The sequence below is a fragment of the Maridesulfovibrio frigidus DSM 17176 genome, assembly GCF_000711735.1.
In the GTDB taxonomy this organism is placed as follows: domain Bacteria; phylum Desulfobacterota; class Desulfovibrionia; order Desulfovibrionales; family Desulfovibrionaceae; genus Maridesulfovibrio; species Maridesulfovibrio frigidus.
The window spans coordinates 57672-146289 of the sequence record NZ_JONL01000010.1 but is presented as its reverse complement, the minus strand read 5'-3'; the positions used below and the strand labels follow the sequence as shown (position 1 = coordinate 146289).

Below are 88618 nucleotides of genomic sequence, written 5' to 3'. Positions count from 1 at the left end.
GGGGTTGGCTCGGGCTCAACAATAGGTTCAGTAATATCATCAACAGGATCAGGTTCGGGAGTTGGCTCGGGCTCAACAATAGGTTCAGAAATATCATCAACAGGCTCAGGTGCGGGAGCTATTTCTGGCTCATTTTGCACAGAATCAGTGGTATCAGATTCAATAGAGTCACTTACAGAAACATTTAAATCATCAACTTCAGAGCCACCCTCGCCTTGTTCATGGCTAGGTGAGACTAATCTTATATCCTCACCATCGGCAACTGGTGATATGTCTTCAAATTCTACCTCTTGAAATATCTCGCGATCTTCCTGTGCGGAGGCAAGGTCATCACTTACTCTCGGAGTATATCCTCTCTGATCACGAGTTTCAGCTTCTATATCGCTGGGTTGGGAGTCATCTACTGGTATTTCGGTAGCAAAAGCATCTTTTTCAATTCCGCTATCGGCCAAGACAGTTCCGGCCATATCAGACTGTTCAGGAATTACTCTTTCAACATCTTCAATGCCAGCTTGTTCTTCCGCCGAAAGATCACGATTTTCAGTTTCCTGCAAAACAGTAAGTTCGTCTAATTCCTGCTGTTCCTTATTGTTTTCTGTTTCATCTGCCATGGCTAACTCCTGAGTAAATTATGCCCACGATTCACTCTGAAAATCTATTTATATTATTTTAAAGATGACTCTTTTTAATAATATATTACATAGCATTATATTGCACCACAACTTTTATTTCTTAATTAACGACTTAAATGTTTTATTATATACAATTAACTCTCAATAATTGGTTGCATTGAGGAAAAAGAATTACCACAAGCATAGTAAACGCCTGTTTTAAAAATTATAGATGAAATAGAGAATGGGAGTTACTTTGGTATAGTTACCGATCTAGATGCCAAGCTTCATTCCAAATCAAAATTAGATAAATACCGTATCATTAAGGGTAGGCTTTTTGTATCCTATTTTGATCGGTTGGTGGGTGATGTTATTTACCACCACCGTTGCCATTTCCTCCACCATTGCCGCTCCCGCCTCCGCCGCCACCACCGTTGCCACTACTGCCACCGCTCCCGCCAGCGTTGCCACCAGCGCTATTTCCATTTCCACCACCACCGGCACCATTTCCATTCCCGTTACCCGGAGAATCGGCAGAACCGCTTTTCGCAGAAAAAGATGCACGGCTTAGTCCAAGGCTCTTGCTATTTCCATTCCCCTGTGCACCGGGAGTACTGGCTGTTCCTGTTTCTAGATTGCGGGAAGTAAGACTGTATGCCACATCAGTCGCCAGTTCATTTTTACTTCGCACAGTATTAACAGCACCATATCTATTAGTCTGTCCCAGACCAAGAACAGAAGGATGCACACCTAATTCGTGAACTATTTCACCCCATCCCATTCCCGCATCACGCATGTCGGCAATATCCGCTGAAGTAATTCCAGCAGCCGAGGCCGCTGCAGCATCAGCAGTTTCTTTTGCAGCAGTCAAAGCTTCTTCTGCTTCGGCTATGGCGTCGGTTTCACCGAGTTCTACTGCGCTGTCATAGGCAGCCTGCGCGGCGCTTAAGTCAGCTTCTACCTGAGACAAATCTTCGGCGCTTGCCCCTGCTGCGGCTGCAGCCAGCATGTCTGCTTTTTCAAGCTGTGAGGGGCTAGTGAACCTAGATTCGATGGTATCCGTTTCTACGGTTTCATCAGCAGCTTCCTGTGTTTCAGTAGTTTCCGTACTTATTGTTTCTACTGTTTCAATAGAATCCGTAATTTCAGTATCTTGAGCACGGACTGCTGTTGCAGACAATAGCAGGGAACTTAAGAAAGCGACCATAAAGTAATATTTTATAACTCTCATTTTCAATTCTCCTTAGAGGAAGATTATTTTACTTCTGTTATAAACAACACAGTTTCATCTATTAATTTTAAACCTTCGGAGGTCTCTACTTTATCAGGAGTATCAAACCAGCTTAGAAGGATGCGATTTGAATCTATATTGGCATGCACCGCCTGAATCTGGCGACGTATTTCAATGCTCCTCATATTAGCCAGTTTCTTATCTCCTTTCACAAAGGATATTACATTGATTTTGAGATCCTTATTATTATCCATGATCGCGGCAATTACGGATGTGGACCCCATGGATTTATAACTTATATCGGCTTTACCTTTTTTGAACTCAGGAGTTTTTAATGTCAGAACTCGCTGTCCCAGAAGGTAATTGCGATAGGAGAAATCCCCCAGTGCATTTAGACGAAGAACTGCACGCATCCCCCTGACTCCATCAGGATAATATTCCAGATATTTTTTCCATTCCTCTGTCAGCTCCTTGCGTTCGCCAAGCTGCCACTTCGCTTCAGCTCTGTTAAAAAGAGCTTCCGGGTTATATGGATCTTTTTTAATTACCTTATCATAACAGGATACAGCTTCGTTCCATTTGGATTGATCAAAATAACTGTGGCCAAGATAAAGTGTTGCTGAGATATGATCAGGTTCAATTTCAATGACCTTACTATAAGACTTGAATTCACTTTCAAAATCCGCCAGAGCCCAATGATTAATTCCTAACCAAAAGTTGTATTCCGCATTATCCGGCTCAAGCTGAACAGCCGTCTTAAATGTAGGAAGTGATTTTTGAGCTTTTCCGTCAGCCAAATAGCACCTGCCCAGGAAGTAAGCTGCATCGGCATCTTGAGAATCTTCCCCGAAAGATTTCTTCATTTCATCTATACAACTGTCATATTGTCTGTTTTTCAAATAGTAGGAGCCTGTCATATAGCTGGTACATGAACACAGCATAGTTACTAAGGTTAAGGCTGTTGCAACAATCTTGACTGATTTCATTTAACGTCTCCATTAATGATTTTGCTATAATGAGCACTCATTATAATATACGTTCAGATCTGCTTATAGGTCACATTAATTTGTTTATTTTCTATTTCTTTCAGTGAAACCCATTTTAACCATCAGGTCAGCTAGTGACCCTTCTTGCTTAAGAACTTCAATAACTGAAGTGCAAAAATAAGAATCGGAGACACCTTTTAACCTAACAACAACAGCGACTCTTGAAATATTTTTCCAGCTACCGTTCAGAGAGCCGCTATCAAGTCCGGCATTGACTATTTTTTCTATCAGTTGCGGATCAAAATCGATTCGGGCCAATTCTCCGGCCATAGAAAAAGCCGTGCCGAGAGTTTCCGGACCAAGAATCATTTCATATTTTTCGATGCAATATTTTATAAATTCAGTGGACAATCCTTCGTTAGCAGCAACGGTTCCGGTAATTACAAGAGGTTGTAATGCTGTTTCACCATTTGCCGAAACAACCGTACGAATAAACAAAAAGTTGCCATGCATGCGCTGCAAGGCAGCCAGTATTAGAGGGCCGCGAACTCGTTTACCCATCCCCTCATCCAGTTTTCCGAAAAATATGTCCGCAGGATATCCCCGTTCACAAACATCAATCATAACACCAAGTATAGACTCGGCTTCTTCTGCACTGATTCTTGAATCCAGAACAGCGGCAAGGAGCCTATTGACGGATTTCTCTCCATCGGTACAAACAGAAACGCGCTCAACTGCATCTTCAAGCCCGACCGCATGAGAAATGTGAGGAAAAGCAAAACAAAACAGCACTAGCAGCAAGCAAGCAAATGAGAGGTTGTTATATTTCATATTCGCCACTTCTCACAAACTTTATTGAATTAACACTTCCAAAATCATCTTTTCTCGAAAAATCAGCTTGTGGATCAGGAACAACTTCTACTCCATTGACAAGAAAAACATACTCATGATCACCGGGCGGCAAACTGGTTTCATATACCCAGATTCCTCTTCCATTATCATAACGCATACGGGAAGATTCGGTTGACCAGCCGTTAAAAGAGCCCATAACTGAAACATGCTTTATTGAGTCTGAATGTGATGCAAATTCAAAGCGCACGGGAACAGAATGATCTTCAACCATGTGTCCCGTATCCACTTTAGGAACTAAAAAGAAAACCATCACAAGCAAAGCCGTCCCCAAAGCCATTCTTAACGGTGTCAGCCGCAGATTGAAGGGGGAATTTAGCCAACAAATAACTATTTTCCACAACGGCTTATTAGCTTTATGCACCGAATCCATAACTGACCGGGAAAATGCGTATGGGACTTTCCTTACTTCCATTTTCTTTAGTTCAGCTGCAAGCTTCAAGTCTTCTGCATTCAACTTTTCGTTCTTATTAGTCATTTAGTTCCTCCAGTCTTTTCCTGAGCATCGCAAGCCCCCTGTGAATGCGCATCTTGGTTCCACTCAGGCTTAATCCTGTTAGTTCCGCCACTTCTTTGAGGGACAGATCCTCTCTGAATCGCAAGAGAAGAGGTTCGCTGTAGCCTAAAGGGAGAGTTTCGATGAGTGCATACAGTTTTCCTGCATCTCTCATTTTTTCCATTTCCGTAATTTCATTATTCATATCGGGGTAGTCGGCTATATTTTCCGGGATATAAAAAAGATCATCACTTTTTTTATTACTACGTAAACGGTCACGGGCGACATTCAGACTGAGAACATAGAGCCATGAAAAAAAACGCCCACCATGGAATTTATTCAGTTTTTTAAAAGCCTTTAGAAAAGCCTCTTGCGCAATATCCTCTGCTTCATTTTCATCGCGGAAGAGTCTAAACATCAGATTATAAATTGGAGATTGATATTTGAGCACAAGAATTTCAAAAACTTGAACGTCACCGTTCAAGACTTTTTTCACCACAGACATTTCACTCTCAATGCTCATGTATTATGACACTTCCTTTTAATTTAAGAAATATACTGTCTATATCTATAGACGCTAATGAAAAATGATTGGTCACATTATTTCTAAAAGTTAATTTTTCCTAATAATATTGGACACAATATCGGCCCAACATGCGAATATTAATTTTCGCAACAAATTAAATTTAAACAGACACACGAGCCCCCCCCAATTTCCACACAAAATAAAAATCCACCATCCCGTAATATTACACCACCATTTCAATATCCCCGTCTTCATATTTCTTCTAGACCACATATCAAAAGCCTCGCTTCCAATTGAAAGCGAGGCTTTGTTTTTTTGTGTTTCCAACGATTATCGTTTTGATGGATTTACAATTGTCAGGCTGTCTGTTCTTCGACGTGCTCGCCTTCTTTTTGAGTCGTCACATTATGAAGTAATCATTACTTTTTTTAATATGCGATCACTAGTTTTATATTGTTTTAGACCGTTGTCTTAGAAAAGGGCTCGCACCCCTTTCTGTTCAATCAAATCAGTCAACACCTGCTTGTATGTATCAACAGAACGCGCACCGCTAAGGGCAGTATTTTCATTAAAAAACATCGTCGGGACTGAATTTACGCCAAGACTTAGCCAGTGGCTTTCACGGGTTTGTAGTTTTTTGAGAGCGTCAGTATTGCTTAATCTCTGTAATGCGTCCTCAACATTGAGGCCAACTTCTTCAAGAATCTGAGCCAGTACATCCTGGTTGGATACATCTTTACGGTTACTGAAAAAGGCATCAAACAATTGTAGTTTCAGCTCGACCTGTTTGCCTTGATCCTTTGCGTATTCAAGAAGAATATGCGCATTACGCGTGTTCACAGTGCGCATTCCTTCAAAGAAATCAAAGGTGAATCCGACATCTGCTCCATGGCTGGTCATGTTCGCAAACGTCTGGATGCTGTCACTTTTTGTTGTGCCGTATTTATTATGCATATGTTCATGCAACTCTTCGCCGTCGGGAATCATATTAGGATTAATTTCAAACGGTTCCCACTCAATTACAATTCGGTCTTCAATTCCCATTTCTGAGATGGCGTTTGCCAATCGCTTATAACCAATGATGCACCAAGGACAAGTAACGTCCGAAACAATATTAATTTTAATTTTTTCAGCCATGAGATATTCCTTTTAAACAGTGATTAGATGTTCCTTGCTCTTGATGATTTCAGTCAAAGGCTCACCCCAAAACTTGATTTCGATTCCAAGATTTCGGATGGTTTCTTTAACTCCAAGATGATTTGCACAGGCCTCACAAGCACTGAATTCTACACCCGCTTCCTGAGCCTCGGCAATCAGTTTTTGAATATGAACATCCTCCGCAGCAAGTTTAGCAGTTGATCCCCATATGATAATACGAACTTCTTTCCACCAGTTCCTTTTCATAGCATAAGTAGAGTACATCATAAGCATAAGTTCAGCAGCAACGGGATCAGCATTAGTCCATAGTATATTCAATTTGTCATTGTTCATTTTGATTCCTATCTAAAGTTGAAATCTATTATTTATTGAGCGAAACAAGAACCTTCAATACGTCAGCCGGGTCGGCACGCTGTGTGTAATCCACAGATGCAAAAGCGCAAACAATGGAACCGTCGGTATTAATTACAAATGTTGCTGGCAGCGGCACATCGAACTGCCCTTCTCCATTATGTTTTTCAAGTTCAATTCCGAAGCTTGCGTAGATAGGGCGTAGTTCTTCGGAGATGGTGAAGACAATGCCGATATCTTTTCCGTACTGAGAGTTCACGTCAGTAAGCACTTCAAAGCCTAGTTCGTTCTTCTCCATGGTGGACATGGATTCGTCTGGAAGTTCTGGCGTAATTGCAATGAGTGTTGCCCCGGTAGCTTTAATCTGCGAAAGAATTTGCTGATATGCACGTAGCTCGAGGTTACAGTAAGGGCACCATCCGCCACGGTAGAAGGTTATCACCACTGGGCCGTTTTCCCTAAGTGTAGCAAGACTTCTACTTTCTCCATTCTGGTTGGGCAGTACGAAATTCTTGAGATTTTCACCTTCTTTTGGCGCACCTTCTACAAGACCGAATTTGGCTAGTTTATCCATATCTGCAAAAATAATTTCTTTTGCTTCTTCTGGAATCATGCTCAGGGCTTGGGCCTTCAGTTCTGCCAATTCATTAGTAAGGGACATAATATTCTCCTGTTTAATTGTTTTTATTTGAATGATCGCTAAAGTGATAAGTAAAAAATATATTGATAATTCAGCCATGATCACGTTTTCTGCAAAGCTCTAGTATTCTTTTTAGTCCGTTTTAATAGGTTCTTATTTCTTTTTCGTATTTCTAAATTGCTAGTGATTATATTTAATTGGGCATCTACAAGCACCCCATTTTGAACATGCATTCAAAATAGATAGCGGACCAATAATTGTCAACAACATTTTGAATGTTAATTCAAAATGATTTAAACACTTGTATTAACGAGATATAAATTGTTTACAATCCACCAACTTAATCTCTTATGGTTTTAAGTAATGTGCTTTCAAGCAGATCCAATTCGGGCAGAAGTTAAACCAATTGCGCTGTTGTTTCTCTTGAACTTGCTCTCCATTGTGAATTACAATGAAAATAAAGTAATTCCGGCAACAATAAAAAAGTATAGCCTTCTATCAAGCAACTGAAGGCCACACGGTATCTATAAGTTAATCCTTACACTTTTATTCATAATTTAGCGCTCCTGATAAATTTAGCTCAGCACAAAAGCACAGGTAAAAAGGACGTAGCACCACTCTCTCTTGAATTATCCTTAAAAAAAATAAGGCAAAACACTAGTCAAATCAATTTTGAATGGTTACTCAAGGTGAGAGGGAATAACTAATCTCACAAATAATTTCACTAAAAGACGAGGAAAGATATGGCAAGAGCACAATTTGACAGAGCTGAAGTCATAGATAAGTCAATGCATCTTTTTTGGGAAAAAGGTTTTAATGCCGCTTCCATGCAGCAGGTGGTCAAGGCTACCGGTCTCAAGCCCGGTTCAATCTACCTCTCTTTTGGAAACAAGGAAGCCTTGTACAAAGAGTCTTTGGAAAACTACGCTCGGATGGGACTAAGCAGCATACGTGCAACGATGGATAACGCCAGAAGTGTAGGCGAAGGAATATGTACACGTCTTGAAAACCTTATTCAGGAATCTGCGAATGGGGATTACTGTAGCTGTTTTTTGGTCAAAACGCAGCTCGAATTCGGGTCTAAGCAAAATGATCTTTATGATTTTGCTCTTGCCAAACTGAATGAGGTGGAAGCCCTTTACCGCAGCTACCTTGAAAAAGAATATAGTGAAGCAGTTGCCAGAAGGCGGGCAGCCAGTATTATGCTGCACCATTTCGGAATCAGGGTTTACGGCTACCGCAGAGATTCTATTGAAACCATGCGGCAAGGAGTGCGTGAAGGATTGTCTTGGCTGCCTTGGCCGGGTTAAAAATTTAAAATGTTCAGTTTTTATAAAGCGTTCAATACATATAAAAGAAATATATCGAAATCTTAACCAGTCAGCACATCGCTCATTTATAATACTTAAATCTTAACGATAATTATCATATATTTTTTTGATAGTACCATCTTTTAAAAGCTTATGAATAGCTTCATTATACTTGGGAATTGCTTCTTTCTTACTTGGATGAAAACGAATCATCATATCCACCACATTACACGGTTTACTGATAATCAGCTGATCTTTAAGATGCTCAGTTTTAATTTTATACAAGGCAAAATCTTTATTCATGATAGACTGCTGCAAACGCCCGGCAAGTAACATCTGAATGAGTTTATTTTCGTTTTTAAGTTGATGAGCATTTATGCGACCATCAGCAAAATACGGCCCGTATACTGGATATGTATAGCCCGTAACAGTTCCCACTGTCTTGCCTAATAGATCTTCCGGTAAACTGACCGGTAAGTAATGCTTCACATCGTATAAAATAATCTGTTCAGATACGGCAAAAGGAGTAGTGTAAACACCTTGAACAGATGAAGACTTCCTCCAAGCAGGATTAGACATAGGTTCTATGTCAATTTTACCTGTATCAAATTGATAAAGAGCGCGTTTGTAGGGAAGACTGATAAATTCAAATGTGTCTCCAGTTTCTTTCGCAAGAGCATCAAAAATATCTCGAACAATACCCTTCTGAGAGCTACCATCTCCGAAATAGTAGGGAGGGAAAGATTCGGTATAGCGCATTACACGGTAAGACTTTGCAGCACTGCTATTCGCAAAAGACGGAGCTAAAATTAAAATAGCTGTAACAAGCCATATTGCAATGTATTTCATATTTTATGCCTCGAAAAGATCATCAGAGTTAAATCAATAACGAGAAATTTCTAATAGAGTTCAACAACACCAATTCTGCAGATTTATGAGCTCAAACATTCTATGTATTATATATTAATTTTAATATTTATAACATCCAATATAATAAAACAACCATTTACTATCTTTTTATGGAAGAAAAAAACCTAAATAAATCAACACTAGCTTACTCCTTCAGAGACAAAGCTATTTCATTTAAACGCTGTGAAAGATTCTTCCGCTTTTCTGAAGACATAAGCAGAGCGTCACCAATGAGTTTATCAATGGTAGCTCCGTATTCAAAGTTTTTTCCCAAGCCCCCGCAAGGAAAGGTGCATTATTTGTCAGTAACAAAACAGAATAAAAAACTTTAAGGAATAGTAGAAATACATAGAATGCTTGCAGCAAGCAGAGAAAAACAAAGTGGTGATTTTAGAATTATTTAAGGCAATACTCGATATTGCCCTTTATAAATAAACGGTCTATAAATCATATCCGCTAAATATCTAAAGCTATTCCATTATTTAGCTTTAGTCTTCATAAAAAGTTAAGAACTTAAGTATCCTAATTTTTTGTAAACCGTTTCAACTTCTATTTCAAATTAAATTGGAGTTTGCCATGTCTAATTTTGAATCTCAGCCTTTAAAATATATTCCAAAAGGATTTCAGACTATTGTGCTGAATATCGGCATTAAAGATGAGACAAAGGATTTTGTTTGTATCCATTCGGAGGTTAGATGCTGTGCCTCTGGTGTCTTCACACAAAGCAGATTTGCTGGCCCTAGCGTAAATTTAAGTAGAGAAAATGTTAAAAATGGTCATGCTCAAGCCATCGTTGCAATTTCAAAAAATGCAAATGTTGCCAATGGGGAGCAAGGAAAATTAAATGCGCAAACAATTCTAAATGAAGTTTCAAAGGCCTTATCCTTGAGCAATGAAGATATTCTTATCGGCTCTACAGGAGTCATAGGACGTCCTTACCCAATGGATAAAATATTGAGTCCTATACAAGAACTTAACAATATCCCCCCTCTTTGCGATTTCCCCGATGCTGCAAAAGGAATAATGACGACAGACACATTCGCTAAATACGCGTCAACACAAATTGGTGATGCTGTTGTGGTTGGCATAGCTAAGGGAGTCGGCATGATTGAGCCAAACATGGCGACACTTTTAACTTTCTTTTTTACGGATGCAGACATTGATAAAAAAAATCTGGATTTAATCTTTCGAAACGTAATGGATAAAACATTTAATTGCGTCAGCATTGATACCGACACTTCTACGAGCGATACAGCAACCATACTTGCAAATGGTTTGGCTGGACCTGTAGACTTGACATCTTTCGAAGCCGCTTTACTTAAAATTTCTAAACATTTAGTCAAACAGATTGCACGGGATGGCGAAGGTGCAACAAAATTAATAGAAGTCCATGTTGATCAGGCACGAGACTACCGCCAAGCTAAAAAAGTAGCCAAAATGATAGTCAATTCTCCTTTAGTAAAAACTGCTGTTCATGGAGCCGATCCGAATTGGGGCCGTATAGCGATGGCAATAGGTAAATGTGAAGACGAGATCGATATCAATCCCCAAAAAACAATTATTCGCTTTGGAGCAGTTGAAGTTTATCCAAAAAAATTATCAGATATAGATTTAGCTCAACTTGAAAAAAGTCTCATGACTGAAGAAGTCCAAATAAATGTGAGTCTGCAAACCGGCACTTCAGAAGCAACCGTGTGGGGATGTGATCTTTCTGCGGAATATGTTCGAATCAACGGAGAATATACAACATAGCTGAAGACTATTTTGACCGTTGACTTGAAGACATTCGAAGAATTCCGAAACTTGAAAGAAAGTTAAGCCACCTTTTTCCTTGATATATCCAAGTCCAAACATTCCGTCTGACCCCATGCCTGCGAAAACAACGCCGTCTGCATTCACCTGCCGGTCTTCAACTAGTGAATGGAAAATATATGGGAAAAGAGTAAACTAACCATACGACCTTTTGGCGACGGTTCCAAATGTTAAACAATAACAAAGGTAATACCACAACCGACAGGTTCATTCCTTAAAAGCTTAGTTTCAAGCCTTTTGTTTTATGGGAAACCGAAGGCAAAAGGTTGTCCCCTTATTTTCTATGGAGTTGAACGTAATTGTGCCACCGTGTTTTTTCACGATAGTGTGCGTTATGGAAAGCCCCTGCCCCGTACCTTTTCCCACCTCCTTTGTGGTGAAAAATGGGTCAAAAATTTTATTTTCATCTTCTAACGAGATACCCTTACCCGTGTCGCTGATGCATATTTTCAGGGAATCCCTATCCGTAGCTACAGATATAGAAATGGTTCCCTTTCCTCCATTCTTCTTGGCCATGGCAGAGTTGGCATGCGCAGCGTTGACCAGCACATTGAGAATAGCCTGATTAAAATCTCCGGGTACGCATTCGATCATGGGAATGTCTTTTGGAAAGTCAGTTACCACCGTGGAGTCATATTTCCATTCATTACTAGCGATTGTAATGGTGTTTTCAATTGCATCCTTGACGTCTACCAGTGTTATTGCTTCCATTCCTGGATGAGAAAACTTTTTCATGGCTTGAACAATGTGTGATATACGATCAACACCTTCCTGAGAATCGGAGATTGCCTGAGGTATTTCCTCTAGCATGTAGTCATATTGCGAAGACTCTATTGCCTTCTCTATGTCAGGCAGAAGGGAAGTTGCGTTTTGATTATTCTTGACAGATTCATAGAGTTCTTTCTGCTTTTCAAGCAATTGGACAATACTGCCAAAAGAGTCTTTTAGAAACTTCATATTTCCTGAGACGTACATAATGGGAGTGTTTATTTCATGAGCCACACCAGCTGCCAGAAGGCCTATGGATTCGAGCTTATGAGCGTATGCAAGCTGTCTTTCAAGCTCCTTTCGTTCTGTTATATCCCTGATCAATCCCATAAAACCTGTAACACTTCCGTTTGCGTCACGAACAGCAAAGATAGCGGTATCTCCCGAGAACACCTCTCCTGATTTTTTTCGAAAACGCATGGTAAAAACGATGCTCTTTCCCGATTTTCCATCTCGCCTTATAAAATCGCCCATTCGTTCAAATTCGGATTCGTTTTCATAAACTACCAAGGTTTTTTGACCCTTGATATCATCTAAACTGTAGCCAAATAAATCACTGAAAGCCGGGTTCATATCGACGACAAGGCGATCCATGTCGGCAATAATTATTGCATCCCGGATTGATCCATATAATAGCTGATACTTCTCCCGAGCTTGCTCCTCCTGCTCTATTCTGGCTCTTTGTTCACTTATATCCTGAAAAGCGCCTCCGATCTTGACGATACGACTATTTGTATAAACAGGTTCACCCAGAGCTCTGACCCACAACTTACGGCCTTTGGCAGTCACAATTTCTAGTTCGAGGTCAAATGGTTCACCTTCTTCAATACAACGTTTGACGGCCTCGGCTATGATTGATTGATGTTGCGGCTTATAGAAATCAAGCGCATTATCCAAATTGGGTATAAAATCTCGCTCGACTTCATGGATACGATACGTTTCATATGTCCAATACAGTTTCATGGTGTCCAGCTCCAATTCCCAGCCGCCCACCTTTGAAAGATGCTGGGTCAAGGCTAGAATAGCTTCACTCCTTTGTATTCTTTGCTTAACTTTTATTCGCTCAGTAACATCGTTGAAAATAGCAACCAGCTCGCCGTTTGGCTGTCTATAAACGTTATTCTCGTAAAACCGTTCACCATTGGATCCGATATACCGGATATGCGGCAACACTTCATTTTCACCCGTTTTCCACACGCGGTAAAATACATCCATAAGATCTGTTTCGAGGATGCTGGGAAATACCTCGGAGACCAGTTTGCCGCGTACATCTTCAAAAGTTACATTTGCTAATGCTTCTGCGGTTGGATTCATATCTTTGATAATAAAATCAGAGCCTTGATTAAATGATTCATATACGACAAGTCCCGATGGCATATATTCAAACAACGAACGAAAGTACTTGCGGCTTTCATCCGCCTCAATGCTTCGTTTTTTTAGGAGCTGCTCGCTTTCTTCAAGAGCCTTTCGGTTGAAATAGAGGTTTACAAAAAGCCGTACTTTACTGATTAGAATATTAATATTTACAGGCTTGAATATATAATCTGCAGCTCCAAGCTTGTATCCTTCAGCAATACTATCCGAATCCTTATAAACAGCAGTGACAAATAAAACGGGGATCTTGCGCAGAATCTCGCTCTCGCGCATACGCCTAAGAACCTCTAGCCCATCAATGCCGGGTAAGAGCATATCGAGGATGGCTAAAGCATATTCGTGCTCCTCAAAAAGTTGTAGAGCTTCCTCTCCAGTGGTGGCGCATATTGCAACAAGATTGCTCTCCATTTCCAACATCGCTTTCAACAGATGCAAATTTGTTGGGTCATCATCCAGAATAAGTATGTATGCTTTGTCGTGGTTCATATCCTCCCCCGGAGATGATATTATGTGCCAATTGTAAGTGCATTAAGGTAGATGCTTATTGCTTTCTATACAAAACCCGCTTCAACCCATCTTTTAAGCTGTGAATACTAACAGGCTTGGCAATATAATCATTCATGCCACTATCAATAAATTTCTCCCTATCGCCACTCATTGCATATGCTGTCATCGCTATAATAGGAATATTCTTTGTTTCGTCACCGGCTTCCCCGCATCTGATTGCTTGTGTTGCTTCAATACCGTCCATGATTGGCATTTGGACATCCATGAACACAATATCAAAAGAGTCATCTTTCAGCGCATCTATAACCGCTGCTCCATTTGTGACCGGTTTAACAATGCAACCGAGATTTTCCAAAAGCCTTGCGCCTGCCAAACTGCTGACTCTATCATCTTCCGCCAAGAGAACTCGCACACTTGAACAATCAAAGTTTTCAATTTCTGCCAAGGCCGAAGAGCGTGAGGCTTGGCTTTCAGCCACTATGAACGGTATGCTTAGATAGAAAGAAGCTCCTTTGCCCAATTCACTCTCCACTGAAATACCGCCGTCCATCATTCCTATCAGCCGCTTACAGATAGACAACCCAAGTCCCGCTCCATGCTGGCCACGTCTAAAGTCCTCTGAACCTTGGGTAAAAGGTTCAAACAAGATCTCAGCAACTTCTTCTGATATGCCCATGCCCGTATCCACAACTGAAAACAGAATTCGGGCATACTCCTGTCGCGGAGAAGCCAAAAGACTAGCCTCTACTGTAACACTTCCCGAGTGGGTAAATTTCAAAGCATTGCCGATCAGGTTAGTAAATATTTGCTGTAAGCGGACCTTATCGCCCATAACCCAGGGAGGGACATCTGAATCAAAATGCAGGCGAAGTTCCACATTGGCTTGATTGGCGTTGGGCAAAAACAACTGCATAACTTCCCGGACAGCTTTCTCAAGTTGAAAGGGGGCGGATTGAATCTGAGTTTTTCCGGCTTCAACCCTCGACAAGTCAAGAATATCTGAAAGCAGCCGGGTCAAACGTTTGGATGATTCAATTCCAATGGCGGCATATTTTTGTTGGGTTTCGTTAAGTGTGGTCATTTGCAAGAGTTGAAGCATACCCATAATGCCATTAATCGGAGTACGTATTTCATGGCTCATGTTAGCCAGAAACTCCGACTTGGCGTGATTCGCAGCCTCGGCCATTTCCTTCGCGTTCTTCAAGGAATCCACCAACGCTCTATATTCCGTCAAATCAGTCACACAAATGAGAAATTCCTTATCCAAAGGCATAAGTGTGAACTCAGCATCCCTGAACTCTCCATCCTTACGCCGCATGCGCCATTCCTGCGGAGTAATTTCCTGATTTGTTTCTGAGGCCTCTTTCACAACGCTCATCCATGATTGTATTACTTTGGCCCTATATTCGAGGTCTGGGTAAGCCGCTTCCCACCACTCTTGGGCGGTACGAACATCATCAAGCGTATATCCGAAAGTTTTAGTAAAAGAATCATTGTAAAATAATACTTCGGTATAAGCGGAATTCAAAATAGCCATTGGGTGTGGAGTCTTGGTCACAACCTTGCGCAAATAGGCTTCACTCTTAGCCAAATCAGATTGTGACCGTTTGAGTTCTGTAATGTCCTGAATTACTCCGTACACTCGTAAGGGATTTCCTTTGTTGTCTCGTTCAATCTTTGCTTTCGAAATAATCTGCTTACGAGCTGAACCGTCAGCTGGTTGAATATCAAATTCAAGACTGTATGGCTTATCTTTATCAATTAAATCAACAAGGGCCTGATGAACTCGTTCTTTTTCAGGAATACACGCCTCTATATCATCAACGGGAAGCAGGTTTGAAGTAGGATGTTCGATCCCGTATATATCAAAACCTTCATCTGAACCCCATATTTCTCCCGTCTGAAGGTCGAATTCCCAACTACCGACCTTGGCCAAACGATGAGCTTCTTGAAGACGCACCTCACTCCTTCTAAGAGATTCATCCACTTGTTTTTGTTTAGTAATATCCGAAAAGATACAATGCGTACACGCAAACGCCCCATTCTCATCAAGTTGCACTCTTCCGGTAAAGGAGACATCCCTTTCCTTTCCATCTTTATGCATCATTTTGAAATCAACACCATTGATGAGGCATGCATCCTTAAACATTGGAAAGTTTCTATCAAAATCTTCTTTAGAGCTATCTATGAGAAAGTCTCCAAACCAATTCCCGACGACTTCGTCCTTGGTGTACCCCAAAGTCTGCAACCATTTCTTGTTTACATCTAGAAAGTAACCGTGTTCGTTTAGAGACTGGTATGGAAGCGGTGCGTTTTCGAACATCAAGCGGAATCGTTTTTCACTGCTTTTAAGCTCAGCATTAGCCTGCTTGAGATCAGTTATATCCACGTGGGTTCCAATCATTCTCACTGCCTTTCCTTCAGCATTGAAAATGGCTTTAGCCCGACTTAGAATGTCTACCCAATGACCTTCTTTATGCTGCATCTTGAATTCAATTTCAAAACGCTCACGAACCTTATTGATCATTTCCTGTTGCATTTTCCAGCATAGCTCAACATCCTCGGGCTTAGTTAGGTTTTCCCATATGCTAACATCATTGGACAGTTCATCGTCATCATAGCCCAACATTTTTTTCCAACCCGGTGAATAGTAAATTTCGTTGGTTACAAGGTTCCAATCATACAAACCATCCTGAGCAGCAGCCATTGCTAGATCAAAGCGTTGTTCACTTTCTTTTATTGTATTTATTTTTAATTTTATTAATCGACGAAGTGAGTGAATCCACAACAATGCAAGCACTAGTACCAAAGAGATAAGAGCTAAACCAACAAGGATAATCCGCTCAAATCGCTCTTTTTCTGCCAACTTACGTTTTTCTGGTGCGTATATAAACTTAAGAGAATCAAATTTATTTTTAACAAGGCCAGTTTTTTTCAAGTATTGATGTATCTTACTCCACCGATCAGAATTTATATGCCCCAAGTCAACGACGGGATACAAAGTGAGATCATAGACCCCTTTTGCTTGAAAAGTATTAAATTTCTTTAAATCATTAACCGGGGCGATCCGAGGCAACTCCGCTACTATTCTATCTGCTATCTCCTGCGGATGATTAAGGGCATATTTCCATCCCCTAATACTTGCGCGCATAAACGCCTCAACCATATCAGGGTCACTCTCGATCACGTTCTCAGTCGTGAATAATGAATCTCCATAGAAATCGATACCATACTGAGAAGGATTAATGATGCGGGGGGTGATTCCAGCTTCCGAAAGTTCGTAAGGAAAAGAAATACTATAGCCCGGAACAATGTCCACTTTCCCATTGAGAAGATTTGATATTCCAGGAGTATGCTTGTGAGGAATGACTGCTTCCGGATCAATCCCTTCGGATCTTAGCATGGCTTGCAGCTCTACATCGATAAGATCGTTGACCCTTCTCGCGACCTTAAGCCGAGCGAAATCAGCCAGAGAGTTGATAGGAGTTTCGGCCAAAGCGTAGAAAGCTGCCGGGCTCTGCTGAAAAATTGATAACACGAGAACCAAAGGGATTCCCTTATCTCGTGCGATAAGAACATCAGCGGCACCAATGCCGAACTGAGCACGCCCTTTATCTACTTCTGTAATAGCCGAGAGAATCTCATTCTGTGGGGTGATAGCCGACCTAATTTCTACATCTAAGCCTTCCTGACTATAATACCCCATCCATTTGGCGGCAAGATACCCGGCAAACTGGTATTGATAGTCCCAGCGGAGTTGCAAAGTAACTTTTTTTTCCGCCCATGCGCTGGAACTACTTAAAATTAAGAACGAAAAAATTAGGAAACCTAATTTGCTTATATAGTTCATATTTACACTAATTCCCCCATGGCCAGACGTCCTTTAAAACATTGAAACGACCAAGCCACTGAACGATATATAAATTGTATTTCTAAAATTTATATAACATTAAAATTTATTCTTGGGGGATTTTTTAATGGGCCCCAAAGCACCCATCCCCCTTGAAGTCATAATGTATTACAATATATGCTCGCTATATATCTTCTCGTAAACTTCTAAACACCTGACTACTGCAGAGGTCTTCATTAATATATCCATGCTCGAGAGCAAATATAACTGTATAACTACAGCCTTTGCATTGACACGATTCAAACAGCTATATAAATGTTATCTCTTTCACGTTTAGCAACACAACTTGGAGAAAACTAAAATATGGGGAGTAAGAGACAGGAATCCTTAGGAAAAGAGATAGCCCATTACTTCAGCAGCATGCTCCTAAAACAAATAATTGGCCTCCTTGTGGCCGTGCTCCGCCCCAAATTTCTCACTCCAGAACAATTCGGCCTATTCAGCCTTCTCAAGATCATTCCTAACTATGCTTCTTACGTCCATCTTGGATCTAGCACCTCTGCCCGCTACTCAATACCGCAAATGATAGCTGAAGGTAGAAAACGCGAAATTGCAGCAGTTGAAGGCTCCATTTTCTTCGGTAACCTCGGTGCGAATATACTTTTCATCCTATTTTTCATTGGTATATCTTGGCCTGAGGCCGTCTCCCCCGAAGAACGAACTGGGATTCTTGCCATCGGGATGGTTATCTTAATCACATGGCATAATGATTTTTGCGTTACCCTTCTCAAGGCGCGGCAAAGATTTGATCTTGTAGGGCGCACCAACTATCTTGCGGCAACGGCCACATTTGCGACCCTACCTCTTGTATATTTCTTTGAAATTTACGGATTATTTGTATCCATGATCACCAGCGTACTCTTTGTAGCAGCCTTCTTGAGAGCTCCAACCCTTGTAAGTCCAGGTTTTAAATTCAATTGGAACACATACGTAGACCTAATACGCAAAGGGTTCCCCATCATGGCTCTAGGTGTCGTGCTTATGTTCATTCGCACAACAGACCGCTTAATTATTTCTGGATTTATGGGTAACGAACAATTAGGATACTATGGTGTGGGCGCCATGATTTTCAACCTTCTCATGCAACTGCCTACAGTCAGCCGAGAAGTTATTGAACCGAGACTAATGCAGTCGCTATCTTCAAAGACAGCAAGTGAAAACCTTCAAGAATTTCTCATCAGACCACTGATCAATACCGCATACTTGATGCCCTTTCTTGTAGGCGGAGCATTCTTTGGCTCCCCCATAGTGATTAGTTGGTTACTACCAAAATACGCGGCTGGCATTCCGGCAACCCAGATATTAATGACTGGCTCTTTTTTTCTTGGGCTTTGCTATATAACACGAGGCATCATTGTCGCACAGAACTGGCAGTTGGCAGCTCTGCGCCCTGCGGGCATAGTGCTGGTGGTAAATGTACTCCTTTGCGCAACAGCAGCTTACGCCGGCTTTGGGATCGAAGGAGTGGCAATCTCTTCCACAATTTCACTTGCTCTACTATTCAGCTTGTTACTCCGCTTTATTCAACAGCAAGCCGGATATAAAGCAGCAAACTGGACACGTTTGATTTTTCTTTTGGCACTCCCGGCCACCCTCATGTATCTGCTTTTAGTAAGTTATCGTATGCTGGCAGGATCACAGTGGTCATCCCTTAGTGCAAATGCACTCGGGTTAGTCGTATATATGCCAATTGTGGCACTTGTTACCTTACTAGCAATTAGCCGATTCCCCGAACTTGAAGGGCTTCGTTTCTGGAAAAAACATAGTGAGAGCTGAACCAATGACAAAAACAGCAGTAGATTTCAAAATATATGATTTGCTCCGAATACAAGGTAGCAATCTGCCAAAACACTTAGTTACAGCATTAGTAAACGATTACGGACATTTCATGGAGACTGATGATACTCCCGCGACTAACTTACATCTAAAACCAATCTCACAATTAGAACTTCCTCCCCATCTCTTTCAAAAAAGAAAAAATTTGATGGAACAGCACTATATTTTGGAATACAAGGACAAACTATACGCAGTACTCCTTCATCGAAATAAACCAGACTGCCTACTGACTCTGCAGGAACCTTACACCCTATATTTCACAAATCGTAAAAAATGCGCAAGCGCAGTGCTTGATATGCTCTTTACAGGAGTCGATATAATTCTGCGCGACACTTCAAACGCCCTTCTCTGCAAAGGAGCTGTCGTTGTACAGGACGGCAAGGCTGTTGTGCTGACAGGAATAAGCGGAGCCGGAAAAACCAGCATATTGATGAATCTCCTGCACGACGGATGGAGTTACCTGAGCGATAATACATTTATCCTACATAAGAACCGAGCTATGTGTTTTCGCAGGCATCTTGTTATGCACCACTATCATTTAAAAAAATTCAGTGATGTTTACAAAGAAACCAAGCCGGAAAAACCAATAAAGAAATTATTCCGCCAAACTCTGTACAGATTACTGCCACATATGCCTAAGATTCTTCAGTCCAGTCAAAAAATAAACAGGCTGGCAAATCCGTACATACGAGTCACTCCAGAAGACTTTCGTTCTGAAATTGATGCGGTAAATATAGCCCCTATTTCGCACTGGATTTGTCTAACTCCGGCCGACAAGTATTATTCCTCAGTTCTGTTGCGGAAACAGCTTATAGATCAATTACAGTCGGTATTGGACTTAACGCACAAAGTTTACCACAATTTTCGAAGGTTCAGCGTACTATACAATAAGTACTCACTTAATCAGGAGCATAAAATACTAGATGATAATATCGACTCTGGAACATTTTATATGATCTCCTTGTCGGGGACACAGGATTTTAACTCGCAGTATCTCCAGCTAAAGAATGAAATTAGTATTACTAAATCTATTTCTAAAACTAAAAGCAACTGAACTTATCCTTCGACAACTCCGAACACAGCTATGAGAATTAAAGTATTGAATACAGCAAGCTTAATTATACCGACATACAATCGACCCTATGACCTTGAAAATTGTCTACGCTCCATTCTCAGCCAGACCCAACGACCTGAAGAGCTTATCGTGGTGGACGATGGAAACCTTGAATCGGTCCCGCTTTGGGATGAGCTCGAGCATGCCGGAATCAGCTGCCACTATGTACGCAAAGACAAACCCGGGCTGACAGAGTCGCGGAATCTCGGAGTATCGCTTGCCACACAAGATATTCTTTTTTTTCTGGATGATGATGTTATTCTGGAAAACGAATATCTTGCTGAAATAATGAAAGCTTATAGTAATGACCCGGATAATAATGTTGGCGGGGTCGGCGGAGCTATTACCAACAAACCCCAATTAACCTTCATCCGTAAAGCAAGACGTATGTGGAATATTCCTTTCTTAGTCTGCGGTTTCAATGAAGGAAAAGTTCTGCCCTCAGGGTTTGGTACTGACTTTGGAACCACTCCCTACCCTCTGATGAAAACAACCGAAGTGGACTTTTTAGATGGAGGGGTAAGTTCTTATCGGCGGGAAATTTTTAACGAATTTGTTTTTACAGATGCCTATAGAAAATTTGGCTTCGGAGAAGACAAAGATTTTAGCTATAGAGTTTCGCGCAAGTATCGCCTATTATTTACCCCAAAAGCGAGACTCGTTCATCTAGAATCTTCGACTATGCGTCCGGATAAGCGCACATGGGGACGAAAATTCATAATTGGAAGGTGGCTTTTCTTCCGTGATTTTCTCCAGAAAAATTCATGGAGCAAGATGTTTTTTGCATGGGCAGTTTTCGGTTATCTGCTAGACAGAACAGTAATTGCCAGCCTCAAGCTATCCAAAGAGGAGTGGCGTAGGGTTCTAGGAATCCTTGATGCAATCAATCTTCTTTTACGCGGAAAAATTGAACCATAAATGTTCCCTCTACCTATGCTTAAACTTAGATCATACGGAGCTTTCATGACCAAAAAAGTTGTTTTCCCTATTATTATATTGACCCTGCAGTTAATGCTATTTGTCTCTGCTGCAACTGCGAAGAAAGCAAGCGGAGAGGTTCGCCCCTACGCAGATGACAGCCCTTGGAACATGCCCATCGGACCGAATCCTTCCTATGATGCATACAGCAGTGGATATACAGATGCCATGAACGGAGTGTTCGGATCTGACGCAACCCGTTACACCATGCCTGTCTATATTGTGAACAGCAAAACTCCCATGTCCAAAGTCGTGTATTCTGGCAAATTTTCTGAAGTAACCCGCAAAGGCAGAAGAGTAAAAGTTCATAAAGCCGGCATCATTTCCGCACCAATTCCGGCTGATGCAAAACCTGCAGCAGGCCGAGATGGACAAATCATTGTCTGGAACCCTGATACAGGAGAAGAATGGGGATTCTGGCGCATTGAAAAATCAGGTAACAGCTGGATATGTACCAATTTATACAAGTACAATACCAAATGGAAAGGAATCCCTCCTTACGGCTTTCTTAGCCGTGGAGCAGGTGTACCTTATCTTGTCGGATTGATCCGCCCGTGGGAGATTAAGCGAGGCAAAATTGAACACGCTATTGCCTTTGGTATGAACTACCCCAGCCGCTTAAACATACCTCCATCTACCCGAAGTGATGGACGAGATATGTTCCCCAATCCTCCAATGGGGACGCGCTTGCAGTTGGACCCAAGTCTGAGCGAAGCCGACTTCAAAGCATGGGGACTTGACCGAACAGGATGTATAATAGCCAGAGCGTTACAAGAATACGGCATGATACTCATTGATACCAGCGGACACCCAAAAATATATGCTGAGTACGAAGGGACTGCCCAATGGGGTAAAACCTTACTTCCTAAGACCATTCGAGCGATACCATACTCTGCCTTTCGAGTGTTGGACCTTCGCACACCGTCATTGCTACCTCCACCTGCTGAAGCGCGTGAGAATAACGGAATTATTACTTGGAAGAGTGTGCGTTTTGCCAACCGTTACCAAGTTGAAAGAAGATGTGAAGGTTCTGACTACAAAGTTGTCGCACGCGGTATAGAAGGCACAAGCTGGACAGGAAATTTGCTCCCTGGTTGCGACTACGTTATACGGGCTGTAAACTATAACGGACTTGGCCGAGCATCTGCTCGAGTTCGCATCAGAAAATAATCTATTTTTTTCGTGTTATAAACCCGCAGCGGAGCGCGATTCTCCGCCCTTTTTCTATTGATTTGCATTCTAAAATGCACTAGTTGTGATCATAGGGGAGCGGTAATAAATAACCATTTAAAAAGTTTAATATTTTTTAAATGGTTCACGAATAAATAGACAATTTAAGCTATTATATTTCGGCCGGAGTATTGAAGGGAGTTCATTTGCCGAGAATTAAAAGCACCAAAAAGAATGTTGCTAAAGCATTCCAGGTGCCTATCTTAAAATTTCAACATTCAGTTATGGTACATTTAAAACATAATTTTGCTTCTGATCGAAATTCGATCGGGAAGCTTTTTTGCGTCTTTACTTTGTTAATTCTTGCTCTGGCGTTTTCTATTGCCTTAAAACCGATGTCTGCGTTGGCAAAATCCAATAAGGACCAACACCTTCCCCAGTGGTACTCTATTCAACTGGATACGTACTCTACCGCAGATAGAGCAAAAAAAAGTTATACTAATTTCATCCACAAGTTCCCAGAATACAGCCAAGGCTTACGTATAGAAAAAATTCTATCGCAATACCCACTCCGTGTTGGGGCTTACAAAGATAAGCATAAAGCGAAAGCGGTCTTGGATGCAGTACGCTCCTTCTCTAAGGGGGGGTATATCATACATCCTAATATTCTAGAGGAAAGATTGGTATATCCAACCGACATTGCTAGCATAATAGGATCAGAATCTCCAAAAGATCCTAAAAACATTCAGGATAAAGTTCTAAATTCCCAGCCCGCCACACTAAGCAGTTATCTGGCGTCAGAAAAGACATGCTATTCAATCCAATTGGCAAGTCCTGAATCAAAGGATGAAGCACTAAACGAGTTTGCAACGTTCAATGATTTATTTCCGAAATTATCCAATACCCTACGAATAGAACAAATATCTTCGAGATACGCGGTTAGGGTAGGTATTTATAAAACACATGCAGCCGCAGAACAGGCTCTGACGAATTTCGATATAGAAGAAGGTCCATACGTGGTAAAGGCAAAAATAATTGCAAACCGCTTGGTGCATCCAGATAAGGATGAAAATATAGCCGATACAATCCCAAAAGAGCAAAAAGATGTTCAGGTTGTTATAGAACCTATTGTTATAGAACAGGTTGTTATTGAGCCTGTTGCGGCCCCCGTTATAAACAGACAAGAGGGTCCGGATACAATTGAAATTGTAGAACCTTCTCAGTTGGCAACACCACTACCCTATGAACAGGCTGTCGAGCTAGCTAGTTCCGAGTACGAAACTGACACGGCAATAGCTGATCTCGCACCACTTCAAAAGAATTACGATGTAGTCGAATTTCAAGAAGATCCACAAGTAATAAAATCAAGTGTTGTACCAAGCGTTATTGATAGTCACGATACAGATAATATCATTTCAAGATTTAAAACCAATGCAACGGCTTTAGCTGATGAAGGTGTTTTTTCAGCTATGTTCGCAAATATAGCACTCTCTTTTACGGCTATAGCCTGTATATTTATATTATTGCGCAGTTTTTTCCAAAAAAGGCCCGTCAATAGAGCTAAAACTAAGGGATTCTTTCAAACTGAAAAGTCAGCCCTCAAGCTAGTACCGGAACTGGAACAGCTTCTGCAAAACAACATGAACCAATCCATTCTGGCGGAAGAAAACCTCGTTGCCTTAAACAGTGATGTTAAATCTATCTATATAACAAGTGCATCAAGAAGAGATGGTAAAACGATAACAGCCCTGAGCCTAGCTTACTCCCTGATGAAAGGCAGCGCTAACACTGTCCTTCTGATTGATGGATCTGTCGGGAATCCAGAGCTTCATAGCCTCCTTGGCACCCCCATGGGACCAGGTCTTTTTAATGTCCTTAATGGCGGAATTGAAATTCAAGATACTATTATTGAAACAGCTTACCCACGACTATCTTTTATTCCATATGGCACCAGTAATGGAAATTCCGGAAAATTGGATAACCCCGAGGTCCTTAAAAATATTCTTTCCGAACTTCAAAATTCTTATAAATATATAATTTTTGACGGTTCATCCATGTGGGGAACTCCTCACACGGCCTTGATCTCAGCATGTTTTGACGGAGTGTTAATTGCTGTTGAAGCTGAGCACACTAAATGGGAACTCGTGCAGAACAGCATAGAAAAGATCCAGCGCATAAAAGGCAATGTACTGGGTGTAGTACTCAACAAAAGAAATTTTTACATTCCCCGCTTCTTGTACGGGAAAATATAACGTCATTATGGTTAATTTACATAAAAAAATAAATATCATTTCCTACTTGCTTCTAACAACCTTGCTCATAGCACTGTTGTCAGCTTGTTCTCCCCGCTCGGCTCTAGTACCAGGGCAGGAAACTGATATTGGCACTACCACCTTTAGTGCTGATAAAGGGATATACCCGCCTACAAGCGGCCTTTTCCCTAGCTACTCACTCACTCCAGGAGATGTCCTTGATGTTCTTTTCCAAATCAAGACTCTGCATGAAGTTGAGAAGTATATAATTACAGCCAATGACACGCTCACAATTAAATTTGTTCAGCTTCCTGACCTGAACGAAACTCAACGCGTAAGGCCGGACGGAAAGATCACCCTTGCCTACGTTGGAGACGTAAGCGTAATTAATCAGTCCCCAGGTCAGCTTCAGGACAATCTGAAAAAAAAGTATTCCAAGTTTCTTCGCGATCCACAATTATACGTGACAGTTGATGAATTCCGCGAACGCATTAAAGAATTAAAAAAAGATCTACACACTGCTTCCCGAGGTTTAAGCCGACTGGTTACAGTTCGCCCGGACGGATACGCAACTTTTCCTATGCTTGGAGATTTGATGGTGTCCAACAAATCTATGCAACAAGTAAAAAAAGAGCTGGATACTTTTTATAAATCATACCTTAAAGGGCTACACGTTGACCTGTTTCTGCAGGACCATGCCGGAAGCACGGTCTATGTTCTTGGCCAAGTTCTCAAACCAGGATCATACAAAATCAACAAACCGATCACAATATTTCAAGCCCTGGCTCTGGCCCAAGGAGCTACTCCTGAAGCCAGTTTAGATGATATTATGGTTTTCCGTCGCAAGGGCAATCAGTTCAAATCTACTGTTGCAAACCTTGCCAAAGCGATGTCTTCACCGACAGGGGGTGATTTCTTCTATCTCATGCCTGATGATATTGTTTACGTTGCTGAATCCGGTGTTTATGAAGCAAGCAGAATGTCAGAAGCTATCAGCCAGATTATAATGTTCCGCGGATGGGGAATTTCATTCGGTGGTGACACCTTTGGTATTAGTAACTAGATGAGTATAATTTATGATAAGAACTGAAAATCATCTCCGTGAAATAGTCACGATATTCTTTGTTCAGAAAAATCTGATACTTAGTACTACTGTTACCTTTGTGCTTTTCGCCGCACTGGTGGGTCTTTTCTGGCCTCCACAATATTCCGCAGTTGCTGAGGTTCTAGTTAAAGGTAAAAAAGTTGAAAAAAGCCCAGAAGCTTTGGAAGATACACAAATAAGAAATTTTGAGCTTAACAAAGAAGACCTTGCTTCAGAAGTCCAAATTTTGATGTCACCAGACGTATTGGAAAACACAATCCGTACTATGGTTGCAAATGACGAGTACTATACACAAGAGGACTTAGACCCTGATATCATTTCTCAAAAAGTTATACAGCTACAAAAAAAACTTGATATAAATGTTGTTCCAAATTCAAATATTATTGAAGTCGCAATATCCGGCACCGACGCCGAAAAGGCTAAAATAACTCTAGATCATATCATAACCGCCTATGTCAGCTACCGTGGGGGTATATACAATCCAGGAAAAGTTAAACAATTCTTTTCCGATCAAGTCGACCGCTTCAAGAAAGACCTTGAGGGTAACGAAACAAAACTAATAGAACTAGTCGGCCGCACTGGAGCTCCCAACCCCAATGTTGAAATAGAGCACAACCTTACTCGTAAGCGGGATATGGAACAGCAACTTAGTCAGCTTGAAAATGACATAGTTGAACGCGAAGGACTCATTGACCATCTTGACAACTCTCTCCGGTCTAAGAGCCTGAACTTTTTCTCTTTTATTGAGAACATCAGCATCAACCAGTTGAGTGAAAAACTTCAAAAGCTAATAATTGAAGAAGGTAACTTGCTGCGAATATACACGAAAACACACCCCAAATCGGTAGCTATACGGGAACAAATACAAAATATATACGGTAGATTACGCAACGAAATGAAGGAATACGTCGAAAATCAACGTAACATACTCGATAGTGGTATCGAGAGAATCAGCATTATCAACCAACGCCTCAACGAAATTTCAATCCGAAACGTTGAATTGCATACTCAGCTCATCCAGCAGCAGCGCATCCAACGAGAAATAGACTTATTAAAGCACTCTTATGGGACATTTGCAAAACGTCTTGAAGAAGCACGAATAGGCGGAAGCAATGATGTTGGAGCTTTATTCCGGGTTTCGGTGCTAAGCACCCCCATGACCACAGGCAAAGCAGTCTTCCCAAATGTCAAAATGTTGTTGCCCATTGCCCTGCTGGCAGGTTTTATAACCGGCCTCAGCCTTGGATTCATTAAAGAATTTTTTGATCACACATTCAAAACTCCCGAAGATTCAGAAAAGTACGCAGGGTTGGAAACTATATTTACTATCCCTAGATGGGTACTTGACCCTCACGCGACGGACAAAAAGGCCACTAAGACATGAATTTAATTGAAAAAGTAGAGGCACAAAACAATGCCGCCGGTGATCAAAAAACAACATGCCAAAGCGATTCTCAGGATACTAATAAAAATCCTCTACAGAATGAAAATAAGCAAAATTCCACTCTCAGAATGGTCATTAACAAGCTTGTGGCTTTAGTTATCCTGCTTTTTTTACTTCCAGCATTCTTGATTATAATAATCCTTATTAAGATATATGACCCAGGCCCTATTTTTTATAGTGGAGCAAGGCTTGGTTATAAAAAAACAATGTTTTATATATTCAAGTTCAGGACTCTTCCTGTAGGTGCGCAGGAGAAAATAGGGGCTGAAATCTACAGCTCAAAACATGGAATGCATACACGCTTGGGTAACTTTCTACGTGAAACCAGACTGGATGAACTTCCACAGTTTATAAACGTCCTGCTTGGTGACATGGTTCTTGTCGGTCCGAGACCGGTTCGCCCGGAAGTATATCAGAAGCTGTGCGCCACTATTCCTAGGTATGATAGACGTTTCCTGATGTACCCAGGCTTGGTGGGCTATACCCAACTGTTTACCCCGCACAGCACCCCAAAACACATCCGCGCTTATATTAATAACAACCTTTCCATGCGCGAAGGACAGCTTTTAAAAGACATACAAATAGCCTGCTACGGAACACGGGCTCTTATATGCAACATGGCAAAAAAAGTAGCACGCCTTTTTCTGGATGGGATTATAAACACGAAACTCCTAAACCGTTATACTGAGAAACGGCGTCTACAGCGCGTAATACTTGAGCAAGCTCAAATTTGCTTTGCGCCTTTTGAAGAGAACACGGATAAACACGCTAAGACGCCTGCATACAGATATGCAGGGTATTTGGCACCCGGCTTGCTTAAAGATATTAACGAGACTCATTGCCGTTTTTGGACAAATGAGAAATTGACTGACCAGATATACAGTATTCGTATGGAGACCTCTTTAAAAAAAGGAGGGAGATCTAAAAACAAGCGGGCATACGGTAGAGGGCAAGTGGTAGTAAAAAGAGCAACTCCCCCCCGTAGTGAATACCAATATGAATATGTAATCATCTACGAAAGCGAAAGTCCCCTACAGAAGTACATTATAGACAAATATTATTTGAAAATGAGCATTGCATAACCCGTCTATACAATTATGAACGACACTAATAATAGCAAGGGATTCAATCCAGTATACGTCATTGCTGCGGCAGTAACTATTGGACTTTCTCTTTTTCTGCTGACAACACACAAACCTATCTTGGCAGTAGCCCCTGGATTGGGACTGGTATTCTTTTTTCTGGTATCACGTAACCTCGAGCTAGGTTACATGGCTATAATATTTTCTCTGCCTTTTGCAGCTTACCGCAATATCGGTGGCTTGGAGTATTTACGACTCCATTGGATTTTGGCCTTTTGCATTGTCTTTTTTCTTGCCATCAGACTACTCACAGACAAACAGGAAAAATTGGGGCTAAGCTCTAAACTATGGATCTGGCTGATGCCATACCTCGCCTTATCTTTAGTTGTTTCTATGTATTCAGCCTATCCAAAAGCTGCCATGAAAACCGTTATACTCCAGGCCGTGGCTTACTTATTTATCGGACTGGGTATGATCCTTGTCACCCGAAAAGGGTTTAAGCGCATACTTCCAAATGTGATAATCGCCAGTATTTCCACGGGTTCTTTTCTTGCAGCACTTGGTTTTTTCTTCAATATTTCGTGGTTTGCTGAAAAAGTTGGTGGAGGCGGCTTTAAACGTGGCCTTGGAGCTACAACAGATCCTAACTCCCTTTCACTAATGATCCTATTTGTTATGCCTTTTCTGGCCCGCATGCTCGTAAAGAACAAGCGCACGTCCATTAGGCTCTTAGCTCTATTACTTATATGCGTGAATCTACTGGGATTGGTGACAACATACTCTCGAGGCGGAATGCTCTTACTAGTCCTACTTTCAACTGGGATTGCATTCACTTACGCCAGCCTGTTGTCTGCACGTTATCTTGGTCTTATTCTGGCTCTGGCAGGATTTCTTGTTGTAGGCGCTATATCAGTAATCCCCTCCTCATACTGGGAAAGACAGGCCAGTCTGGTTTCATTCGGTCAAAAAGACCGATCACTCAAGCGACGTGCATCCTATCTTATCGTTGGCTGGGAAAGATTCTTAGCAAGTCCTGTTTTTGGATCAGGACCGGGAGTTTTCAAAAAATACTACGCAGCAAACCCTATTGCCGACAAAATGGTCAGGTCCGGGCATGATCGCGAACGCCCTGCACATAACACTTACCTCGAAGTTCTAGTCGGCGGCGGACTAATGAGCCTTTCTCTATTTCTTGGAGCTCTTATTCAGGGCCTTCGCAACTACAACAGGGCTATCCGCAACTTTATAGCTAACAAAAACAATGATATGGCTATGATTACGAAAACCTACAGATTGTCATATTTAGTTCTACTATTTTTCCTTCTGCTCTTTAGCGATCTGTTCCAAAAGTATCTACTAGTGACATTAGCAATGTCGCAGGTAGCTCTAAACCTTTCACTAGAGAATCATGAAGGTGTAAAATGATTATTTTTGCATGGTGCATTTTCCTGATATCGGCAGCGATACCCGTAACCTTTTTCCTGTACCCGGTTCTCTTAAGTCTGTTCAGTTCTCATTTGAAGATTGAGCCTATCCCCTGCAAGAATAATGTATTCATTCCTCCGAAAGCGACGTTGCTAATTGTGGTCAGGAATGGTGAAGCATTACTTCCTGCTAAAATTGAAAACTGTCTAGCTCTGGATTATCCAAAAGGACGACTAGATATATTCTTTGTTTCAGATGGCTCAGATGACGGAACTGAAGACATACTAAAAAACGCTAATCCCTGCATACGAAGTCTTATCCTTGAAGAACACCAAGGAAAAAACAAATGCATCAATATAGCCCTCCCAATGTTGGAAAACGATTTAGTTTTTCTTACAGACGCAGATGCTATTTTGAATAGCGATGCACTCACTATGATGGCTTCTCGTTTATGCGACTCAACCATCGGTGGTGTTTGTGGCAAGAGAAGTATTATAGCCAACAAAGGAGCACTTGGGGCTGCTCAACATTTATATACGACCTTTGACAGCTACATAAAAGTACAAGAAAGTATCAAATGCTCCATTTCTTCCAATGACGGAAAGATCTACTGTGTACGCCGTAAACTTTTTCCATCACTACCTGAGGGGGTAACTGATGATCTTTACACAGCGCTATGTGTTGTGGAAGCCGGATACTGTTTTGTATTTGAACCACGAGCTCTAGCTTCAATCCCAATTCCCTCACAGCACCGGGAACATGAGATTATACGCCGCAGGCGCATTGTAAACGGGAGTTTACGTGGAATAATGTCCAAACGGAGTTTGCTTAATCCACTTCACTATGGACTTTTCGCGTTCAGCCTGTTCATTAACAAAGTCTTACGGCGCATACTTCCTCTGGCTCTTTTGGGCCTGTTGTTTTCCTGCATGATACTAGCCCCAGAGTCACTGACAATAACTACCCTGCTAGTTGCTCAGATCTTTTGTTACCTTCTGGCTGCAATGCACCGCCTGTTTGAACACCAAGGCCCGGTTTTTATCAGAAAAATAAGCTATGCTGGATACTATTTCATACTTGGAAACTGGGGTGGACTTCTTGCTCTTTGGGATACAATAACCGGTAAAAAGTTCAATAAATGGGATCCTATCAAGACAGCTGAAGTGATACCCAAATGAGTCTTGCACAGAAGACTGAATCCCTGCAATCAGACAAAACAATTGCCTACACAATGTCCCGCTTTCCCAAGGTAACTGAAACGTTTGTACTCTATGAAATGCTTGAGGTGGAACACGCAGGATTACACATTGAACTATACCCCCTGCTACGGCACCATGATTCTGCAGAACACCCTGAAACCAAGCAATTTACACTCCGCGCTCGCTATCTACCATTTCTATCAATAGAAATTATCAAGTCAAACCTGCTTTTTATAGCACATTCACCGCTAAAATATTTTCGCACCTTCTCAGAACTCATTCTTAAAGCATTTCCAAGCCCCAAATTTATTGCCGGCACATTAGCCATATGGGCAAAGGCCGTGCACTTTTCCTGTGATATGCAAAAAAATAATGTGCGTCATGTGCATGCCCATTTTGCGACTCACGCTACCACAGCAGCACTTATTGTAAACCGGCTAACTGGAATTCCATACAGTTTCACGGCCCATGCTCATGACATATTCATGGATACACGTATGCTGGATATAAAACTCAAAGAAGCACAATTTGCTGTTGTAATATCTGAATTCAACCGGAACTGGATTACTGAGCGCTTTGGAATCGAACTAAACAGTAAATTGCACACCATCCACTGCGGTGTAGATCCTACAGTATTTAAGCCACGTCCTGAAATACGTACTCCCGGCCCAATACGATTAATATGCGTAGCGTCATTCAAAGATATGAAAGGTCATACATACTTATTAAAAGCCTGCCGAAGAGTACTTAACAAATTAAAGACTAATTCTACTGAGCCAGATTTTCTAATACACTTGGTAGGAGACGGTCCGCTTCGAACTCAGGTAGAAAGCGAAATCGCAGCACTGAACCTTACGGAAAATGTGATTGTACACGGAGCTCTACCTCGTAAAGAAGTTTCAGAATTAACACTACAAGCGGATATAGCTGTCATGGCGAGCGTGCAAGGAGCTAGAGGAGATATGGAAGGAATACCAGTCTCACTAATGGAAGCCATGTGTGTAGGATTACCCGTGGTCACAACCAGACTATCTGGCATTCCTGAGCTCGTGGAAGATGGAGTAAACGGTTTCCTCGTCCCACCAAAGCAAGAAGAACCGCTCGCACAAGCAATTCAATCTCTCATAGAAAATGAAGAATTGGGGAGAACGATGGGATCATCCGGAAGAGAAAAAGTTTTAAAGGAATTCGACATGCGTATAAATTCGCGCAAACTGGTTCACTTTTTTAATGAGAGTATAAACTCCCTCAATTCCGATATTTTAAACGTTAAATAAGGAGCCCCAATGCTCGAACTTATCATCAAAAATAGCACTGTAGATGGACAGAACGATCTTGTGGACATTGGTTGCAAAGATGGAAAAATCGTTGAAATTAGTCCTGCCATTAAAGCGGATGCAGTGAAGATTATTGACGCTGAGGGGCAGCTAGTTACGCCGCCATTCGTGGATTCTCATTTTCACATGGATGCTACGCTTTCCATGGGCATGCCTAGACTGAACCAATCTGGCACCCTTCTAGAAGGAATCAAAATTTGGGGAGAACTTAAGCCGGACTTAACTCCTGAGGGCATCAAAAAACGAGCTCTCAAGCTTATAACGTGGGCTATTGCCAAAGGAAATCTTGCCATAAGGTCGCATGTAGATACCACTGATCCGAGCCTCATGGCTGTGGACGTTTTACTAGAAGTTCGCGCAGAAATGAAAAATTTCATAGATATTCAGCTTGTAGCTTTTCCGCAAGACGGATTACTTCGCTGTAAGGATGGGCTAGCTCTTATGCAAAGAGCTTTGGACAAAGGAGTGGATGTGGTGGGTGGCATTCCGCACTTTGAGAGAACTATGGACGATGGTAGTAAGTCAATAAAGCTACTCTGCGAAATGGCGGCAGAGCGAGGGCTTATGGTGGACATGCACTGTGATGAATCTGACGATCCCCATTCCCGCCATATTGAAATGCTCACTTACCAAACTCAGCGGCTAGGTTTGCACGGGCGCGTAACCGGATCACATCTCACCAGCATGCATTCCATGGATAATTATTATGTTTCAAAGCTTTTGCCATTAATGGCCGAGGCTCAAATGAACTGCGTTTGCAATCCGCTGGTTAACATGAATCTTCAGGGACGACATGACGCCTATCCTAAACGACGTGGGCTAATGCGAGTCCCCGAGCTCATGGCTCAGGGTATCAACGTATCACTTGGGCATGATGACGTGATGGACCCATGGTATCCTATGGGTACCCATGACATGCTTGAAGTCGCACATATGGGAGCGCACGCCCTGCACATGACTGGTGTGGACCAGCAGGAAGCTCTTTTTAATGCGGTCACAACGAATGGAGCTAAAACTCTTAACCTTGAAGGATATGGACTCTCCCCGGGCTGTAATGCTGATATGGTGGTACTCCAAGCGACTTCAAAGCTCGAAGCCATGCGCCTTCATCCAACGAGGCTTTACGTTATTCGCCGAGGTAAAGTTATAAGTCAAACCCCTAGGGTTGTCGCCAGCCTTACTCTGGGTAAAGATTCTCATAGCGTCGATTTTGAGTAAGCTTATGTGCTCATAAATGCAAAGTGTTAGAAGGATAAATCAATCCATATTTGCGTTAAAAAGCTCATCTTTACTGATTTATTGGCTATTTTCCTAATTAATTTCAGTAAAGAGGTAATAAATGTTACAAAGCTGGCTTATTCTTCTTGCCGCGATATTATTCGAGGTTGGTGCAACCACGTTCTTAAAATTATCCGACGGCTTCTCTAAAATCATTCCAACTATCGCTGCCTTTGTCTTGTACGGATTATCTTTCTGGGGACTGGCTGTAGTTTTGAAAAAAATAGATGTCGGCGTTGCCTATGCTGTGTGGGCTGGGCTTGGAACAGCTGTTGTGGCAGTAATTGGATTTTACTGTTTTGGAGAGAAGATGACTTCCTTAAAACTATTTTCCTTGTTACTAGTCATAGCAGGTGTAATCGGTCTTAATTTTTCTTCCGCCGGACATTGATTAAATAAAATCAATTCACAATGACGCAAAATATAATGTCTTAATTACTAAGACCTATATAGCAACATAAAAACTGTGCCTAATAATTCTACTTCAAAACAAAACAACAAATGGATAGTTATGCGTAAAAATTTCACTGTGATTAAATTATTGGCACTTTGTATCATGATTTGCTTAGGAGCTTGCTCTACTCGCTCTACAACTCCCCCTACACCGATATCTTCTTTCATCCCGGCCCCCGGTTCCTTTAACGTCAAGACTGTTCTTTTTCAGTTGAAAGGAAACGGTAACCCGGAACAAGTAAAGGTCGGCGCTCTCCCCATTGTACAAAACGCAATTCAAACTTTATCCGGTATGGGTTACGAATATCAACCATATGGTGAAGTGGACTATCTTATTGAAGCTCGCATCGGTTCTATCTCCCCCAAGGCGGCTGCTCATAGAGAATCACAGCAGGTAGGATTTTCAAAATCTTTATCGTACGGATCTTCGTTTAGAAATTACCCTGTGGTAATAAAAAAATGGTCTCCTAGCATTGAACGTGTAAAGAACAGCCCAAATGCATGCTATTTGGTTGTGGAACTTCTCATAAAACAAGAGAAAGGTGTGAATGATACAATCTATTCTGGAACTCCAGACCCTATCGAAGTTCCATACGAATTAGGTTGCCCCTTTGCCCAGTGCGGTCAGGGTGTAAATCAGGGACTTACAAACTATTTACAAAAACTTTTCACCCTACCTGCTAAATAATATTAAGCATAAGCTATTCCCTTTGATTTACCAAAAACGAAAAGACCTAGTTATCGTAATTGATAACTAGGTCTTTTCGTTCGAAAAAATATTACTTAAGTATACGCATTTAATAATTTAATAAAAAAAAACTTACTTTTCTAACAGAGCCGTAAAAATGAAAAAATATATAATATTTGCAGCATTGCTGATAATTCTAGGTGGCTGTACCTCTTGGCATAACGACAATATTTCTGACCCAAAATTAAAAAAAGAAAGCTACAAAGAAGACCGAGAATTTTGTACGAAAAGAACGGGACAGCGGACCAACGTCGGACCAAGTAATGAAAATGGCCAGAGAGAGCTAACAAGAAATAGTGATAAATTTTCAGACAATCGCAAAGCAACCAGCACTTATAATGATTGTATGCAGTCTCGAGGTTGGGTAAAGAAATAAAAATGAAAGATTAATATGCTAGAATTTTACCCTACAATCACGCGTTCTTTTAAGTGCTTAATGCACAAAGAGCTACATTCGGGGAGTATTGATAGCCTGAAAATTGAATTTTATCCATAGTTGATAAATTCTCGTAATTTTGGAAATTATCAATATGCCGGATTTTTTGTCTTTTTTTGCGATAAATTTGTGTATTTTTAGGTTTTAAACTTGTATTTTTGAGCAACGTACTTTGCTGAATTTTCAATGTATGGAAAAACAGTGCTTTCATTAATATTGAGAATATCTAGTTCGTTTAATATAGAAATTTTATTGGCAACTGCGATTCTTGCAACATTTATATCAGGTGTTCCGTTTTCATTAAATACGGCATCATTCCCAAAAAGCAAAAAAGCCCCTGACTGTGAGGAAATCCTGACGTTACTCTTTTTACCCTTAACACAAATAACTTTTCGTAAATCACTGGGCATGATTGTCGCTTCAAAAAAAGGCTTTTCGGATTTTATAAAATGAACAAGACGTTTTATTGTCCTCTGCTTATTAAATTTCTCACGGCTAAGAGTAAAATCAATCGATTTTTTTTCATCTTTCGACAATCTAGCCAAATTTGAAATACAACTTACAGTGTCAGAATCGAAATACTTTGTTTTTTCTCTGGGGACCTTAAAAATAACAACTTCTCCATCCTTTTCTTTTACTTCAACTCTATTATTTTCATCTACCCATTGAGATTTACACGCAAAATACAAAGCCATTAAAGGATTTGAAGTTACATCAAGAAGCCTAGTTGGAAGAGAATAGTGTTGCATCCTAACCAAACGATCCAAAGTATATTCATCAGACCTAAAATCAGAAGAATTAGAAACCATCAATTCTTTGTATAACATATCTTCATCATTCAAATAAAGGTAGTTACCATTATCATCCTTGCGAAACAATGACGGTTCTAATTTGTATGTTTTCCTAACAGAATGACCTCGATAAAAAATTTCAACATTCTCACCTTTTCTTTCAGATAATACTTTTTCAATAAACCCTTTAACAGTTGTAATTTTAGGAGGGTTAGATCTCAGATTGGCAGGATTTTTAACATTCGCTCCCCTCTTTTTTGCCAGATTCAAAGACTCATCAATAATTGAATTGTGACGTAATATTTCTACTAAATTCTTATCTTTAACTGCCCAGTGAGTTCTATTCATTTCCCAATTACGAATATCTAATAATTGAGAGATTGGCTCTATGGTTGGAAAAGGAATTTCTTGAACTTTAGGATGAAACTTATACTCAATTAAAACGGACCTTCCTTTGACTTCAATAGAAGTCAAATAGCCAAAACGGACATTCTCAGTCTTTCCTTCATAAGCAAATAAACAAGGCAAAGACATCAACTTAGATTTTTGCTCTTGGTTTAAATCTTCAAAAACTTCTACAATATCTTTATTTGTGTATTCTAAAAAACGGACTCTATCATAACTATAATGAATAGAATCCCATGCTCCTTCCTCACCTGTCACAAAAAGATTATACATATTTTCAATCTCAATTTTATTGAACTTGTTTGATTGAGTTAAATCTAAAAGCTTAATATAAGGTTAAATAAATTCAATTATCATAAAACATAGTTACTATACCTAATTAAAATCCTTCGCGCTACTGGAAATTCTGTTTATCAACTATCGCAATTAAAGTTATCAAACGATTCCGCATATTCTCTCTATCGCCATTCCCCAAAGACTAAATATCAAAAGCCAATCTTTTAATCAGAAGGTAGGCTTTTCTAGTTATAAATAACAGAGTACAATTTAACTAATGTACTCACTAGCAAGCGTATGCTATTTCTTAATAAGTATAAAAAGTCTGCATAACCGTTTCAAAAAGACGAAATGCCATATTCTCTCAACTCTACACTGTATGGAACTCGAATGAAGACACACACTGGAAAACATCTCTCAGATTCCCCTGTAACAAAATTAGTTGCGACTTTGATCCTCCTCGCTTTTTTCGGCCTGACCGGATGCGCTAGCAAGATCATAGTACCACCTATCTCTGAGACAGCTACGGACATACATTATTCGGGTAAATTCGTATGGTTTGATCTCTTTACAACGGATATAAACGCTGCCTCGAACTTCTATCATGCTCTTTTCGGTTGGGGTTTTCAGGATACCAGTACAGCTAATCCCGATGTGAAAACCGTTTTTCAAAATGGTAAACCCATCGCGAACATGATTAATCGCAGCACCAAATCAGAATCTTCGCAATGGCTTTCATACATGTCAGTTCCAGATGTCGACAGCGCCGTTGTTATCGTCCAAAACAATAACGGTTCCGTATATAAAGATTCCAAAGAATTTCCAGATCGCGGCAAAGTTGCCATAATTCTAGACCCGCAAAAAGCCGCAGTTGCACTTCTGACCTCCTCTACCGGAGATCCGCAGGATGGTAATTTTATTCCTAACCGCTGGCTCGGATGTGAATTGTGGACCACAGATGTTGACATGGCTGTGTCTTTTTACCAAAAGCTCGCTGGTTATGAAGTGAATCTCGTAGATGTGCATGCAAAAGTTGAATATCGCATGCTGTTCAGCGACGGTAAGAGGCGTGCTGGAGTAGTCAGTATCCCATGGAAAGACATTACACCTGAATGGGTTCCTTATATTCTTGTCGAAGATGTCCTTCAAACCACTGCTAAGGCGCTGGAACTTGGGGGCAAAATTCTTATATCCCCAGACATGAGCGTTAAAGAAGGCCACATAGCTATTCTTTCTGATCCAACTGGTGCAGTCTTTGGCATCCAGCAACTGGAGAACAATTAAAATGAAACGATATAATAAGCTCATTCTCGCAGCACTGCTGGCGTGCGCAAGCGCATTTATACTTTCAGCCTGCGGGGGACCGGTTAACTACGGTGTCAATTACCAATATGGCACATCATGGGGATCACACCACGACCACCATCATCACCGCCCCGTTGTCAGGCCTCCAAATCGCCCAAACAAGCCTGAAAAACCTAATAGGCCCAGACCGAAACCTTCTCAGCGCCCAGCGAAACGCAGATAATATTAAAAGTAGCCTATTGTTTGGAGCTTACGAAAACTCCAGCACCTCAATAACGATGGAGATGTATCGATGAAAACACTTATCGCTTTAGTTATGTGTATGATGTTCCCGCTTCTGGCTTTTGCAGGTCCACCTACGCCGGATTGCTGTCCACCGGATTACGAACAGACCGTGTTAGATAGTTATCGTATGTTGAAAGTTCAGAGTTCTGTCTATCAAACCCTGCCACCATCGGGTAAAGGAATTAGATTGGGGATTTATCAGGCTCAAGCCGATTACGGCCCCGGCGCATCCCTAAAAAACATGAACCGTCTGGAAGATATTGCTCAGATGGCTAAAGCTCAGGGCATTCAGCTTCTAGCCTTTCCCGAACTATACGTTCCCGGATACACTTTAAGCCCTGATGAAGCTAAAAAAGTAGCCGAATTCTCTAGCGGTCCCAGCATTACCAGAGCAAAAAAAATTGCTGCAAAATTAAAAATGGCCATGCTCGTGCCTTATGCTGAAAAGGTTAAAACCAAAGAGGGACTGCTTTATTTCGATTCCATCGCCCTGATTAATGAAAAAGGCGAATTGGTGACCAGCTATAAAAAAACGCACCTATACGGGCAGCAAGAACGTGACAACTGGTCATTTGGAAGTGAACCACCACCAGTGTTTGAGGTTTTCGGTTTTCCCGTGGGCGTGCTGAATTGCTATGAAAACGAATTTCCAGAACTCTCACGAATACTAGCTCTCAACGGAGCCAAACTTATCGTTGGCCCCACAGCAGCTGATGGCTACTACCGTTTACCCAATGGCAAACGAAGCGCTGTTCCCTACCCTGATATATCTACCATAATGCTTCCAGCGTATGCCTACGCCAACAACGTTTTCTTCGCCTATGCCAATCGCGTAGGCTATGAGAAACGTGGAAAAGATGAATGGCTCTACCGCGGAAACAGCCTCGTCATCGGCCCCCACGCTGACATAATCATCGCCGCAGATCACAGACAAGACACGTTACTGATAGCAGACTGTATTCCTGAATACTACGGTATGACTCACCCTGCGCCTGAGTATAACTATCTCAAGGACAGACGCCCTGAATTATACGGCCCGCTCACAGCGCCCAAGGCTAATTTACCGGGAGGCTGGACATACCCCACCTTTAAAAACGGAAAAGAGATCGGTCGCGAGCAGTAAATATCATTAATAAGAATAAATACCCCCTTACTATTCAGCCAGATAATGAGGGGGTATTTTTATGTGTATGGACAGTATCACATACTAATAATGTAGTAGAGTCTGCTGCGCGAAAACTTGACTTCGTGGTGTAATAACAATATTTATCCGAGCAGAATTAAACTGCAATATAATCAGTTAAGGAGTGTGGCAAGTGCCTGAAAACAAAGTACTATCCATCATTGTACCCGTATATAATGAAGAAGAAGTTCTATACATGTTTATGAAACGTGTTTCTAAAGTTATAAAAACCATACCCGGTATTCAGGCAGAATATATTTTTATTAATGATGGCAGTACAGATGACACTCTGGAAAAACTCATTTCATTAAAAAAATCATACCCACAAATTATGATTATTGACTTCAGCCGTAACTTCGGCAAAGAAGCAGCCCTCACCGCGGGATTACAATATGCAAACGGTGATATCACCATTCCCATTGATGTGGATTTGCAAGACCCTCCGGAACTCATTCCTGAAATGATCACTAAATGGAACGAAGGATTTGATGTTGTCCTAGCTCATCGCAGCAACAGAGACAGTGACACATTTCTAAAACGTTTTTCAGCGAATTGTTTTTACAAGTTGAATAATAAAATCTCAACACCATCGATACCAGACAATGTCGGGGATTACAGATTAATGACCCGCACTGTTGTGAACGCGCTGAACAACCTCCCTGAATCCAAACGGTTTATGAAAGGTCTTTTTGCCTGGGTAGGTTTTAAAACCACGCAAGTTGAATATGTGCGCCCTGAAAGAGCTGTGGGAGAATCCAAGTTTAACGGCTGGAAATTATGGAATTTCGCTCTGGAAGGTTTAACTAGCTTCGGAACCGCCCCCTTGCGCGTCTGGACTTACATCGGAGCACTAGTGGCAGGTATATCTTTTATTATGACCATGAAAATTTTAATACAGGTACTTTTCATGGGTGTTGATGTGCCCGGTTACGCATCTATAATGGTAGCAGTAACATTTTTAGGCGGATTGCAACTTATCGGTATAGGAACTTTAGGTGAATATCTGGGGCGTACCTATATGGAATCAAAGAATAGACCTGTTTTCATTGTGCGCTCAATTTTATAAAACAGAAATTTGGAGAGATCATGCAAGGTTTTAAGATAAATACGGAAGATAAAAACTTTATTATGCTCTTTGCAGGGATGGCATTTCTATATGTCCTGCCTATGCTAATAGCAAACACTCCGTATAATGATGACTTTTGCAGAATCTTAACAGGTAATTCATGGGATGATGACGGACGGCTGCTTCCCTCCCTGCTAATGCGCTTTCTAGTGCACTCCACAAGTATTTACGATCCTGCTCCGTTACCCCTGTTATTATCCATTCCCATCTTCACTATGGGCGGATTTATGATTAAAAAATTATTCATAGATGTGGATAATGCTTTCATCGCAGCGATTATTGCTTTCGGATTTATCTTTAATCCATTCCTAGTGCGTCTTTTCATATACCAACTGGACAGCTTGGGACTTGCTTTAAGTCTGGTATTACTCATTATACCGTTTGCTCTCATTTTACCGGAAACCAACAAAAAAAGGCTTAAATATCACGCGGCTTGTATTCTCTGTATTTTTCTAAGCATGAACTCTTATCAGGCTTCTCTGGGCTTCTTTATGTCCCTAGCCGTAATTGAATTTGTATATAGCGCGTATAAAAATCAATTTAACGGGATTTTTAAAACCCTGTTAAACCGCGTGATGCAACTTGTGCTGGCTTTCGTTGGGTACAAATTGTTTTTAAAATTATTTTTTATTGCCAATATTGCCCGCCGCGCAGCTAATGCAAAAACGTTGGATTTGTCAGGGCAAGGGTTGCAGCAATTCTTTGATAACTGCCTGCAAATGGCTACATCAATACTGATCTCACTAAGTCAAATGCAAACAATCCTTTTGGCATTGCTGTTCACCATAAGCATAGTATTTGTTGTCCACTTATATAAAAAGAATGTCCTTGCGGCGAAGATCAACTCTACTGCGAAGATAGGTCTTCTGCTTATCATCATTGCACCGCTAATAATCTTTACTTTTTCCTTCATACACATGGCCGTACTAAAAAAATATTCAGGATTAAACGTACAGGTTTTGACATCATTCAGCGGCGTTACAGCTTTCCTTTTGCTTGTGCCGGGCTGGTTCATTAATAATAAAAAGATATTATGCCTGCTGGTAGTCCCTGTGCTGCTAACATCATTAGGATTCAGCTATCTAGCCGGTAATCTGGTTAAAATTGAATCAGACTTTCATCAACCGCTAATCACTTCAATTGTTCTGGATATCAACAACTCAAACCCGGGTAAAGATACAAAGCTCTATTACTCAGGACAGCTTCCACATTCACGATACTTCAATCGTATGATAAAAATATTTCCTATAATGGACTCTTTAGATACCAATAATCCTTGGGGCTTTAAGTATCGTCTACCTTACTACGGCTGCGGCTTACATATTGATAATTACCAAGACATCGACCATAAACCGCTTGAAACAACAGTAAACATCCCAGCTTTGCCAATTATAGCTAAAAATCATTACTACACACTTTACAAATATAACTCAGATTTATTGCTGACATTTAAGTAGTACAAAACATGCAAAACATTCTCGATAGGCACCTTATTTTATATATATTAATTGGCATATGGGGTGCTGTAGTTGATTTCGGTTCTTTTTATATTCTAAACGCAATCCTTGACGGACAATACATAATTGCTAACACGGTAGGTTCTTTCCTTGGAATTTTGAATAACTTTATCTTTAACTACAAATACAATTTCAAAGTTACTGACAATTTCCTAAAGCGTTGCGCTATCTTTTTTGCGATTGGTATAAGCGGAATAGTTGTATCTAATTTCATTATGCTGGTCTTGGTAGGAAACTATAATTTAAATAGTAGCTTTGCAAAATTAGCTGCCCTCTGCTTTGTTGTTGCTGCGCAATACACTATTAACCGTTTTGTTACTTTCAAAAAAAATATGTAGCGTCATCAAAATAACCACGCAAAAAAAGGCTCGTTTCAAATTTGAAACAAGCCTTTTTTACATAGTCGAGATAGCTCAAAGGGCTATTTAAGCCGAAGAATATTACTCATCAAAAGTCAATATTGGAAGAACAACACCCACTGTCGTTTCACCTTCTATAGAAGCATCGAGAAACACAGAGCCGCGGTGATTTTCTGCTATTAATTTAATTAAATAAGTTCCCAATCCTGTTCCGGATGATTTACCTTTGGTTACATACTTACCGAAAAAAACTTCACGAATTCCAACAGGAACTGACCCCAAATTATGTACAGACAATATAATCGAGTCAGTGCTGTCAAAAGTTATAAGTATATCCTTTTCATTTGGTGAAGCTTCAACAGCATTACTAATCAAATTGCGGATCATTATTCCGATCAGGCTTTCATCACCTTTAATTGGCCTTTTACTTAATTCATTGAAACCTTTTGTCCGAAGAGTGATTCCCCTAGACTCTCCATAATTACGAATAAGACTTAATTCTTTTTCCACTATATCATAGATATTAATTAACCCATCTTTGAGTTTGAATCTCCCCGACTCCATCTTTGATATTTCCTGATTGAGCGTCGTTATATGAAGCATCCGATCAGCCATTTTCTTGATTTCATCAACGAGCAGTAACTGATCGGCAGATAAATCTTCGTCCATTTGTAAATAAGTCATACCAGAGGAAATAGAAGCCGCAGGTGAGCGTAGCTCATGCCTTACCATATTCTCGACATCCTTCCGCCTAGTCTCTTCGCTTATACGCATTGATAGCTCTTTTTCAGCGATATCTTTGCTGGATTCTAGGCGCCTATTCAGGGAAAAGAAAGTAACAGCAAAGAGTAGCGATACAGCTAACAACACACATGCGACAGCGAGAGTTCCACGGTGTTGCTTAACCGCCTCCCACAATGTCACCTTACCAAAATCTTTATAAGGATCTACTTTAAGAGACTTTAGCAGATTATGAACAGGCTGGTAGTTCGAAGGAATAGTCCAACCTGTTACTAAAGAATCCGCAGCTGCAATACTATCAGCAGGCATGGCAAAAAGAGCACTTGCAACCCTGCGCGCAAGTTGATCTGATACGTGCTCAAGCTTCGCGATAGGCCACTCAGGATAAAGGTGTGTACTTAACATGAATGGGAAAGCAGAGCCATAACAAGGGCAATCTAATGATTTAAGCTCTTTAAAATCTTTAATATCAATGGAACCTTCTCTTTCCATTCTTTCGAGAGTATCGGTACGAACTGTTCCCGCATCAACAACTCCATCACGAACAGCCACAACTACAGAATCATGTGTTCCTGTAAAAAGCAGCTCTTTAAAACTTTTTTCCTTGTTAGGTAAAAAAGGAATCATCGCGTATAAGCCAACCCGCCAACCACCTAATGATTTCTCATCTACAGCAGCAAATTTTTTACCCGGCAGCTCTTCCAAAGATTTAATGTTACTATCAGAGCGCGTGAATATAACCCCACCGAACCGGGTATAACCTTTCCCCTCAATAAGATTCTTCATCGTAGCAATTCTCGTAACATTGTAATAATGTTCAAGATTTATATAGATAGATGAATTTGCAAGAATAAAATCAATTTCACGATTCTGAACAGCGCGTTCTATTTCATCAAAAGCTAATGGAACTATTTTAAAAGTCACTCCGTCAACTTTCTGGGTCAAAAACTGGGCTGTAGCCTGCCAGTTATTAAGGCACTGGATAGCTCCTCTTTTAGCTAAAACACCGATCAGCTTTTCGGAAGAATTACTCACCGCAGAACTATTGGAAGGATTCAAAAACAAACAAAATAGAAAAATAGAAATTATATAAATAGTCTTAAAACCGAAAATATTATTATTCCGGTTTTTGGATAAAATCATGAACTACTCCAGCATATTAAATAGTAAGGCTTAGGATCTAAGGATTTCAACGATAGTAGTATCATCATTTTGTTCAGCGCCATTGCGCCATATTCTTACCGCTTCCGCAAGCTTATCACCCATTAATATATTATTTGATGTAAGTAAAACATTCATAACCCGTTCATCTCCGAACAGTTCCTTAGTCGAATTTTCTGCCTCAGTAACACCTGATCCTGCCACACTTTTCTGGACAGTTAGTTAAGCCACAAAAATATTTTCCTGACAGTTGATTTCAAATTCAGCAGGGGACTTCAAGCCATTGCTAGAATGACGCCTTCTGTGATTATAGTAGGCCTTAATATATTGAAACAGAGCTATTTCTGCTTCATGTTTATCTGAAAATATTCTGAGATAGACCATTTGTGTTTTCAAAGTGAGAAAAAAGGACTCGACAACCGCATTATCCCAGCAGTTGCCCCTTCGACTCATACTTTGGATGCAGCCATGTTTTGCGAGCTGTTCTCTGAATTCCCGACGAACAGATTGCACGCCTTGGTCACTGTGAACCATTAGTCCTTTAGCAGGCCTGCGCCGGAGAAAAGCCTTATTGAAGGCGCGAATAACTGAACTTCTTTCCAGAGAATCACTTAAATCCCATCTAACAACAATCCGTGAAAACAAGCCTATAAAAACTGTAAGATAAAACCATTTTCTGCCTACTTTTATGCACGTAATATCCGTTGCCAAAACTGCGTTCGGTCTAGATACAGAAAAGGGGCGGTTCAACAGGTTGGGCGCGGCTGTTTCCTTGTGAAAGGAATCAGTGGTAACCACAAATTTTCGTACCGTTTTACACTGAAATCCCATGGCCTTTATTTTTCTTGCAATTCGTGCTCGGCTGACTTTTCTAAACCGTTCCTCTGCTTGTTAATCTGCAATGATCATAAGGCTTCCTGCCATTTGACCATGCTCAAAATAAAGCTCACGAATATGACTCTTCAACATCTTATTTTCAATAAATCTCTTTGATTCAGGTCTTGATAACCAACTATAAAAACTGCTCCAAGAAACTTCTAGGGTCCGGCACATCTTCTTCTAAAACGTCCTTCCCATGCCCGGAAAAGGCTGCTCCTGCGCTACGAGAGTACTCGCGTCGCCAGCGATAAAGTATGGCGTAAGAAATTCCGAGGCTTTCTGCCACTTCAGAATGTGTACGAGAAGGATCTTCGCTTAAAAGAACTGCATTGCGTTTGAACTCTAGATCATAAGTTCGACGTTTGGAATTAGTCATTTGCTTTTCCTGTGAAAGTCAGGATAGCGACTTAACTGCGTGTCCACAACTCTGTATCAGAATCATGACCACAAATAATGTTTTCATATAGATATAAAAACACACCGCAGCGTTTTTTTCAACAAATGAAACGGCTAGAAGTGGTTCTTTCAAACCTGAATTTTAGAAAAAAAATAGACTAATCAGAGCATACTTATTTCCATAAAAAGTTCGCTCTTTTTAATTGGTTTAGCAAGGAACCTGGTGCATCCAGCTTCAAAACACAGCTTTCTGTCTTCATTAAATGCATTAGCAGTAAGAGCTACTATCGGTATAGGCTCAAGTGAATGCTCTTTTTCATATTCCCGAATTGCTTTTGTTGCAGCAAGCCCATCCATGACAGGCATTTGAATATCCATGAAGACTACATCAAAATCACCTTCTTTAAAGGCCTCTAACCCTTCAAGTCCATTTTCAGTTAAAACCATTTCATGCTGGGATTCCCCAATATAAAAAGCAATAAGCATTCTATTACTCTCAGAGTCTTCGACAACAAGAATTTTCTTCTTTTCTATATGTGAATAATTATTCTTATCATTTTCACTATTCAATTTGTTCGTAATGCAATTTTCAGTGCAAACATCAAATGGAGCTGAAAAATGGAATGTCGTACCAACGCCTTCTTCTGACTCAACTAGAATTTCACCTTTCATCAAATCTGCAAACTTTTTGGCAATAGCAAGACCAAGGCCTGTTCCACCATATTTTCTGGTTGTAGAGGAATCAGCCTGCGCAAAGCTTTCAAAAATAGTACTTAATTGATTCTTTGAAACGCCAATACCAGTATCAGAAACACTAAATTTAATAGACACGCTGGAATCATTAATTTTATGGGCTATAACAGAAACAGAGACACTTCCATGTTCAGTGAATTTAACAGCATTGCCTACCAAATTAAGCAATATCTGTTTCATACGTACCTGATCACCCATAACTAATGAGGGTACATCTGGAGAAATAATACTTGAATAATCAAGCCCTTTAGAATCCGCTGAAATCTCCATAATAGCACTTATATCACCAAGCAGAACTGGTATACTAAATGGCACCGACTCTAATTCCATATGTCCAGTTTCAATTTTCGATAAATCTAAAATCTCATTGATCAGATTCATTAAACTTTCACCTGCCGACTCGAATAAACGTATATAATGACGTTGTTCTTCATTTAATTCAGAATCAGCAAGTAAATCTGCAACTCCGAGAATAGCATTCATTGGAGTACGAATTTCATGACTCATATTCGCTAAAAATTCAGATTTAGCTCTATTCGCTGCCTCTGCTTGCAATTTTGCGAATCTTAATGCTCTTTCTGAGTTTCTCCGCTCAGTAATATCCGATCCAACACAAAGCATTTCAGTAAATTCATTATCAGAGTTGTATAAGGCCTTATTCGACCATGCTACCCATATACGGCTTCCATCTTTAAGCATATTTTCATTTTCATGATTAACAAAACCTTCAGGATTATGGAACATTTTATCCACAAAACCGTTAAGAAAACGACCAGAACTGTCTACTTCAGGAATAATGGTCCCAACAGTTTTTCTACCGATAATTTCATCTCTTGAAAATCCAAATAAACGCTCTGCATACTCATTAAAGAAGGTTATGCGACCATTTTTATCAATTCTTAAAATAATGCTGGCGGCATTTTCCACAAGTTCTTGATAAAGTTGCCTGCTTTCTCTTAAACGGCTTTCAGCCCGCTTGCGATCGGCAACCTCTTGTTCTAAGTCATCCCTCGATGCAGTTGTTTTAGTTAACTGATCATTCGTATCTTCAAGTATTTTAGCATAATTCTCGATAGCATCTTTCGCTTTTATAAGCTGCTCTTCTGCTTCCTTGCGCTGTGTTATATCAACAAAACACTCGAGAAGTTGCTCTTTTCCATCAATAATAATTGTGCTTACCGTTTTTTGAACGGTCAGCTTTGCTCCGCTTGCTGTAAGAAGAATTCTCTCAGATTTATCGACATCCTGTTTCAAATCCAAAACAGGACATTTACCCTTTTCAGCAGCACAAATAAAATCGTGACACACGCGGCCTACAATCTGTTCTTTTTCAAGACCTATTAATCTGCACGCTTCGGTATTAGAATCCACTATGGTACGAGTTGCAGGATCAATTAAAAGTACTCCAGCCTGAATTGAAGAAAGTATTTTACTAAGCCTGGACTCACTTTGGCGAAGGGACTCTTCGGCCTCTTTGCGTTTAGCAAAATCTTCAATAGTAGCAATAACTTCTGACTTTGCTTTACCGGGTGTAACAGGATTAAAAACAGCTCGCAGATAAACAACATTTCCGCCAACCACAGAAGTATAGTAATCCTCATACAGTGAAGGTGTGCCAGAAATAGCTATCTTAATAGCTGCGCTCATTTTTGGAGAGGTATTTTGAACTGAATCAAATCCAAGCAAATCTTGTCTTGTAGATCCCATTAATCGAGCAAAGGGCTCATTACAATCTTTGATAAGGCCATCGGAATCAAAATGGATCATACCAAGCGGGGAATATTCAAAAATAACACGATGACGACGTTCGCTATCCATAAGTTCGCGAACTGCAATCTTACGTTCGGCAACTTCTTTATGTAATTCTGAGTTCAGTTCAGCATAACGTTGATAGCTGACGCAGGAGATACACGCGTTAGCTATTTTTGTATTAATAGGCAGAAGTGAAGTTATGAGCGACTTACCAAGGGGGTGACCGCTCTTAAGGAGAACTAAAAAACCGAAACCCGGTAATTCCATAAGATATGCATTACGCCCAGCTATGATTTTATGCATGGGGAGCTTTGAGCAAAACTCATCTGTAGCTTTACAGTCGGAATTACTTTTAACCATATCTATAAGAGATGTAATTGCTTCGGGAGTCTTACCAAGTACTGGATAGGATGAAACGATTTTACAACCAAGAAAACCGTCATCAGTAGACGTCATAAGTACGGCTCCAGCCATACAACCGAGGCGGCGCAAATAGATCGGCAAACCTTCTGTGAGGACATCTTTTAAATCAAGACTATTGCCAAACGCCATGGCCAAATCGAAAAGTATTTGTTCTTGAATACGTATACTCATACGTTTTCCAGTAAAGCTACAACGACAGTTTTATTATGAAATTCCAAATATTCTTCACCGTTATTAGCTATTTCTCCAAGAGATAGAGCTCCAACCAAGGGAACTTTGTCGTTTTGAACAATATCAAGTTCTTGTTGATATTGCTCTTCTAAAAAAAGATAACGCGAAACACAATCAATTAAAATACTTAGAGAAGGTTCTTTGGAACTCTGTTCCTTAGATTTCTCGTTCGCCTGTCGCGCAGCTTCAATAATAGTATCAGGTGCACCATGAAGGATCTCTACAAATGACCCTTCCGGTATTTCTCCAACACAAACCAGATTGCCTTCTTCGTCCACAAAAGCAGGATCGCGTACAATGGGTTCTGCAAAGAGACTCGCCATTCCAAAAGGATAAGCTTTAAAAAAAGTATTAAAATTTGTATCAGAAATTATTTCGGTTGAATGGTCACAAATGGCCTCTCTATAAACTTCCAAAGCAGGCTTCCAATCTAGTGATTTTAATACATTATGATCGGATTCCGTAACCTTGAAAGGGCCACAAATTGGAGTCCAGCCATGCTTAACCCCAATTGAGCTAGGCACATTTATTCCTGCCATGACAGCTGCATCTTCAAGCAACCCATCATTACACAACACACAAGGTTTTTGCTGAAAGTCTAAAGAACCAGCTCCTCCACCAACATAAGTTAGTCCTAATCCCAGAACTTCAAACAAAGAATGCACAAACGAGGCGACTCGTTTTGACAAGCCATCTACAAAAAGGAGTAAGGTCGATGGAATTTCATCAGACTCAAAGGAGCTGATCAGAGGATTTACATAATCCATATCAAAATCACTCAACCCGCGTAAAATATGAGGTTTAAATGAATATGGGAGACCAACAACAATAGTACCAGTCTTAAATTGATCGCGGTCGTGTAAAATTACAGGATAAGTCCCCCCTACCAAAGGCAAGGAAAATTGAGTCAGAATAGGATCAAGCAGTGTAGGAGTGAATCCATTCGCATCACATGCAAAAACAATAACTCCTTTTACCTCGGAGTCATTGTCCATAATTTCAAGAAGCTTATGAAAAGTTTCAACTGAACCAGAAGGATCAACTTCAATACGCATGCAATCTCCAAAAATCAAATAATCATAAATCTAATGGTCCGTATAATATAAAAAAACCACAGCCAGTCTACAAAAAAACAGATAAATACGTAGTAAATAAACTTAAGATTAAGGATAATAACTTAAGAAAAACATTCTTACCATTTTAATACGCAAAGTTGAACCAACAAATGTTAACATATTATATATTAAAGTTACTATTTTTTAAAGCAAAAACACGATTTACCAAGTTATTTTAAGAACAATACAGGGTAGTTAGTAAATACTCAAAAGTTTATGATAAAATATTGTTACGAAGAAAATTAAATCTTAATCCTAATAAGTAAAATCTCCGGCCTGCTGTTTGTTCGAATCGGCGGCCCCCAAAACCCTACTCCGCAACTAATGTAATACTGTGTCATTCCTTTTTGGAAGGCTCCCCAACCCTTATCATAAATTTCATCAATTATGAAATTAACAGGAAAAAGCTGGCCATTATGAGTATGTCCTGAAATTTGTAATGCTGCCCCTGCATTTTCAGCTTCTTCCAGCTCGGCAGGTTTATGATCAAGTATGATTATGGGCAAATTGTTGTTTTTTGGAATCACAAGATTAAGTGGCTTGCGACTTCCCCCGCGAACTAATGCTGCAAAATCATTACGCCCAACGAGAAGTAACTTATCATCAATTGAAACAGCTTCATCAACTAGAACGTTTATACCTTGCTTTTCAAGCAGCTTTTCAGACCAATCTCCACCTAGATAGTATTCGTGATTTCCAAGAACTGCATATTTCCCGAGCGGCGCATGTAATCGTTTAAGTTCTGAAACAGCACCACTTTTCACACAATCATAGTCATCGATAATATCACCACCTAAAAGAATCAGGTCTGGTGTCATTTGATTTATGGAAGTTACAATCCCAGCAACACGTTCTCGGCTCATCAGCTTTCCGGCATGCAGATCGGTAATTGCGGCAATGTCAATTTCAGTTCCGGTACTGTTGCCAGTTCGAAGATCAAATTCAATTTCGCGTATAACAGGGGTCGTAGCGTTGATATATCCGCCAATGGCCATCACTGCGGAAACAAGACACAGCCCTGCAAATATTTTAGCCTTTGGAACAATGTATGCTGGAAACATGGCCTTTACAGCGAGACGAACCGGCTCAAAGCACAGTCCAAGAGGGACCATACATGCGATTATTGCCGCCCATGTGTAACCTGCACCCTGCATGAAAAGTTTGAGAGAGTATGGTATGTCACCCCTAAAAAAGAGGGTCAGGGGAAGCGCTACCGTCATAAGATCAGTAGCAATCAATATTCCGCGCTTTGTTTTGGGTTTACGCTCAAGCATGCGGCATATCCACAGCCGAACATAAAAGTAGCAGAGAAAATAAATGAGCGTCGCTTTAAGGTAAAATGTCATAACTATCCTTATCTACGAAATATTGTGATCCTAGCGCTTACTGCGGGCATTATAAGCTTTCGCAAGTCCACCGCCTGAAGTTTCACGATACAAGCTTGGCAGGTCATGGCCTGTTTCTTTCATAACAGTAACGACTTCATCAAATGGAATCCGATGTGAACCATCTGACAAAATGGACATTTGAGCACGGGCTAAAGCCCTCGTTGCAGCGCAGGCATTGCGTTCAATACACGGAATCTGCACCAGTCCATCAACAGGGTCACAAGTAAGTCCAAGATGATGCTCAAGGCCCATTTCAGCTGCATATTCTATCTGCCGTAATGTTCCGCCCATAAGTTGGTTTGCAGCGGCTGAAGCCATAGCACAAGCAGATCCAACTTCGCCCTGACAACCAACTTCCGCACCGGAAATAGAGGCATTCATCTTAATAACATTCCCGAACAATCCAGCTGTGGCAAGAGCGCGAATAATATCATTATCTTTCAAATCGTAAACATCTTTAAGGTATTTTAGAGTCGCTGGAACAATGCCACATGAACCGCAAGTGGGGGCTGTAACAATAACACCGCCTGCAGCATTTTCTTCAGATACAGCCAAAGCGTAAGCAGTCGTAAGTCCGGTTAACTGCATATCGGCGCTGGCGAGCCTTGTTTTACGATAATAAGATTTAGCCTGTCTTCTAAGTCCAATTGAACCGGGAAGAACTCCTTCGGCATCAAGTCCGCGTTCTAAAGATTCTTCCATTACGGCCCATATTTCGAGTAAAAAACCCCAAATCTCAGGACCTTCGCACTCTTCGACATATTCCCAGTATGTAATGCCCTTATCTTCGCAATGTGCCATAATCGAAGCAATATCATTAAGTTCATAAACAGCTTTAATATCGGAACACTTGGTACCTTCTTCTCGAATAGCCCCGCCTCCAACGCTGTATATTTTCCATGAATCTACAATCTCACGACTCGCATCCAAGGCCTCAAACAGCATACCATTAGGATGTTCAGGCATTTTCTCCTCAGATTTCCAGACAATTTCGGTCTTGTCTTTTCCAAGTACACTAAGAACCGCCCAATCAGTTAAATGACCCTTCCCCGTAGCAGCGAGACTCTCAAACAAAGTCACTCGGTAACCAGCCGCAACAGAGTTCTTTTTTTGAAAGATTTCTGCCGCCATCCGGGGTCCCATTGTGTGACTGGATGAAGGGCCTACTCCTATGCGATATAATTCTTTTAGGGATTCCATTTACTGCTATTCCTTGAAGAAAAGGTGTTTAATTATCAAAAATTTAACTTCATAATAGCCGCAAATTTGCCAAGGGCAAAGCTAATAAAGGAGAGTTATTAAAATAGATTTAGCAAAAGGTAGAAGGATATGTAAAAAACGATAAGTTCATATAAAGAAAATCTAAATAGTATAATATTAAAAACAACCAACACAGAACATAAACACCTGTAATAGAACAATTAAAAATTAAATATAAACTTTCACAAAACAATATAAATGGAGAGACGGTAAGACTCCGACTCTCCATAAAAAACTAATCATGAATTCGGAAACCAGTCAGTTGTTTTCTTACAAAAACCGACAAGCATCAACATTACCGGAACCTCAATCAAAACACCCACAACAGTTGCAAGAGCAGCTCCCGATGAAAGTCCAAAAATCATGACCGCTGTAGCAATTGCCACCTCAAAATGATTTGAGGCTCCGATCATCGCAGCAGGAGCAGCATCTTCATAATTGAGTTTCATGAGTTTTGCCGCGCCGTAGCCGAATGCGAATATCAACACAGTCTGCAAAAATAGGGGGATGGAAATCCATACAATAGTCATTGGATTTGCTAAAATAACTTCTCCCTTAAAACTGAAAAGCAAAACCAGAGTCAATAGCAGCGCGCTGATAGTAATAGGCGTTAAAACATGCAGGAATTTATCATTGAACCACGCTTCACCTTTTACTTTTAAAATCCATTTGCGTGAAAAATATCCAGCAAATAAAGGCAGCGCTACATAAATTGAAACAGACAAAAGCAAAGCCTGCCATGGAACAGGTAATTGCCCTACTCCCAGCAAAAATCCACCTAGCACGCCGTAAAGAACAAGCATTGCGAGAGAGTTAATGGCAACCATGACCAGAGTAAGCCCGTCATTACCTTTCGCAAGGTAACCCCAGACAAGGACCATAGCGGTACATGGTGCAATACCAAGCAAGATACAGCCGCCGAAGTAACTGCGCCAAAGAGGAATCTGCAACATCTTAATTCCGTCCGCCAAAACCACAAGTCCAGAGCCGTGTACCGAACCAACGGGCAAATCCAGACCGAAAGGCATTTTCACCAAGTCCATAGCATCAACGCCAATCATACTTTTGAAGCAATAGCCAAGAAAGAATAGAGCAATTGTGTACATGGTGAACGGTTTAATACACCAATTGATGAACAGCGTAAGAAATACTGGTTTTCCGCTTTTACCAGCCTTAACAACGCTGGCAAAATCTATTTTAACCATAATGGGATACATCATAAAAAATAGACAAATCGCGATAGGAATGGACACAACAGGCGCGCCATTAACATTAATAGACATTCCATCCAATGTCTTAGCCAAATCAGGTGCGACCTTGCCGAGAAAAACGCCACCGACAATGCACAGTCCAACCCAAACAGTCAGATAACGTTCGAAAAGGCTGGTCATTTTACGATCATTTGCGGAGCTAATTTCATTACTCATTTTGTTATCCACGATTAGTTATATAAATGTTAAACTTTGCAAATCCATTCAGATATGAATGAATACTATTTGAAAAGAGACTCTAAACTTTCTGGCAGTGATTCAACGTAAACTTTAATTTCATCACGTACTTTTCGGTAACAATTGAGTTGCTCCTCTTCGGAACCGCCCTTTTCAGATAATTCTTTAGCCATCTTCGGAGGATCATCAAAACCCACATGTGTAACTTTGCAATTACCGGGAAAATAAGGACAGGTTTCATGAGCATGTCCGCAAACCGTCACTACGACATCAATAGGAACATCTTTGAACTCATCAATATGACGCGATCTATGTTTCGAAATATCAACACCAGCTTCAGCCATAACTCTCACTGCATTCGGGTTTAAACCATGAGTTTCTATTCCCGCCGAGTAAGCGTTGATTTCCTCGCTGTTTAAATGTGTTGTCCACCCTTCCGCCATCTGACTTCTGCACGAATTGCCAGTGCAAAGGAAAAGTACGTTCAGCTTTTTACTCATTCAATGTATCTCCTAGGCAAGATAAAATTATATATAAATTTCTTATTTAACCAACTAGCCCAAAGTAGTGAGCTTATGAATTATCATCAATGCAGATTGTGTTACATTTTAGCAACAATTACACATCACTAAAAAAAACGCGAAGCCCCTAAGGACTTCGCGTTTTTTAGTAATGTAAGAATGTAGATTATGCACAAAAAGTAACTCAACTTTATTGAGAATTTTCAGAATCACCCACGTCCATAATATTTAGAGCCCTAGCAGGATTATCCTCTACCCGAGTTAATATCCCCATAACTTGCCCAGTAGGCAGCCACTTTACCTGTCCGGTGGCAACATCGTAAATAGCGCCAATAACCTTGGATCTGCCAGTCTTTACAATTTGCCGAGCTGCGGGACTTTGCATGAAAAGGTCTTCGATGGACTGCCAAACATTTTGTTCAATAGCATAAGGAATTACTTCTTCACCTTTTACACCTGGATTCATGGAGATAGCTTTTTGAACCGCAGGCAGAATAGGCGCGACTAGTGGTGGAATATTCCATTCAAGCTCAGAACCATGGCCCTGCACCGCGTTAGTAACAGCTGCTACCGCCCCACACTGTGTGTGTCCAAGAACAACAAGAACCGGCGTATCTACATGAGCAAGGCCATATTCAATACTTCCAGCCTCATCAGTCTGCACAACGTTTCCAGCAACACGAACCGTAAAGAGGTCCATAACTCCAGCATCAAAAACACGCTCAACAGGAATCCGCGAGTCCGAGCAGGTAATCACAGTTGCGTAAGCATGCTTGCCCTGACTTTCCGCACCTGACTGATTCATACGGGAAATACCGGAATTAGGATGAATAGTAGAACCTGATGAAAAACGATCATTTCCGTCCTGAAGCAACATTATTACTTCAGAAGGAGACGGTTTACCTTTAATAGGAGGGTATGTGTGCTTATCAGCGGGACCTTTAGCAATCTCATCTGGACTAGGAACAGGGACTGCGCCCTTACCATTAGCGGCCATAGCATATATTCCGCGCTTCGGATTTGCCTCAACTTTTTTTAGGATAGATAGAACCTTATCCTCACTAAGCCATTCAACTTGTCCATTAGAAACGTCATAAATACCACCGACAACTTTGACCTTCCCACTCTTAAAAAGCTTGCGCGTAGCAGGACTTTCCATGAATAGATCTTCAATAGACTGCCAGACATTTTCTGTTATGGCATAAGGAACTATCTCGTTTCCTTCAATATTTGAATGCTGAGCCATCGCCCTTTTAACAGCTGGTGCGATGGGAGCTACCAATGGTGGAATATTGCGTTCAAACGTATGACTATGACCTTGCACCACACTAGTAACGGCTTCTACAGCGCCACATTGCTTGTGGCCTAAGACGACTAAAACAGGAGTGTTAACATGTGCTAATCCATATTCAATGCTACCGGCTTCGTCAGTCTGAACAACATTTCCTGCAACACGAATCACAAATAAATCCATAACCCCGGCGTCAAAAACTCTCTCGACGGGAACTCTGGAATCAGAACATGTAATTACCGTTGCATATGCATGATCACCTTGATTCTCCGTTCCAGCCTGATTCAGCCTTATGCTATCAGTATTCTTATGAGTTGGGTTGCCGGAGTAAAACCGTTTATTACCATCCTTTAATAGTGAAAGAACTCCTTCCGGTGACACCTTTTCAGCATACACCTGAGAAAGGTCTGCAATCAATAAAACTGTCATAATGGTTAAAAGCATGGCCAAAGTAAATCTCAAATTCCGAATTCCAGATTTCATTATGACTCCATGGATAAATCTTAAAAAGATTCATTGATCTATATGGTTATGATGCAATCCTATTCAAGCAATTTATTTTACCAAACTTTTATTTAGAAACGTGCTCCAGTCCCGCAACATATGTTTTAGCAACAGCTCTGTCGTCACCGAGCGTCATGAGAACGAACAGCCGTTCCGCCAGAGTTTTGGTGTATTCCATACGATAGCGTAGGAGCGGTGTAGATTCCAAATCTAAAACTACGAAATCAGCTTCCTTGCCGGGCGAGAAGTTACCTATGGAGTTTTCCAGCGATAGTGCTCGCGCTCCCCCGTAAGTAATTAGGTAGAAGGCATCAAAGGCCGAAAGCTTAGTTTCGGCGCGAATGGCCGTCCCCTTGTACGCCTCGCTCAAAGTTACCAGCATAGAAAAACTAGTACCGCCGCCAATATCCGTACCCATTGCTATCATGGCATTCATACGCTTTGCCCGTGCGTAATCGAAAATACCACTGCCGAGAAAAAAGTTAGATGTAGGACACCATGATGCGACAGAACCTGTTTCCGCTATGCGCTCAAACTCCCTATCCGAAAGGTGGACACTATGCCCAAAGATGGTACGTTTTCCGAGCAGGCCATAATGATCATAAACATCAAGATAATCCTTCGATTCAGGGAAAAGTGATTTTACAAGCTCAACTTCATGGAGGTTCTCAGCTAAATGAGTCTGCATATACAGATCCGGATATTCTCTCTTTAGACGACCAGCAACTTCAAGTTCTTCTTTAGTAGAAGTTGGAGCAAAACGCGGAGTGATGGCGTACAAGAGCCGCCCTTTTCCATTCCATTTTTCTATTAGTTCTTTTGAGTCTTCATAAGCTGAATCCGGCGTATCACGAAGCCCCTCAGGCACATCGCGGTCCGAAAGCGACTTCCCTGCAATGATGCGCATATTCCTAGCCTCAGCTTCCTGAAAAAGAATGTCCGTAGCTTCCTTGTGCGATGAAGAATAAAGGGACGCCGTGGTAGTTCCATTTCTCAGCAGCTCATCCAGAAAAAAAGCAGCCCCAGTACGAGCATGTACAGGATCAGAAAATTTTTCCTCGCTAGGGAAAATATACCCTTTCAGCCACTCTAGCAATTGTTCTCCGTAACCAGCTATAGCACCTGCCTGTGGAGAATGAGCATGAGTGTCAATAAAGCCCGGCATTATCAACTGATCACCGTGGTCAATAATTGTAGTACCATCGGCCAGCGTTTCAATTAGCTTTGGAGCTTCCCCGGCAGCCACAACTTTTCCATCTTCAATTATAAGCATTCCGTCTTCAAAATACTCGTATGAATCAGCAGCATTTTGAAGATTAGCATCGTCTTTATAATGAAAAATTGCCCCTCTATGGGCAGTTACTGTTGTCATTTCAGCCTCCTAATCTTTTTTTTGCGAAGTTTCAGTTTTACTAGGACCTGTAAAAACTTCAATACAAACATTCATCAATGCCAACCCCATAAGGTTAACAGTAGTAGCCCCAAACCACATGTATGCGCCCCATTCCGAAAGCTCTTTAATCCAGCCGGACCATAGAACAAAACAAATGATAAAAAATGATAAAAATGTGTCAATAGTCAAAAGAAGTGGAGCTCTGCCGATCCTACGCCCAAGGTGAGCGAGAGAGCAAAATTCAATGTCAGGCCTACGGAGCTGTAATAGCTCTTTAGTGATACGCACAAAATTCATGGCCAGATCTATCACTGACCAGATTACCATAACAATACTAAGTAAAACGTATCCATTTTGATAAGCCAAAAGGCCGAACAGAAACTTGAAAACGCAAAACGGCACACCTATAGTCAATGAAAGAAATGCGGATGTTCTGAACAATCGCGGTTGCTTGTCAGCCAAAGTAGCCCCTCCTGATAATATAAATTATGGTATTTAAAACCAATTCAGACTGTTACTTATTTTTATATTACGGCTATGTTATTGTGCAGAATATCTACACAGAATACATTCCTCAATCGGTGGCAAACGGAGTAAAACTTATTCAATAAATTTGGTTATACCCTTCACATATCGCGGCAATGATATTTTCCATTTAAATAATTCTGTTTTACTAAAAACAAATAAACCACGGGAAGGAATTACTGGTTTTATTTGTTGTACCGGCACTCCGTTTAAAATAGATAGAACGATTTCCCCCGCAGTTATGCCTTGTACTTCTCCACTTAATACCAGCCCACCAATTGTTTTATCCTTTCCAACATTCATTTCCCAAAAACCAAAAATTGGAACGGGAGAATTTTTAGAAGTCCATTTCAAGATATCATCACTTTTAACATGATCATTATTATCATCAACTACAGTTTGAAATAAGCCAAGTATTATTGCGGAATAACCGTCATCTGCGGACTTATTAATAATATTTTTCCAATCCTCAAAAGTAGCAACCTCTTGAATTGTTATTTGTATGTCACCAATTTTTGCAGAATACATACCGTCAAACACTGAATCCATTAACACTTTTGCAGTTGTTCCAGTATCCAATAAAATTAAAATTTTACTCTTATCAAGATTAAGAATTTGTTTTAAATACTTAACAGATCTCTTATATAATGGGCGCTCAAGCACCCCTGTAATATTTTTATTGAGTTCGATATATCTTCGAGGATTGCCATTAATTCCAAGATATACAACGGGAGTGTCTGTTTTCAAAAATTTTGGACCAAGTAGCTTCAAAGCATTATCGTCTGCCAATACCACAACATCGGGTTGAGATTTTATATACTCATCCCACGCAAGATCTGCTCTTTCTTGATATTGATCAGCAACAACTCTCTTGGTATCCATTCTAAAATAAGAAAGATCGACTTTACCCTTTAAAACGGACTCTAAACCTTTTTCATTATTCTTATTCCATTCATATTCAGCATGATAACTTTCGATGACCAACACCTTAGGCTTCGCATTTGCACAGACTGGTAAAAACAAAGTTATTAATGCGACTAGAATCGCAACTCTACTTATAACATAATACATTGGGGCAATCCTACTTCTCATTTTAGATAAATAATGAAACTCAACTTATGACCCATACGGTACAATCAACTGCGGACTGAACCACTTTTGTTGAAACCGAACCAAACAAAAATTCTTCAGCCTTGCTTACTCCGCGCCTGCCTACAACAAGTGTATCGTAATCGCCTTCTTCTCTTATTCTCAATATATCCAGACCAATACTTCTTCCTGTTCCACAAATATCAGTATCATGAAACGGCGACTTGCAACTAGCAAAATATTGCGCAACAACAACTTCACCAGATACGCCTATTTTAACAAGAATGTCTTTGGCTTCGGACATCTTTTTTCCAATATCAACCTCGTTTTTTTCACACTGGATTGCCCATGCATCATCATCTTTAAAAAGATCCTTATCAGGAAGACGTTCAACATGCAGAATCGTAACTCCGCAGATCGGGCAATGTTTTATAATATTGCCGACATATTCAATAGCCTTATAAGAGTTCTCAGACCCATCAAATGCTACGAGAATCTTATTTAGTGTCATGGTAATATCCTCCTTCGAAATTTGGACCTTTTTGGAGTTAGACTCTTTCAGGAATTATAATTTACGAATTTCCTTTAAACATTTTCTCATATCGATCAGCAACTCATCTACAGACTCATAAAAGACCGAAGTTGATGATGCGAAATGCATTAAAATGTTATTCAGCGAACTTGGAATATAACTATATATTTTCTGAACATTAACGACTCTATTGCCGATAACAATAGAATAATCCCCAGTATTCAAGGTGCTGAGAATGGAATTATCTATGCCCAGTTCGAGCATAGTCTGCATTGTTAAATTTGCTTTACCGGCAAGATAAATAAGAATGGATCCTAATCCAAAAAGATCCAGTCCGAATGGATTTTCATATAACTCAAAGGCATAATCAAAATCGATCCACCTATACGCACCAGTTCCACTTTCTACCCACAAATGATCCCGGCGAATATCACCGTGCTTTTCGTCATTGTCATGTAGAAACTTGATTGCATCGCACGAGTCAATATACTTCTCTAAAATTTTAGGAAAATGCTCGTGAAAATAAGTTTTATGATCGACAGGTATGTTGTGTACAACCACATCAAGACGCTTGCCACGTATTATGTCCAGCACCCTTACATTGTTGCCAGCTACATCATAATTAGAGCACCCCTGCATAAAGCGCGTATCACCCTTCACAAGTTCCAGAATTCTAGCTTCCTTGCGCGGGCTTCTATAGCAGTTAATTTCAAATGGCCCGATGTGCATTGGGAATTTTTCGTAAAAAGCTAGCTTCAAAATTTGAGGCTGCCCAGACTCTAAATGCTTGCCTCTCTTAACCCAATATTTCGGATCGGATAATCCAAAACGCCGTTCCTGTTCATTTTTTAGCACCAAAAAATGTTCAGTACCAAGTTTTATGACATCACTATAGTCAATATTCATAAACTGGGTTGTATCTATAAAAACCTTCCCGAAACGGGACATTGTAGAATCAGGCAAGTATTTATTGATAAGATCTCTGACTTCACTACTCATAGCCACACTCCTGATGTCGTTTTAAACACCAAACAAGGCTTATAATCCTACTTGGATTATATCACAGCAGGTGATAAAGTAAAACAGAAAGAGAACATTAACTGCAAAAGCTGTTAAAGGTTCCAAAATGGCTCTTGCTTGTTCTTTATTTGTTACGTAAGTTTTCTAATTAAGTAAGAGTTGAATATCCAAATTTTCGCATTTTAAGAGGTCTCATTGAATCAAATCGAATATTCCCTAGACGAACTTGGCTGGAAACCATCCTTCCAAGAACAACTTTCTTCCGAAGAGCAAGACACTACCCTCCCCGCCAGAGTTACCAAAACTCATAAGGGACATCTGGTCGTATCCACTGGAAAAGAAGAACTTCTTTTGCAAATCGCAGAAACTGGCGTGGGCAGTCTAAATGAACAGCCTACTGTCGGTGACTGGCTATTACTTAACAAAGAAACGCAGGTTCCTACTCGTTTACTTGAACGCAGCAGTCTACTTCAACGCATGAGCCCGGGGCAGGAAATAAAACTCCAGCCTATCGCGGCCAATATCAACACACTGCTTATTGTCTCATCCTGCAATACCGAATTTAATTTGAATCGCCTTGAGCGGTATATATGCCTTGCTATGGAAGCAGACATTGAATTTGTGATGGTCCTAACCAAAGCAGATTTAGCCGAGGACCCACAAGAATATCTCGAAAAGGCTCAAAAGCTACATGATTCCATGCCGGTAATGGTTGTAAATTCCAAAGACACTGAGAGCGTTAAGGCTTTACAAAATTGGTTTGGTAAAGGCGAGTCACTTGTTCTTTTAGGCTCATCAGGCGTTGGCAAGTCTACACTGCTTAACACCATAAATGGCACTAGCAAGCAAAAGGTCGGAGCTATCCGTGTTGGTGATGATAAAGGGCGGCACACCACTACATCCAGATCCCTCCACGTTATGCCTTCTGGCGCACTTTTGATTGATGTTCCGGGAATCAGAGAGCTACAGCTTTATGATTGTGAGTCTGGAGTATACAACGCATTCAATGAAGTTTCAGAATTGACAGAGCAATGTAAATTTGCAGATTGCAGTCATAAAAATGAGCCGGGCTGTGCAATTAGAGCCGCTCTTGAAGATGGAATAATAGATCAACGCAGACTTGATAATTATCAAAAACTTATTGAAGAATCTGAACTGAACAAAGAAAATATCGCTGAAAGAGTTAAACGAAAATCTGAATCCGGCAGAAAGAAGAATAAGGATTCCAAATATAAATGGCGTAAGTAATCATCCGCCGTCGAACTTTACTTTATACTTTAGCCACGCGCCATCCAAAATAGATTTACCGTTTCAGGGTATTACAATTGGCCTGTGAGATTAGCCTTTCGCTTTGCCATATTCTATAACATTGTCATTCCTATATTTTTTGTACTTCCCCGTAATCTCGTCATCTGGCAGTCCTACGCCTAAATTCTGATTATCCCTCTCAAATTCTATCAAAATCGCAGAATAAATAATTTAATACCTATTAAATCATAGCTGAAGCAGTGAGTCGTACGAGTACGGTAAGTTTGGCGAGCGTCTTTTCGCTGGCACTGTAAGTTTTGGTGAGCGTCAGTATGTTTACGATAAGAATCTGAAACTTATTCAGGCTGGCGAGGTTAAGTATTCTTACGACGCCAAAGGTCGGCTTGTTTTGAAGCATGACCATGGGCAGATTACAAAACATTCGTATCTGCCAAAAGGCGTGCTTCACAAAGCTCAATTGCCTGATGGTCGTATTATCGAATATCATTTTGATTCCGAAGATATGCGCATAGCCAAATCTGTTAATGGAACGGTTACCGAAAAGTATCTATGGAAGGACTTTACGACACTTGAAGCTGTAGCCGATGGCGCGGGGCAAAATGTGAAAGTCTTCGCGTATGACGAAGAAGGTAAAGCAAATTATATGTGATTCGTTTGGCAATCTCATTGTCGATACTGATGGAACTATTGATATTCCTCAGGATTCGCTGCGGGACTTCTCGCTAAAGACACCGGCCTAGTTCATTTCGGATACCGTGAGTATGGCCCTGAAGTTGGACGTTTTGCCACTCCTGATCCTATAGGGTTTGCTGGCGACGATGTAGATGTTTATGGCTACTGCTGGGATGATCCGAATAATTTTGTGGATCGGGATGGGCTTAAGGGGAAGAGTGAGGAGAAAGAAAAAGACGGAGATAAGAAAAACACTAAGCACGAAAAAATACAGTAAACCGATAGCTCTGTGCCTAGACATTCAGACCCCTCTGAAATTCTTGGCTATTATGAAAGGAAAAGAAGTTTTCCAGACAAAGTTGGAAGTTCTTTAGGAAAAATAGGCGGCATTGCAGGCGAAGCCGGAATGGAAATCGCAGGAGAATCTGGGGACGCGATTCACAAAAAGGCTAGTCCGCTTACACATCCTGAAACAAAAAAAGGCGCTCAAGAAATCATGCGAAAAAAGAGAAAAGGCGAAATAAAAGAAAATTGAGAACATCACCGTAAGTGAAAATCCAAAAAAAAGGCTGTGAGGTTAACCCCACAGCCCAATAATAAACTAAAGCCATCAAACTATTTCATAACGACACACAACGAACCAATTAATATTGATCAATTGTCTTCGGAAGCTTAATCATCCAAAATCCACCCTTCTCTCCCGTAGCCTGAAGTTCAAATGATGTCTGAACTTCACCTCCATCGTAAGTAAGCTTGCCATCATCTATGACATACTTTGTAGCCTTCTTAACGTCCTTCCCCTTTTTATCTTCCACCGGATTCACAGTGACAGATCCGAATCCAAAATCATTATCTGAACATACAGCTATCGTTCTCATATCAGGGAGCAATGCCAGCCCTTCTGCCTTACTGGGCTTCCAGCCATGTTCGCGCAAACTGATAATCTCTGTTTTCGTAGCCATCTTTATGCCGAGAGTTTCTAATTCATCAGAACCAGAAACCATTTCTAGCTCTTTCCCGCCAGCAGTCTTTTTACCGCTTAAATCTGTGGCCCCTGCAATGTCGATCAAATAGATAATATTACGAAGCCCGTCTTTACCTTTACCCTGCTCTACAATTAGAAATTTAGTGTCGCTTATAGCATGCAGGTCGCCGATTTTGGCATCCTTACATTTTTTATACGCATCAACATCAATGGGGTAAGCAAACATCTTTGTTTTGCCTGTTTCAGGATCGAGTAAAACTAGACGGGTGAAGGGAGCTTTGCTTGCTGAAATTTTCCCACCCACATCACAAATAGACTGAACCGCACCAAGCACCAAATTGGATGGAGTCACAGCCACACCTTCCATTCCTCTGTTCGGCTGACGTTTTCCAACGATGGCAGGTAGTCCATCCCCTGGAGAATACTTCTTAAGGATACGTCCGGTATTTACATCCATTTTAGCTATGAACGGGCCATATTCATCACATATCCAGAGATTTCCATCTTTACGATCAATGGCAATCCCTTCTGTGTCCATCCCTTCTTTATCGTAGCTGAGGATCTTATATGAATCTGAAAGTGGAACTTCTCCGGTTGAACCGACAGTACCGGGAGGCAATGGACGACCTGAAATATTGCGTCCCTTGAAATCTTTAATCTCAATTGCGCTAAGGAGAGTGACTTTGCCATCTTTGAGAGCAAGCGCACCATATGTAGGAGTAAAATTAGGAGCAGGAAATACTTTGGATGGAACTTTTTTTCCGTTAACCAAGACTCTAGGACTATCGGCATTAGGCCCACGGTCCCCGATTGCGTAAAACATGCGAGATCCATCTTTGGCCTTACCGATATAAGTCATACCGGAACCGATCCCTATCGGGAAACCTTCTGGAATACGATCTGCATATTTCCCGTTGTACGGAACATTATACTTTAAAGGGGTATCAATATCATACTTCTCAATTTCAACGTCAGCTCCGCACGCAAACCCTGCACTGAGGACAAGAATAGCTCCTGTAGCAATAAACTTTTTAAACATTTAGTGTAGCCTCCATTTTTTATAACTCAGCTACATCCTATTAGTTAATAGTAAATCTCATTCAAGTTACAAACGAAACGTATGTGTTAATAAACCAGAAAATATTACCAAACCAACAACTTAAAAGCTTACCTAATCAACAAAGTGGCTTAATGCTTCTTTCAAATCTAGGTGCTCGAAATTAAATCCGGCAGTAATTAAACGTTCCGGCAATACGAACTGTCCATTGATAAGAATTTCCTCCGCCATCTGGCCGAGTATAAGCTTAAGTACAAATGACGGAACACGAAGGCGAACAGGCTTGTCGACAACATTACCAAGGGTTTCCGCGAACTTATTGAACGTTTCAGGATGCGTGGAGCATAGATTATAGACACCCTTACATGAGGAATTTTCAATCAAAAATATTATGGCTCTTATTTCATCATCAATATGAATCCACGAAACGCCCTGATGACCATCACCAATATAGGAGCCAAGCCCAAGTTTAAAAGGGCCAATCATCTTACTAAGAGCACCGCCGGAACCCAAAACCATACTTGTACGAATAACCACCCGCCTAACGCCATAATCTTCAACGCTGGCAGTAGATGCTTCCCACTCTTTTGCAACGTCGGACAAAAAAGAATTACCGCATGCAGCATCTTCCGTTACAGGCTGTGCGCCTCTTGGACCATAGTATCCGATTGCGGAAGCCTGAATTACAACCTTAGGACGAACTTTAGCGGACATTACAGATTCGACTACAGCTCTACCAGCATTCAATCGGCTGGATAATATGCTATTCTTCTTAGCTTTATTCCATCTACCGGAAGCGATATTGTCTCCCGCAAGATTTACGATTGCAGTTGCTCCCTCTGCAAATTCCTCCCATCCTGATGAAGACACACCGTCCCACACAACATTCCTGACTCCCGCAATATCAGATGTCCGTGTTGAACGCGTAAGAGCGTAAACCTGATAGCCTTTTGCCACCAAAGCCTTGCTGAGTTTTCTGCCGATAAACCCCGTTCCACCAGTTATTACAACTCGCATAAAGACCTCCTTATATGATCTGAAGCCTAATTAATTTTATAACTATTAATTAAACAACATCATACATCTATACTAATTGAAATGACAACATTCAAATAATATAATGAGTCTGATTGAGTGAAGAGTAAAATAAGAGGAATGGCAATGCAAAAAAACGCTAAAATAATGAGATAATGTTAAGCGGCCTTGATGCTGCGCATTATAAATCTCAGAGTTTCGTCATATAATTTTGGAGGGCTATATGGAGTTAAGAGCTTGGTTCTGACGGCACCAACAAGATTACAGAGCACAACAGAAGCCGTCTCTGGTATAAGTAAATCTGATATTGATCCATCACGAACTCCCCGAGCCACACAGGTCTCGAGCAGCACAGGAATTTGAGCAAACTTGTGAACCATCGCGTCGCGGTCTTCTCCAGTTTTGATATCACTAAAAGGAGAGCACCTGACAAGTACAAGAAAATTTTCATCGGGATTTATGGAGAAATCAAGATAGCATTTAGCAAATCTACAAACAGCATCAAAGCCGTTTTCGGCCTGAATTACTTCATTCTGGAGAGCTAAACTTAGCCTTTCAGTAACATCTAGCCCTGCGACTCTAAAAAGTTTTTCCTTGCTGACATAATGATGAGACAATAGCCCCACCGCAACTCCAGCGCGATCTGCTATTTTTTTAAAAGTAGTACCATTGTACCCAAGTTCTCCGAAAAGCTCTTTAGCAATCTGTAAAACCAGTTCCTTTTTAGTCATCGAGCTCTCTTCTTTTACTTTATTAATTTACGCTTAAGAATTTACGTAAGCCGTATATAAACGTCAACAATGCAATCAAAAAAACAAAAGCCCCTCATTTAACGAGGAGCTTTTGTTTGGAGGAATAGAAACTGAAGGTGGTTTCTAAGAATGTTTAACTTTCGTAATTCGAGTGCATATATCATTAACGTATGCACAGGTTTTCTTCGAAGGCTAAATTGATACCTGACAATAACAAGGCTTGATGCGGTCAAGTCTAGGTGTCATGGCTGAGTGCATTCATACTGATGACTGCTGTAGGAAAACCTACTTTTCGTGCTGCCGTCATTCAAACTTCATTTAAAGACCCCTACAGTCCCAATAGAAGGAATTCTACGGCATCAAAAAAACATTCACCCTTATGTATAGTCACTCATAAGAATTTATATCGGCATCAACTGAGACTATATCTATGTTCAGTTTTTTATTTTGTCAACAGTCAATAAAGTAAAACCGTAAAGCATTAACAGGCTCGACATACACACTTAAAATACTTATTTAATTGATTTAATAACAAAACAAACAACAATTACGTAAAAATAATAATACAAATTAGTTCTATAAAAAGTAATAATTCTTTCAAATAAAACTGAATGGCCGTTCAGTTTTATCTGATTTAAGCTAGAATTACATACGAAAACGCAATTTTTACTTCCTAACAACAAATCTTAACTCGTAGCAGGTTGCACCAGACGCAAGGTTCACGTATTGTGCGAAAAATTCCGGGAGGATGTTCAATATGATTTTTTCGAAAATATTAATCCCAGTAGATGGTTCAAAACATTCTGATAGCGCAGTTGAATATGGATTTGAATTGGCACAAATAACCAAAGCGCAAGTAATTCTTTTGCACTGCCATCCCCCTGTTCCATCAGGACTAGGTGAGCCTAATTTTCAAAAAGCAATAGATGATTCAACTAGAAGATCATACGCCATCCTTGAAAAATATACTCAGCACCCAAAAGCGCAAGACGTAGAACTCAGTGAAAAAATTATAGGGGGAAAAACCACTACATCCATAACAACCGTGGCAGAAACAGAAAATTGTGATCTCATCATTATAGGTTCCAAGGGCAAAACGGACCTTGAAGGACTGCTTATGGGAAGCGTAACCCACAAAGTACTCAACACAGCTCACTGCCCTGTTTTAGTAATAAAATAAGCCGAAAAATTAATACTTATTTAAAAAGACAGGTCGTGCTATCCCAAAAATCAGATTGTAATTAATTTTTTTTTGACTTAAATTCGAGACAATAAGTTTTAAACTACTTGTTTGATCGAAATCTATTTTTTTGAAAACCCATAGGGAGTGGTTCATGCGTCTTTTGACACGATCTGACTTTGACGGCTTAGCCTGTGCAGTCCTTCTCACGGATATAGGAATCATGGATAATTGGATGTTCGTACACCCAAAAGACATTCAAGACGGCAAATATCCCGGTGACCCCAACGACATAGTTGCCAACGTTCCATATATAGAAGGATGTGGATACTGGTTTGACCATCATTCCAGTGAAGATGAACGTTTGGGCATGGATCTAGATTTTAAAGGGATGTCCCGAAAAGCAAAAAGTGCTGCCAGAGTTATCTGGGAATATTTCGGAGGACACGAAAAGTTCGACGATAAATTTGATGAAATGCTGCACTACGTAGATAAAGTAGATAGCGGTGACCTTACAGCCGAAGAAGTCCAGAATCCGATTGGTTGGATTCTTCTTGGCTTTATCATGGACCCAAGAACGGGTCTTGGACGCTATAGGCATTTTAATGTGAGTAACTACCAGTTAATGGAAAATCTCATTGAATACTGCCGTTCCCTCTCTATCACTGAAATACTCGAACTGCCGGATGTGAAAGAGCGTGTTGACCTCTATATGGAAAGAGATCAGCAATTCCGTAACATGCTTGAGGAACGTTCGGAAGTGTTCGCAAACGTTGTAATACTTGACCTTCGCGAGCAAGAAGAAATTTATCCTGGAAATAGATTTACTATCTACTCCATGTTCCCACAGTGTGACGTAAGCATCCAGATTATCTGGGGTAAGCTAAAGCAGAATACTGTTTTCTCCGTTGGACACAGCATCATAAAACGTACCAGTACGGTTGATATAGGAAGTATGTTGTTAGAGTACGGAGGTGGTGGTCACAAACAGGTTGGAACATGTCAGGTCCCTCATGAAAAGGCTGATGCCGTACTCGGAGAACTGGTTGCCAAGCTCATGAATAAATAATTTAATAGTAATTTAATTAGTAATATTATTAAAGAGCCTGCATTTTTGCAGGCTCTTTTTTTGGGGAATGAGTTTACTTAAGATTGACAACCCCCACTCATGTGTTAACAATAGATCGACAAAAAGAACCTTGTAAATAAATGAGACAATCTCACCCAAATGAACAATATCCGTGATTCTGGATTTTTCTTACCGGAAATCAATTCTGAAATGATGCTTCCATTTTACCTCTCAGAAGTTGCAGCAGGATTCCCCTCCCCTGCGGATGACTACATCGACAAAAAAATGGACCTGAACGAACATCTTATACGGAACCCAACCGCCACATTTTTTGTGCGCGCATATGGCGATTCCATGCAAGATGCAAACATACAATCTGGCGACATACTAATAGTTGATCGAGCACTGGATGCCGCAAACAATTCTATAGTTATCGCTGTCTTCAACGGAGAATTGACTGTCAAAAGGTTAAAACAAGCTGGTAACAAATTATTTCTTATGCCCGAAAATAAAGACTTCCCCAAACTCGAAGTGACGGAAGATACTTCTTTCGAGATATGGGGCGTAGTAACATATATAATACACAAAGCTAGTTTATGAAAATTCTTGCACTTGTTGATTGCAATAATTTCTATGTCTCTTGCGAGCGAGTTTTCGATCCATCGTTACGGAATCGACCAGCTGTAGTATTATCTAATAATGATGGGTGCGTCATAGCTCGTTCACAAGAGGCAAAAGATGTTGGCGTGCCTATGGGAGCTCCGGCTTTCAAATATAAAGTTTTTTTCGAAAAACACGGAGTCAGCGTCTTTTCATCGAACTACGCGCTCTACGGAGATATGTCTCAGCGGGTCGTAAACACTTTGGCCACATTTGCACCATCAATGGAAGTTTATTCAATTGATGAATCCTTTCTTGAATTCGGGGGACACGATTTGAATAATCTAGAATCAATCGGGCACGAAATGCGCAATAAGGTGCTAAAATGGACAGGAATACCTGTCTCAGTCGGCTTTGGACCTACTAAGACCCTAGCCAAAGCGGCAAACAGATTCGCAAAAAAAGAGTCGTGGACGAACGGAGTATTCGGACTCTGTGATCTTGATAAAAATGATAAATTTTTAGAAAAAATACCCGTAAGTGACCTATGGGGAATTGGTAGAAAAACCGGAAAAAAACTTATAGACAGGAAAATAACAACTGCCCGCCTCTTTAAGAATTTGCCTGACCTATGGATAAAGGAAAATTTGACGATAACGGGACTGCATACAGCTTTGGAGCTTCGTGGAATTTCATGCTTTTCACTTGAAAATTCACCGCCACCCAAAAAAACGATTGTGACTTCACGATCGTTTGGAAAGCCGATATCCACTTTACAGGAACTCGAAGAATCAGTTGCCGCCTATATGACTCGCGCAGCGGAAAAGCTACGAAGACAGCAATCACTGACTGGAGGAATAATGATCTTCTTAGCCACAAATCCCCATAACTCTCTTCCACAATACTCAAACTCCACAACCAAAATGTTTCCGGTAGCAACAGATTATACGCCGGATCTTATTACTGCAGCTCTAAATGGTATCAAATCTATTTACCGTCCCGGATACAAATTCAAAAAAACCGGAGTTGTTTTGTTGGATCTAGTCCATAAACATAACAGACAGGCTAACCTTCTGGAGCTTGCAGATAGTGAAAGTAAGGTGAAAAAGAATAAATTAATGAAAATACTGGATGCTGCAAACACTAGGTTTGGTAAGGGAACCTTGAACTACGCATCAGAAGGAATTAATCAGCCTTGGCAAATGACTAGAAATCACAAGTCGCCTGACTATACGACATGCTGGGCAGAAATTCCGAAAATTAAATAGATAAAATTAATAAGCAGTTGCAAGGTTCAGCATTCAGAAACCGAAAAATATGGTGGACACTTTATAAAAATGGTACCAATATAGATTCCCTTGCTCATTCAATAAGATTAAGGCATGAACACCAAAAGGTAAAAACTGCTTAAATTAATTTAGCAAAAAAAAAGGAATAATCCTATCCATGATGAATAATTCATCTATTCGGTTTGCAAAAACCATCAAAATTCTGAGCGTCCCCGTACTGCTTGCTCTTATTTTGACAGGATGCGGAACCAAAAAAGAAGCTGTAGGCCTACACCAGACAGGAACAGTAGCATTTATGTTAAACTGCGACACCGCAGCGGAAACATACTTTATAAAAGCACTTGATGCCGATCCAGAGTACGGCCCTAGCTATATTATGCTTGGAGACTGCTACCTGCGTCAGGGCAAAACTGAAGAAGCTATAAAAACTATCAAAAAAGGACTCGAGCTTAACCTTGATGAAGGCCACAAAAGGCTGGCCCACAGAAAGCTGGCAAGAGCATATAAAGAACTCGGTCAACCTGAAATAGCTCTTGAGCACATTACCATATACACTAGAATGTCTGTGTATCAGGATAAATTCACTCCGCAAAAGTTCTCAGACACAAAGCTTTTTGTTGAAGAATTGGAATTACCTGAGGGGCACAAGAATGTATCCGTAGCCCAGGTGATGGAAGATACTCTGAAAGCCAAAGAAAGCTCGAGACTTGCGAAAGAAAATGAATCTAACATACTCGATGTTTTTGATATCATGTAAAAGTAAAAAACAGCCCTTAAATCCCGCACTCTGCTAAAGATTGCGGGATTTTTTTTTGAACACAAAAAACTAATTTCACATTTCTCTTCTAAAATTCAGATTAAAACATGAGTATATCTTTTTTTTACGAATTAATTAAGACACTTAAAAAGATAAACCAAATCAACAATCTTATAGCAAAAAAAAATCTAGAATTTGACGATAAGCAGTCTTTGTTTTATCAGTTCAACCTATAGATAATTAAAGCCGAATAATTAGTTAACGTGAAACCAAACTTCAAACAATTCAAAAACTTGAAACAGTATAGTTTTTGCTTTTTAAAATCCATATAAGAACCTTAAATTAAAAGACATTCTTAAAATAAGAACACAACATCTAGTGTATACCTTCATGGGCGTTAATTACATTTCGCTTGACAGGGATTACAGTTGGCTTAAAAAGATTCCGTATTTTTTAAAAAAACCTGTTTATTCACCCTAATATATCGAACTAAACTCGCAAGACTCAGGAGAGTCGCTTTGAAATCTCAAAAAGATAAAATATTGATCGCCAATAGAGGTGAGATTGCTGTGCGTATTATGCAGGCATGTACAGACCTCGGTGTTGGCTTTGTTAGCGTATACACGGCTGAGGACAAAGATTCAGGACACGTTACTCTTGCAAGAGAGCTAGGCGGTGAAGAATCAATTTACAAAATCAGATCTTATAATGATGCCGGAGATATTCTTTCCGTTGCTGATCAAACAAACTGTACTGCGGTTCATCCGGGTTACGGTTTTTTCTCTGAAAACTACCGCTTTGCTCGCAGAGTAACTGAAAGAGAAAGGGCGATGATTTTCGTTGGCCCTTCATGGAGAGTTATTCGCGATCTTGGTGATAAAATTAACACCAAACGCTTAGCTAGAAAGCTTGAAGTTCCTACTATTCCTGGTTCTGACAGAGCTATTTATGACGAGTTGGAAGCTGAAGAAATTGCATCCAACCTGTTTAAATTCCAAGAAGAACAGGGTGTTAAAAACCCAGTAGTTCTTGTAAAAGCATCTGCCGGTGGTGGCGGAATGGGAATCGATGAAGTATATAGCATCGAAGAATTCCGTCAGGTTTACCGCCAAATTAGAAACTTCTCGTTGCGTACTTTTAATGATGAAGGTGTTCTTATTGAACAGCGTATCTTCAACTTCAATCACCTTGAAGTACAAATCGTTTCTGAAAAATCAGGTAAGCATCATATCCACTTCGGAACTAGAAACTGTTCGGTACAGAGTCCCGGCAGACAGAAAAGAATCGAAGTAGCTCCGGGATTCTACCCGGAAGGCATGACCTATTCCTTTGACGCGCAAAAAGTCATTGATGACATTGTAGCCCATTCTTTAAAGATGGCCCACAGCATTGATTATGATAGTGTCGGTACATGGGAATGGATTGTTACACCTAAGGGAGCTCCTTTCTTGATGGAGGTAAACACCAGAATTCAGGTTGAAAATGGTGTTTCAGCTCAGATTTCAAGCATTCAAGGTGACTCAGACGTTAATCTGATCAAAGAACAGATCAGACTCGCGCTTGGTGACGAGCTTGGATATACTCAAGAAGACATTACTCTTAATGGTGTAGGAATCGAATACAGAATCATTGCAGAAGACACCGATGACAAATTCGCTCCTTGGGCAGGGGAAATTGAAGAACTTCATTGGAAAGAGCACTCTTGGCTCAAAATGCACACACATATTCCCAAAAAACTGCCATATCAGATCCCTACAGAGTTTGACCCCAATCTGGCTCTTGCCATTATCTGGGGTAAGGACCTTAAAGAGGCTAAAGAACGCGGTCATGAATTCCTTAACGAATTCGTACTAAAAGGTAAGGACAGAAAAAATGTTTCGCTCAAGTCCAACCTCAAGTTTTTGGCCAAGAAAACAAACAATTTACTGGAATTCTAATAATACACCATGGATATAGAAAAAAAACTAGAAGGTTTAAGCAAGCGAGTTCAGTATGCGCGCGACATTCTCGGTGAAGTCGAGGACAGACGCCTTACAGCATTCGCCCAGAAGCTTGATTCCTTCCTAGACCGCAATATCAATCTGACTCAGGAAGAACTGTGGGATAAATTAAACACCGTCGGCGAAAGCTTGGCCGTGCTTGAAAAGGATATTGATAATAGCCTTACCCCCATGGACAAAGTCCGTATCGTTCGTCATTCCGAAAGAATATGCCTTAAGGATATTCTTGAAAATGTTTACGACAATTACACAGTTGTCGGCGGCAAGGATGACATGAGCATCGATCCCGGCATGGTCATCGCACGCGCCTACATCTCCAGAAGAGTCGGCAAAAAAGTGCACAACCAGCCAGTTATGGTCGTTGGTCAGGAAAAAGGACACGGACAGGAATTTCGTAACGGTGGCTGTATTAAACCATGGGGTAATGCCAACGCATTGCGTTACATGAAAGTTGCCGCGCGTGAAAATATTCCTATCCATACTTATGTATTTACTCCCGGATCTTATCCTATTGAAGATTATCCGGGCGCAGCACAGCAGATTGCTGAGAATATCTACGAAATGTGCGGGCTTGAAGTTCCAGTCATCTCCGTAATATCCGAAGGTGGTTCCGGCGGTGCGGAAGCTATTGCAATGGCTGACAAACGCCTTATGCTTTCACACGGTTACTACTCTGTAATTTCTCCAGAGGGTGCTGCAGCGATCGAAGGACGTCTCCGCGATGGAATGCGTGCATCTTCAGAGCTTATCGATTCCTGCGCTAAAAATCAGTGTATCACAGCAAAAGACAACCTCGGTTTCGGATACATTGACGGCATCATTCATGAGCCCCCTTTGGGATCCCGCCCTGAACACTTCGATTTCTACAAAGTAGTAAGATCCGAAGTTATCAGAGCTACCGATGAAGTTGTCTTAAGCGTTAAAGGACTTCGCCTTTTCCGTGGTACAGCAATTAAAAGCCGCAATAAGAAGGCTCTTACTGACGAATCCGTATTCGTACGCTGGTCAATCAATTCCAATGAGAAAGAAAGACTGCTTTGGAAGAGATACAAAAAATACCGTAAAATGGCTCAGCATGCCTACGAAGACAAAAGAACCTTTATTGAAAAAATCAATTCAGCGAAAGTGGATGCAATGGCTGCAGCCTACTCCACTATCCGATACGATTTAATCAAAAAATATCAAACTAAGTTTTTAAGACTTGCCGAAGAAGCAAAAGATGAAATCCATGTTGTCACGAACAAGGTGGATCAACTTAAGCGCCTCGCAGCCAGCAAAATAGGTTTAACTACCAAAAGCAACTCAGAAGTTGAGTTCGCATTGACCAAGCTGTCTGTTCAGGATGAAGAGCAGCTTCCACCGGCAGATTACAGACATTTCGTCAGCCCTAGAGCGAATGAAGACAGAGAAATAACCTGTCCTAACGCGGAAAAAGACGGCTGTCTCGAAATATGGTCTCGCGATCTATTTGATGAATTCGCCGGTGTATGTCCGACATGTGGACATCATTTCCCAATGGAATATAATTGGTACCTTGCTAATTTATTTGACTGGGGAACAGTTCGCGAATTCAACAAATCCATTTGTGCTACAAACCCGACCAACTTTCCAAATTACCAGAACAGACTGGATGCTGCGAAAGAAAAAACCGGGCTTCAGAGTGGTTGCGTGACCTTCGAAGGTCATATCAAACACACTAAAGTAATCTGTGCGACTCTGGTTGCCCCTTTCCGAGGCGGATCAGTTGGAGCTGCTGAGGGTGAAAAATTTGTTCGCGCTCTAGAGCTTGCGGGCAAAAAGAGATACCCGTTTCTGGCATACGTTCACGGAACAGCCGGAATCAGAATTCAGGAAGGCACAAACGGACTCATTCAGATGCCACGCTGTACTCTCGCAGTACGCCGCTACATCGAATCCGGCGGACTCTATATCGTTTTGTATGATACAAACTCATACGCAGGACCTGTAGCAAGTTTCCTTGGCTGCTCTCCTTATCAGTATGCTGTTCGTTCATCGCGTGTCGGCTTTGCTGGCCCGGGTGTTATCAAAGAAACAACAGGTATGGACATTCCACCTGATTACCATTCCGCATACAATGCTCTCTCACGCGGTCACATTCAGGATATTTGGGATCGTAGAGATATTCGCAGAAATCTGCATCAGGCTTTCCTCACTGTTGGTGGTAGAAACCTGTATTACAGATAAACGACTCGATTATACGAATTGAAAAAGCCTCTTTCTGCTTAGCAGAAAGAGGCTTTTTTTATGAAATTTAGATTTAATTAGTGAAAGCTATTAACTTAGAAAAAATCGGGGTCCATTGCGGCATTTCCGTTAGCTAGCATTGTCTTGTAAAATCTGACTAATTTATCATCGACAGGCACAAGCGGAAATTTTTCACGGCATGAATCACACTGAACCATAATAGGCTGAGTAGGTGCAATAAGTGGGACAGACCTTTCGCAAAAAGGACATTTATACATAAAAATCACTTCCATTCCGCTGGGACGAACTGGAGATATAGGCTTGCCGGATTCAGACATTAATTAACTCTCAAAAAGGTTTTTTCCGGTCATTTCGCTTGGAACAGAAATGCCTTTTAAATTCAAAATGGTGGGTGCTATGTCACATAAAGCGCCGGTTGATGGAATACGCCCCTTGAAAGCGTCGCCAATGAAAATCAGCGGAACTTCGTTCAAGCTGTGTGCAGTCTGAGGACCGCCATTCGCATCAATCATCTCCTCTGCATTTCCGTGATCAGCAGTCAAAAGAATCTGACCGCCGAGTTTGGCTACAGCATCAACAATTTTACCGACACATCCGTCAACAGTCTCAGTGGCCGAAATAGCTGCGGGAATTATTCCTGAGTGCCCAACCATATCCAGGTTGGCTAGATTGCATATGCACAAAGAATAATCAGGCAGAGCGTTCACAAGCTTTTCAGTAACTTCTTCAGCACTCATCTGAGGCTTAAGGTCATAGGTAGCCACTTCACGGGGAGAAGGTACGAGGATTCTATCTTCGTTAGGAAAAGGCTCTTCCCTTCCACCATTCATAAAGTACGTCACGTGAGCATATTTTTCGGTTTCCGCAATTCTAAGCTGCTTAAGGCCAGCATTAGAAATGACTTCACCGATAGGATTCACAATATTCTGAGGAGCGAAAGCTACCGGAAAAGAAAAATCACTTTCGTATCTGGTCATAGTCACGAAATCCGCAAAGGCCGGAACGATAGGTCTTTCAAATTCGGTAAACTCTTCATCTGTCAAAATCCTACACAACTGGCGAGCACGGTCAGCACGGAAGTTGAAAAAGAACACTCCGTCTTCATCGAGCATTAGCCCGTCAACATCCGCCAGAATACGAGGTTTGATGAATTCATCGGTTTCCCCCTCAGCATAAGCGGCCTCGACGGCATTAACAGGATTTGTAACAATCTGCCCTTCGCCGAGAACGAGCGCCCTGTACGCAAGTTCATTGCGCTCGTAATGCTTGTCTCGATCCATAGAATAATATCGGCCCGAGATGGTCGCAACCTTCCCGATACCGATTTCATTCATCTTATCAACAAGCTCAGACATGTACTCTTTGCCCTTTGTCGGCGAAGTATCGCGTCCATCCATAAATGCATGAACGAAAACTTCGCTAACGCCGGCGTCTTTAGCCACTTGAAGAAGTGAGTAAAGATGATTCACATGAGAATGCACTCCGCCATCAGAGAGAAGTCCCATAAAATGGAGCCTTCCGCCTGTAGCTTTAACATTATCAATCAAATCGCAAATGGCATCATTGTTTGCAAGTTCATTATTCTCAATGGTCACATCGATTCTGGTCATGTCCTGAAAAACAACACGCCCGGCGCCGATATTGGTATGCCCAACTTCCGAGTTCCCCATAAACCCATCCGGTAGTCCGACAGCTCTGCCGGAACATTTCAGATGAGTATTCGGACAGTCTTTAAAAAGACTGTCTAAAACTGGCGTTTTCGCAAGTTGTACAGCGTTACCTTTACTGGCTGGAGCAATTCCCCATCCATCTAAGATGAGGAGAACTGTGGGAGCATCAGTTTGCTTGGACATGAAAAGAACCTCAAATACGGAGGCAGGAGCCTACCGGTTAATATCTAATTCAATTCTGGTCCCTTCAGACCACAATCCTTCAACATTATAAAATTCGCGATTATCTTCCTGAAAAATATGGATGATAATATCGTTCAAATCCAGAAGAATCCAGTCGCCTGTCTGGTAACCTTCCATTCCAAGATACTCGATGGTGTCTCTGGAAAGATTTCCAAGTGTGTTGTCAGCCAGAGACTGCGCGTGACGAACACCTTTAGCACTGACAACCATTACGATTTCTGAAATCGGGCAAATCCCGGTTACGTCAATTGCAACAACGTCTATTGCTTGCTTCTCGTCCAACCATTCTGATACAAGCTGGAGTTTGTCCGGAGTACTAATCTCTTTAAATTTCTTACTTTTAGTTTTCATTCTTTTCTATTAACTCGGCGAACCTTGTGTGAAGATACGCGCTTTGGATTAACTGTGACAAATCAGGATATAGGGCTTCTAACTCCCCTGTGTGATATTCATCCATCATGAATAATCAGCCACAGTCCGTCCCACAGCATTTAACCTACAATATAATGATATAGAGAATTTATGAACGATACGCAATCAATACCAACGCCATATTTACAATCATTTACAATATTATTGATTTTTTATTCATTTAATATGATTAAAAGTGACTCTACACATTCAAACTTGACTGTGAGCAGCCACTTATGCAATAGCTCCAAACATCATTGATCACGGTTTTTTATTTTTCAGCATCTTGTTTTTTCATGAAACAAAGTCCCTACAATCGTGATTTAAGACATAAGCGCAACATTTTTTTTCAGGCAGAAACCATACCCTTCAGCCTGTAGGAGGCAAATAATGATCTTCGACATAGATAAAGAAACAATGCCGAGAGAAGAGCTGGAAAAATTACAGCTCAAACGTCTCAAACAACTTTGTGAAAAAGTTTACGCAAACGTTCCTTTCTACACCAAAAAGTTTAAAGAACTCGGTATAGAACCTAAAGATATTAAATCTCTTTCAGATCTCTCCAAATTGCCTTTTACCGAGAAGCAGGATCTCCGCAATCACTACCCATTCGGGCTGTTTGCTGTATCCCGTGAAAATATCGTTAGAATTCATTCTTCATCAGGAACTACAGGTAAGGCAACAGTTGTTGGTTACACTAAGCGTGATATCAAAAACTGGGCAGACATGATGGCCCGCTCATTTGCAATTGCAGGAGCAACCCCGGCAGATAGCATTCACAATGCTTACGGATATGGCTTGTTCACAGGCGGCCTCGGTGTGCATTACGGAGCTGAAGCTCTCGGTGCTACCATCATTCCAATGTCCGGCGGCGCAACCAGACGCCAAATTATGGTTATAAAAGATTTTGGTGCGACAGTGCTCTGCTGCACACCTTCTTATGCTCTATACTTATATGAAACAGGTAAAGAGATGGGCATTGACTTTAGAGAGTTGCCGCTCAAGACAGGTATTTTCGGAGCTGAGCCTTGGACAGAGTCCATGCGCAGAGAAATCGAGGATAAGCTGAACATTAAGGCGCTTGATATCTACGGACTTTCCGAGATCATGGGCCCTGGTGTTGCAATGGAATGTGCGGAAGCGCAGGACGGCCTTCACATCATGGAAGATCATTTCTTACCTGAAATAATCAACCCTGAAACAGGCGAACCTGTTGAACCAGGTGAAGTCGGTGAACTTGTTATCACCACCCTCACCAAAGAAGGCATCCCGCTTATCCGTTACCGCACCCGCGATCTCACCAAGCTAAACTACACTCCATGTCGTTGTGGCAGAACTCTTGCCAGAATGCAGCGTGTAACAGGCAGAAGTGATGATATGCTTATCATTCGCGGTGTGAATGTATTCCCTTCACAGATCGAATCCATCCTTATTGAAACCGAAGGGTTGTCACCTCATTACATGCTCGAAATTCACAGAGACGGAAACCTTGATATTCTCACCGTAAAGGTAGAAGTTGCAGGAACCACCTTCTCAGATGAAATTAAAAATTTACAGACACTCGAAAGAAAGATACAAAGAAATATCAAAGAATTCCTTGGGGTAACTGCTCGCATTAAACTTGTAGAACCAAAGTCTATTGAGCGTTCAGCAGGTAAAGCCCAGAGAATTGTCGACCTTCGCAACGAGAACCAGTAACAGACCAACATAAAAGCGAGGAACACTATGAAATGTGATCAGCTATCTATATTTCTTGAAAATCGTTCAGGAAGACTTGCAGAAGTAACCAGACTTCTAAGTGAAGCGAAAGTTAATATTCGCGCCCTTTCACTGGCCGACACTTCTGATTTTGGTATTTTGAGACTTATTGTATCCGATTTTGAAACTGCTCAAAAAGTACTCAAAGACGCAGGCTTCACCGTAGGTAAAACTACTGTAGTTGCAGTTGTTGTTAACGATAAACCGGGCGGATTGCACTCTTTGCTGGATATGCTTAGAGACTCGAGCATCAACGTTGAATACATGTACGCATTTGTTCAACAGTCTGGTGACAGTGCAGTAATTATTTTCCGCTTTGATCGAACAGAGCAAGCTATCGAATTACTAACTGAAAAGAACATTCCAATGATTCCAAGCGACGAACTCTGCAAACTGTAGAAATCATACACCGCAATTTAAAGGGCCTGAAGTATCAACTTCAGGCCCTTTTTTTATGGCAATAAAAGCACAAAAATTTTACATATAACATATTATCGATCTATGTTTGAAAACTTGTGGATATGAATTAAATTTTGAACTATGGATACGAAATGAATAATAACGACGTAATTAATAGCGATTGGATGAAATCCATGGGTTCTAAAAAAGAATTCCTGACGAAACTTTTCACTGTCTTTCTTAGAGATGAACCAGCTAGAGTTCTTAAGATCAAAGACGCACTAGAATCAGGACAAATGGAAGAACTTAAATATCTGGCCCACTCGCTAAAGGGCGCAGCAGCAACAATGGGTGCGGACAAAGTTAAAGCAGCCTGCCTAGAGCTTGAACAGAGTGCTCTTTCAGGAGATGCCAGTAAGGCAGATCAAGACTTGCACTCCCTCGAAACTGAAATGAAGCTAGTTTACGATTTTATGAGCAATTACATTCATTAATTAATTATCGTGAATCATTTAAAATTTAGCTAGACTTTTACTCCTGTACTGATGGTGATTACCTGCTCTTCAGGGATCTTAAAATAGTCTACAGGATTATCAGAAAAAGAACTGAGCACTATAAAGACTTTCCGTCTAAGCCCATAATCAGATCTCTCTCTATTAAGCTTGATAGAAACCTGCCCAACATAATACTGGCATTCATCCTGAGTCACCCCAAGTTGATTATATGCCTGAAATATAGCTACTGGAACGTTAGGTTTCTCCATAAAACCATATGATACTGTAAGCCACGAAATGTTCTTTTCCAAATTCTTAATAGAAATTCGTTTTCCAGAATCTACATAAGGATCGCTTAAAGTCTTCACCTGTACAAAAACCAGCTTCTCGTGAACAACCCTGTTCCACCTGAGATGCTGCACGAAAGCGTGAGGAACAAAGTCAGAGGCGGCTAAAAAAATTGCTTCTCCGGGAACCTTAGCTAGCAAATACTCTTCTATAAGATCTTCCAGATCTGTAACATGCAGCCCCCTTTCCTTTACATTCGCAAAGACTTCCGCTCTCCCCCAAATCCATATGTACATCACATACGCAATGATTGCGGCAAGCAGGATCGGAACCCAGCCTCCTCCACCAATCTTTGTGAAGTTCACAATCAAGAATCCTAGATCAAAACATCCGAAAAATCCTGTAAGCAGCGCGGCAGAAACGAAAGACCACTTGCGAATATCGCGTAAGTAGAACCAGAACAGGTAGGTTGTAATAACCATGGTTCCGGTGATGGCTATACCGTATGCGCCTGCTAATTCTTCAGACTGTTTGAATGAGATTACAAGTAGGATACTAAGAGCGGCCATAAGCCAGTTTACGGAGCTTACATACACTTGGCCGGGATTAAGCTCAGAAGTTTGAAATATTCTAATACGCGGGATAAAACCGAGATGAACGGCCTGAGCAGTCAACGAAAAAGCACCTGATATTATCGCCTGTGAGGCAATGATAGCCGCCAAAGTTGCGAGCCCTACCATCGGCAATAGAATAGATTTTGGAAACAGGCTGAAAAAGGGATTAACTACCAGCTTCGGGTCATTTATTAGCAATGCGCCCTGACCTAGGTAATTTAGCAACAAGCTAGGCAGGGCTAAGCAATACCACGCCAAAGTTATAGGCTTTCTACCGAAATGTCCCATATCCGCAAATAAAGCTTCACCTCCGGTGACACAGAGAACAACAGCTCCCAGAACTAACGTTCCAGCAAAACCGTTTTCAGCGAAAAACCTAACAGCATGCCATGGGCTGAATGCCTCAAGTACAACGGGATTATTTACAAATGATAGAGCACCGAATGTACCTATTACGATAAACCAAACGACCATGACAGGGCCGAATAGTCGCCCTATTTTATCCGTACCGCATTTTTGAAAGGCAAATAGAGCTACCAGAATGGCACATGAAATATGGGTCGTGTATTTGTGAGCAACTGGCGTGGCAATATCAAGTCCTTCGATTGCTGACAGAACCGATATGGCTGGAGTAATTACCCCATCGCCATAGAGCAATGCGCCGCCAATCATTGCAAGGAGAAGTGTAAACGTTACTTTTTGTTTACTGCCCTTTTTACTAATCAGTTCGTAGAGAGCGAAAATTCCGCCCTCACCTTTATTATCCGCAGCCATTACGAAGGTGACGTACTTTAAACTGATCACGACAAAAAGAGACCAGATAATAAGCGAGAGTACGCCAAGCACATTACCGGAATTGAGTGCAATTCCATGATGCCCGCTGAAGCATGCTTTCAGGGCGTAAAGCGGGCTGGTTCCGATATCACCAAAAACTACGCCAAGCGCACCTAGCGATAAAAATGTCTGTCTCGATATTTCACTCTTTTTTTTCATATTTACTTCGATACTACACAATATTAAAAGTTAAAGTACAAGTTTAACTTTGTAAAATAAGACCAATTTATTTGCTGAATTTATTTACTAAATTTATTAACAAAAAAAGGCCGCATCGGATAAACCGATACGACCTTATTAACCTTAAATCCATATTTCAGCTACATTTTTTGTAATACGTAGCCAAGATATTAAAAACTAATTTTAGAAAATGTCTGCCATTGAATAGATCTTACCGGGCTTCTGCTCTGCTAGCCATCCGGCAGCTCTAATTGCGCCCTGTGCAAATGTGTCACGGGAATGAGCGCGGTGAGTTACTTCTATGCGTTCACCAGGTCCGAGGAAGTATGCAGTGTGATCACCGACAACGTCTCCGCCGCGAACAGCCATTACGCCAATCTCATCTTTAGTTCTGGCACCAATAATACCGTCACGGCAATGCTGTTTAACTTCATCGTAGACGAGTCCGCGAGCTTCCGCCATGCATTCAGCAAGCTTGAGAGCTGTACCGCTCGGGGAATCGACCTTTTTGTTATGATGAATTTCTGTCATTTCCATATCGTAAGCAGGTCCGAGCATGCGAACCAATTCAGGTAAAATTTTAAGAAGCACGTTGACGCCAACGCTCATGTTTGGAGCGAAGAAGATAGGAACTTTCTTTGCAAACTCTTCAACCTTAGCAAGATCTTCCGCGGTCATACCAGTAGTTCCGATCACCACAGGATTGCCAGTGATTACGGCTATTTCGAGCAGTTTCAAAGTTGCAGCAGGAGCAGTAAAGTCGATAATCACTGCGCCGGGAACCTTAACGAGAACTTCATCAGGAGATGTTCCGCAAACACAGCCCAAAGCATCAAGTCCTTCTTCACAGCCGGAACGTTCCATTACAGCTGCAAGCTTCATATCGTCGCTTTCCTGAATTAGACGAACAAGTGTTGCGCCCATGCGCCCTTTTGCGCCGATGATTACTATATCAGTCATTTTGTGCTCCTGAAATTTTACGGCCCATTAATGAACCAATTAATTGCTATATATAAAGTACTTAGTCTAACTATAAAAATTAATCTTCGCTTACTATACCCATAAATTCGCTTTCAGTCATTGTTTCTACGCCCTTTGCACGGGCTTTTTCCATTTTCTTAGCACCGACATTACTGCCGCAGACAAGAAAGTTCGTTTTACCTGTGACTGACGTCTGGACCTTTGCCCCCATTTTACGAGCCATAGCCTGCATATCTTCGCGTGATCCCTGTTCCATTTTACCAGTGAAAACTATTCCTTTCCCCACAATGGGGCTGGAAATATCCTGCGTATCACTTTCAAGCGGAGTGCGACGTAAATTGAAATTTTTAGCCAGCATATGGAGAATGGTTTCTTTAATAGCACCAATTCCCTTCGTCACAGAGTGGCTGGTAAGATCCCCAAATCCGTGAATATCAACAAGATCTTCCTGCTTAACATCAACAACATTTTCCAGCTTGAAATGTCCAAGAAACTTACGACTGTCAGCCTTGCCAAGGTCAGGAATTCCAAAGGCAGCTAGAAATCTCCAATCATCAGTTTCCTTAGTCCGGCTGATATAAATGGCTTCTGCTAGATTCGAAGACTGAATCGGACCAAAATCAAGTTTTACGAAATCTTCTTCACCCATTTCATAAACAGATTCGAGAGTTTTGCGTCCAGCTTTTACAAGCCGTGCAATGGTCTTTTTACCAAACCAGTCAGCATTTCCAAGAGTTTTAAACCAATACTCAAGACGCTGTTCAACTCGCGCGGGACAGCTAAAATCGGGGCATTTAAGAAAATCATTAGACCAGTAAAGTTCTGCGTTACATGATGGACAATGGGTGAGAAGTTCAACGGAATCAGCAGGCTTAATTACTTCCTCCAACTTTGGAATAACCTCACCGCTGCGAATAATCCTGATGACCGCTCCTTTACCTATGGAGTGGTCACGAAGCATTCCGGCATTGTGCGCAGTAACATTGCTGATAGTCGCACCGGAAACAGGCACGGGATCAACCTCCATGACAGGGGTAACTGCGCCCATACGCCCAACCTGCCAGCGAATTTCTTTGACTGTGGTAACAGCTGATTCGCCTTTTTTCTTGATAGCTATCTGCCAACGATAATGGTGAGCTGTTGCGCCCAAAGTGTCTTGAAGTTCTGTATTGGTAACTTCGGCAACCATCCCGTCTAAAGGATAATCAGCCTGCTCCCACAACTCGTCAAAAATCTTCCACAAGTCACGGACAAGTTCTTCTCCATTAACGACCTTCTTCGCAAGAGTGCTATATGGTACAAACCTTATAGCTTCGTCCTGTAGAGCCTGCTTTGAAGCCTCATTAACATTATCAGAGGTAACAATGCCAACAACCATATTGCGAGGATGTTCAAATACGTCCGAAAGATGCTCATTAAAATAATTTTGGCTGCAAACAATTTCGCCCACGCCCAGCCCACGGCCGCCTACAGCTATGACACCTTTGGCAAATGCACTGGAAATTTCGTACCCGACTTCACCATTACCACGGGTCGCAAAAATTTTGCCATCATCACGAGCTGCGAGACCATCGAGTTTAGGCGTAATGCGGTATTCAATATCTTTAATACCAAGCACTTTAGCTTCTTTCTCAACACGCGAAACGAATCTTTCAAGCTCATCAACAGTATAAGCTTTTTCAGTCGAAAGCATCGGCTTAGGATGCCTTATTTCAACTTTATTACTAAAACTTTCAGGCTCGACATTACCTAAAAAAGGATGCTCCGGCACAATTTGTCGTAGCTCTTCAGTGAGTTCATCGTATCTAGCATCGCTGATGGTAGGCATGCCACGGCGATAACCTTCATTATGTTTTTCAAGAGTTTTTACGAGCTCTTTAACTTTTTTTTCGTCTGATTTTTTCACGGTATATTTCGATTAAATATTTTTGTTATTTGAAGAAAACCAAACCACCCTGAAAGTTAATTACAATCAGGGTAGATAGATATTCTGGGAAGAAAAGGACTTCAGATACTTAGCCAAATGAACTAATTCAATCAACTATAAAATTTTCTGAATGGCTGAAAGGTCGCTGATTTTTCCGACGGTCAAAAGAGTATCAGCTGCATCAATCACTTCTTTAGGGCCGGGGTTAAACACCATTTCGCCTGTGTTTTTTCTAATCGCGATAATGATCAAGTTAAAGCGAGGACGAATTTTGGACTCAATTAAATCCTGTCCTACAAATTCAGAACTCTCGGTAACAAACAGCTCTTCCATTTGAAGATCAATTTTACCGCGCATGGCGATATCGAGAAAGTTAGTTACAGTCGGCCTTAGCACGGACTGAGCCATACGTATTCCGCCGATAGTATGTGGAAGCACGACTCTATCAGCTCCGGCAAATTCAAGGCGGGAAATACTGGTTTTATTATTACCACGTGCAATAATATTCACTTTTGAGCTGAACTGGCGAGCAATGAGAGTTACATAAACATTTGCCGCTTCGTCTGAAAGTGCTGCAATAAGAGACTTCGCCTGACCAAGTCCGGCCATTTTCAACGTATCATCATTAGTCGCATCACCTTCAATGCAATAAATATCCTGAGCTTCCATCTGGGCAACAAGTTCCGGGCTATTTTCGATGACAACAACATCGATACCTTCATTTCGAACTTCTTCGACTACAATAGCACCGATTCTTCCATACCCACAAACTATGATGTGATCTTTTAATTTTCCAATTGTCTTCTGCATCCTGCGTCTCCCAAGAAGAGCTTGTACCCGCCCCTCAACTAATAATTGAGAAAAGGCACCAATCAAATATGCAAAACCACCGACCCCGCCAAGTATGAGCATCGAGGTCATAATTCTACCGTTCTCAGAAAGTGGTAAAACCTCCATGAACCCCACAGTAGAAAGGGTGATTACCACCATGTAGAAACTATTGAAGAAATTCCATCCCTCAATCCACATGTACCCGATAATGCCGCCTATAAAGACCAGAGTCATATAGATAAACCCGGCGGCAAGCCCCCAAAACATACCAAATTCTCTTCTGAGGTTATGGAGTCTTGAATATATGGATTTGGATTTCATTCCTGTTTTCCACCAGATGTGCGAGCGTTAGCCCAACGTAATAAGTTTATTCCGTAAAATCTGAATACGGTCTCTCAGTTCAGCGGCTTTTTCAAATTCAAGCTCACTTGCATATTTACGCATCTCTTTTTCCAGCTTACGAACCATCTTTTCCATTTTAACGGGATCAAGTCCATATTCTGCCATTTCTTCGGCAGCAAACTTAACTTTGTCACCCGATGATCTAGTAGAGTACAATGTTCCCAGCATATTATCCAGAGATTTACTGATGGTTTGCGGGGTGATTCCGTGCTCTTTGTTGTATTCTATCTGTTTCAATCGTCTACGTGCAGTCTCATCCATTGCAGTTCGCATTGAATTGGTAATTCTGTCGGCGTAAAGTATAACCAAGCCTTCAGAATTTCGAGCAGCACGCCCAAAAGTCTGAATGAGAGATCTGTTTGATCTCAAAAAACCTTCCTTGTCAGCATCTAGTATCGCCACCAAAGACACTTCCGGGATATCAAGACCTTCTCGAAGAAGGTTAATCCCGACCAATGCAGTAAAATCTCCAGCTCGTAACGACTGAATAATCTCCATTCTCTCCATCGTAACAATATCAGAATGAAGGTATTTTGCTTCTACGCCCATCTGATTGAAATAATCTGTTAAATCTTCCGACATCCGCTTAGTCAGCGTTGTAATCAGAACCCGCTCATTTCTGCTTTCACGAATTTTACATTCGGCAAGCAAATCATCCATCTGAGCTTTTGAAGGACGAACTTCCACTAGAGGATCAAGAAGTCCCGTAGGCCGGATAATCTGCTCAATCACAAGCCCTTCAGCGCGCTCAATTTCCCACGGCCCCGGAGTTGCCGACACATAAACTGTCTGGCCAATTTTATCTAAAAATTCATCAAAACACAGCGGACGGTTATCAAGCGCTGACGGAAGTCTGAAACCAAAATTTACAAGGGTTGTTTTACGGGACCTGTCCCCGTTGTACATGGCCCCAACCTGCGAAACCGCAATGTGTGATTCATCCATGAATAGAAGAAAATCGTCTGGGAAATAGTGAAGTAACGTAGCCGGAGGATCACCTTCTTCACGGCCATCCATTTGACGTGAATAGTTTTCAATACCGCTACAATAGCCGATCTCTTCAATCATTTCGAGATCATACATTGTGCGTTGTTCAATACGCTGAGCTTCTACAAGCTTGTTTTCCCGCTTAAAATCATTGAGCGTATCGAAAAGCTCTGCGCGAATCCGCTCTACCGCTGTCTCAAGATTATCTTTATCGGATACAAAGTGACTGGCAGGATAAATTACGGTTTTACGCCTGCGACCGGTTACTTCGCCTGTAAGCGGATCAGTTTCTAAAATCGCTTCAATTTCATCGCCGAAATATTCAATTCTTAGTGCCTGCTCACGGCTATATGCCGGAATAATTTCAATAACATCACCGCGAACTCTGAATGTTCCGCGATGGAAATCGTAATCATTACGCACATACTGAACCTCAATCAGACGGTCCATTAGCTTTTCCATGGGAAAATCCTGCCCTTCTTCAACAGGAATTATCATGCGTGAGTAAAATTCAGGAGAACCTAGACCGTAAATACAAGAGACAGAAGCTACAATCAGAACATCACGGCGCGTGAGCAGTGCATGAGTTGCAGAATGCCTAAGCTTATCGATATCATCATTAATGGATGAATCTTTTTCTATAAAAGTATCCGAGTGTGGAAGATATGCTTCCGGTTGGTAATA

75 protein-coding genes and 3 pseudogenes (1 of these 78 running past the window's edge) are annotated in these 88618 nt (G+C 41.1%); 37 read left to right on the top strand and 41 right to left on the bottom strand.

The window, feature by feature from the left end; all coding sequences use genetic code 11:
* From BR06_RS0117485 to BR06_RS0117445, 9 genes and pseudogenes are all read right to left on the bottom strand, one after another.
* Positions 1–611: pseudogene (locus BR06_RS0117485) on the bottom strand (hypothetical protein); the annotation flags it as partial.
* 370 nt (positions 612–981) lie between these two features.
* Positions 982–1842 (bottom strand): hypothetical protein, encoded by an 861-nt coding sequence (locus BR06_RS20640; protein WP_034603114.1) that lies wholly within the window; start codon positions 1840–1842, stop codon positions 982–984.
* A gap of 23 nt (positions 1843–1865) precedes the next feature.
* On the bottom strand, positions 1866–2828 hold the full coding sequence (locus BR06_RS0117475; protein WP_031485396.1) for a tetratricopeptide repeat protein: 963 nt from the start codon (positions 2826–2828) through the stop codon (positions 1866–1868).
* 84 nt (positions 2829–2912) lie between these two features.
* Complete coding sequence (locus BR06_RS0117470) at positions 2913–3659, bottom strand: hypothetical protein (protein WP_031485394.1); 747 nt, start codon at positions 3657–3659, stop codon at positions 2913–2915.
* Complete coding sequence (locus tag BR06_RS0117465; protein ID WP_031485393.1) at positions 3649–4215, bottom strand: hypothetical protein; 567 nt, start codon at positions 4213–4215, stop codon at positions 3649–3651. The genes BR06_RS0117470 and BR06_RS0117465 overlap by 11 nt, the downstream gene beginning before the upstream one ends.
* A complete protein-coding gene (locus BR06_RS0117460) occupies positions 4208–4756 on the bottom strand; it encodes an RNA polymerase sigma factor (protein WP_031485391.1) in 549 nt (182 codons plus the stop codon). Before BR06_RS0117460 ends, BR06_RS0117465 begins: the two co-directional genes overlap by 8 nt.
* Positions 4757–5230: 474 nt before the next feature.
* The gene (locus tag BR06_RS0117455) at positions 5231–5896 is read right to left on the bottom strand and encodes a DsbA family oxidoreductase (protein WP_031485389.1); all 666 of its coding nucleotides are present in this window, start codon (positions 5894–5896) and stop codon (positions 5231–5233) included.
* Positions 5897–5908: 12 nt separating this feature from the next.
* Positions 5909–6250 carry a DsrE family protein gene (locus BR06_RS0117450; protein ID WP_031485387.1) on the bottom strand — a complete coding sequence of 114 codons (342 nt, stop codon included), beginning with the start codon at positions 6248–6250 and terminating at the stop codon, positions 5909–5911.
* Positions 6251–6278: 28 nt separating this feature from the next.
* Positions 6279–6929, bottom strand: a complete 651-nt coding sequence (locus BR06_RS0117445; protein WP_031485385.1) for a peroxiredoxin-like family protein — start codon at positions 6927–6929, stop codon at positions 6279–6281.
* Between the two features lie 722 nt (positions 6930–7651).
* Between BR06_RS0117445 and BR06_RS0117440 the strand changes: the two genes are divergently transcribed.
* The gene (locus BR06_RS0117440; RefSeq protein WP_031485383.1) at positions 7652–8218 is read left to right on the top strand and encodes a TetR/AcrR family transcriptional regulator; all 567 of its coding nucleotides are present in this window, start codon (positions 7652–7654) and stop codon (positions 8216–8218) included.
* Between the two features lie 102 nt (positions 8219–8320).
* Here BR06_RS0117440 and BR06_RS0117435 read toward each other — a convergent pair whose 3' ends face one another.
* Positions 8321–9067, bottom strand: a complete 747-nt coding sequence (locus tag BR06_RS0117435; protein ID WP_031485381.1) for a substrate-binding periplasmic protein — start codon at positions 9065–9067, stop codon at positions 8321–8323.
* Positions 9068–9703: 636 nt separating this feature from the next.
* Here BR06_RS0117435 and argJ point away from each other — a divergent pair.
* Positions 9704–10879 carry a bifunctional glutamate N-acetyltransferase/amino-acid acetyltransferase ArgJ gene (gene argJ / locus BR06_RS0117425; protein ID WP_031485379.1) on the top strand — a complete coding sequence of 392 codons (1176 nt, stop codon included), beginning with the start codon at positions 9704–9706 and terminating at the stop codon, positions 10877–10879.
* On the opposite strand, the gene BR06_RS20970 is transcribed toward argJ, so the two are convergent.
* From BR06_RS20970 to BR06_RS19935, 3 genes are all read right to left on the bottom strand, one after another.
* Positions 10808–11056 (bottom strand): chemotaxis protein CheB, encoded by a 249-nt coding sequence (locus BR06_RS20970; RefSeq protein WP_084154241.1) that lies wholly within the window; start codon positions 11054–11056, stop codon positions 10808–10810. The genes argJ and BR06_RS20970 overlap by 72 nt on opposite strands.
* 111 nt (positions 11057–11167) lie before the next feature.
* Positions 11168–13567 carry a PAS domain S-box protein gene (locus BR06_RS19940; RefSeq protein WP_051677175.1) on the bottom strand — a complete coding sequence of 800 codons (2400 nt, stop codon included), beginning with the start codon at positions 13565–13567 and terminating at the stop codon, positions 11168–11170.
* Positions 13568–13622: 55 nt separating this feature from the next.
* The gene (locus tag BR06_RS19935; RefSeq protein ID WP_051677174.1) at positions 13623–17438 is read right to left on the bottom strand and encodes a PAS domain S-box protein; all 3816 of its coding nucleotides are present in this window, start codon (positions 17436–17438) and stop codon (positions 13623–13625) included.
* Between the two features lie 363 nt (positions 17439–17801).
* Here BR06_RS19935 and BR06_RS0117410 point away from each other — a divergent pair, with 363 nt between their 5' ends.
* The 15 genes from BR06_RS0117410 to BR06_RS0117340 all read left to right on the top strand — a co-directional run bounded on the left by BR06_RS0117410 (position 17802) and on the right by BR06_RS0117340 (position 35295).
* Positions 17802–19274 carry an oligosaccharide flippase family protein gene (locus BR06_RS0117410; RefSeq protein ID WP_031485374.1) on the top strand — a complete coding sequence of 491 codons (1473 nt, stop codon included), beginning with the start codon at positions 17802–17804 and terminating at the stop codon, positions 19272–19274.
* 4 nt (positions 19275–19278) lie between these two features.
* Positions 19279–20388, top strand: a complete 1110-nt coding sequence (locus BR06_RS0117405) for a hypothetical protein (RefSeq protein WP_156952731.1) — start codon at positions 19279–19281, stop codon at positions 20386–20388.
* A gap of 30 nt (positions 20389–20418) precedes the next feature.
* Positions 20419–21366 (top strand): glycosyltransferase family 2 protein, encoded by a 948-nt coding sequence (locus BR06_RS0117400; RefSeq protein WP_084154239.1) that lies wholly within the window; start codon positions 20419–20421, stop codon positions 21364–21366.
* Between the two features lie 45 nt (positions 21367–21411).
* Positions 21412–22596 (top strand): hypothetical protein, encoded by a 1185-nt coding sequence (locus BR06_RS0117395; RefSeq protein WP_031485368.1) that lies wholly within the window; start codon positions 21412–21414, stop codon positions 22594–22596.
* Positions 22597–22802: 206 nt separating this feature from the next.
* On the top strand, positions 22803–24848 hold the full coding sequence (locus BR06_RS0117390; protein ID WP_031485365.1) for an SPOR domain-containing protein: 2046 nt from the start codon (positions 22803–22805) through the stop codon (positions 24846–24848).
* A 7-nt stretch (positions 24849–24855) separates the two neighbouring features.
* A complete protein-coding gene (locus tag BR06_RS0117385; RefSeq protein ID WP_051677173.1) occupies positions 24856–25911 on the top strand; it encodes a polysaccharide biosynthesis/export family protein in 1056 nt (351 codons plus the stop codon).
* Between the two features lie 13 nt (positions 25912–25924).
* A complete protein-coding gene (locus BR06_RS0117380; protein ID WP_031485360.1) occupies positions 25925–27337 on the top strand; it encodes a GumC family protein in 1413 nt (470 codons plus the stop codon).
* On the top strand, positions 27334–28479 hold the full coding sequence (locus BR06_RS19930; RefSeq protein ID WP_051677172.1) for a sugar transferase: 1146 nt from the start codon (positions 27334–27336) through the stop codon (positions 28477–28479). Before BR06_RS0117380 ends, BR06_RS19930 begins: the two co-directional genes overlap by 4 nt.
* Before the next feature lie 15 nt (positions 28480–28494).
* On the top strand, positions 28495–29904 hold the full coding sequence (locus BR06_RS0117370; RefSeq protein ID WP_051677171.1) for an O-antigen ligase family protein: 1410 nt from the start codon (positions 28495–28497) through the stop codon (positions 29902–29904).
* The gene (locus BR06_RS0117365) at positions 29901–31082 is read left to right on the top strand and encodes a glycosyltransferase (protein ID WP_031485354.1); all 1182 of its coding nucleotides are present in this window, start codon (positions 29901–29903) and stop codon (positions 31080–31082) included. The genes BR06_RS0117370 and BR06_RS0117365 overlap by 4 nt, the downstream gene beginning before the upstream one ends.
* Positions 31079–32380, top strand: a complete 1302-nt coding sequence (locus tag BR06_RS0117360) for a glycosyltransferase family 4 protein (protein ID WP_051677170.1) — start codon at positions 31079–31081, stop codon at positions 32378–32380. Before BR06_RS0117365 ends, BR06_RS0117360 begins: the two co-directional genes overlap by 4 nt.
* Before the next feature lie 9 nt (positions 32381–32389).
* Entirely contained in the window at positions 32390–33658 is a 1269-nt protein-coding gene (locus tag BR06_RS0117355; RefSeq protein ID WP_031485350.1) for an amidohydrolase family protein, read from the top strand.
* Between the two features lie 121 nt (positions 33659–33779).
* On the top strand, positions 33780–34109 hold the full coding sequence (locus BR06_RS0117350; protein ID WP_031485348.1) for a DMT family transporter: 330 nt from the start codon (positions 33780–33782) through the stop codon (positions 34107–34109).
* 120 nt (positions 34110–34229) lie between these two features.
* Positions 34230–34859 (top strand): hypothetical protein, encoded by a 630-nt coding sequence (locus tag BR06_RS0117345; RefSeq protein ID WP_031485346.1) that lies wholly within the window; start codon positions 34230–34232, stop codon positions 34857–34859.
* Positions 34860–35016: 157 nt separating this feature from the next.
* Positions 35017–35295 carry a hypothetical protein gene (locus BR06_RS0117340; RefSeq protein WP_031485345.1) on the top strand — a complete coding sequence of 93 codons (279 nt, stop codon included), beginning with the start codon at positions 35017–35019 and terminating at the stop codon, positions 35293–35295.
* A 197-nt stretch (positions 35296–35492) separates the two neighbouring features.
* On the opposite strand, the gene BR06_RS0117335 is transcribed toward BR06_RS0117340, so the two are convergent.
* Complete coding sequence (locus BR06_RS0117335) at positions 35493–36824, bottom strand: FRG domain-containing protein (RefSeq protein WP_031485343.1); 1332 nt, start codon at positions 36822–36824, stop codon at positions 35493–35495.
* 393 nt (positions 36825–37217) lie between these two features.
* Here BR06_RS0117335 and BR06_RS0117330 point away from each other — a divergent pair, with 393 nt between their 5' ends.
* From BR06_RS0117330 to BR06_RS0117310, 6 genes are all read left to right on the top strand, one after another.
* A complete protein-coding gene (locus BR06_RS0117330; RefSeq protein ID WP_031485341.1) occupies positions 37218–38111 on the top strand; it encodes a VOC family protein in 894 nt (297 codons plus the stop codon).
* 1 nt (position 38112) lies between these two features.
* On the top strand, positions 38113–38355 hold the full coding sequence (locus BR06_RS20380) for a hypothetical protein (protein WP_156952730.1): 243 nt from the start codon (positions 38113–38115) through the stop codon (positions 38353–38355).
* Positions 38356–38424: 69 nt separating this feature from the next.
* On the top strand, positions 38425–39540 hold the full coding sequence (locus BR06_RS0117325) for a carbon-nitrogen hydrolase family protein (RefSeq protein ID WP_051677169.1): 1116 nt from the start codon (positions 38425–38427) through the stop codon (positions 39538–39540).
* 193 nt (positions 39541–39733) lie between these two features.
* Entirely contained in the window at positions 39734–40666 is a 933-nt protein-coding gene (locus tag BR06_RS0117320) for a glycosyltransferase family 2 protein (protein WP_051677168.1), read from the top strand.
* Positions 40667–40686: 20 nt separating this feature from the next.
* A complete protein-coding gene (locus tag BR06_RS0117315) occupies positions 40687–42183 on the top strand; it encodes a glucosyltransferase domain-containing protein (protein ID WP_031485335.1) in 1497 nt (498 codons plus the stop codon).
* Positions 42184–42191: 8 nt separating this feature from the next.
* Positions 42192–42581, top strand: a complete 390-nt coding sequence (locus tag BR06_RS0117310) for a GtrA family protein (protein ID WP_031485333.1) — start codon at positions 42192–42194, stop codon at positions 42579–42581.
* A gap of 102 nt (positions 42582–42683) precedes the next feature.
* Here BR06_RS0117310 and BR06_RS19925 read toward each other — a convergent pair whose 3' ends face one another.
* The 15 genes and pseudogenes from BR06_RS19925 to BR06_RS0117225 form a co-directional block, all read right to left on the bottom strand.
* On the bottom strand, positions 42684–44486 hold the full coding sequence (locus tag BR06_RS19925; RefSeq protein WP_051677167.1) for a sensor histidine kinase: 1803 nt from the start codon (positions 44484–44486) through the stop codon (positions 42684–42686).
* A 30-nt stretch (positions 44487–44516) separates the two neighbouring features.
* Positions 44517–44708, bottom strand: a complete 192-nt coding sequence (locus BR06_RS0117300; RefSeq protein WP_031485330.1) for a SpoIIE family protein phosphatase — start codon at positions 44706–44708, stop codon at positions 44517–44519.
* A gap of 18 nt (positions 44709–44726) precedes the next feature.
* Positions 44727–45759 (bottom strand): annotated as a pseudogene (locus BR06_RS20200) (IS3 family transposase).
* A 182-nt stretch (positions 45760–45941) separates the two neighbouring features.
* A complete protein-coding gene (locus tag BR06_RS19920; RefSeq protein ID WP_051677164.1) occupies positions 45942–48878 on the bottom strand; it encodes a PAS domain-containing hybrid sensor histidine kinase/response regulator in 2937 nt (978 codons plus the stop codon).
* On the bottom strand, positions 48875–49993 hold the full coding sequence (locus BR06_RS0117280) for an FIST signal transduction protein (RefSeq protein ID WP_031485324.1): 1119 nt from the start codon (positions 49991–49993) through the stop codon (positions 48875–48877). The genes BR06_RS19920 and BR06_RS0117280 overlap by 4 nt, the downstream gene beginning before the upstream one ends.
* Positions 49994–50295: 302 nt before the next feature.
* Complete coding sequence (locus BR06_RS0117275; protein ID WP_235727754.1) at positions 50296–51327, bottom strand: metallophosphoesterase; 1032 nt, start codon at positions 51325–51327, stop codon at positions 50296–50298.
* A gap of 102 nt (positions 51328–51429) precedes the next feature.
* Entirely contained in the window at positions 51430–52641 is a 1212-nt protein-coding gene (locus BR06_RS0117270; protein ID WP_031485321.1) for an L-serine ammonia-lyase, read from the bottom strand.
* A gap of 299 nt (positions 52642–52940) precedes the next feature.
* Positions 52941–54128 carry an ACR3 family arsenite efflux transporter gene (gene arsB / locus BR06_RS0117265; RefSeq protein WP_031485320.1) on the bottom strand — a complete coding sequence of 396 codons (1188 nt, stop codon included), beginning with the start codon at positions 54126–54128 and terminating at the stop codon, positions 52941–52943.
* Between the two features lie 65 nt (positions 54129–54193).
* On the bottom strand, positions 54194–54649 hold the full coding sequence (locus BR06_RS0117260) for an arsenate reductase ArsC (RefSeq protein ID WP_031485318.1): 456 nt from the start codon (positions 54647–54649) through the stop codon (positions 54194–54196).
* A 211-nt stretch (positions 54650–54860) separates the two neighbouring features.
* Complete coding sequence (locus BR06_RS20785) at positions 54861–56444, bottom strand: carbonic anhydrase (protein ID WP_235727753.1); 1584 nt, start codon at positions 56442–56444, stop codon at positions 54861–54863.
* Between the two features lie 88 nt (positions 56445–56532).
* Positions 56533–57837, bottom strand: a complete 1305-nt coding sequence (gene guaD / locus BR06_RS0117245) for a guanine deaminase (RefSeq protein ID WP_031485317.1) — start codon at positions 57835–57837, stop codon at positions 56533–56535.
* Between the two features lie 9 nt (positions 57838–57846).
* The gene (locus BR06_RS0117240) at positions 57847–58320 is read right to left on the bottom strand and encodes a hypothetical protein (protein WP_051677163.1); all 474 of its coding nucleotides are present in this window, start codon (positions 58318–58320) and stop codon (positions 57847–57849) included.
* 138 nt (positions 58321–58458) lie between these two features.
* The gene (locus BR06_RS0117235) at positions 58459–59454 is read right to left on the bottom strand and encodes an ABC transporter substrate-binding protein (protein WP_034603113.1); all 996 of its coding nucleotides are present in this window, start codon (positions 59452–59454) and stop codon (positions 58459–58461) included.
* 40 nt (positions 59455–59494) lie between these two features.
* Positions 59495–59983: a universal stress protein gene (locus tag BR06_RS0117230; RefSeq protein ID WP_031485311.1), complete on the bottom strand. Its 489-nt coding sequence runs from the start codon at positions 59981–59983 to the stop codon at positions 59495–59497.
* Positions 59984–60037: 54 nt separating this feature from the next.
* Positions 60038–61003 carry a hypothetical protein gene (locus BR06_RS0117225; RefSeq protein WP_031485308.1) on the bottom strand — a complete coding sequence of 322 codons (966 nt, stop codon included), beginning with the start codon at positions 61001–61003 and terminating at the stop codon, positions 60038–60040.
* A 216-nt stretch (positions 61004–61219) separates the two neighbouring features.
* Here BR06_RS0117225 and rsgA point away from each other — a divergent pair, with 216 nt between their 5' ends.
* On the top strand, positions 61220–62272 hold the full coding sequence (gene rsgA / locus BR06_RS0117220; RefSeq protein WP_031485307.1) for a ribosome small subunit-dependent GTPase A: 1053 nt from the start codon (positions 61220–61222) through the stop codon (positions 62270–62272).
* A 241-nt stretch (positions 62273–62513) separates the two neighbouring features.
* On the opposite strand, the gene BR06_RS0117215 is transcribed toward rsgA, so the two are convergent.
* A complete protein-coding gene (locus tag BR06_RS0117215; protein ID WP_156952729.1) occupies positions 62514–62714 on the bottom strand; it encodes a hypothetical protein in 201 nt (66 codons plus the stop codon).
* 18 nt (positions 62715–62732) lie between these two features.
* Here BR06_RS0117215 and BR06_RS0117210 point away from each other — a divergent pair, with 18 nt between their 5' ends.
* The 3 genes and pseudogenes from BR06_RS0117210 (at position 62733) to BR06_RS20185 (ending at position 63500) form a co-directional block, all read left to right on the top strand.
* Positions 62733–62942, top strand: coding sequence for a hypothetical protein (locus BR06_RS0117210; protein ID WP_156952728.1), 210 nt, complete (start codon positions 62733–62735; stop codon positions 62940–62942).
* Positions 62943–63005: 63 nt separating this feature from the next.
* Positions 63006–63242, top strand: a pseudogene (locus BR06_RS20965) (RHS repeat-associated core domain-containing protein); the annotation flags it as partial.
* 12 nt (positions 63243–63254) lie between these two features.
* Positions 63255–63500, top strand: a complete 246-nt coding sequence (locus BR06_RS20185; RefSeq protein WP_084154236.1) for a hypothetical protein — start codon at positions 63255–63257, stop codon at positions 63498–63500.
* Positions 63501–63609: 109 nt separating this feature from the next.
* On the opposite strand, the gene BR06_RS0117195 is transcribed toward BR06_RS20185, so the two are convergent.
* The 3 genes from BR06_RS0117195 to BR06_RS0117185 form a co-directional block, all read right to left on the bottom strand.
* Positions 63610–64989, bottom strand: a complete 1380-nt coding sequence (locus tag BR06_RS0117195; RefSeq protein WP_031485298.1) for an esterase-like activity of phytase family protein — start codon at positions 64987–64989, stop codon at positions 63610–63612.
* Positions 64990–65121: 132 nt separating this feature from the next.
* Positions 65122–66024, bottom strand: coding sequence for a TIGR01777 family oxidoreductase (locus BR06_RS0117190; protein WP_031485295.1), 903 nt, complete (start codon positions 66022–66024; stop codon positions 65122–65124).
* A gap of 176 nt (positions 66025–66200) precedes the next feature.
* Positions 66201–66773, bottom strand: a complete 573-nt coding sequence (locus BR06_RS0117185) for a TetR/AcrR family transcriptional regulator (RefSeq protein WP_031485294.1) — start codon at positions 66771–66773, stop codon at positions 66201–66203.
* 778 nt (positions 66774–67551) lie between these two features.
* Between BR06_RS0117185 and BR06_RS0117180 the strand changes: the two genes are divergently transcribed.
* The 7 genes from BR06_RS0117180 (at position 67552) to BR06_RS0117150 (ending at position 75894) form a co-directional block, all read left to right on the top strand.
* Positions 67552–67974, top strand: coding sequence for a universal stress protein (locus tag BR06_RS0117180; protein ID WP_031485292.1), 423 nt, complete (start codon positions 67552–67554; stop codon positions 67972–67974).
* Positions 67975–68128: 154 nt separating this feature from the next.
* On the top strand, positions 68129–69043 hold the full coding sequence (locus BR06_RS0117175; RefSeq protein ID WP_031485289.1) for a DHH family phosphoesterase: 915 nt from the start codon (positions 68129–68131) through the stop codon (positions 69041–69043).
* A 159-nt stretch (positions 69044–69202) separates the two neighbouring features.
* Positions 69203–69643, top strand: a complete 441-nt coding sequence (locus BR06_RS0117170) for a LexA family protein (RefSeq protein WP_031485287.1) — start codon at positions 69203–69205, stop codon at positions 69641–69643.
* On the top strand, positions 69640–70911 hold the full coding sequence (locus tag BR06_RS0117165; protein ID WP_031485284.1) for a Y-family DNA polymerase: 1272 nt from the start codon (positions 69640–69642) through the stop codon (positions 70909–70911). Before BR06_RS0117170 ends, BR06_RS0117165 begins: the two co-directional genes overlap by 4 nt.
* A gap of 178 nt (positions 70912–71089) precedes the next feature.
* Complete coding sequence (locus BR06_RS0117160; RefSeq protein ID WP_031485282.1) at positions 71090–71689, top strand: tetratricopeptide repeat protein; 600 nt, start codon at positions 71090–71092, stop codon at positions 71687–71689.
* A gap of 518 nt (positions 71690–72207) precedes the next feature.
* Positions 72208–73626: a biotin carboxylase N-terminal domain-containing protein gene (locus BR06_RS0117155; protein WP_031485280.1), complete on the top strand. Its 1419-nt coding sequence runs from the start codon at positions 72208–72210 to the stop codon at positions 73624–73626.
* A gap of 9 nt (positions 73627–73635) precedes the next feature.
* Positions 73636–75894, top strand: coding sequence for a carboxyl transferase domain-containing protein (locus tag BR06_RS0117150; RefSeq protein ID WP_031485279.1), 2259 nt, complete (start codon positions 73636–73638; stop codon positions 75892–75894).
* Between the two features lie 95 nt (positions 75895–75989).
* Here BR06_RS0117150 and BR06_RS0117145 read toward each other — a convergent pair whose 3' ends face one another.
* Genes BR06_RS0117145 through rsfS form a run of 3 tightly spaced genes read right to left on the bottom strand, consistent with a single transcriptional unit; the run spans position 75990 to position 78179 of the window.
* Positions 75990–76232: a hypothetical protein gene (locus tag BR06_RS0117145; RefSeq protein WP_031485277.1), complete on the bottom strand. Its 243-nt coding sequence runs from the start codon at positions 76230–76232 to the stop codon at positions 75990–75992.
* A 3-nt stretch (positions 76233–76235) separates the two neighbouring features.
* Positions 76236–77768 (bottom strand): 2,3-bisphosphoglycerate-independent phosphoglycerate mutase, encoded by a 1533-nt coding sequence (gene gpmI / locus BR06_RS0117140; RefSeq protein ID WP_031485275.1) that lies wholly within the window; start codon positions 77766–77768, stop codon positions 76236–76238.
* Between the two features lie 30 nt (positions 77769–77798).
* Positions 77799–78179, bottom strand: coding sequence for a ribosome silencing factor (rsfS, locus tag BR06_RS0117135; protein WP_031485274.1), 381 nt, complete (start codon positions 78177–78179; stop codon positions 77799–77801).
* A 450-nt stretch (positions 78180–78629) separates the two neighbouring features.
* Here rsfS and BR06_RS0117130 point away from each other — a divergent pair, with 450 nt between their 5' ends.
* The 3 genes from BR06_RS0117130 (at position 78630) to BR06_RS0117120 (ending at position 80890) form a co-directional block, all read left to right on the top strand.
* The gene (locus BR06_RS0117130) at positions 78630–79937 is read left to right on the top strand and encodes a phenylacetate--CoA ligase family protein (protein ID WP_031485271.1); all 1308 of its coding nucleotides are present in this window, start codon (positions 78630–78632) and stop codon (positions 79935–79937) included.
* A 27-nt stretch (positions 79938–79964) separates the two neighbouring features.
* Positions 79965–80396, top strand: a complete 432-nt coding sequence (locus BR06_RS0117125) for an ACT domain-containing protein (protein WP_031485269.1) — start codon at positions 79965–79967, stop codon at positions 80394–80396.
* A gap of 152 nt (positions 80397–80548) precedes the next feature.
* Positions 80549–80890 carry an Hpt domain-containing protein gene (locus tag BR06_RS0117120; protein WP_031485268.1) on the top strand — a complete coding sequence of 114 codons (342 nt, stop codon included), beginning with the start codon at positions 80549–80551 and terminating at the stop codon, positions 80888–80890.
* 29 nt (positions 80891–80919) lie between these two features.
* On the opposite strand, the gene BR06_RS0117115 is transcribed toward BR06_RS0117120, so the two are convergent.
* From BR06_RS0117115 to uvrB, 5 genes are all read right to left on the bottom strand, one after another.
* Positions 80920–82785, bottom strand: a complete 1866-nt coding sequence (locus BR06_RS0117115; protein ID WP_031485266.1) for a potassium transporter Kup — start codon at positions 82783–82785, stop codon at positions 80920–80922.
* A gap of 204 nt (positions 82786–82989) precedes the next feature.
* Complete coding sequence (dapB, locus tag BR06_RS0117110) at positions 82990–83766, bottom strand: 4-hydroxy-tetrahydrodipicolinate reductase (protein ID WP_031485264.1); 777 nt, start codon at positions 83764–83766, stop codon at positions 82990–82992.
* Between the two features lie 79 nt (positions 83767–83845).
* Complete coding sequence (locus tag BR06_RS0117105; protein ID WP_031485262.1) at positions 83846–85693, bottom strand: BRCT domain-containing protein; 1848 nt, start codon at positions 85691–85693, stop codon at positions 83846–83848.
* Positions 85694–85828: 135 nt separating this feature from the next.
* Complete coding sequence (locus tag BR06_RS0117100; RefSeq protein WP_031485259.1) at positions 85829–86866, bottom strand: potassium channel family protein; 1038 nt, start codon at positions 86864–86866, stop codon at positions 85829–85831.
* A 27-nt stretch (positions 86867–86893) separates the two neighbouring features.
* On the bottom strand, positions 86894–88618 hold the 3' portion of the coding sequence (uvrB, locus tag BR06_RS0117095) for an excinuclease ABC subunit UvrB (protein ID WP_031485257.1). Its footprint extends 282 nt past the window's final position; only the last 1725 of its 2007 coding nucleotides appear in the window; its start codon lies off the right edge, out of view; it ends in the stop codon at positions 86894–86896.

Bases quoted from the DNA above. Each gene is read 5' to 3' on its own strand.
- BR06_RS20640 (WP_034603114.1), bottom strand. From the start codon at position 1,842: ATGAGAGTTATAAAATATTACTTTATGGTCGCTTTCTTAAGTTCCCTG.
- BR06_RS0117475 (WP_031485396.1), bottom strand. From the start codon at position 2,828: ATGAAATCAGTCAAGATTGTTGCAACAGCCTTAACCTTAGTAACTATG.
- BR06_RS0117470 (WP_031485394.1), bottom strand. From the start codon at position 3,659: ATGAAATATAACAACCTCTCATTTGCTTGCTTGCTGCTAGTGCTGTTT.
- BR06_RS0117465 (WP_031485393.1), bottom strand. From the start codon at position 4,215: ATGACTAATAAGAACGAAAAGTTGAATGCAGAAGACTTGAAGCTTGCA.
- BR06_RS0117460 (WP_031485391.1), bottom strand. From the start codon at position 4,756: ATGAGCATTGAGAGTGAAATGTCTGTGGTGAAAAAAGTCTTGAACGGT.
- BR06_RS0117455 (WP_031485389.1), bottom strand. From the start codon at position 5,896: ATGGCTGAAAAAATTAAAATTAATATTGTTTCGGACGTTACTTGTCCT.
- BR06_RS0117450 (WP_031485387.1), bottom strand. From the start codon at position 6,250: ATGAACAATGACAAATTGAATATACTATGGACTAATGCTGATCCCGTT.
- BR06_RS0117445 (WP_031485385.1), bottom strand. From the start codon at position 6,929: ATGTCCCTTACTAATGAATTGGCAGAACTGAAGGCCCAAGCCCTGAGC.
- BR06_RS0117440 (WP_031485383.1), top strand. From the start codon at position 7,652: ATGGCAAGAGCACAATTTGACAGAGCTGAAGTCATAGATAAGTCAATG.
- BR06_RS0117435 (WP_031485381.1), bottom strand. From the start codon at position 9,067: ATGAAATACATTGCAATATGGCTTGTTACAGCTATTTTAATTTTAGCT.
- argJ (WP_031485379.1), top strand. From the start codon at position 9,704: ATGTCTAATTTTGAATCTCAGCCTTTAAAATATATTCCAAAAGGATTT.
- BR06_RS19940 (WP_051677175.1), bottom strand. From the start codon at position 13,567: ATGAACCACGACAAAGCATACATACTTATTCTGGATGATGACCCAACA.
- BR06_RS19935 (WP_051677174.1), bottom strand. From the start codon at position 17,438: ATGAACTATATAAGCAAATTAGGTTTCCTAATTTTTTCGTTCTTAATT.
- BR06_RS0117410 (WP_031485374.1), top strand. From the start codon at position 17,802: ATGGGGAGTAAGAGACAGGAATCCTTAGGAAAAGAGATAGCCCATTAC.
- BR06_RS0117405 (WP_156952731.1), top strand. From the start codon at position 19,279: ATGACAAAAACAGCAGTAGATTTCAAAATATATGATTTGCTCCGAATA.
- BR06_RS0117400 (WP_084154239.1), top strand. From the start codon at position 20,419: ATGAGAATTAAAGTATTGAATACAGCAAGCTTAATTATACCGACATAC.
- BR06_RS0117395 (WP_031485368.1), top strand. From the start codon at position 21,412: ATGACCAAAAAAGTTGTTTTCCCTATTATTATATTGACCCTGCAGTTA.
- BR06_RS0117385 (WP_051677173.1), top strand. From the start codon at position 24,856: ATGGTTAATTTACATAAAAAAATAAATATCATTTCCTACTTGCTTCTA.
- BR06_RS0117380 (WP_031485360.1), top strand. From the start codon at position 25,925: ATGATAAGAACTGAAAATCATCTCCGTGAAATAGTCACGATATTCTTT.
- BR06_RS19930 (WP_051677172.1), top strand. From the start codon at position 27,334: ATGAATTTAATTGAAAAAGTAGAGGCACAAAACAATGCCGCCGGTGAT.
- BR06_RS0117370 (WP_051677171.1), top strand. From the start codon at position 28,495: ATGAACGACACTAATAATAGCAAGGGATTCAATCCAGTATACGTCATT.
- BR06_RS0117365 (WP_031485354.1), top strand. From the start codon at position 29,901: ATGATTATTTTTGCATGGTGCATTTTCCTGATATCGGCAGCGATACCC.
- BR06_RS0117360 (WP_051677170.1), top strand. From the start codon at position 31,079: ATGAGTCTTGCACAGAAGACTGAATCCCTGCAATCAGACAAAACAATT.
- BR06_RS0117355 (WP_031485350.1), top strand. From the start codon at position 32,390: ATGCTCGAACTTATCATCAAAAATAGCACTGTAGATGGACAGAACGAT.
- BR06_RS0117350 (WP_031485348.1), top strand. From the start codon at position 33,780: ATGTTACAAAGCTGGCTTATTCTTCTTGCCGCGATATTATTCGAGGTT.
- BR06_RS0117345 (WP_031485346.1), top strand. From the start codon at position 34,230: ATGCGTAAAAATTTCACTGTGATTAAATTATTGGCACTTTGTATCATG.
- BR06_RS0117340 (WP_031485345.1), top strand. From the start codon at position 35,017: ATGAAAAAATATATAATATTTGCAGCATTGCTGATAATTCTAGGTGGC.
- BR06_RS0117335 (WP_031485343.1), bottom strand. From the start codon at position 36,824: ATGTATAATCTTTTTGTGACAGGTGAGGAAGGAGCATGGGATTCTATT.
- BR06_RS0117330 (WP_031485341.1), top strand. From the start codon at position 37,218: ATGAAGACACACACTGGAAAACATCTCTCAGATTCCCCTGTAACAAAA.
- BR06_RS20380 (WP_156952730.1), top strand. From the start codon at position 38,113: ATGAAACGATATAATAAGCTCATTCTCGCAGCACTGCTGGCGTGCGCA.
- BR06_RS0117325 (WP_051677169.1), top strand. From the start codon at position 38,425: ATGAAAACACTTATCGCTTTAGTTATGTGTATGATGTTCCCGCTTCTG.
- BR06_RS0117315 (WP_031485335.1), top strand. From the start codon at position 40,687: ATGCAAGGTTTTAAGATAAATACGGAAGATAAAAACTTTATTATGCTC.
- BR06_RS0117310 (WP_031485333.1), top strand. From the start codon at position 42,192: ATGCAAAACATTCTCGATAGGCACCTTATTTTATATATATTAATTGGC.
- BR06_RS19925 (WP_051677167.1), bottom strand. From the start codon at position 44,486: ATGATTTTATCCAAAAACCGGAATAATAATATTTTCGGTTTTAAGACT.
- BR06_RS19920 (WP_051677164.1), bottom strand. From the start codon at position 48,878: ATGAGTATACGTATTCAAGAACAAATACTTTTCGATTTGGCCATGGCG.
- BR06_RS0117280 (WP_031485324.1), bottom strand. From the start codon at position 49,993: ATGCGTATTGAAGTTGATCCTTCTGGTTCAGTTGAAACTTTTCATAAG.
- BR06_RS0117275 (WP_235727754.1), bottom strand. From the start codon at position 51,327: ATGCTTGAGCGTAAACCCAAAACAAAGCGCGGAATATTGATTGCTACT.
- BR06_RS0117270 (WP_031485321.1), bottom strand. From the start codon at position 52,641: ATGGAATCCCTAAAAGAATTATATCGCATAGGAGTAGGCCCTTCATCC.
- arsB (WP_031485320.1), bottom strand. From the start codon at position 54,128: ATGAGTAATGAAATTAGCTCCGCAAATGATCGTAAAATGACCAGCCTT.
- BR06_RS0117260 (WP_031485318.1), bottom strand. From the start codon at position 54,649: ATGAGTAAAAAGCTGAACGTACTTTTCCTTTGCACTGGCAATTCGTGC.
- BR06_RS20785 (WP_235727753.1), bottom strand. From the start codon at position 56,444: ATGAAATCTGGAATTCGGAATTTGAGATTTACTTTGGCCATGCTTTTA.
- guaD (WP_031485317.1), bottom strand. From the start codon at position 57,837: ATGACAACAGTAACTGCCCATAGAGGGGCAATTTTTCATTATAAAGAC.
- BR06_RS0117235 (WP_034603113.1), bottom strand. From the start codon at position 59,454: ATGTATTATGTTATAAGTAGAGTTGCGATTCTAGTCGCATTAATAACT.
- BR06_RS0117230 (WP_031485311.1), bottom strand. From the start codon at position 59,983: ATGACACTAAATAAGATTCTCGTAGCATTTGATGGGTCTGAGAACTCT.
- BR06_RS0117225 (WP_031485308.1), bottom strand. From the start codon at position 61,003: ATGAGTAGTGAAGTCAGAGATCTTATCAATAAATACTTGCCTGATTCT.
- BR06_RS0117215 (WP_156952729.1), bottom strand. From the start codon at position 62,714: ATGTTTTGTAATCTGCCCATGGTCATGCTTCAAAACAAGCCGACCTTT.
- BR06_RS0117195 (WP_031485298.1), bottom strand. From the start codon at position 64,989: ATGTTTAAAAAGTTTATTGCTACAGGAGCTATTCTTGTCCTCAGTGCA.
- BR06_RS0117190 (WP_031485295.1), bottom strand. From the start codon at position 66,024: ATGCGAGTTGTAATAACTGGTGGAACGGGGTTTATCGGCAGAAAACTC.
- BR06_RS0117185 (WP_031485294.1), bottom strand. From the start codon at position 66,773: ATGACTAAAAAGGAACTGGTTTTACAGATTGCTAAAGAGCTTTTCGGA.
- BR06_RS0117180 (WP_031485292.1), top strand. From the start codon at position 67,552: ATGATTTTTTCGAAAATATTAATCCCAGTAGATGGTTCAAAACATTCT.
- BR06_RS0117175 (WP_031485289.1), top strand. From the start codon at position 68,129: ATGCGTCTTTTGACACGATCTGACTTTGACGGCTTAGCCTGTGCAGTC.
- BR06_RS0117170 (WP_031485287.1), top strand. From the start codon at position 69,203: ATGAACAATATCCGTGATTCTGGATTTTTCTTACCGGAAATCAATTCT.
- BR06_RS0117165 (WP_031485284.1), top strand. From the start codon at position 69,640: ATGAAAATTCTTGCACTTGTTGATTGCAATAATTTCTATGTCTCTTGC.
- BR06_RS0117160 (WP_031485282.1), top strand. From the start codon at position 71,090: ATGATGAATAATTCATCTATTCGGTTTGCAAAAACCATCAAAATTCTG.
- BR06_RS0117150 (WP_031485279.1), top strand. From the start codon at position 73,636: ATGGATATAGAAAAAAAACTAGAAGGTTTAAGCAAGCGAGTTCAGTAT.
- BR06_RS0117145 (WP_031485277.1), bottom strand. From the start codon at position 76,232: ATGTCTGAATCCGGCAAGCCTATATCTCCAGTTCGTCCCAGCGGAATG.
- gpmI (WP_031485275.1), bottom strand. From the start codon at position 77,768: ATGTCCAAGCAAACTGATGCTCCCACAGTTCTCCTCATCTTAGATGGA.
- rsfS (WP_031485274.1), bottom strand. From the start codon at position 78,179: ATGAAAACTAAAAGTAAGAAATTTAAAGAGATTAGTACTCCGGACAAA.
- BR06_RS0117130 (WP_031485271.1), top strand. From the start codon at position 78,630: ATGATCTTCGACATAGATAAAGAAACAATGCCGAGAGAAGAGCTGGAA.
- BR06_RS0117125 (WP_031485269.1), top strand. From the start codon at position 79,965: ATGAAATGTGATCAGCTATCTATATTTCTTGAAAATCGTTCAGGAAGA.
- BR06_RS0117120 (WP_031485268.1), top strand. From the start codon at position 80,549: ATGAATAATAACGACGTAATTAATAGCGATTGGATGAAATCCATGGGT.
- BR06_RS0117115 (WP_031485266.1), bottom strand. From the start codon at position 82,785: ATGAAAAAAAAGAGTGAAATATCGAGACAGACATTTTTATCGCTAGGT.
- dapB (WP_031485264.1), bottom strand. From the start codon at position 83,766: ATGACTGATATAGTAATCATCGGCGCAAAAGGGCGCATGGGCGCAACA.
- BR06_RS0117100 (WP_031485259.1), bottom strand. From the start codon at position 86,866: ATGAAATCCAAATCCATATATTCAAGACTCCATAACCTCAGAAGAGAA.